The sequence below is a fragment of the Nocardia shimofusensis NBRC 100134 genome, assembly GCF_001613125.1.
Lineage (GTDB): Bacteria > Actinomycetota > Actinomycetes > Mycobacteriales > Mycobacteriaceae > Nocardia > Nocardia shimofusensis.
In genome coordinates, this window is record NZ_BDBT01000011.1 from 1 (window position 1) to 115,343 (window position 115,343).

A 115,343-nucleotide genomic window follows, 5' to 3' on the forward strand; every position below is an offset into this window, starting at 1 on the left:
GCATCACCTCCCACGACACCGCCGGCGCGACCGGTGGCCCCGGCGGCACCGGCGACGCACCGCGCCGGTCCGCGCCCGGAACGGATTCCGCCGGGAGGGATCCCGCGGATCGCTCGGTCGCCGGCACGAGCGGCGCCGGCACGGACCTCGGAGGGAAATCCGAGACCGGACCGAAGCCCACCGGCGCGCAACGGTCCGCGGTCGGCGCCGACGGTACGGCGGCGGACGTCACCGGGCAATCCGGTACCGGACCGAACCGCACCGGTACCGACACATCTGTCCCCGCCGACCGCGCACCCCGCAGAAATCGCCGTTCCGGTCGCCGGCGCGGCACCGAAGGTTCCGAGGGACCCCGCGCCGATGGCATACCGGAACGCACCCGATCGGCGCCCCGGGAGATCCCGGAGGCCGCCGCCGCGGAGTCGGTCCGTCCCGCACCTCCCGCCGCGGCGCAGGCCGAAACCGGCGGTTCCGCCCCGGGCGCCGGCAGATCCAGGCGCGCCCGGGCACGGCGCGCACGCAACGGTGGATCGGGCGCCCGTGGCGGCGCGTCCGGCACCCGGGGCAACGCTCTCTCCGTTCGAGGCGGCGCTCAGAACGCCCGCGGTGGAGCTTCCAAGCAGACGGCACGAACAGAATCGGAGCAGCAGTCGTGACAGAGCCGAATCGAATCCAGGTCCGCACCGCCGACCCGTATCCGGTGATCATCGGCCGCGGCCTGCTCGGCGATCTCGTCGAGTCGGTGACCGGCGCGACGTCGGGCGTGCGGACGGTAGCGATCTTCCACCAGCCGACGCTGGCCGAGACCGCCGAAGCAGTGCGTGCGGCCTTGGCCGACACCGGGATCGACGCGCATCGCGTCGAGATCCCGGACGCCGAGGCAGGTAAGGATCTCGCGGTCGCGGGATTCTGCTGGGAGGTTCTCGGCCGGATCGGCCTGACCCGCAACGACGTCGTGGTGAGCCTCGGCGGCGGCGCGGCGACCGACCTCGCCGGTTTCGTGGCCGCCACCTGGATGCGCGGTGTGAAGATCGTGCACGTGCCGACCACCCTGCTGGCGATGGTCGACGCCGCGGTCGGCGGCAAGACCGGCATCAACACCGAGGCAGGTAAGAACCTGGTCGGCAGTTTCCACGAACCCGCCGCGGTGCTGGTGGATCTGGCGACCTTGGAGACCGTGCCGCGCAACGAGATCGTGGCGGGCATGGCCGAGATCATCAAGGCCGGTTTCATCGCCGACCCGGTGATCCTGGAACTGGTCGAACGCGATCCCCAGGCCGCTCTCGACCCGACCGGTGAGGTGCTGCCCGAGTTGATCCGCCGCGCGATCCAGGTCAAGGCCGACGTGGTGGCCGCCGATCTGAAGGAATCGAGCCTGCGCGAGATCCTCAACTACGGCCACACCCTCGGCCACGCCGTCGAGCGCCGCGAGCGTTACCGCTGGCGGCACGGCGCCGCCGTCGCGGTCGGCCTGGTCTTCGCCGCCGAACTCGGCCGGCTCGCGGGCCGTCTCGACGACGCGACCGCCGACCGGCACCGCGCGATCCTGGAATCCGTCGGCCTGCCGACCACCTACGACGCCGACGCACTCCCCCAATTGCTCGACGCGATGCAGACCGACAAGAAGACCCGTTCGGGCGTATTGCGTTTCGTCGTCCTCGACGGTCTGGCCAAGCCCGGCAGGCTGGAAGGCCCCGATCCCTCGCTGCTGGCTGCCGCCTACTCGGCGATCGCCCGCGAGGAGAGCCCGAGCGGCGGCGCGATCCTGCTCTAGAGCTCACCGGACGATCATGCGGACGACGCGGAATCGAGCGGGTACGAAGGCAATTCGTAGACGTCGGTTCCGCTCATCATCCTGATCATCACCGGTCGCAGCGGCCGCGAGACCATCAGCCGGGTCACGGCGCGGGTGAGCATCGAGCCGATCCTGGTGGTGGGCAGCATCATCGACAGGCCGCCACCGGGCAGTTCCTTCGCCTTCTCCAGGAACGGCGTCACCCCGGCCTCGTAGCGGGCCAGCGCCCCGACCGGATCGGCCGGATCGGCGGCGAGCTCTCCCGCGAGCAGGTATGCGCCGACCATGGCCATGGCGGTGCCCATACCTGTCATGGGCGAACCGCAGTAGCCCGCGTCACCGAGCAGGGCCACCCGCCCAGCCGACAGGTGCGGCATGTCGATTCGGGCCAGCTCGTCGAAATAGAAGTCCGGCGCATCGGCCATCGCGTCGAGGATGTGCGGAGTCAGCCAGCCCGCCTCGGCCAGCATCCGCCGGATGAGCCGTTGCTGGGCTCCGACATCGCGGCGCAGTGCCGGATCGGCGTCGACACGCAGCATGACGATCGCCTTGGACGTGGCGGGGTCGGCGTCGGGGCGGATGCCCACGGCGGCCCGCGGCACCATGCGCATCGCCATCCATCCCGGCTCGACTCCGGCCGGGGTCGGCACGGTGAAGTAGGACGTGTATCCGCCGAGATAGGTGGAGAACCGCTCTTCCGGGCCGAAGACGAGCCGCCGCATCGCCGAGTGGACACCGTCGGCACCGACGACCAGATCGAAGCGCTCGACGCCGCCCGAGGCGAAGGCGACCTCCACGCCGTCCTCGTCCTGCGTCAGCGCCTCGACCCACTCGCCATACCGGTAGTCCAGCGCACCGCCCGCCTCGGCCAGCGCATCCAGCAGCACCTGATTCAGGTCGCCCCGGGTGATCTCGATATCGGCGACCGGCCCCTTGCCGTCGAACATCTCCGCGGGCATGCGCACGTACGCGTGCCCGGTCCGGTCCACGTAGGTCATGCCGCGCTCGTCCAGCTGCCGTGCCCGGATGCCCGGCATCAGCCCCATCCGCTCCGCCACCTCCCGGCTCGGTCCCCGCAGGTCGACCGCCTGCCCACCGGGTCGTGGGCCACTCGCCCGTTCCACAACTGTGGCGCGGATGCCGGCCCGGACCAGTGGCAACGCCACGGCATTGCCCGCGATGCCGCCACCACAGACCAGAACGTGGAGTTCGGTACTCATGGGCTCACCTCTCCTAGAACGAATGTCTCAGACATTTGTCTAACAGAGGGTCGCACGGATGTCTAGAACAAATGTCTAAGACGCTGTTAGGCTGCGCGCATGGGAAACCGAGAGGACCTGCTGGAGGGAGCTCGCAAAGCGATTCTCGAGCGCGGGCTGGCCAAGGTCACCGCGCGCGATATCGCGACGGCGGCCGGGGTCAGCCTGGCCGCCATCGGCTATCACTTCGGGTCGAAGGACCGCTTGGTCACCGAGGCGCTCACCGAAGGTGTCGGCAGCGGCATCGGCGACCGCATGGAGTCGGCGATCCGCGATGCGGGCAATGACCTGCCGCTACGGGAAACGGTGGGGAAGACCTGGGACGAGATGGTCGCCATCCTGCGCGACCACCGCGAGGACATGATGCTGAGCCTGGAGAACCTGGTACGCGTCGCCCGCTCGGAGGAGTCGGGGCAGTACATGGCCGACGCGTCCGAGCACGCGTACGACGACCTGGCCGCCGCTCTGCGCGAGACCCACCCCGATCTCTCGGCGGAGCAGGCCCGCGCCCTGGCGAAGCTGTTGTTCACCCTGTTCCAGGGGATCGCGATGCTCTGGCTGGCGGCGCCGACCGCCGACCTGCTCGACGGCGACGAGCTGGCTCTCGCCGTCGACGCGCTGAAGAATCGCTGAACGGACGGTTCAGGCACCCACCGGCGCGGACTGCGCGCGGGCCTTCTCGACATCGTCGCTCTTGCGCCCGGCGAGCATGCGACCGATGCCGATACCGGCGAGCCCGGGGACGAAGATCAGCAGGAGGAAGAACGCCGAGCACGCGGTCGACTCGAACAGCAGGCCGTTGTCCCCGAGGTCGAAGCCGGGCAGGAAGTCCAGCAGCCAGCAGACCACGCTACTTCCTATGCCACCGAGGGCGCCGGCCTGCAACCAGCGGATCGTGAGATCGGACCCGCGCTCGGGATCCGGATGGGCTTCGCGGTCGCGGCGCCCGTCGAGCGCACCCCAGGCCACCACGGCGCCGAGCAGGACGACCAGGCACAGCAGCCGGAACCACACACCGTGCGTCGGCCAGTTCGCCATAGCGAATCCGAGCGCCACGCGCAGCGCGACGACCAGCGCGCCGAGCAGCAGCCCGCGCACGATCCAAGCATTCATGGTCAACACCATAACCGCCATCACCCCGGCGCATAAATAGAACCGGTGTCAGAAATGTGGGAATTTCACGAGGTCAGCGCGGCAGCCATCGCCGCCTTCGGCGCAGGCTGCCCGGTGAACTGCTCGACCTGGCCGAATGCCTGGTTCAGCAGCATGCGCAGGCCGCCCACGACGGTGTGCCCGGCGGCCTCGACAGCGATGGCCAGCGGTGTCGGCCACGGGTTGTAGATGGCGTCGAGGATCACCGGCGCGCGCGCGACCGCCCCTGCGATCAGCGCACCCGCCTCGGCGGGGATCGTACTGACCACGGCGTCGGCCTGCGCACAGGCCGGACCGATCTCCTCGGAATCGAAGGCGGTGAAGGAGACCGCCATGTCCAGCCGCTCGGCGAGTTCCAGCGCCGAGTACGCCCGTCCGGAATCGCGGGCGACCACGGTCACCGAGCGCGCGCCGAGCTCGCGCAGTGCGAGCAGCGCGGGTCGCGCGGTGCCACCCGCGCCCAGCACCACACCCGCTTCGACCGTGCGCACTCCGCCCTCGCGCAGGGCGCCGAGCACACCGTCGACATCGGTGCAGTCGGCTCGCCATCCGGCGGCGGTGCGCACCAGAGTGTTCGCCGAGCCCACCAGTACCGCGCGCTCGGTGCGCTCGTCGGCGTGGGCCAGCGCGGCCTCCTTGCCCGGCATGGTCACCGACAGCCCGACCCACTCCGGGCCGAGACCGTCGACCAGGGCGGGCAACTGCGCGGCGTCGCACTCGATGCGCTCGTAGGTCCAGTCCAGTCCGAGCGCCCGATACGCCGCCAGGTGCAACTGCGGCGACCGGGAATGCGCGATCGGCTTGCCGAGCACCGCGGCCCGGCGCGGGCCCGCGTTCGACGGCTCAACGGCCACTGTCGAGGATTCCACTGTCGAGCGCCTGATCGATATTGCTCAGGTGCTGGGAGTAGCTGTCGGTGAACAGCGTCGTGCCCTTCATGTCGATGGTCACGAAGTACAGCCAGTTGCCCTGCTCCGGCGATTCCATGGCGCGCAGCGCGTTCAGCGACGGCGCCGAAATGGGATTCGCGGGCAGCCCGGACATGGCGTAGGTGTTCCACGGCGTGACCCGCGCACGGTCGGCGTCGGTGGTGGCCACCTCGGTGGTGTCGAGCGAGTAGTTGACCGTCGAGTCGAACTGCAGCGCCTGCCCGATCTCCAGCCGGTTGACGATCACGCGGGCCACCTTGCCCATGTCCTGCGGCAGCGCTTCCCGCTCCACCAGCGAGGCGGCGATCAGCGTCTCGTAGGGGCTCAGGCCGGTGTTCGCGCCCGACTCCAGCAGTCCGGTGGACTCGTAACTCGCGGCGCTGGAGGTGATCAGCTCGCGCAGAATCGCCCGCGCGTCGCCGCTCGGATCGAAATCCCAGGTGCCCGCAGCGATCAGTCCCTCGAGCTGCCTGCGCTGGTCCGGCGCGGACCGGACCTCGGCTTCGGCCCAGCTCGGCACCCCGAGCGCGGCGAGATCATCGCTCGCGCCCGCGGCGTCGAGTTCCTCGTAGGTCACGCACTTGGCGGCCGCGCCCTCGCCGACGCAACTGGCGGCGGCGATCTTGGTGTAGATGCCTTCCTTGCGGGCGCCGGTGTTCACGTCGGTCTGATCGTGCAGCTGTCGGCCCTCGGAGATGACCATGTTGCCGACCCGCGCCTCCGGACTGAGCAACGCGGTCACCGCGTCGACGGCCGGGCTCTGGCTCGGGATCTGGTAGTAGCCGGGATGAATGGCGTTCATGCCCTCGTTCTGCACGGCGGCTTCGTAGAACGCCTCGGAGCTGGCGACGACACCCTTGTCGTACATCTCCTGCGAGATCTGGGTGGCGGTGTCGCCCGACTCGACCCGCACGACCACCACGGGACCGGCCGGTCCGGCGAAATCCGCGGGTGGGGTGTAGCCACCGGTCAGTTTCATGACCCCGTAGGTGCCCACGCCGCCGAGCAACAGCACCGCGAGCGCGATCAGCATCCAGCGAGTGTGCTTGCGACGGCCGTCGTCGCCGGCCGAACGCTTCGAACTCGGGCGACGGCGGGCGGCCTGCGGCGAGCGCGCGGCCCGGTCGGAACGCGCGGCCCCCGCGGCCTTTCTCGGACGCGCGGCGGGCGCGCCGCGCTCGGCTCCCCGGGTGCGACCGGCCGGACGCGAACGAGGGGCGGGCCTGCTCCGACTCGCCCGCGCGGTCTCCGTCCCGACCTCGTCGTCATCGAGGACCTCGTCGTCGAGGCCGTCGCGATCGGGCTCGTCGTAGGCGACATCGGGCTCGTCGTAGGCGGGCTGGTCGACGCGAGGAGCATGCTTCCCGCGGCTGCGCGCGACCTCCGCGTAGGCGGGGTCGTCGTCGGCGTAGCGCGGGATGACGGCGGTGTCGTAATCGTCTTCGTAGCCGCCACGGTCGCCGTAGCCACCGGGTGCGCCGTGCACCCCGGATTCGCCGTAGCCCGGCTCGTCGAAGCCGTCGTGGTCGCCCCACGAGTCGTCGAACTCACCGCGATCGTCCTCGTCGCGCTCCCACGCCGCATCGTCGCGCCGGTAGCGGCGCCCCGCCTCCCGCTGCCGGAAGGCTTCCTCGGCTCGCGCCCATCGATCCGTCATGCATCGTCTCCGGACGACGCGTCCCCGACCGACCTCAACACCGCACTCCGTTCGTCCAACCATCCTTGCAGGATCGATACGGCCGCCGCCTGATCGATAACCTGCCGCTGGCCACGTGCGCGAACTCCGCTGTCTCGCAATGCACGTGCAGCAGACACCGTAGTCAAACGTTCGTCGGAAAGGCGTATCGCCACGTCGGGCATTTCGGATCGCAATCTTTCAGCGAACGCGATGGCCATCGTGGCGGAGGTCCCCTTCTCCCCGCGCAACGTCCGCGGCAGGCCCACGACGACCTCCACAGCCTCGTACTCCCGCACAATCTCGGCAATTCTCACGATGTCGGACGAGACGGCACCGCGCACGGTTTTCTTCGCGCGCGGCACCGTCTCCACCGGGGTCGCGAGGATGCCGTCGGGGTCACTCGAGGCGACGCCGATCCGGACACTGCCGACATCGATGCCGATGCGTCTGCCCCGCCCGGGGTCGGTCGCGGGGTCGGGTCGATCGGAGCGCTCCTGCTCGCGCATCAGCCGGCGATTTCGGCCACCCGTGCACGGACCGCCGCTAGACCCGCGGGGATGCCCGCGGGATCGGACCCCGCCCCCTGCGCCATCTCGGGCTTGCCACCACCACGACCGGAGATGCTCGGGCCGAAGCTCGCGACCAGGTCGCCCGCCTTGAATCCGAGTTCCTGAGCCGGTTTGTTGACCGCCACCACGAACGGCACCTTGCCGTCGGTGTCGCCCAGCAGCACCACCACCGCGGGCTCGCTGCCGAACCGGCCACGGATATCGGTGGCCAGCGTCCGCAGATCGGCGGCGGCCACTCCCCGCGGCGCGGCGGCGGCGACCAGCAGCACGCCGCCGACGCGCTCGGCGTCCTCGACGAACTTCCCGGCCGCCGCCAGCACCGCCGCCACCTTGGTGCGCTCGAGTTCCTTCTCGGCGACCTTGAGTCGTTCCACCAGTTGCTCGACGCGCGCGGGCACCTCCTCGGAAGGCACCTTCAGCGAGGAGGCGACACCGGCGAGCAGCGCGCGTTCCTTGGCCAGGTAGCGGTAGGAGTCCAAGCCGACGAACGCCTCCACGCGACGAACACCGGAACCGACCGACGACTCACCGAGCAGCGTGATCGGTCCGATCTGCGAGGAGTGCTGCACGTGCGTGCCGCCGCACAGCTCCATCGAGAACTTCCCGCCGATCTCCACGACACGCACTTCGTCGCCGTAGTTCTCCCCGAACAACGCCAGCGCGCCCATCTGCTTGGCCTTGGGCAGGTCGGTGACGAAGGTGTTCACCGGGAAGTTCGCGCCGACCGCGTCGTTGGACACCGCTTCGATGTCGGCCTTCTGCTGCTCGGAGAGCTGTCCCTGCCAGTTGAAGTCGAAGCGCAGATAGCCGGGCTTGTTGAGCGAGCCCGCCTGCACGGCGTTGGGGCCGAGGACCTGGCGCAGCGCGGCGTGCACCATGTGCGTACCGGAATGCCCCTGGGTCGCGCCACTGCGCCAGGCCGGGTCGGCCTGCGCGAGCACCACATCGCCCTCGGTGATCTGGCCCTGCTCGACGGTCGCCTTGTGCACCCACAGCTTCTTGGCGATCTTCTGGACGTCGTTGACGCGCAGCCTCAGACCGCTGGAGGTGATGGTGCCGCGGTCGGCGATCTGACCGCCGGACTCGGCATAGAGCGGGCTGCGATCGAGGATCACCTCGACGTCGCTCCCCTCGGTCGCGGCGGGCACCCGGACGCCGTCGGCGATCAGGGCCAGCACACGGGCCTCGGAGGTGAGCTCGTCGAAGCCGGTGAACTCGGTGGCGCCACGGTCGACGAGCTCCTTGTAGATGCTCAGGTCGGCGTGCGCGTGCTTGCGGGCGGCAGCGTCCTCCTTGGCGCGGCGGCGCTGCTCGGACATCAGCTCGCGGAAGCCGTCCTCATCGACCGACAACCCGGCCTCGGCGGCCATCTCCAGGGTGAGATCGATGGGGAAGCCGTAGGTGTCGTGCAGGGTGAAGGCGTCCGAACCCGAGATCTTGGAGCCACCCCCGGCCTTCACCGCCGAAGCGGTGTTGTCGAACAGCGTCGAACCGGTGGTCAGTGTCTTGAGGAAGGCGGTCTCCTCGCCGACGGCCACGGTGGAGATGCGGCCGAAGTCGGTGGCCAGCTCGGGGTAGGACGGCGCCATCAAATCGCTGACGACCTTCATGAACTCCGCCATGACCGGCTTGTCGGCGCCGAGCAGACGCGCGGAGCGCACGATGCGGCGCAGCAGGCGGCGCAGCACGTAGCCACGACCGTCGTTGCCGGGGTTCACGCCGTCGGAGATCAGCATCGCTGCGGTGCGGGCGTGGTCGGCGATGACACGGAAGCGCACGTCGGAGGCGTGCTCGACGCCGTAGCTGCGGCCGGTCAGCTGCTCGGCCTTGTCGATGATCGGGCGAAGCAGATCGGTCTCGTAGACGTTCTCCACGCCCTGCAACAGCATGGCGACGCGCTCGATACCCATGCCGGTGTCGATGTTCTTCTTCGGCAGCGAACCCACCGGCGGATGGCCCTGCTTGGGGCTGAGCTCGCCACGGATGTCCTGCATGAAGACGAGGTTCCAGATCTCGAGGTAGCGGTCCTCGTCGGCGACCGGGCCGCCTTCCTTACCGTGGGCGGGGCCGCGGTCGTAGTAGATCTCCGAGCACGGGCCGCCTGGGCCGGGCACGCCCATGTCCCAGTAGTTGTCCTTGCCGTCGCGGAACTGGATCCGCTCCTTCGGGATCCCGGCCACGCGATGCCAGATCTCGGCGGCCTCCGGATCGGACTCGTAGGCGGTGACCCAGATGCGTTCGGGGTCGAAGCCGAAGCCGCCCTCTTCCTGCGGCTTGCTGATCAGCTCCCAGGCGAGGGTGATGGCCCCCTCCTTGAAGTAGTCGCCGAAGGAGAAGTTGCCCGCCATCTGGAAGAAGGTGTTGTGGCGGGTGGTGACGCCGACCTCCTCGATGTCACCGGTGCGCACGCATTTCTGCACGCTGGTCGCGCGCGGGAACGGCGGCGCCTCCTGGCCCAGGAAGTACGGCTTGAACTGGACCATGCCTGCGTTGACGAACAGCAGGTTGGGGTCGGCCAGGATCAACGAGGCACTGGGTACCTCGGTATGCCCGGCACGGACGAAATGGTCCAGGAAACGCCGTCGAATCTCATGGGTCTGCACAGCTATCGAGCCTACCGGGGCCGCGCACCCGATTTTTCAGCGCCCGGCACGCCCGGGGACGCGCGTCAGCGCCCGCGAACGATGCGGCGCAACTTCTCCACGCGCGAACCGATCTCGCGCTCGTAGCCGTGATCGGTCGGCCGATAGTAGTTCGCGCCGACGATCTCGTCGGGCGGATATTGCTGCGCCAGCACCCCGTCCGGATCGTCGTGCGGGTACTTGTAGCCCTGTGCGTTGCCCAGCTTCGCCGCGCCCGCGTAATGACCGTCGCGCAGGTGCGCGGGGACCGCGCCCGCCTTGCCGGCGGAGATATCGGCCATGGCCGCGGACAGCGCCGCCGGGACCGCACCGGACTTCGGGGCCGTCGCCAGGTGGATGGTCGCGTGGGTGAGCGTCAGCTGCGCTTCGGGCATCCCGATTAGCTGCACCACATGCGCGGCGGCGACCGCGGTCTGCAGCGCGGTCGGGTCGGCCATTCCGATGTCCTCGCTCGCCGAGATGACCAAGCGGCGCGCGACGAAACGCGGGTCCTCCCCCGCGCTCAGCATCCGAGCCAGGTAGTGCAGCGCGGCGTCGACGTCGGAGCCGCGGATGGATTTGATGAACGCGCTGACCACGTCGTAGTGCTGGTCCCCCGCGCGGTCGTAGCGCACGGCGGCCCGGTCCACGCTGGCCTCGACCAGTGCCAGATCCACCACGCCGTCCGCCGAGGACTCCGCCGAGGCCTCCAGCGCGGTCAGCGCGCGCCTTGCGTCCCCGCCGGCGATCCGCACGATGTGATCCAGCGCTTCGCCGGTCGCCTCGTACGCGCCGCCGAATCCGCGCGAGTCGGCCAGTGCGCGCTCGAGCACCACCCGGATGTCGGCATCGGTCAACGAGCGCAGTTGCAGGACCAGCGAGCGCGACAGCAGCGGGGACACCACCGAGAACGACGGGTTCTCGGTGGTCGCGCCGACCAGGAGCACGATCCGGTTCTCCACCGCGGCCAGCAGCGCGTCCTGCTGGGTCTTGGAGAACCGGTGCACCTCGTCGATGAACAGCACGGTCCGCTCGCCCGCGGTCAGCCGCCTGCGGGCGAGATCGATCACCGCGCGCACCTCCTTCACCCCGGCAGAAAGCGCGGACAACGCCTCGAACCGGCGGCCGGTGGCCTGGGAGATCAGCGCGGCCAGCGTCGTCTTCCCGGTGCCGGGCGGACCGTAGAGCAACACCGAAGCCGCGCCCGACCCCTCGATGAGACGACGCAGCGGCGAACCCGGTCCGAGCAGATGCTGCTGACCGACGACTTCCTCGAGCGAGCGCGGCCGCATCCGCACCGCCAGCGGCGCCTGGTCGCCGGGGCCACGGAAATCGACGCCCGCGCTGTCGTGGCCTGCCTCCGGCAGCGCCGCACCCGGCACATCGAAAAGCCCGTCGCTCATGTTTTCGACCGTACCGCCGCGCGCCGACACGGCGTTTCCCCGCCCGAGCCCGGCCCGATTTGCGAGGGCCGCCCGGATGGGCTGGGATCGTCGCGTGGCCGTGATGGATTCGATCGCCCGACGCACTCTGCTCAAGGGCGGTGCGGCCGCCTGCGCCGTGACCGCCGTGACCGCTGTGGCCGCGGCGCCGCGTGCGCGTGCCTCCGGCACGGTCTTCCGGCACGGCGTCGCCTCCGGCGACCCGCTGCCGACCGGTGTGATCATCTGGACTCGAGTCACCGTCTCCGACGACGCCACGCCCGGTTCCGGAGAGGGCGAACCCGCGGCCGTCTATTGGGCGGTCGCCCGCGACGAGGAATTCACGCAGGTAGTCGCCTCCGGCGCGGTCGTCACCTCCGCCGACACCGATCACACCGTGAAGGTCGATGTCTCCGGTCTGGCGCCTGGCCAGGACTATGTCTACCGCTTCACCGCCTTCGGCCAGCACTCCGCCGCCGGCCGCACCCGCACGGCGCCTGCCGCGAACTCCTCCCCCGACCGGCTTCGTTTCGGCGTGGTGTCCTGCGCGAACTGGGAGGCCGGAGCCTTCGGCGCCTACCGCAGGCTGGCCGAACGTGGTGATCTCGACGCTGTGGTCCACCTCGGCGACTACCTCTACGAGTACGCCCACGGCGAATACGGCACCGGACTGCGCACGCACGATCCCGTCCACGAGATCGTCACCCTGTCCGACTACCGGACCAGGCACGGCCAATACAAGACCGATCCCGACCTGATGGCTCTGCACGAGCGCGTGCCGTTCGTCTGCACCTGGGACGACCACGAGTCGGCGGACAACTCCTGGTCGGGCGGCGCCGGCAACCACCAACCTGCCGTCGAGGGCGCCTGGACCGACCGTCGCGCCGCTTCGGCGCGCGCCTACCTGGAATGGATGCCGGTGCGGGCGGACAGCGTCGGCGACGAGGTGAAGATCTATCGCCGGCTGCGCTTCGGCGACCTGGCCGAGCTGTCCATGCTCGACCTTCGCAGCTACCGCGACGAGGAGGTCGTCCCAGGCGCGCAGTGGCGCAGCGTGGACGACCCGGAGCGCACCATCACCGGCCACGCACAGTTGGAGTGGCTCACCGCGGGCTTGGTGTCGGCACCGGTGCAATGGAAACTGGTGGGCAATTCGGTGATGATCGCGCCGCTGTTGTTCCCGCCGTTGGACCCGGCGACCACCCAGGCGATGACCAGCGTCCTCGGCATCCCCCGCGAAGGCGCGCCCGTCAATGCCGACCAATGGGACGGCTACACCGCCGACCGGCGCCGGTTGTTCGAGGCGATCACCGCCGACCAGGTCGACAACGTCGTCTTCCTCACCGGCGACATCCACTCCTCCTGGGCCGCCGACCTCCCGGTCACCGCCGCCCCGCACGGCCCGAGCGCGGGTACGGAGTTCGTCGTCCCGTCGGTCACCTCGGCGAGCATCGGCGATCTGCTGGCCGCGCCACCGCGCACCGCCGCCGTGTCGGTGGAGACGGCGATCGCCGCGATCAATCCACACCTGCGCTACGTCGAACTGGAGTCACACGGCTACGGCGTCCTCGATGTCACGCGGGAACGAACCCAGATGGACTGGTTCTACCTCGCGAACGTCGCCGACCCCGCCTCGCCTGTGCGCCACGGCGCATCCTTCGCGGTCCCCAGCGGCGGGCGGGTCGAACCCCGTCCCGCTCCAGTCGGCTGAGCACCTGCTCCGGTCGGCTCGGCACCGGCTCCGGTCGGCTCAGCGCCGAGGAGCGGGATTCACTCGGCCCAGCGCTCCTCGAGCATCGCGGACACCTCGTCGGCGAAGTCACCGACGAGATCGTCGCCGCTGCACCGGGCATCCTCGGCCAGCGCCGCCCAGCGGTTGATCAGCGCCGCCGAACGCGGGGTCGACAGCCCGTGCTCGCGCGCGGCCGCGATGCGCGCGTGGTCGGCGGGCAGGAACCAATAGGTGGTCAGCCACACCCAGATCAGGCGCGCTTCCAGAATGCGTTCGGCCAGCGCATCGTCGTCGGCCAGCGTCGGGAACACCCCGACCACCTCGGCGCGCCACGCGTCCACCATCTGCCTGGCCCGGTCGCGGGAGAGTTCGATATCGCACAGGCACCCGGGAAAGGACACCAGCGCGTAGGCGATGTCGAGCGTCGCGTCGCGGAACCCGCCCCACTCGTAGTCGAGGAAGCGCGCGCCGTCGTTGTTGATCATGACGTTGTCCGGGCACAGGTCCGACGGACTGAACGCCCGGTACCGGCCGGCGGAGAACAGCCGGTTGCCGCGCACGATGCGCTCGGCGAACTCGCCGGGCACCTCCAGACCGAGCTCGCGCTGCAGCAGTCGCGGCACTTCCACGACCGACGACTCGGCCTGCTGCGCGATGCCGTCGCCCCGGTGCACCCCGTTGACCCGGCGCAGCAATGCGACGAAGTCGGCTTCCCGGCCGACGGTCGCGGCGTGCATACGGCCGAGCGCCTGCGCGAAGGCCATCAGCGCATTGCGGGTGGTCGTCTTGTTGCCCGAGCGCAGCGCCGCGGTCATCCCGGCGTTCTCGCCGAGGTCGGAGAGGATCAGCAGGCGGTCGGGCAGGCTGTAGGCGATCAGGTAGGCGCCGGGCCGGTGGTCCCGACCGAGCGAGGTCGTGAACTGGTAGGAGACCGCCTCCCGGAGGAAGGCCGAGTCGACGCCGGCCACGCCCGGCGCGAGACCGCCGGTCGTGCGTTCCTGCGCCGCGCCCCGGACCTGCTTGACGATCAGCGTTCGCGGTAGGGAGTAGGAGTTCTCCGCGACACGCACTCGCAGGACGGTGGTCCTGCCACTCCCACTGAGTTCGATCGGATCACTCAGCTTCACCGGAGCACCCATGCGCTTGGTGAGCAACTGTTGTGCTGCGGATACGACGTCGGCGGCGCGTTCGGCCAATAGTGCGGTCATCGCCTCTCAAGCTACTCGCTCGGGGTCACTTCTAGCGAGCGGTTACACAACCTTTCCGCGTCGCTCGGCGTGTCCACCTGTTGTCGCCCACCGGAGGCCGTCGACCGGGGTCGACAACACACGACTCCGCCACGGCAGGCCGCCTTGACACTATTGCGTGTGTCCGGTTTTCTCATCGTGAACTGCTCTGCGCCACTTCGCAAACCGGTTGTCGCCGAAAGGTCTTCCAACGTGACCGAAACACCACCACCCGCACCGCGCGACCCCGCTGTCGGCGATGCCTCGGCGCCGGGAGGTGATCCGCACCGGACCGATGGCGGACAGTACTCCGCCGCACCGGGTATGGGCCCGCAGGACACGCCGCCGGTTCCCGGGCAACCCCGCTACGGCCCGCCCGGCACCGGTCCCGCCGTCGCGGGGCAACCGGTCTACGGCTACCAGACGGCGACCTTCGGGCTGGACGTCGGCCACGCGATCAGCTACGGACTGGATAAATTCCGGTCGAATCTCATGTCATGGCTGGCAATTACGGCTGTCGGCATCATCATCTACCTGACTTTCGTGTTGGTGGTGCAGACCTTCGATCCCACCTCGCTGACCACGCTGGTGCTGTTGTTCCTCGTGGTGATGGTCGCGCTCTGGCTGCTGCAGGCGATGATGGTGCGCGGCGCGCTGCTCGAAACCGACGGACCGAGGCCGGATTTCGGCGACTTCATGCGGAATCTGAACGCGGGCAATGTGCTACTCACAGCGCTGCTCGCGTTCCTCGGCACCTGGCTCGGGGCGGCGTTGTGCGTGCTGCCCGGACTGGTGGTCGGCGTGCTGTGCATGTTCGCGCTGCACTTCGTGATCGATCAGGACATGGGTCCGATCGATGCGATCCGGTCCAGCGCGATGCTGGTGGCGGCCAACCCGTGGAAGGTCTTCCTGCTCGCCCTCTCGGTCCTGGTGATCACCATCGTCGGCGCGCTGGCCTGCGGAATCGGTTTGCTGCTCGCCGGTCCCGTGTGCACCATCGCGGTCACCTACAGCTACCGCGTCCTGGTCCACGGCGTGGTCTCACCCGCCTGATCCGTCCGAGACGCCGATCCACCGAAACGCCCGCGGCGCCCGCGATCTTCACAGACAGCGGGCGCCGCGAGTCGGTACGAATCGCCTACTCGGACTTCGCCCCGACCTTGGCCGCCCCGATCTCGGCCGCCCCGGCCTTGATGTTCTTGGCGTCACTGTTCTTGGCGTCCTGTCCGGGCTTGACGTCCAGCCCGGCCTCCTTGCGCTGCTGCGCGGTGATCGGCGCGGGCGCGTCGGTCAGCGGGTCGACGCCGTTGCCGGTCTTCGGGAAGGCGATCACCTCGCGGATCGAGTCCAGCCCGGCCAGCAACGCGGTGACCCGGTCCCAGCCGAAGGCGATGCCGCCGTGCGGGGGTGCGCCGTAGGCGAAGGCGTCGAGCAGGAAGCCGAACTGTTCCTGGGCTTCCTCGGCGCTGATGCCCATCACGTCGAAGACCCGTTCCTGCACGTCACGGCGATGGATACGGATGGAACCGCCACCGATCTCGTTGCCGTTGCAGACGATGTCGTAGGCGTAGGCCAGCGCCGACCCCGGGTCGGTGTCGAAGGTGTCCAGCGATTCGGGCTTGGGCGAGGTGAACGCGTGGTGCACCGCGGTCCAGGCCGAGTAACCGAGCGCCACGTCCCCGCTGGCGGTGGCCTCTTCGGCGGGCTCGAACAGCGGGGCGTCCACGATCCAGACGAACGCCCACGCCTTCTCGTCGATCAGGCCGACCTTGCGCGCGATCTCCCCGCGCGCCGCGCCGAGCAGCGCACGCTGCGCCTTGGCCGGACCGGCGGCGAAGAAGACGCAGTCGCCGGGCTGCGCACCGACATGCTCGGCCAAGCCCGCGCGCTCGGCGTCGCTGAGGTTCTTGGCGACCGGCCCCCCGAGCGTGCCGTCCTCGTTGACCAGCACATACGCCAGGCCCTTGGCCCCGCGCTGCTTGGCCCAGTCCTGCCAGGCGTCGAGCTGACGCCGCGGCTGGCTCGCGCCGCCGGGCATGACGACCGCGCCGACGTAGGGGGCCTGGAACACCCGGAACGGAGTGTTCGCGAAGTACTCGGCGCACTCGGTGATCTCCACACCGAACCGCAAGTCGGGCTTGTCGGAGCCGAACCGGCGCATCGCCTCGGCGTAAGTCATGTGCGGGATCGGCGTCGGGATGTCGTAGCCGATGAGCTTCCACAGTGCCGAGAGGATCTCCTCGGCCAGCAGGATCACGTCCTCCTGGCGCACGAAGCTCATCTCGATGTCGAGCTGGGTGAATTCCGGCTGACGGTCGGCACGGAAGTCCTCGTCGCGGTAGCACCGCGCTATCTGGTAATAGCGCTCGATACCGCCGACCATCAGCAGCTGCTTGAACAGCTGTGGGCTCTGCGGCAGAGCGTAGAAGCTGCCCGGCTGCAGGCGCGAGGGCACCAGGAAGTCACGCGCGCCCTCGGGGGTGGACCTGGTCAGCGTCGGTGTCTCCACCTCGACGAACTCGTGCCGGGCCAGCACCTCGCGCGCGGCGGCGTTCACCTTCGAGCGCAGCCGGACGGCATGCGCGGGGCCCTCGCGACGCAAATCCAGGTAGCGATGCTTGAGACGGGCTTCCTCGCCGGGCTGCTCGTCGAGCTGGAAGGGCAGCGGCGCGCTCTCGTTGAGCACCTCGAGCTCGGTGACGTTGACCTCGATCTGCCCGGTCGGCAGTTCGGGGTTCTCGTTGCCGTCCGGTCGTTGCTCGACCACGCCGGTCACCCGCACGCAGTACTCCGCGCGCAGACGATGCGCCTGTTCAGCGGGTTCGCCCTCGCGGAACACCGCCTGCGAGACCCCCGAGGCGTCGCGCAGATCGATGAAGATCACGCCACCGTGGTCGCGCCGGCGGGCCACCCATCCGGAGAGGGTGACGGTCTGACCGGCATGCTCGCTTCGCAGCGAACCAGCCAAGTGGGTGCGCAGCACGGGATTCCTTTCGACGAGGTTTTCGCACCGGCGAGACGAAAGACCAGGTGCGGTTGCCATCGTAGTGAGACACATTCGCCGAGTGGAAACCGATATCGGCTCGCAGCGTGGAAAGCTGGGTTGCGAACCGGTCGCGACCGGCTTCGCAGCATTCCGCCCGCCGCCCGCGGCGTGCGGGCCGAACCACAGAAAGCGATGACGATGACCTTCAACGAGGGGTTGCAGATCGACCCGAACCGGGCGTCCTCCGGCGGTGGTCCAGGTCGAGGCGGCAAGATCGCGCTCGGCGGCGGCGCCGGTGGCCTCATCCTCATCGTCATCGCCATGCTGTTCGGCCTCGACCCGACCACGCTGGTCGAACAAGGCACCCAGGACAACGGTCAGTCCCAGCCCGGCCTCGAAGGCACCCCGGATCACTGCAAGACCGGCGCCGACGCCAACCAGTACGCCGACTGCCGCGTCGTGCTCACCGCGCAGAGCCTCGATGCCGTCTGGTCTGTCGAACTGCCGAAGCAGACCGGCGTGCGATACGAAGAGCCCGGCCTGCGACTGTTCACCAACGCCGTCTCGACCGGCTGCGGCAACGCCACCAGCGCGGTCGGCCCGTTCTACTGCCCTGCCGACCAGACCGCCTACTTCGACGTGGCCTTCTTCCAGGACCTGGTCACCCGGTTCGGCTCCAGCGGCGGACCGCTGGCCCAGGAATACGTCGTCGCCCACGAGGTCGGCCATCACATCCAGAACCAGCTCGGCGATCTCGGTCGCTCCCAGCGGGACCCGCGCGGCCCCGAGTCCGGCGCGGTGCGCACCGAACTGCAGGCCGACTGCTACGCGGGCATCTGGGCCTACTACGCCGACAAGTCGCCCGCGCCCGGCGGCAGCGAGCCGTTCCTGAAGCCGTTGTCCGATACCGACATCCGGGACGCTCTCTCAGCCGCTTCCGCCGTCGGCGACGACCGCATCCAGCAGTCCACCCAGGGCCAGGTGAACCCGGAGGCCTGGACCCACGGTTCCTCCGAGCAGCGCCAGAAGTGGTTCCTCGCCGGTTACCGCACCGGCAGGGTCGACGCCTGTGACACCTACTCCGCGAACGATCTGAACAATCCGCCCGCCCTGCGCTGACCGGGCGAGCGGACACGCGCTGTCACGGTGCCTACCTGTGCTCCGTCACACTGTCATGATCAATGCCGCCGCACCGCGGCCCCCGCAGCGTCGCGGGATCCCTGTTTCCACCGAGTAGGACGTGACATGCGAACGATCGCGTCGGCGCTGCTGGCCGCAGCACTGACCCTGGGCAGTCTCTGCGGTGTCGCCACCGCCGAACCGGACCAGGAGCCCCCCGACTTCGCCTTGGTCTCCCTGACCACCATCCCCAGCGGCTGGACCGCCCGCACCGACCTGCGCCCGCTGCTGGAGGTCGATGCCGACGGCACCGCCTTGCACCGCCCCGACATCCTCTCCCCCGACCGGGCGGCCGACACCGCACCACGCGAGGTCGAGGGCAAGGTGTCCACCGACGACCTCGAGAAGGCCCTCGAAAGAATCCGCGAACTCCGCGAGACCGACTTCGGCGTCCCCGCCGTCACCGGCCAGGGCATCCAGATCATCGACCTCATGCCCGAAAACCCCTCCGATGACGTGCATCTCGTTCTCTACGCTCCGGACGCCACCGACGGGCTCAGCGACGAGCAGCGCGATGCCCGCGAGAAGTTCGCCGAGGTCTTCGACGACCTCATCGACGCCTTCGAAGAGAACGAATAACCGCTCGTGCAGCGTTCGGGCAACGCGCCGACGGCGGCAGGTTGCCGCGCAAGAGATCGTGGCTGCGGGTGGTACGAGGCTTATGTGCCCGGCCCACCCGTCGGCCACGATCGGGCTGAACAGCGACCCCGCCGCCCGATGTCGTGGAGTCCGAGGTCGCCCTTCCCCCGCGTCGATACCGCCGAGTACGGCGTTACGACCTGACTCGAACTACTCACCCGTGTGGTCAGTAGTCGTCGTCCGCACGGAGTCGGTCCAGCGTTTCGCCGATCCAGGTGGTGAAATGCCGGGTGAGGTCGGCGGGGGCGGCAGGGCGGACGGTGATGTTGGTAGCGCGCTCCTCGGTGTAGCGGCCGTCACCGGAGATGTCGTACCACTGGAGCAGGCGGGCCGGGGCCGAGCGCTTGTAGAGGGGGCCGGTGAGCAGTGCGGCGGTGCCGCCGCCGTCGGCGGGACGGCCGAGCAGGCGTTGATAGCGCTCACGCGGGGTATTGCGGGCGTTGTCCTGCGCATACCCGTCGCGGCGCGGGGCCAGGTCGCCGGGATGAAAGACTTCCGGCCGCTGCGCACCCGGGTGGCAGGCGGGAATCGCCTGGGTGAGACGCGCCGGGAGCTGGGCGGAATCGAAGGCGCGCAGGCGGATCGGGCCGTGTTCGCGATCGGTGCCGTGCTGGGTGAGCACGACCGCACGCTGACCGGCGCGCGCGCCGAGGACGCGGTACTCGCGCAGGTCGTTGCGGCCGGTGCTGTTGCGGTGCCGGCAACTGCCGCCGAGGATTTCCACGCGGATGTCGGAGACGCTCAGTATGTACAGAGCCGCGTTGATGTCGTCGAGTTCGTCCGCCGAGTACCGCTCACGCACCGCGACCCGATGTGCGTCGGCCTCGTCGTTGAACGCGAAGCGGCTGATGTGCCGCAGCGGACCGGGAATCCGGTCATGGGCGTCACCCAACCACAACGCCGCGAAATCGTCGGTGTCCCAACTCCACTCAGCCATTCACAATCTCTCTCCCGGCGTGCCTGCTCCAGGCCGCCGTCCCGCCACACGATGAGGCGGCGGCGAACCGTTCTCCGCCGCCGCACCGACCACACCTAACCCGGCTCGCCGCCGATGACACCACCCGGCACGGCCGGCGGCGTCTCACCGAGCAACTCCTCGGTGTTCTGCTGCGTGATCAGATAATCCGGAATCTTGTGGGCCTCGTCGTCCTGACCGCCACCACGCGAACCCGGCGCACCCGCCATACCGCCCATGCCACTGCGGCCGGCCGCACCTGTCGACGCCGCGGCCGCCGACGTTCCCGGCGTCGTCGGCGTGGCCTGTCCGCCGCCGGGGATACTGCGACCTGGCTGCGGCGTAGTCGATCCCGGACTGCCCGGCGAACCGGAACCGGGGCTGCCCGGCGATCCCGATCCCGGGCTCGACGGATTGGAACCGCTCGGCACCGTCCGGTTCGGGTCCGACGGGTTCGAGCCCGCCGGGTTGGTTCCGGCTGGATTCGTGCCCGCCGGATCCTGGCTCGACGGGGTGGTCGACGAATCGTCCTCGTCCGAAGCCGAGTTGTCCTCACCCTCGGGCTGCTGCTCTCCAGGCTGCTCTTGGTCGCCGGGCTCGTCGCCTTCCGGCGTAGTTCCGCTCGGATCTCCCGAGGACGGATCGCCCGACCCGCCACCGGAACCGGAGCCGTCACCGGAATCAACGACGAAACCGCCCGGCGGGACCGTGATGTCCGGCGAGGACGTCGGGCTCACCGGAGTCGGCAGCACCGGAATACTGCTGTCGATCGCCTTGAACGGCTGCACGTAGTAGTTGTTCATGGCATCACGCGCAGCCTGCTCCTCCTCGGTCTGCTCGCGCTGCAGATCCCAGCGGTTGGGGGGCCAGAGCCATGAGGTCCAGGTGATCACCACCGGATCAGGCAGCGCGCTTTTCGTCTGAGTGATCGCCGATGCGGCCTCGGTGACTCTCGTCGACAGTTCGTTCAGCGCGGGCGTCAGCTCCTCCGCCTTCTTGACGTAGTTCTGAATACTCTCCTTGGACTTGCGAGCCGCTTCTCCACCTGACCAAGCCTGTTCCAACGAGGTCTGGATACCGCGGGCAAAAGTCCGCAAGCCTTCGTCCCAGAGCTCGCTGATCTGGTAATACTGCTGGGCTTGGTTGTTGGCGTCGGTCGGATCGAGGGGTTGGAACGCGCCGACGATCTCCGGATGCTCCCAACTGGACGGATTCTCGCCACCACCCGGGATCGCAGGGCTCTCGTGCCCGCTCACTGCCCCACCCCTGGTAGAGGCACACCCGGCCACAGCGACGGAGTCGTTGCCGACGGCGCGGATCCGTACAAGTCACCCAGCACGCCGGGCATGCGCCCTAAAGCTTCCAACGCCTGCTCAGGAGTCCGCTCGGCCGGCCCCCGATCGGGCAGAGTCTCGTTCAGACGGTTGAATTCTGCCGCGAAATCGCTGTCGGCCTGCATCATTCGCTCGCGAGCTATTCGATGAAACTCTTGGATGTCCTCCACGATCCGCAAGTGGTCCTGCATGATCTGCCACACAGAATTTCCATCGGCCGAGCCGTTGGCTTTCCCCTTGAATCGATCGACCAGTGTCCGACCGGAGACCATTTTAGTATTCCCCTCACCCAAACCCCAGTGGGACTGAAGTGACACAGCGTCCGCAATCATAGTTATTCGATTTATTACCCCCTTGAAATACTCACAGTCCCGGTCGATGTAGATGAAATTTTCGGGATTCATCGCGACCGTCGCACCACCCTCACGCACGGCAGCAAGGAGGTTGGCCATCGGACGCGGCGCTTCGCTATCAGTCATTCATGTCTCCCCCAACTCGCACCCTACGCTATCATTATCAGTTGCTCGCCGGGAGCGAAGGCGCAATGCGCTCGGCCAACCGGCGAGCGATCTCGCAGGTGTCCTGGTCTACCATATTGGAGGTAGGCGGATTCGTGATACTGATCTGCAAACTTCCCTCACGCATCTCTACATTCACCGTGCACGAATACTCCAGCCGCTCAGGTATCTGACGACCAGAGATAGCAGCCCTGCCGCCGATCGAAAATTCTCGCGAATCGGCAAAATTCTTTGCGCTGACCATCGCCACTGTAATATTCGTAGTCTGAATATTTGCCCCATACCCGCCATTGGATGGGATCCAAGTACAGCCGCGCCATTTGATACCGCCCGAGGCATCCGAATTTTGCGGTCGCGGCGACTTCAAATTTTCGGACGCGAACACGCTCTGAGGAATGTCCGTACATGGATCGAAGCCAGCAGGAACATCTGGCTGCACACCGTGACCGGAGGTCATTGAGGCATCCGTTTCCACGTCACCACTGGCGTCGCACCCTCCGAGCAGGACAACCACACCGACTGCGGAACACGCTATCCAGGACAGGGCAGATCTGCTCGACATTAGCAACCCTTATCTGCCGGGGATCATCCACGACAAGGGAGCGGACCGGCATCTCCTCCCCCTGCCACCTGCCGGTGATACTACCGATGCATCGAGATCGGCAAGCCTCACAGCCTCGCGAACTCGCTTTGCCCTGCGGTGATTCCGAGACGGCTCACCGCAGAGCCCAGGCAACGCCTCAGAACTGATCCTGCTCGTAGTCCGAGCTGAGCAGTTCATCGGTATGGGTCGCACCGATGACCTCCGGGGTCGACTCACCGAGCGGTCCGGTGAGATCGTCGTTGCCGGTAAGACTTTGGTACGGGTCGACACTGCGCGAGTGCTGGTCGTCGTCGCTCTGGCGCTGGCCTGCGGCGCCACCTCCGCCACCCATGTACGAGCCGCTCGTGCCTGCGGGGGTGGTCGAGGTACCCGCGCCCGCCGGCATGCCGGTGAGCGGAACACCGGTGACGGGACGGGCTCCGGGGAGGCTGGAGCCGGGTGAGCCCGAGCCGGGGGTGCCGGTGGTGGGGATGCCGGTGATGCCGGGTGATCCTGAACCGCCGCCGGAACCGCCGGAACCCCCTGGGCGGCCGAGGGAGCCGAGCAGGCCGCTGCTGGGGGTGCTCGCGTTGGAGGTGTTCAGCGAGGACGGGTTCGTCGAGTTCAGCTGGTTCGGGGTGCCGGTAGCGGGGTTGGCGCTCGCGGCTTGGGTGGTGAGGCTCTCGGCCTGGGTCAGCAGCGGTTCTCCGATGTTCTCGGCGGCTGCTTGGGCGACGTCTTGGGCTGCGGGCAAGCCGCTGTCGCCGAGGAGTTGGCCGACGAGGCCGTTGAGTTCGGCGGTCTTGCCTGCGAGGTCGCCGCGGGTGGCGTTGACGACGGTGACCGCCTGGCCGAGATGCTCTGTGGCGCTGGCGATCAGGGTGGCCTGGCCGGGTGGGGTGAGGATGACCGGGGCCAGGGCGGTGGCCTGTGCGGCGAAGGTGCTCGCGATGCCGACGAGCTGGGCATTGCCCTGCTGGACGACGGCGGCGGCGGCCTGGGTCAGCGCGGAGATGTCGAAGCCGCGCTGGCTGGTGTCCTGGCCTTGCGCGTTCGCCTCCTGACTGGCGACCTGAGCCTGGCGCGAAGCCTCACCCTCCCACACCTGTTCGACGGTGGCCATGCTGCCCTTGGCGAGTTGCATGGCGGTTTCGACCATTTGGGAGGACTGACTCAGGATCGCGGTCGGGTCGAGTGCGCCGAGGATGCCGGTGCCGAAGCTCTGGAGCAGCTCGAGGATCGGCTGGAACAACACGTCCACGCCGGGCAGCGCGGGAATCTGCAGCCCCTGCATGAGCGAGCCGACCGGGTCCGCGGGCAGGCCGGGCAGCTGCGGCAACTGGTCGGCGGCAGCCGCGGCGACCTGGGTGGCATGGGCAGCGGCGCTCTGGGCGGCTGCTCCGGCCTGACCGAGCGCCTGCTGCACCGAGCTCTGGGCCTGTTGCACGGCATAACTGATGCCGCTGCTCTCCAGCAGGGTGTTCGCCTCGGTCTGGAAGCCGCCGAGGATGTCCTGCGGATCGGTGGCCTGACCGCCGCCGAGACCGGGCATCCCCGCGGGGACGGTGCCGGTGGCACCGTTGTCGTCGGATTCCCTGCGCGACAGGATGAATTCGGGAGCTTCGATCGGCGGCAGATCGACGGGCAGCTGCGGGAGGGGCAGGTCGATCAGTGCCTGATCGGCCGGGATGCTCGCCTGCTCGGTGGGCAGCTCGGGTTCGGTGGCGGGCGCGGAAGGCGACACGGCCGGACTCGAACCCATGAGGGGGTTGCCGGTGTCGATCGCGGGGTGCGCGGCGACGGGCTGGGCAGCGCCGATGATGCCGGTGTCGGTGACGTCGAGGGGCTTCATCCCGGCCTCAGATCCCGCTCGCCTGCGTGTTCATCCGGGCGGCGCTCTCGTCGTCGGTCTCCTCGAACAGCGAGGCGGCCGAGAACGCCTTCCACGACAGGTCGTTGTATTTGCCCGCGAGATCGTGGATGTCCCTGGCCTGCAATACCTGCGCGGCCGCGAAGCTGGCCAGGTAGTCGGCGCCGATCAGGCCGAACACCGGCGTGAGCGCCGAAACCTGGCCGACCAGATCCATATCCGCCGCGGCCGTGACCTGACCCGCGATAGTGGCGTGCTCCGTGGCGAACTGCCGGACCGCCGTGGGATCGACCGAGACTTCACTCATCGAGTGGCCCCCCATTCGTCGTAATGTGTTGTGTCGCCGCATCGGACGGCTCGTGACGTCCGGTGCGACCCGACCGCTCCGAACGTCCCTGCACGTCCCTGCTTGTCCCACCCCGAAGCGGTCGCGCCGTCGCCGGCCGAGGCCGCTACGGTTCGGCTCAATATAGCCGATGGGTACGATGCGTTTCGAGTTCGTCACGCCTCCTGGTCCGCCACTGCCGGGATTCGAGGCAGGAAACTAGAACGTGTTGCAAATTAGAACAAGTTCTATATTCTCGGTCTCATGAAGGTCGCAGTGACCGGCGCAGCCGGCTACCTTGGCACGAATCTGCTTCGACTGCTCACCGCCCGCGGGCACGAGGTGATCGCCGTCGACCGCGCGGTCCCCGACCGCGCTCGACCGGGCGTGACCTGGGTCGAAGGCGATGTGCTCGATCCCGCTTCGATGCGCGCGGCGCTCGACGGCGCCGAGATCGTCTATCACCTCGTCGCGGTCATCACCCTGGCAGATCGCAACGATCTGGCCTGGCGGGTCAACACCGAGGGCGTGCGGGTGGTCGCCGAGGCGGCGCTGGCGGTGGGCGCGCGGCGCATGGTGCATGCCAGCTCCATCCACGCCTTCGACCAGTACAGCTGCGGCGGGCACATCGACGAGACCTCGGCGCGATCGACCGATCCCGGCCTTCCGGTCTACGACCGATCGAAGTGGGCGGGCGAGGTCGCCCTGCGCGAGGTGATCAACAAGGGCCTGGACGCGGTGCTGTGCAACCCCACCGGGGTGTTCGGCCCCGTCGATCACAGCGTGCCACTCTCGCGCATCAACCGCTCGCTGCGCGACGCCGCGAAGGGCAGGCTGCCGGCGATGGTCGACGGCGGCTTCGATCTGGTCGATGTGCGCGATGTGGCCGAGGGCCTGATCCTGGCGGGCGAGAAGGGCCGCACCGGGGAGAACTACCTGCTCGGCGGCGCGATGATTTCGATGACCGAGGTGTGCGCGATGGCCGCCCGGCAGCACGGGAAGCGCGGACCCCGCTTCACCATTTCCCCGAAGCTGGTCGGCAGGCTGATCCCGGTGCTGGAACCGATCGGCAAGATGCTCGGCACCGACATCCTGTCCAAGGCCGCGCTCGGCGCGCTGATCTCCGCACCGACGGTCGACCACAGCAAGGCCGCCACCGAACTCGGCTACCAGCCGCGCCCGACCGAGGAAACGGTGCGCGACCTGGTCGCCTTCTTCGACGATCCGGCGAGCGTGGAGGCGTCCGACGCGCGGGCACCGCTTGACACTCCCTAGAACGCGTGTTCGACTGTCCTGGTGCGGTGGCAGAACCAGATACTGGACGCCGACGACGGCGCTCTGCCCGGCCTGAGCCGAGCAGAGTTCGTCCGCACCGTGACCACCCCGGAGTTCGAGGGCATCACCTTCCACGAAGTGCTCTGCAAGAGCGCGCTGAATCGAGTGCCCGAGGAGAGCGGCCTGCCGTTCCGCTGGACGGTCAACCCGATGCGCGGATGCTCGCACGCCTGCCGCTACTGCTTCGCCCGCCCCACCCACGAGTACCTGGATCTGGACGCGGGCCGCGATTTCGACGCCGAGATCGTGGTGAAGACGAACGTGGCGGCAGTCCTGCGCCGGGAGCTCGGCAAACGTTCCTGGCATCGCGAGCCCGTCGCGCTGGGCACCAACACCGATCCGTATCAGCGCGCCGAGGGGCGATACCGATTGATGCCCGGCATCATTCGCGCGCTGACCGATTCGGGGACGCCGTTCTCCATTCTCACCAAGGGCACGCTGCTGCGGAGAGATCTGCCGCTGCTCACTCTCGCCGCTCGTGAGGTGGACGTGCGACTCGCGGTGTCGATCGCCATCCTCGATTCCGAACTGCACCAGCAGATCGAGCCGGGCACGCCGTCGCCGAGAGCGCGCCTGGACTTGGTGAGCGCGTTGACCGAGGCCGGTTTCGCGGTGAACGTCATGGTCGCGCCGATCATTCCGTATCTCACCGACAGCAAGACCCACCTCGACGAATTGTTCCGCGCGATCGCGGCGGCGGGCGCGGCCTCGGCGATCACCATCCCGATGCATCTGCGCGGCAGCACGCGCGGCTGGTTCCTGGGCTGGCTGGCCGAAGCTCATCCGGCGTTGCTGCGCCGTTACCGGCAGCTGTACGGGCGGGGCGCGTACGTCAGCCCGGAGTACGCGGGCTGGCTGCGCGAGCGCACCACTCCCCTGCTCGAGCACCACGGCCTGATCAGGCCGCCCGCCGAACCCACGGCACCCGCGGCCGCTTCGCCGCACGTCACGGACCCGCAACTGGCGCTGTTCGCCTGACCCCCGCCGCCGCGCCGCTCGATGGCCGCGTAAGGGCCGTATTCAGGACGCAGAATTCACTTTGCCGCCTCGGACAGCCTCCTCGGAGTAGGTTGGCGAGAGGCACCTTCTCACGCGACTTCTCCTGTGACGAGGAAGTGAAGCAGGCATATGGATCCGCACGATATCGATCGCCGCCAGGATTCCGGATCCCGCACGGCGACCGCGAAATTGGAGCAGGTCGTGATCCGCTTCGCCGGTGACTCCGGCGACGGCATGCAGCTGACCGGCGACCGTTTCACCCATGAGGCCGCCGCTTTCGGCAACGATCTGGCCACCCAGCCCAACTTCCCCGCGGAAATCCGCGCGCCACAGGGCACGCTACCCGGCGTCTCCTCTTTCCAGATCCAGATCGCCGACTACGACGTGCTCACCGCGGGCGATCAGCCCGACGTCCTGGTCGCGATGAATCCGGCGGCGTTGAAGGCCAACCTGGAGGATCTGCCCCGGGGCGGCACGGTCATCGTCAACACCGACGAGTTCACCAAGCGCACGCTGACGAAGGTCGGGTACTCCACCGATCCGCTGACCGACGACACGCTGGCCGATTTCGTGGTCCACCAGGTGCCGATGACCTCGCTGACCTTGGCCGCCGCCGAGCCGGCGGGCGTCGGTAAGAAGGACGGCCAACGCGCGAAGAACATGTTCGCGCTCGGCCTGCTGTCGTGGATGTACGGCCGTCCGCTCGGCGGCACCGAACGCTTTCTGCGCGAGAAGTTCGCCGGCGCGCCCACCATCGCCGAGGCGAATCTGCTGGCCTTCCGAGCAGGCTGGAACTACGGCGAGACGACCGAGACGTTCGCGACCACCTACGAGATCGCGCCGGCCACCCTGCCGCCGGGTACCTACCGCCAGATCACCGGCAATACCGCCCTGGCCTACGGGCTGATCACCGCAGGCCGGCTGTCCGGGCTGCCGGTGTTCCTCGGCACGTATCCGATCACCCCGGCCTCGGACATCTTGCACGAACTGAGCAAGCACAAGCATTTCGGCGTGACCACCTTCCAGGCCGAGGACGAGATCGCCGCAGTAGGCGCGGCGCTCGGTGCGGCGCTCGGCGGCTCGCTCGGGGTGACCAGCACCTCCGGTCCCGGGCTGGCATTGAAGAGCGAGACCATCGGCCTGGCGGTCATGACCGAACTGCCGCTGGTGATCATCGACGTCCAGCGCGGCGGACCCTCGACCGGTCTGCCGACCAAGACCGAGCAGGCCGATCTGTTACAGGCGTTGCACGGGCGCAACGGCGAGTCCCCGATAGCGGTGCTCGCCCCCCGCTCACCCGCCGACTGTTTCGCCACGGCGGTGGAGGCGGCCAGGATCGCGCTGACCTACCGCACCCCGGTGCTCCTGCTCTCCGACGGCTCGATCGCCAACGGCTCGGAACCGTGGTCCATCCCCGACGTGGCCGCGCTCGAACCCATAGATCCGGCCTTCGAGCCACCCGCCGACGACGACTCCGCCTTCCAGCCCTACGCGCGTGATCCGGAGACACTGGCCAGGCCGCTGGCCGTGCCCGGCACCAAGGGGCGGGCGCATCGGATCGGCGGACTGGAGAAGGCCGACGGCAGCGGGGACATCTCCTACGACCCGGCCAACCACGAACTGATGGTGCGCCTGCGTCAGGCGAAGATCGACGGCATCGCGGTCCCGGAGGTGACCGTCGACGATCCGGACGGGCGTGCGGAACTGCTGCTCATCGGCTGGGGCAGCTCCTACGGCCCGATCGGCGAGGCGTGCAGGCGAGCGCGGCGACGGGGCGTGCCGGTCGCCCAGGCGCATCTGCGCCACCTCCACCCGCTGCCCGCGAACCTGGGCGAGGTGCTGCGGCGCTATCGCACGGTGGTGGCGCCGGAGATGAACGGCGGCCAGCTGGCCATGCTGCTGCGCGCTAAGTATCTGGTGGACGTGCGGCCGTGGACGAAGATCGCAGGCACCGCGTTCTCGGCGAGCGAGTTGGTCGGCGTCATCGACGCCGCGCTCGACGGGTCGCTCGAGGAGATGGAACAGAACAAGGCCTTCACCGCCCGTGCGCGGGCGAGCTACCGCAGGAGTGACCGGTGACCATCATGGAACCCTCGCCATCGCCGCGCACCGACCTGGGACTGACCGGCGTCTCGGGGGTGCCCGCCGCCGACGCGCCGCAGAAGGTCAAGGACTTCACCTCCGACCAGGAGGTGCGCTGGTGCCCGGGCTGCGGCGACTACGTCATCCTCGCCACCGTGCGCGGATTCCTCGCCGAACTCGGGTTGCGCAGGGAGAACCTGATGTTCGTCTCCGGAATCGGTTGCTCGAGCCGCTTCCCCTATTACCTGGACGCCTATGGCATCCACTCGATCCACGGTCGCGCGCCCGCCATCGCGACCGGGCTCGCGGTGACCAGGCCGGATCTGTCGGTGTGGGTGGTGACCGGCGACGGCGACGCGCTCTCCATCGGCGGCAATCATCTGATCCACGCGCTGCGCCGCAACGTCAACATGACGATCCTGCTGTTCAACAATCGCATCTACGGGCTCACCAAGGGCCAGTACTCGCCGACGTCCGAACAGGGGAAGATCACCAAGTCGACGCCGCTGGGGTCGGTGGATCACCCGTTCAACACCCTGTCGGTCGCGCTGGGCGCGGAGGCCACCTTCGCCGCACGGGCCCTCGACTCCGACCGACAGGGCCTGACGGAGGTGTTGCGCGCCGCGGCCACCCATCGCGGCACCTCGTTCGTGGAGATCCTGCAGGACTGCCCGATCTTCAACGACGGCTCCTTCGACGCGCTGCGCCGCGACAATGCCGCCGACCATCTCGTCCCGCTGCGCCACGGGCAACCGATCGTCTTCGGCACGGACGGTGAATTCGCGGTCGTGCGAAGCGGTTTCGGGCTGGCGGTGGCGCGGACAGCCGAGGTCGAGGCCACCGACATCGTGGTGCACGACGCCGAGACCGACGACCCCGAGTACGCCTACGCGCTGTCGCGGCTCGGCGATCAGGAACTCACGCACGTGGTCACCGGAGTCTTCCGCAGCGTCGCACGCCCGACCTACGACGACGGGGTGCGCGCACAGAACGCCGAGGCGGCCGAACGCGCACCACTGCAACCGGATTCGCTGCAACGACTGCTGAACGGACCGGAGACCTGGACGGTGGGCTGAAGGCCCGGGCAGCACCCCCGAACCCCTGGGGTCAGTCCTTCTTGGCGAAGCCGAGACCGATGACGGCGTCGCGTTCGGCCGTCAGCTCGGCGACCGAGGCGTCGATCCGCTCGCGGGAGAATTCGTCGATCCGCAGGCCGTCGACGATGGTGTAGCGGCCGTCGGCGCAGGTCACCGGGAACGAGCTGATCAAGCCCTCCGGCACGCCGTAGGAGCCGTCCGAGGGCACCGCCATCGAGGTCCACTCGCCTTCCGGGGTGCCGAGCACCCAGTCGTGGATGTGGTCGATGGCCGCACTCGCCGCGCTCGCCGCCGAGGACGCGCCCCTGGCCTGGATGATGGCGGTCCCACGCTGCTGCACGGTGGGGATGAACTCCTCACCGAGCCATTGCCGGTCGACCAGTTCCAGGGCTGGCCTGCCCGCGACGGTGGCGTGCGTGATGTCGGGATATTGGGTGGCGGAATGGTTGCCCCACACCGCGACTCGGTGGATGTCGGCGCCGGGCACGCCGGTCTTCTTCGCCAGCTGGGCGATGGCCCGATTGTGGTCCAGGCGGGTCATGGCGGTGAACCGGTCGGCGGGCACGTCCGGGGCGTTGCTCGCGGCGATGAAAGCATTGGTGTTGGCGGGATTGCCGACGACGAGAACCTTCACATCGTCGGCGGCGCTGGCATTGACGGCCTGGCCCTGATCGGTGAAGATCGGCCCGTTGGCGGCCAGGAGATCCGAACGCTCCATCCCCGCCGTGCGCGGACGCGCCCCGACCAGCAGGGCGATGTTTGCGCCCGAGAACCCGATCCACGGATCGTCGCTGATGTCGATCGAGTCCAGCAACGGGAACGCGCCGTCCTCGAGTTCCATCGCCACGCCCTCCAGCGAGCCGACGGCCGCCGGGATCTCGAGCAGCCGCAGGCGAACCGGGGTGTCCGGGCCGAGCATCGCCCCGGACGCGATACGGAACAACAGGCCGTAGGCGATCTGCCCGGCCGCACCGGTCACGGTGACGGTCACGGGGGTGTTCCGGTCGGCGGCACTCACCACAACTCCTCGGGGGTCGACTGTTTCTCGCTGCCTACCCTAGCGATTCTCACCACCGCCGAGTCCGGGTGGTGAGCTACGGAACAGCCCGCGGGTTCAGAGGAGTCCGGCGACCTCGCGATCGGTGAGCACGATCGGTGAGACGTAGTCCTTCGCCCGGACGGTCCGCGCCGCGCGATACAGCGGACGCTCCTCGAGGCCGGCGTCCCTGGCCTCGGCGCGCAACTGCTGCACGAGCAGGTCCGACACCGCGACGGCGGTCACGGAACTACCGGCGGCCAGTGCGTCGGCGAGCTTGCGCAGACCGAGCAGGTGCAGTTCCCGTCCGCTGCCGGAATCGGTGTACATGGCCAGCGGGACGATCTGGATGCGACCGCCTCCGGTCAGGCGCAACGCGACACGGCTCAACCGGCCCGGATATACGATCAGTTCCACCCTGTCCGCCGAGGCCACCTCGATCCGCTGCGTACCGAGGAACCGGCGCGCGTGCACGGTGGTGCCGGTCAACCAGATCCGGCGGCGGCCCAGTGCCAGCGCGGAACAGACGGTGGGCACGCCGACGACGAGGCCGACGCCCAGCGCGACCGGCCAGGAGACGAAGATCGCGGCGATGAACCCCGCGCCGACGCCGACGCCCACCGCCGCCAGCGCGAGCTTGCGCAGCATGGGCGTGTAGGTCTCCGGGGCCACCAGATCGAGCCCCACCGGCTGTTCCGTCACGGGCCGATCGGCGTTCGGGTCCACTGGTCACCTCTTCGAGCACATACCGCGACGCCGGGGTTCACGACGTCCACACACCCGGCGCACGGCGTCACCACTCGACCGGGACGGACGGTCGCCGCGCCGGGACGCGAGCGACTGCGTCCGGGCGGGCGCAGCCGCCGCACCGGTCGCGGGGCGTACCGGCGTACCCGAAGTGCGAAACAACGGTACCTCTGTTGTCCGGGCGCCGACCGACGGTCACCGGATCGAGATCCGGCGGGCCCTCACGATCCGGACAACTCGGTGCGCAGCACCTCGACGAGGTCGGGCAGCGCCACCTGCCGCTGATCGCCGGTGCCCATGTCCTTGACGACGATGGAATCCTCGGCCAGCTCGCGCTCGCCCAGCACCAGGGTGAACCGGGCGCCCGAGCGATCGGCGGCCTTCATGGCCCCCTTCACCCCACGCCCGCCGTAGGCCAGGTCGACCCGGATACCGCCCGCCCGAAGCTGCGCGGCCAGCACCACCAGACGCTGTTTGGCGGCCTCTCCCATCGGCACACCGAAGACCTCGCAACGCGCGGGACTGCCCGCCGACTTGCCCTCGGCCTGCAACGCCAGCATGGTGCGGTCCACGCCGAGGCCGAAACCGATGCCCGACAGCGGCTGCCCGCCGAGCTCGGCCATCAGCCCGTCGTAGCGCCCGCCACCACCGATGCCCGACTGCGCGCCGAGACCGTCGTGCACGAACTCGAAGGTGGTCTTGGTGTAGTAGTCCAGGCCGCGGACCATGCGCGGGTTCACCACGTAGGGCACGCCGAGCGCGTCGAGGTGGCCGAGCACCTGCTCGAAGTGGGCCTTGGCCGATTCGGAGAGGTGGTCGATCATCAGCGGCGCGGCGGCGGTCATGTCGCGCACCTGCGGGCGCTTGTCGTCGAGCACGCGCAGCGGGTTGAGCTGGGCGCGGCGGCGGGTCTCCTCGTCGAGCGGGAGCTCGAGGAGGAACTCCTGCAGCAGTTCCCGGTACTGCGGACGGCAGGTGTCGTCGCCCAGCGAGGTGAGTTCCAGCCGGAAACCCTCCAGGCCGAGCGAGCGGAAGCCCGCGTCGGCCACAGCGATCACTTCGGCGTCCAGCGCCGGGTCGTCGATGCCGATGGCCTCCACGCCGACCTGCTGCAACTGCCGGTAACGACCGGCCTGCGGGCGCTCGTAGCGGAAGAACGGGCCGGAGTAGGCCAGCTTCACCGGCAGCTGGCCGCGGTCGAGACCGTGCTCGATGACCGCGCGCATGACACCGGCGGTGCCCTCGGGGCGCAGCGTCACGCTACGATCGCCGCGGTCGGCGAAGGTGTACATCTCCTTGGTGACGACGTCGGTGGACTCGCCGACGCCGCGGGCGAACAGTCCGGTGTCCTCGAAGATCGGCAGCTCGATATGCCCGTACCCGGCCAGTCGCGCGGCCCGCAGAAGGCCGTCGCGCACGGCGACGAACTCGGCCGAGCCGGGGGGCACGTAGTCCGGTACCCCCTTCGGGGCGGAGAAGCTGCTGGTCTTGGTCACGATGTTCCAGTTTTCCCCACCGCGCCCCGACAAGTCCAACCGGTTACCCCCTTTCCCCGGGTACGCGGTGGCAGAACGGGCGACATGATCTCTCTCTCAGCAAGAGATGGCACACTCTTACCTCGACGTACGCCGACACGGGAGGATTGTGGTAGTGCCGAGCAACGAACAGCGACGAGCGGCGGCCAAGCGCAAGCTGGAGCGTCAGCTGGCCAATCGGGCCGAGCGGGCGCGTAAGCGGAAGCAACTGACGATCGCGGGATCGGTGCTCGGTGTCGTGGTGCTGGTCGGCGCCGTCGCGGGGGTGTATTTCCTCACCAAGGGCGACGGCGGCGACAGCAGCGACAGCACCGGCGACGCCGCCGAGTCGTCGTTCTCGGCGGCGCCCGCGCCGGATCCGGCGCCGAAGCCGGAAACGGTGAACTGCCTCTACACCGACGGCGCCCCCAGCGCGAAGCCGGTGCAGAAGCCGAGCCGTACCGAGGGCATCCCGACCACCGGGGCAGACGCCAGGGTCAGTGTGAGCATGGATACCAACCTGGGACCGCTGGGGCTGACCCTGAACAACGCCGAGTCCCCCTGCACGGTGAACAGTTTCGTGAGCCTGGCAACCCAGGGCTTCTTCGACGAGACCGAGTGCCACCGGATGACCACCGGTGACACGCTGAAGGTGCTGCAGTGCGGTGACCCGACCGCCACCGGTCAGGGCGGACCCGGCTACATGTACGCCAACGAGTACCCCACCGATCAGTACGCCGAGGGCGATCCGGCCTCGATGGAACCGATCCGCTACGAGCGCGGCGTACTGGCGATGGCCAACGCGGGCGCGGGCACCAACGGCAGCCAGTTCTTCCTCGTCTACGGTGATTCCCAGCTGCCGCCGCAGTACACCATCTTCGGCACGGTGGACGAATCCAGCCTGGCCACCCTGGACAAGATCGCCGAGGTCGGGCAGGACGACTCCAACGGCCTCGGCGACGGCAAGCCCAACACTCCGGTAACGATCCAGGCGGTAAGCCTGGACTGATCAGGTTCACCGGGCTGTAGTGGGTAGTTCTCGGGTAACCTCGAAAAATACACAGGTTCTTCTCAGTACCACTGTTCGAAGTACCTCTGTTCGTCCACAGCGACCACTTTCAGCATCGGGGAGCAGCCATGTCCGAGGAATTGGACGATATCGGCAAGGAAACAGCGGCCGTGATGAAGACGATGTTGAGCTTGGCGACACTGGTCGCGCTGCGCACCCGCGAGCGCGGCCAGAAGGAAGCCGAGGCACGCGTCAAGATCACCGAAGCGCGTATGAAGGAGGCCAAGGAGCTGCGGATGCGCGAGGAGCGCGAGTCGAAGGCCAAGGACCCTCGTAACCTGGAGCTCGCCCGGATGGTCGAGTCCAATACCTCCGTCAAGGGGCTTTCGCTGGAGAAGGAATCGGTCGGCTCGATGATGTCGGGCGCCGCCGGTGCGCTCGCGGACTCGGCGACCGGATCGTCCGGGCCGTCGCTTCCGCAATTCACCTACGACTCGGCCGAGCGGCGCAGCGCGGTGGCCGCACATCTGGAGAAGATGGGCGTCGCACCGGATCTGGCAGCGGTCCGCATGCTGATGGAAGTCGGTCAGGGTCTGCCCGCCGAGGAGGCGGTCCGCGCCAAGACCGCCGAGGCCAGGTCGACCAATCGCAGCAGGGAGCTGGAAGGGCGCGGACTGGAACGCACCCGCGGCTGAGCCGAGCGCGAACAACGAGCGAGACCCGCCGGATGTCCGGCGGGTCTCGCTCGTTGCGTCATCCCTTGTGTCACATAGGCATTCGTACTGACGAGATCAGACCCGGAAGTCCTCCGCCGCCGGGCTGTCGAACTGGCCGCGGGCGGGCGAACGCAGCGGCAGCGGGTTGAGCATGTCCTTGTGCCCGTTGCGGACGCTGCAGTACTTGAACGGCCCGCGCGGATCGAACAGCTTGCTCATGTGCGGATCCGCGTGATCGAGCAGCCACACGCTCATGCCCGTCGCCGGGTCCAGCCGCAGGTGCTCCCAGGCGCGCCACAGCGAGTCCAGCCGAACGGCGGCCTCGGCATGGCGGAACCATTCGGGGCACCAGACGGTTTCGCTGATGTCGGTGACCTGACGGCGGTAGACCACGCTCAGATAGTTCTCGACGAATTCGACGACAGTGTTGTAGACGGTCTTCCCGGCCATGGGAGGACCGGGGGGTAGGTTATGGGTCACCGAAGCACCTCTTCTCCGTTACTTACCGACATGTCCACCACCGACGTGGCCGCTGCGTAACCGTTCACCGCGGCCGAGCCTCGATCTCACCGGCGGGCGGATCCGCCGGATCCAGCTCCGCGATCGGCTCGTCGTCGGACTTGCGCAGCTCGGGCTTGTCCGGCGAGGGGGCGAGCCCGGACGGTTCCGGGCCGGATTTCTTCGTCAGCGCGGGTGAGCCGATCGCCGCGCTGATCCGGATCTTGGTCTGCGGGTCGTGCTGATCGATCGACTTCTTCACCGCGGCCGCGTATTCGCCCTCCCACCACGGCACCGTACGCACCAGCACCGCGGGCTGACCGGAGGTGAACACGATCGCTCGCCCGCGCGGCAGCGTCGTCAACGCGTTGACGCTGAGCGTCTTCGACGACGACAGCGACCGTGAATAACTCTTGCCGCCCTTGGATTCCGACACCGACTGCGAGATCGAGTCGTACTCGCCGATCGCCTCGGAACGGTCGCGCAGGAAGTTCATGTCGTCGATGCCGCTGCCGATGACTTTGACGTTGGCCGCCGACCACAGCGCCGCCATACCGGCATCGCCCCAGCAACGCGCACCCTGCGCCCAGGACTGCAGAACCGTCATGACCACGATGCCGCGCGAGCCGAAGTGGCTGTACTGCTTGGGCAGATCCTTCCAGCGCACCACATTGGCGGCCTCGTCGAGCACCGCGAGCAACGGGATCGGCAGCCGCCCACCGCGCGAACGAGCCGCCTTGTACATGGCGACATCGACCACGGCCTCGGTCAGCGCGCTCACCAGTGGCGCGGCCGAACCACGGCCCTCCAGCGAGAGCGAGTAGAGGGTGCCGTTCCTGTCGATGAACGTGGACTCGTCGAACTGCATGCGCGGCTTGCCGGTCTCCGGATCGGAGCCGGGCAGGATCCAGTCGTGGATGTTGGACAGCTGCAGGGAGCGCACCATCTTCTTGGCGGTGCCGAAGATGCCGCTGCGGGTGCGCGGATCGGCGTTGTACTGCATGGCCAGACCCGAGGCCATCGCCTGATGGGCCGAGCCGCGCAGCAATTCGATCGGCTCGGTGTCCTGGGAGTTGGTCACCCATTCCCACACCTGCACGATCGGATAGTCGCCCACCGCCGCGGCCAGGAACAGCGCCGCCAACAGGTCTTCGGCCTCGGGATCGAAGAAGTCGTCCTTCTTGCCCTCGCCGCCCTCGTCGGCGTCGGCGAAATGCCCGGCCAGTCGCTGGGCGCGCATCTCCTTGCCGGGCCGGTCGGCGTTGACCCAGGCCAGCGGATTCCAGTACCAGCTCGGGCTCTCGTCGGCGACGCCCTGCGGATCGAAGACGAAGGTGGGGCTGCCCTTCTGCGCGCGTACGTCGCGGGTGGCGTCCACCACGTCACGCTTGTTGGAGGTCGCGATCACCGGGCCGATGGCGGCCAGGATGGCCGGGATCACCCGCGAGGTCGACTTGCCCTGACGCGGACCCCAGATGTCGAGGTGCAGGTCCTCGTAGGAGCCGTAGAGCATCACGCCGTCGGCCACGCTCACTCCGATCGGGACGCCGGGAGCATCGTTGTAGCCCAGCTCGATCCCCAGCTGCGCGGCCTTCTCCTTCACCCCGGCCTCGGTCAGCGCGTAGACCGCGCCGCCGCTGCCCATGTACTGCGCCTTCGCGTCCACCGGAAGCACACCGACCGACGCCCGCTTCGCCCGCTGCTTGCGGCCCCACAGGAACGCGATCGCGGTCGCGATCACCAGCAGCACGATCATCGTCGAGGCGAACGGCCAGGTGTACTTCCCGCGCGCCATGCCCGCGGTCACCTCGATCGGGTTGATCGGCAGCTCCTGCGGCGAACTCGACAACTGGTTGCCCAGATGCAATGCCACCATCAGCAGCGCGAATACCACGAATCCGGCGTAGACGGCGATCAGGCCCAGGTCGGGGCCGGGTACCGCCGGATCCGTCACCTTTTTCGTCTTCGCCATCCCTGCCTCCTCGAATCGCCCTGCGGGGTAATGCCTGTCTTGTGGTCAGCCGAACGCATCCAGCCGCCATCCTTCGGCGGTGTTCACCACCGTGGCGATGACGGTCGTGGCCGGCAACGCCTCCGTGCGCCCGTCCGGATAGACGACGGTCTGTTCGATGCCGATCTTGAACTGCTGGACATCGCCGCCGTTCTCGCCGGGCGGCCGCTCGCCGGAGGCGAAGGTGAACGCCTCGACCCGCGCGCCCGCCCGCGCCCATTCCGCCCAGCGCAGCGACGGATTCGGCGATTCGCCCGGCGAGCTGTCGAGCATGCGGGTCAGGCTGGGGCCCAGCCATTTCCGGGCTCGGCGCAACGCCTCGCCGTGTGCTTCGTCGGCCGGGCGCCAGGTGTAGATCTCACGCAGGGCCGTCACCGCGACACCCTCCGGGGTGACCGGATCGGGCGCGGGCGCCTGTTCCAGCAGCCGGGTCGTGGTGGGAATCCCACCCGCCGAGCCGGATTCGGAGCTCTCGCCCGAACCGCAGGCCGCGGCGAAGACCGCCGTGCTCACCACGAGCATCACCACCAGTTTCGCGCGGGATCGTCCGTGCTTCCAGGCTAGCCGCCCTACCGGGCCCGACGACCGCCTCGACACCGCCTTTCCGCTGCCGTGTCGTTCTTTCTCGACCCCTCGTGCCATCCCGGCTCCGCGTAAGCTCACAGGATCCTCCGCATCCGTGCGTCCCCCGGCACCGCGACCTCGCTCACGCCGCCCGCGCCGGTGTACCGGCCCGCGGGCGCGGACTGGATCATCCGGCCGTCGCCGGCGTAGATGCCCACCTGCGCGGGGCCGCGCGGGCCGAAGGAACTGAACACCAGATCACCCGGCTGTGCCTTGCGCATCGGAATCTCTTCGCCGAACTCCCATTGCTGCTCGGCGGTGCGCGGCATGATGATCTCGCCCGCCGACGCGGCGAACACCGCCGCGGCCACCAGCCCCGGCCCGTCCATCCCACCGTTGCTCGGCCCCTGCGGTCCACCGCCGCCCCACACGTATGGGGTACCCAGCCAGTCGTGAGCCGCCTCCAGGACCTGCGCGGAGCCTCCGCCCGCCTCCGGGCTGAACCGGCCCAGCGAGCCGGGAGCGCGGTACTGCGGCTCCATGGCGAGGATGTTCGCGACGTAGGGGCGGGTCTCGAAATAGTGCGCCGCATATTGATTCGGCATGCCGCCGCTGGCCAGCACCGCGCCCTCACCGGCGTTGTAGGCCGCCAGGGTCAGCGAGGCGATATCGCCCTGCACCCGGCCCTCGCGTTGCCACTGGGTGATCTTGCCCGCGATGGCGCACATGTAGCGGCCCTGGCCGATGATCGCGTCACCGTCGTCCCAGACGCTGGCGACCCCGTTGCCGTCGGCGTCGATGACGTAGGGACGTCCGTCGTCGGGATTGGTGGAACTCGCCGTCCCCGGCAGGAACTGCGCCAGGCCCTGCGCGCCCGCCGGTGAGGTCAGGCCGCGCCGGAACCCGGACTCCTGCCTGCCCTGCGCCGCCAGCAGCGAGGGGGTGATCTGCGGGCACAACGACCCGGCCCGGCGATACCAGATCTCCAGGTCGGCGGGCACCTTGCCGGGCGCGAGCGCGCCGCCGGGACTGCCGAAACCGAGGTTGCACCGCGGGTCTGCCGAGTACCACTGCGCGCCGCCGAGATCGGGGGTCGGCGCACCGTCGAGCCAGGGCATCGGGTCGATGTGGCGGCCACCGGTGAACCGGCCGCCGGGCACGATCTCGAAATGCAGGTGCGGCCCCGTCGATTCGCCCGCCGAACCGACCGCGCCGATCTGCTGCCCCGCACGCACGGTGTCCCCGACGCGCACCAGCACCCCGTGGTCCCACATGTGCCCGTACACGGCCGAAAACGACCGACCGTTGACATCGACCGAGTCGACCACGATCCAGTTGCCGAAACCCGAGGCGGGCCCGGCCGCGACCACCCGGCCGTCGGAGACCGAGAAGATCGGCGTGCCGTCCGCTCCCGCCATGTCGATGCCCCGGTGACCGCCGTTGCGGGAGCCGAAGACGTCGGAGATCGAGAAGGTGCCGATCGCCATCGGCAGCGTGCGCCTGATGGTTCCGGCGCCCGCCGCCTGAGTCGCCGTCGCGGTCGTTGCCGCGCCGGTCGGCTCGCTTTCGGCATTCGCGGCGGGCGCGACGCTGGGGTCACCCGGCGGGATCAGTGCGGTGCGACCGGCGCCGAGCAGTGTGGTGTCCGCGCACGGGTCCTCGACCGAGGGCAGCACCACGACCACCACCAGCGCCATCAGCGCGACGATCATGCCGAGGACGCCCCACAGCACGCCCTTCACACTCATCGCGACCACCTCCGCCGGCCGGGGCAGGCGCCGCGGTCGCTCGTCGACTCGCGGGGAGCGGTCACGGGCGTCGTCGGGCTTCGTCGAGGGTCCGCGCCAGCGTCCGGTTCATCTCGGCGGCGGCGGCCAATTGCTGTTGCAGCAGAGCCACTCTGCGCCGCAACGCGATCACGTCCATGCGCTCCACGCTCGGACCCTGCGCGGCGCGCACCCAGTTGCGCACCGAATTGGGGTGCACGCCGATCTGTTCGGCGACCGTTCGGCAGGCCTCGCTCTCGCTGCGCAGGGTGCCGGTCAGGGCGACGACCTGCTCGACCGCCGCCTGACGCACCTCCGGCGACACCCTGCGATACGAACGATGCGGCATCAACGCGCTCTCCTCCTCATGCCACGCTGCCGCTCGAAGGCCTGCTGCGCGTGGCGGATTCGGTGAACTCGCTGAAGCGCTGGTTGGTGTCGTGGATACCGCTGGCCCGCTCCGACTCGGTGAACTCCATCTGGAACGGAATACCGGGACGGCGATCCTCACCGATCTTGAGCAGGAACTTGCCGGTACCCGGCGGCGTCGGCCGGACCTGGCCCGGTCGCAGCGCCTCACCGGTCAGCGCCTGCGGGGCCGACCAGCCGGTCACCATGTCGGCCTCGGTGGCAGTGAACGGCACGGTGCTGTCGAGCCGCCTGACCTCTTCGGCGGGTAGCGCACCGAAGATCTTCGCCCGCGCGCGTTCCAGGAAGCCGAGCGCCTTGGCGATCGCGGCCTCGGTACCCAGCGACTGCAGGTCCTTGATGGTGTGGCTGATCATGATCAGCGCGGTCGCGATGCTGCGCTGCAGACGGGTCAGCTCGTCGACGCGGTCGACCATGAAATCGCCCAGGCCGAGCACCTGCCACAGCTCGTCCATCACCACCTGGAAGTAGCGCTGCGGACCGAGACCGGCATCGGCGAGCACATGCGCGGCCTCCACCGAGGCGAAACCGTCCGCCCAGCAGGCCAGCATGACCGCGGCCTTGAGCTTCTTGTCGCCGGTGGGGATGTGCGAGACGTCGATGCAGACCGCCACCGAGCCGGTGTCGATCGGCACCGAGGTCTGGCCGTTGAAGATCGCGCCGAACGGGCCCTGGGTGAGCGCGCGCAGCGATCGGCGCAAACCCTTGATGGCGACCTGGTATTCGGCCTGGTCGTCGGCGCCCGCGTCGAGCATGAGTTCCTCGCCGCCTGCAACGATCACCTCGAGCAGGTTCTCCATGATCGGCGGCTTGTCCGGGGCGTAGCCGCTGCCCGGCTGGTAGAGGATGCGCAGCGCGGTGGAGATCAGCGTCTCCTCGTAGTCGCGCACCCGCGCGCCGCGCACCAGTTCGACCAGGCCCGCGATCAGCGTGACCTGCCTGGCCCGGATGTCCTGCAGCACCTGCAGTTGCAGCGCCGGGAATTCGTCCAGGCGCGGCACCACCGCGCCGAGCACGCCCGCGGCGAGCGGGTTGAGCTTGCCGTGGCCGTAGCCGAGGTCGATGACCTGACCGCCGACCAATTCCACCATCTTGCGGTAGTCGGGTTTGACGTCGGCCAGGATCAGCGGCGTGATGCCCTGGGCGATGCCGCCGAGCACGATGCGGCGCACCAGCGAAGACTTGCCGAAACCGTTGAGGCCGAGCACGAACAGGCTGGGCGCGGTGATGAAGCTGCCGCGCATGAACCAGTTCATCGGGTCGAAGCACACCGGCGCGCCGGTGTGCAGATGCGAGCCCAGCGGTGTGCCGATCAGCGGCGCGCCGGCGCCGACCGACCACGGCCACAAGCCCGCGACCTGGGCGGTGGTGGCCCGGTACTCGACCGGCCTGCCGACCACGTTCGCCCGGCCGCCGCCTGGGCCCGCGTAACCGCGGTCGGTGAGCGGCGCGGTGGCGCGGTCGAATCCGTCCTCGATGGTCTGTTCGGCGCGCGCGGCGTAGTTGCGGCGGCGAACGTCGTCGGTGTGGACGCGGAAGGTCGCCCAGGCCGCGCGCAGGCCGGAACCCTCGCGGCTGACCTCTTCCAGCCGGGCCCTGGTCGCCGGGTCGAGCAGCGGCGGGCCGGACTGTTTGCGCTTGTCGGCCTTCTGTTTCGCGCGGCGGGCGGCCTTGTCGGTGGGCGCGCCCATCGCGCGGTCGGCGGTGTGATCGACACGGCCACGGCCACGGCCACGGCCACGGTCGCGGTCGTGGTCGTGGTCGTGGGTACGGGTGCGATCGCGCACCGGACGATCCGGACGTCCGTTCTCGGTGCGTGGCACGCGATCACCGCGCGGCGCCCGTTCCCGGTCGGGCCTGGCCGGGCGCGCGTCGGTCCCTCTGCCGCGCTGCGCGTCCAGCCTGCGTTCGGCCGGAATCCGGTCGTCGCGGTCGGTGGCCGGGCGCGGTCGGCGCACCGGTTCCCTGCCGCGGTCCTGACCGGAGCCGCGGGCCGGGTTCGGCGCGGGCCGCCGCGGCCGCGCGCCCTCCTCCCTGCGGCGTGGACCGAGGTCCTCGTCGTCGTACGGCCGCGCCCACTGCTCGCGCTCGTCCGGTTCCGGGCGCCGCTCGCGGTGCCCGGTCGTCGCGCGCTCCCTCACGGGTGGCTCGTGTTCGCGTGCCATGGTCAGCTCACCCCGCCAATGCCTTCGGAATGGTCGCGTGCTCCGGCAGGATGACGCCGCAGCCGAGCGAGGCCGCGAAGGCCGCGCCCTGGTAGCGGTAGCACCGCCGGATCTTCAACCGCGCCTGGGTGGACAGGTCACGGGTGATGGCCTCGATGCGCGGCAGATCCCCGCGCAGCGGTTCGGTGATGGTCACCAGTGCGCCGAAGCGGGTCACACCGTGGCCCCTGGCCTGCTCCTCGCGCGCCTGCTGGGTGGCGCCGACGCGCAGCGTCGCCGCGGCCGACACCACGCCGCGTTCGCTCTGCTGGGCGACCAGCGCGTTCTTGAAGTCGTCGTCGACGATCTCGGCGGCGTCGGCCGCCGAATGCGGCCGGTAGACGATGGCGATGCGCTTGCGCGGCACCTCCGGGTTCGGTGCGAGCAACCGCTGCAGCACCCGCTCGTCGACCGCGCCCTCGGGGGCGGCGTCCATCTCCCAGGTGACCGACCGGCCGCCGTCGTGGATGAAGTGGTCCCACTTCTCGTCGTGCGAGACCGGGCCCGCGTCGGCCCAATCCAGGCCGTGCCCTTCGGGTTCGGAGGCCGCGACCTCGAGGTCGGCCTGCGAGGCCGGGTCGTAGCTGCGGCGGATGAACGCGATCACTTCGTCGGCCGACATCGGCTGAGCGCGCACACCCGCCTCGGCCAGCGCCGCGCAGATGCCGGGCAGCCGTCTGCCGATCTCGACCGCCTCCTCGGCGGGATTCTTGCGGCGCTCGGCGGTGGTGGCCTTGAAGGTGATCGCCACGCGCGGCAGCAATTGCACCCGCTCCTGCGGCAATTCGGTGGCCAGCTCGTACATCACCTGCTGGGCCAGCTCCGGCGCTTCCGGCTTGGTGATCGTGGAGACCTCGGTGAGCAGCCGGTTACCGGTCTCGGGCACGGTGTCGATCACCGGCACCACGGCCACGATGTCGCTGGTCTGGCCGACCGAGGCCAGGAAGGTGCCCCACGCGGAGACCCAGCGGTCGATCACCGGCTGGTCGACGGCCTCGTGGCCCTGCGGCCACGCCCGCAGCACCACGGTGTACTGCGCGAACTGCGGCAGGTGGATCATGCCGAAGCTGTAGCCGCCCGCGTCGATGCCCTCGTAGAGCTTCGAGGGGGCGAGCAGGCCGGGCAGTCGGGTGACGCCACCGGGAATGCGGGAGAACCGGCCGCCCCGATACACGTGTTCGCCGCGACTGCGCGAGCGCATCCAGTTGAACATCATCAATCCCGTCTCGTAGCCGGAGCGGCCCCCCGTCCGCCACACCAGTGGAACCATCACCGCCACACCGATTCCGCCGACGACCAGGCCCAGTGTGAATCCACCGACCATGGCACAGATCAGCGCGGTGATCACGACGACGAAGCCGATCACCGTCTCTTCCCAGCGCAAGCCGAACAGGCCCGCGCTGCGCGGCTTCTGCCACAACCCGTAGGAGCGGCGCTCGTAGGTGTCGCTGATCGTCATCGCGGAATGGTGCTCCTCCCGAGGTCGGGCGAACGGTTCGCCCAACGATCCCCTGCCACATCACCCATCGAATCGTCGGCCCGGCGCATACCGCTGGTCGCGGCTCTGGCCGCGCCGACCCGCCCGGCCGCGGTGGCGGCTCCGGAGGGTACTCCGCGCGAGCCCTGCGCGCCCGAGGCTCGCGGACCGCCGCCACCCTGCGGATTGTTGGGACCGGGCCTGCCGCCACCGGGGCCACCCGCGCCGCCCGGACGCGGACCGGAGCCGCTGCCGCTGACGTAGCCGGCCGAGCCCGGTGCGGCGGCCTGCTTCACGCCGACCGCCTTGGTGCCCATCGCGCCGAGCGCCGCGGCCGCGACCAGGGTGCCGCCCGCGGCGGTCAGACCCGAGCCGCCGGAGCCGACGATCGCGACGGCCGGAGTGACCAGGCGCATCAGCGCGGGCAGCACGAAGGCGACCGAGCACAGCAGCACGATGGCGACCAGCATGCGCTGGGCCTGTTCACCGTCGGGCATCGTCGAGGTGGACAGCCCGTCGACATGTCCCGCGGTGGTGAAGGCGATCATGTACACGATCGCGGCCACCGGCTTCCAGAGCATGAAGGCGATGATCCAGCCGACCAGCTTCTGATACGACTGCTTGCCGACGTTCATGCCGGAGGCGGCCGCCGCCAGCGGGAGCACGCCCGCCGCGATGATGAGCAAGCCCTGCCGCACGATCGCCAGCACGATCTGCGCCAGCGCGCCGAGCAGGCCGACGATCGCGATGATCAGCACCAGACCGGGCGAGAACGCTTGCAGCGCACTGGTTTTCACCATCAGCTCGGCCATGTCCTTGGCATTGCCGTTGGTCGAGTCCTCGATGATCCACTCCGCGAACCGGTCCGAGGCCTGCGTGCCGGCGACGATCACCGCGCCCAGCATCCAGGAACTGAACACCACCCGGGCGAACATCCGGAACGATTCGGCCGCCTCGCTCACCGCCGCACCGCGTCTGGCCTCGGCCAGGCGCGCGCCGGTCAGGATGATCGAGGCGATCAGCAGCAATATCTGTATCTGGTAGGTGTAGTCGTTGATCTTGGTGAACAGCGATCCGCCGTCACTGGCCGCCTCGTTGGGCACCTTCATCCAGAACGTCAACGCCAGGATGATCGCCTCACCCAGGCCGTTCATCAGCGAATCCACCACGCTGCCGAACGTGGATTCCCACGCCTTGTCCTTGACCGCGGTGGCGGCGTCGCCGGGATGGGACGCGGCATTGCCCGCCTTGCACACCGCCGAGGCGGCATCGCCCAGCGAGATGCCGGGCAGGCCGACCCCGTCGAGGGTGTCGTGGATCTCGTTGCAGGTCTCGTCGAATCCGTAGGTCTGGCCGTAGGCCACCGTGGGCGTGGCCACCATGACGGTGAAGATCACCGCGAGGATGGTCACCAGTTTGCGCACCATCGTGTTCGCTCCTCGGGGCTCGGCTGATTCCGTGCGTAGCTCGGCCTTGTCCATGCGTGGCGCCGCCTTGTCGATGATCACCATGTAGTCCACCCCGCAAGCGATTCGATGTATTCGGTACGGCTGCCCTCGGCGGTGGCGGGTTTGAGCCGCCAGTCACCGGCCTCCCACACCATCACCAGGCGCAGGGCGACCCACAGCTGTCTGTCGTCGACGACCTGTCCGCGCGAGGCGAACCGGACGACGGCCAGGTCGTCGGCGTAACTCTCGACTTGGAAGGCGTCGGGAGCCACGAAGTAGCGGGTGATCCGCTCGGGTTGCTGCTCGGGCAGCCGGTTCTGGTCCATGGCGCGGTCGTACTCGGCGAGTTGCTGAGCCGAGGCGCGCACCTGACGCACGTACAACTCGCGGTCGGCGGGCCGGGCGTTGAGCCGGTAGGTGATCTGCGCGGCCGCGAGCACCGCGCCCTGTGGGGTGTGCGCGTACCCCACCGGCTGTCCTTCCTCCAGCCGGGCGGGCCCGTCGGAGGTGGAGAACGGCACCGAGGCGCCGTAGACCCGCTGCCAGCCGCGCGGCTGATCCAGCCCCGCGGGTCTGGCGGTCAGCCAGTCCAGATCCGAGGGCTTGCGCTGTCGCGCCGGGTCCTGCGGAAGTGGTTGTCCCGCAGCATTGTTCGGGATATCCACGCGACGGCCGAACAGGTCGACCTCCGGTGTCGCGAAGCCCTCGCCGACGGTCGCGGCGAGCTCGGCCTGCCCGCCGCCCGCGGCGTCCTCGTCACGGGAGATGTAGACGACCACACCCACGATCACGATCAGGGCCAGCAGCGCGGCGGACGCGACGGCGCCGAAGGAGACACGCTCGCGCGTGTAGGGCTCCTTCTGACTCACTTCGGTGCCTCCAATGTCACGATGTCGCCGGGTAGCGCGTCGACCGCCGCTATCGGCCGGGCGGTCGAATCCAGGTCGGGCAGCCGTAATCTCCAATCCTGCGTGGACCACTCGACCGCGGTGTGGTTCACCGCGAGCGAGCCGTCCGAGTACTCGGTATAGACATCCACCAGACCGCGCTCACCGGTGTACTCGGTGATCCGGTAGCCGCGCAGCCGCGGCGCGTACTCCGGGTCGGCCGGTCCGGTGATCGACACCCGCACCCGGTCCACCGCCCACGCGTCACGCGCCGGACCCGGCAGGACTTCCTTCGCCACCACCGCAGGCCAGTCACCGTCCGGTGCCACCGACAGGCGCACCGTGTGGGTGATCGCGGCGACCGCCGCGCCGGGCGGGGACTGCTCGAAACCCGTTGCCGCACCGTCGGAGAGGACTTCCGGCCCCTGCGCGGTGTGCGGCAACGCCACACCCTGATACGGCTGCCAGCGCACCTCGGTGGGCGGCGCGGAGAGATCGGCTCCCTCCTGCTCGCCACCGTCCGCGCAGCCGACCGCCGCGGTGAGCGCGACCGTACCCACCATCACCGCCGTTCCCATGCTCCGCCCCACACTCACGCCGGAAGGAAGGCCAGCGCGATACTGGTGGCCCCGCTCGCGACGATCGCGCCGATGAGACTCATCAGCACGCCGTGCGAGGCGTCGTTGGCGGCCAGATCGGTGCGGAAGGCGATCCACAACTTGCCCGCGGACAGGATCATCCAGGACAGGCACACGATGAGCACGAACCACAGCAACCAGTTCAGCAACTGCATCAGCGGTTCGAGCACCTCCGACGGCATCTGCTTGTAGGCGAGCAGATCCGTCTGCATTCGAAGCGTGGTCATTCCCCGACCCTTACCCTTACGTACCGATGACAGCGTTCATGATGGTGCCCGCGCTAGTGGCGACCACGCCGCCGATCATCGCGCCCGCCACCATCTTCGGCGACTCGAGGCCGCCGCCGGACCAGCGCTCCCAGGCGAATTTGCCGCCCGCGTAGATGATTCCGCAGATCCCGGACAGCAGGACGAACCAGGTGAGATAGCGCACCAGCTGCAGGATCTTCTCCGATCCGGGGGGCGCCTCCGGGGTCGGATTGCCGACCTGAGCGAGCACGACGCCGTAGGTGTCCTGGACAGCCAAGAGGAACATGCTCATCGGGGCCCTTTCTCGAATGGTGGATCGGTTACATCGTCGTCGGCGAAATCTGTTCTGCTGTCAAGCTTCTCACGGACCGCGTCGACAATGTCAGCCCCCAGCTCGCGAACCTCCACCGGCACCTCGTCCAGCGGATCGATCTTGCGTTTACGTTCGGGCATCGGGTCGCCCGGCGTCCAGACCGGCAACTGCTCGGGCTCGACCAGAGTCCATTCCTCGTACCAGGGCACCTGCCACACCGGCCCGGCCAGCGAGCCCACCAGCTCGCGGTACCGGCGGATCTCGGCGGGCATCCGGCCCGGTCGCGCGGCGACCGTGATCAGACCGATCACCTCCGAGGGGCCGCCGAAGCCGAAGTGGTGCTGACGCAGCAGATCGTGCGCGCGGGTCAGCCCGGAGATGGTCTCGCGGGCGACGAGCACCACGAACGGCGACTCGCGATCGAACCCGCCCGGCCAGCGACGGCTGGCGTCGGCCGTCGGGGCCAGCACGTGCGCCAGAGTCGTCGCGCCCGCGCCTCCGTGCACTCCCAGCAACCACACCAGCGGGGCACGTCCGACGCCCGGCACCGGCCGATCCCATACCGGGGCACGGCGGGATTCGGGCGGCGCGACGACGCCTGCCGGACGCGGGTCGAGTTTGCGGCGCAGCCGCATGGCGGCGGTCACGAGGCCACCCCCGCCACCAGCCGCGCGTACGCGCGGCGCGTCTGTTCGGCCAGTTCCGCGTGGCACACCAGTTCGCCGCGCGCGAGATGCGGATCGTAGGGGATCTCCCTGATGTCGCGAACCCATCCGGACAGGTGCTCGCGCAGGTGGTCGGCGACACGGGAGTCGTCGCCGGGCGCCTGGTGCGAGATCACCAGCGTGGTGTCACCCACGATGCCGTTGCCCTGGCCCTCGGCGGCCTCGCCGAATTCGTCGTCGAGCCACTCCAGGGTGACCCGCAAGCGGTTGGCCGCGTCCGGGCGCGCCGGAATGGTGAGTACCAGGGCGATGTCCCCGTCGTCGAGCAGCGGACGCAACTGCCTGCCCGCGATGGGGTGGCCGCCGTCGTAGACCGCGGTATAGCCGGCGTCGGCGACCGCCCGTGCCACCGTCAGGTAGCTCGCCCGGCGGCGTAACGGCGCGGCGTCCCGCCAGAGCAACCCGATACCGGAGGTCGCGCGCGACAGGCACTCCTTCAGCGGGGCGGGTTCGTCGTCGCCGCGGCCGTACAACCAGGACTGCAGGCTGATCGGATGCAGATGCTCGTCGGCGCCGCGCAAGGCGATGTCGCCGCCCGCCGCGGTGGCGTCCACCGCTACCGTCGGGGTGCCCGCGGCGCCCAGTTCGCCCGCGATCCCCAGAGCCGTCGTCGTCGTGCCCGCGCCACCGCAGCCGCCGACCACCAGGATCGGCCGCTGCCCCCATTCCTCGCCGCCGTCACCATCCCCACCGGCCCGACGCCGGAACCGCACCACCGGAGCCTTGGTACGCGCTTCGCGGCTCGGCGGTTCGCCCCGGTCGGGCGCCTCGTCGAGCCAGCGGCTCCAGTCCTCTCCCATCGCTCTCAGCTCTCCTTCATCCGGCCGTGATGCTCGAGATGAGCACCCGGCCGCCGACCACCGCGGTGGTGACCGTCTGCTTGTTGTACGTGGCGGGCGCGCCACCGGGCCGATACTCGGTGACCTCCACCGCGTACATGCTCTCGCCGGCCGCCTTCTCGCCGATCGTGGTCACCCGCACGCAGTGCGTGGTGCCCACCGGGACCGTGCCGATGCCACGCTGGATGATCTCCGCGCTCGGCACCGCGGCGTCCGGTGCGACGAAGTGCCTGGCGCGCTCGCCGGAACGCTCGACGTAGTAGGCGTATTGGAAGCCGAGCACGGCCTCGGGCCCGGAGGTGTCCCCGCCCGCAGCCGCACTGCGCAGCACCCGGTCGGAGCGTTCGGTGGGACAGCCGGTGGTGATGCCCGCCTGCGCGCTGCCCGCGGTGAACCGCATCGGCGTGGGGTCGGCAGCGGCCGCGGGCCGGTCGCCGGAGAGCCGCACGAGCACGAGTGCGCCGACGGCCGAGGCGATCAGCACCAGGATCGCGATCACCAGGACGATCACCGTCCTGGCGCGGCGGGTCGCCGGATGCTCGCGCAGCGAGCGCGTGGCGGGCGGCGTGGGCGCCGGATCCTCGTCGTAGTCGTCGTCATCGGGCCACGGGAAGCGGACCAGGTCGGCTTCGCGCTCGGGGAAATCGTCGTCGGGGCCCGGCGCGTGCACCGGGACCGGCGCGTCCTCGGCCACCCAGTCCGACCAGCCGCCAGTGAATTCGCTGCGGCGGGTCGGCAGATCGGCGGGCACCTCGGCGACCGCCCGCGCGTCGGCCGGATCGGCGTCGCGGTCCTCGTCGCGAAGGTGGTTCGGGAACCGGGCAGGACCCTCGGGGTCGGGCGCGGCGAGCCGATTCCGGTCGGCCTCCGGTATCGGCTCCGCCTCCGCGGGCGCGGGTGTGCCTGCCGGTTCGATCGGGCCGTACCAACGGGACAGATCTTTGTACGACTTCAACATTCCCCCATTCCCACGGGGCCGGGCGCGTGATATCGCATCGTCGGACCTCTCGGCGATCAGTTCGTGGAGAACGGGTAGTGGCGATCGGCTTCGCCGGTTCGCGCGGTGGGCGGAATCGAGGTCACGCCCCCGGATGAGGCGCCATCGGCTCCTGTCCCGAACGGAAATTGTCCCGCACCGCCGGGGTTCGGAGTAGCCGACGCGCCGGGGGCGCCCGCAGTTGATCGGGTGTCCACATGCGCCTGCCCCAGCGCGGGCGCGCCCGCGGCTCCGGTGTGTTCGGCCAGGTCACGGGCCGTCGCGGCGAACCAGTCGGCGACGAACCGGGTGGGCGCTTCGCCCCCGCCGCCCGCCGTCGCGCTGTGATAAGCGCCATGGTGGCGGGCGGTGTCCCAATACCGTACCCACGTCGTGAGATCCAGCAGTTCGCGATTGTCGGTGACGTTCCGAACGATCGCGTCGTAGGCCTGGGCGACCAGCCGGGAGATGGTCGTAGGCGGCACCAGTTCGGGCGTCGCGCCCGCGAGTTTCCCGCCGAGCAGCGCGAGTCCGGCGGAGGGATCGCTCAGACCGGCGGTCGCGAGTTCGGACAGCACCGCCGGGCTGAGCACGTCCCTGACCACGGCGACCACCGCGTTGAATCCGATCAGGCCGACCCGCAACAGACCGCGCAGGGCCTCGCCCGCGTCGAGCGGGGTGCGCGGGTCGGCGGCGTCGGCCAGGCGTTCGGAGATCGACTTGCGCGGGGAGAGCGAGATGTCCGCGGGCGTGCCGCCCTGGATGTCCTCGGTGGCCACCGTCGTGGCCGTCTTGATCGAGGTGAAGGCCAGTGCCTGCCCGACCGAGAGCAGCGAGGCGACCGGATCGCCGCCGCTGACCTGCGCCTGCCCGGCGATGTAGGCGACCACCCGCAGGATCGGCGCGTTCGCCGGCGCGTCACACGCGAGATCGCCTGCGGCGCAGAGGCTTGCGACACGGCCGGTGAGCGCGGCGAAGTTCGCGGCTCGATCGCGGTCGGGCCCGATGCCGCCGCCGGCCGCGGGCGTCTGCGGCAGCGCGGCGATCGTCGCCAGTTGCCGTGCTTGCACACCGGGCGCGGGATCGGGGGTGATCTTGCCGGGCGAGCCGGGGAACAGCGGTGCACCGGGAGTGCGGGTGGGGTCGGCGAACAGCGCGACCGCCGCGACCTTCTCGGCCGGGACCACGCCCGCGCCCTGTCCCACTTCCTGGGCGAACATCGAGGCCACGTGCGCGCCCTGGGAGTAGCCCACCACCCCGAGCCGGGTGTCCGGGCATCGGTCGGCGACCTGGCGAGCCATCGAGCGCAGTCGTTCCAGACCGCCGAGTACGGAATCCGCGTACGAGACGGGGGCGCCGCCGGTGAACCCGCCGAACCCGGCTTCGTAGGGTACGTAGGCGCGTTCGACCAGCCCCGGTTCGGCGGCCCGTGCCAGCATCGGCATGAACACCATCGACAGCATCCCGGTGTCGGTGGTCGGCGCGGCGTCGGGTGAGGATTCGCCGGTGCCCTGCACGCCCAGCGCGTACAGCGCCGGGCAGTCGTCGATCGTCAACTCCGGCGCGGCCGGTGAATTCGAAGCGGGCGCAGCGGGATTCGCGGGAGCGGCGTATGCGGGAGCCGGAGCCGAGTACGCGGCAACCACGGTGACGGTGGTTGCGACCACCAGTCCCGTGAGACCAGCCAGGTACCCAGTCATAGCGCTTCGCAATCAGTCCCGTTGCCGCAACAACCCTCAACCCTGAAACGCAATAGACCGTAACAGATTCCGGCTATGACTCGCCCAACAGCGAAAACTTTACGCAAAAGCGCAAACACTACCCCACACCGCGCGGCGCGTCCCGGTGCCACGCCCGGCAAGTTTCCGAACACATGCACGAGAACGCAATCGAGCCTTCGCGTTCCGATTCCGGTCCGGGCCCGGCGGGTCAGCGCGGTGCGTACATGATGACCGCCACTCCCATCAGGCAGATCGACGCCCCCGCCAGCGGCAGATCAAGGCCCCCGCCGCGATCCACCACAGTCCGCGCCCCTCCCGGTAGCCCTGCCACACCAGCCAGGCGCCGCCGATCTCGGCGAGCGCCGCCGGCCGAACAACACCAGGGACCGCAGAACCGTCATTGCGCGAAAAGTACCGACACCTCGCCGCGGGCGCGGCATCCCCGGTTTGCCGAACGCTCGCTGCGCCGCCCGAGAAGGGCCGATCGACGCCGATGCTCTCCGGACGTCACCTCAGCCGTCGCCCACGCGACGGGACGGGTGCCGGGAAGGCTCCCGGCGCGTCTCGTGTTGCACCTTTCCGGCGCGCGAACAGTGGGGAGAACGAGCGCGAAGGGCTCCGGCGCGGGACAATGGTGGCAACGTTGCGCCGCGACCCCGCGACGAAGCGGAGATCGCGGCCGACGTCGTGGTCCGGGCAGTAGCCGTGGTCGGATAATGTGGTGCGGATCGCGGCATGGAGAGGCGGTGGCATGACTCAGCACTTGGGCGAGGCGAATGTCGAGCAATCGGCGACGGCGACGCCGCCTTCGCCACCGTCGAAAACTCCCGACCCGAAGCCGACTCCCAAGTCCCTGCCGCCCAAGCAGCCCTCCGCCACGTCCGCCGTGCCCACCTCCGCCTCGCGCCGAGTGCGCGCCAGGCTGGCCCGCAGGATGACCGGTCAGCGCGGGATAGCCGCGGTCAAGCCGGTGCTCGAGCCGCTGGCCACGGTCCATCGCGAGCTGTACCCGAAGGCGAACCTGACGCTGCTGCAGAAGGCCTTCGACGTCGCCGACGAGCGCCACGCCCACCAGTTCCGCAAGTCCGGCGACCCCTACATCACCCATCCGCTCGCGGTCGCCAACATCCTGGCCGAGCTCGGCATGGACACCACCACGCTGGTGGCCGCGCTGCTGCACGACACCGTCGAGGACACCGGCTACACCCTCGAGCAGTTGAAGGCCGAGTTCGGCGACGAGGTCGCCCATCTGGTCGACGGCGTCACCAAGCTGGACAAGGTCAATCTGGGCGCGGCCGCCGAGGCCGAGACCATCCGCAAGATGATCATCGCGATGGCCCGCGACCCGCGCGTGCTGGTCATCAAAGTCGCCGACCGCCTGCACAACATGCGCACCATGCGTTTCCTGCCGCCGGAGAAGCAGGCGAAGAAGGCCAAGGAGACCCTCGAGGTCATCGCGCCGCTGGCCCATCGCCTCGGCATGGCCACCGTCAAGTGGGAGCTCGAGGACCTCGCGTTCGCGATCCTGCACCCCAAGAAGTACGACGAGATCGTGCGCCTGGTCGCCGACCGCGCACCCTCGCGCGACACCTACCTGGCCAAGGTGCGCGCGGAGATCGTCAACACGCTGGCCGCTTCGCGTATCCAGGCGGTCGTGGAGGGCAGGCCCAAGCACTACTGGTCGATCTACCAGAAGATGATCGTCAAGGGTAAGGACTTCGACGACATCCACGATCTGGTCGGCATCCGCATCCTCTGCGACGAGGTGCGCGACTGCTACGCCGCGGTCGGCGTGGTGCACTCGTTGTGGCAGCCGATGGCCGGCCGGTTCAAGGACTACATCGCCCAGCCCCGCTACGGCGTCTACCAGTCGCTGCACACCACGGTCGTCGGCCCCGACGGCAAGCCGCTCGAGGTGCAGATCCGCACCCAGGACATGCACCGCACCGCCGAGTTCGGCATCGCCGCGCACTGGCGCTACAAGGAGACCAAGGGCAAGCACTCCGGTGACGCCGCCGAGGTCGACGACATGGCATGGATGCGCCAGCTGCTCGACTGGCAGCGCGAGGCGGCCGACCCCGCCGAGTTCCTGGAGTCGCTGCGCTTCGACCTGAAGTCGCCGGAGATCTTCGTCTTCACCCCCAAGGGCGACGTCATCACGCTGCCGCAGAAGTCGACCCCGGTGGACTTCGCCTACGCCGTGCACACCGAGGTGGGCCACCGCTGCATCGGCGCGCGGGTCAACGGCAGGCTGGTCGCGTTGGAACGCCAGCTCGAGAACGGCGAGGTCGTCGAGGTCTTCACCTCGAAGGCGCAGAACGCGGGCCCGAGCCGGGACTGGCAGAACTTCGTGGTGTCCCCGCGCGCCAAGGCCAAGATCCGGCAGTGGTTCGCCAAGGAACGCCGCGAGGAAGCCCTCGAAAGCGGCAAGGAGCAGATCTCCAAGGAGGTCCGCCGCGTCGGACTACCGCTGCAACGGCTGATGAGCGTGGACGCGATGAACGCCGTCGCCCACGAACTGCACTACAGCGACATCTCCAGCCTCTACACCGCCGTGGGCGAGCACCAGGTCTCCGCCCATCACGTCGTGCAGCGCCTGATGGCCCAGCTCGGTGGCATCGGCGACGTGGAGAACGAGCTCGCCGAACGCTCGACGCCGTCGACCACCCCGAGCCGTCAGCGCGTCACCGGCGACGCGGGCGTGCTCATCCCGGGCGCCTCCGGCACCGTCGCCAAGCTGGCCAAGTGCTGCACCCCGGTCCCGGGCGACGAGATCATGGGCTTCGTGACCCGCGGCGGCTCGGTCAGCGTCCACCGCACCGACTGCACCAACGCCGAATCCCTGCGCCAGCAGCCCGAACGCATCATCGACGTGGAGTGGGCGCCCTCGCCGTCCTCGGTCTTCCTGGTCGCCATCCAGATCGAAGCACTGGATCGCACCCGCCTGCTCTCCGATGTCACCAAGGTCCTCGCCGACGAGAAGGTCAACATTCTGTCCGCCTCGGTCGCCACCCACGGGGATCGGGTGGCCATCAGCAAGTTCACCTTCGAGATGGGTGACCCGAAGCACCTCGGCCACCTGTTGAACGTGGTGCGCAATGTGGAGGGTGTCTACGACGTGTACCGGGTGACCTCGGCGGCCTGACAGACCGTCGAAACGGGTGAGACCGGGCTTACCTTGACCTCATGCCATCGTCTCGGCCCGACGAACCCTACCTTCCGGAGTTCATGACCTGATACGGCGAGCTACCGCCTGGTGTACGACCGCTGCATCCGGCGGACTACCGCCTGGCAGGCGAATGGACTCCGGCCGACGAGGCCGGAGTCCATATCGACTTTCCCTTTCCGATCCGCATCCCCTGGTCGGATCTCGAGTATTGACCCGTGCAGAGCGTCCGTCCGTCAGGCGAGTAACCAATCGTTCGGGGTGAAGAGCTCGAAGTGGACGCGGTCGTGGGAGATGCCCGCGGCGTCGAGCTGGGCCCGGGCCGACTGGAGGAAGCCGGCGCCGCCGCAGAGGTAGATCTGGGCACCGGCGGGGAGGGCGAGGGTGGACAGGGCGAGGGTGCCGGTGTGCGCGCCGGGGGTGGGCTGTTCGTACCAGAGTTCGAGGGTGGCGTCGGGCAGGCTCTCGATCAGGTCCTCCTGTACGGCGCGCAGCGGGTGGGTGTCGCAGGTGCGGTCGGCGTGGATGGCGAGGACCTTGCGCTGCGGGGTGGCGGCGGCGAGGTATTCGAGGATGCCGATCATCGGAGTGATGCCGATGCCCGCGGATATGAGGACCAGCGGGTCGGTGGCGGCGGTGTCGATGGTGAGGTCGCCGAAGGGCAGGGTGACGTCGAGGACGTCGCCGGTGCCGATGGTGCCGGTCAGGAAGGTGGAGACTTCACCCGCGGGCTGTTCGGCGGTCGCCTCGACCGGGCGAACCGCGAAGGCCAGACGGCCGTTGCCCGGTGCGGTGACCAGGCTGTACTGGCGCAGCTGACGGGCGCCGTCGGGCAGCGTCACACCTACCGAGACATACTGTCCGGGAAGGAAATCCGAGAACGGGCGGGCCGGGTCCGTGGATTCCACGACGAAGGTGACCACGCCGGAAGGATCCTCGATGCGGTCGACGACGACGGCCGTGCGGAACACGTCACCGGGCGCCACGCCCGCGCCGTCGTAGAGTTCGCGTTCGAAACCGATCAGGGTGTCGGCCATCAGCCAGTAGACGCGGTCCCAGGCGGCGGCGATCTCGGCGGTGACGACATCGGCGCCGAGCACCTCGACGATCGCGGCGAACAGGTGCTCGTGGACGATCGGGTACTGCTCGGCGACCACGCCGAGCGAGGCGTGTTTGTGGCCGATGCGGGCGAGCAGTTCACGCGGATGCGGCAGCGTGGGATCCACCAGGTGGGTGGCGAAGGTGGCGATCGATGCCGCGAGCGCGCGCTGCTGCGCTCCCTGCTTCTGGTTGCCGCGGTTGAACAGATTCGCGAGCAACTCGGGGTGGGCGCCGAACATCTTCTGGTAGAAGAGCGCGGTGATGTCGTCGATATGTTCGGCGATCACCGGGAGCGTCGCACGCACCACGTCGGCGTGGTGGGTCTCCAATTCCGCGGGAGTATCCAGCGCCGAAGGCAGAACGGTGGTCATGGGGTTCTCCTCGTCGAGATTCCATCTGGGCTCGATTGCCACTGGAAATACGGTAACCAATCGGAGCACCGGAAATCGACTCCGGAGCCGGTGAGCTCAATTACGCACGCCAGTGCGGAATATGTCGCCAGGAACACCATCTACCTGCTGATTTGCCGGTCACAAGATCGACATCGAGGGCGCACGCCGAATGCGTGACAGGAGAAGTACCACCACAGTATGTGCGCATGCACAGCAGAAAACAATCCTATTTCACAGAAATAGGATTCGTCGTCGTCCCGGATTTCGACAGCGAAAGCGCGCGGTCCGTCGAATTATCGAATGTGCGCACCCGCCGCTTCGGGCATGTCCGGCATGTACAACATCCGGACTGTGCGATCGTCGACGAGGTCACCGAGGGTGTAATTGTCCAATTCCCGGTAGAACATCTCCTGTGCCTGCGCCAGCATGCGCCGCAGCCGGCAGGCGGTGGCGAGCGGGCAGGGATGCTCACCGGAGCAGTCCACGACCTCCGAGGCGCCCTCGAGTCCGCGAACGATCTGCCCGACGGTGGCCGCGCGGCCGCGTTCGGTGAGGAAGATCCCGCCGGTACGGCCGCGGTGCGAGTCGACGAACCCCAGATCGGCCAGTTTCGTCACCGCCTTGGCGACATAGTGTTCCGAGGCATTGACCTGCCGGGCGACCAGGCGGACCGTGACACGCTCCTCGGCGGCGCCACCGACAGCCAGGCGCATCATGGCACGCAGGCCGAGATCGGTGAACCTGGACAGCTGCATAGTGGGAGCATACGTAATTCCGCCTCCCGGAGGCGAATTATCGGGCCCGAGTATCGCCGGGCTCACAGCGTCGCCGACACCGTACCGCCGCACCGACCGCACCCGGTGACGAGACCCCGCCCTCAGCCGGCCGCGTCCGGCGCGTCGGCTACCGCAAGTCCGTCGCCGGTGAGTTCCACGCGGCGCGTCACCCCGATCTCGCCCAGGAAGCGTGGATCGTGACTGACCACGATCAGCGCTCCCTCGAAACCCGCCAGCGCCTCGGTCAAATGGCGCAGGCTGGGCAGATCGAGATTGTTGGTCGGCTCGTCGAGCAGCAGCAGTTTCGGCGCGGGCTCGGCGAGCAGCAGCATGGCCAGGGCCGCGCGCAGTCGCTCGCCGCCGGACAGCGCCGCGGCGGGCACATCGGCCGCCGCCCCACGGAACAGCAGCCTGGCCAGCTGCGCGCGGATGCGCACCGGCGATGCTTCCGGCGCGGTGGCGGCGACGTTCTCGAACACCGTCCGGTCCGGATCGAACAGGTCCAGCCGCTGCGGCAGGATCCGCCAGGGCACCTTCGGCGGCTCGGCGGCGATGCGTCGCAGCAGCGTCGTCTTGCCGACACCGTTGCGGCCGGTCAGCGCGATCCGTTCCGGGCCGGTGATCCGCAGGGTCACCCGGCGATCGGGGTCGGCTGCGCCACAGGACAATTCGGCGTCGACGAGGTCGAGCACGTCCTGGCCCGGATACACGCGGGTATCGGGCAGATCGAGGCGGATCTGCTGGTCGGCGCGCACCGAGTCCTCGGCTTCGCGCAGGTGCTCGGCAGCGGCGGCGACGCGCTCGATCTGGGTGTTGCGCAGTTTGCCCGCCGATTCCTGTGCCGCGCGTTTGCGCGCGCCGGCCAGGATCTTCGGCATGTTCTCGGCCGACTTCTCCCCGTAGCGCTTGCGCCGATCCAGCTTGGTCCTGGTCTCGGCCAGTTCCCTGGACTGTCTGCGCACATCGTTGCGGGCGGTGCGCAACGCGACCTGCGCGGCCTGTTGTTCGGCGGCTACCTGTCGCTCGTAATCGGTGTAGTTGCCGCCGAACACCCGTAGCGCGCCCTGGCGCAGTTCGGCGATCGCGTCGACGCGCTCGAGCAGTTCGCGGTCGTGGCTGACCACCAGCACCGTACCGGAGAACTGGTCGACCACGTCGTAGAGCCGTTGGCGGGCAGCCTGATCGAGGTTGTTCGTCGGCTCGTCGAGCAACAGGACCTCCGGGTCGCCGAGCAGTTGCGCGGCCAGGCCGAGCAGCACGGTCTCGCCGCCGGAGAGGGTGTCGAGGCGGCGATCCAGACCTGCGGCGGAATCGGCGAGGTGGGCCAGGCCCAGGCGCGCCAGCAGCGCCACCGCCCGCTCCTCGACGTCCCAGGCCGAACCGATGACGTCGAAATCGTCGTCCTCGGAGCGGCCTGTCTCGACGCGATGCAGGGCTGCCCTGATCTCGGCGATGCCGAGCACGTGGTCGACGCACTGGGCGTCGGCCAGGCCGAGGTCTTGACGCAGGTAGCCGAGGCGGCCACGCACGGTGATCGAACCACGCAGCGGACGCAGTTCACCGGCGATGAGCCGCAGCAGGGTGGATTTGCCCGCACCGTTCACCCCGGCCAAGCCGATGTGGCCGGGACCGAGGTCGCCGTCGAGACCGTCGAAAACGGGGGTGCCGTCCGGCCAGGAGAAGGTGAGATCGGAGAAGGACAGTGAGGTCATGGTGAGTCCTCGAGGTCGCGTCGTGACGCGGCGCGCGAATACGGGCCGCACGAGAGCACCTCAGAAGAGCACCACTACTCCGATCGCCGGGGACGAGGACGCCATCCAGGATAGGCGGGCAGACAGGACCGCCGCCAACTGTTTTCCTCGCCCGGCCCGCCGCGGGTCAGGAGATACGAACGATCGAGGTCAGCGGGTAGTCGCCTTGGAGGGCGCGGCCGCCGAGCGCCTCCAGTTCGAGCACGACAGCGGCGGCGACGACATGAGCGCCCGCCTCCTCGAAAAGCTGTGCTGCGGCGGCGAGGGTGCCGCCGGTGGCCAGCACATCGTCGAGCAGCAGCACGGTGCGTCCGCGCAGTTCCACCCCGTTGCCGGGGATCTCCAGCGCGGCGGCACCGTATTCCAGGCTGTACTCGCGGCTGATCACCGGCGGGGGCAACTTGCCCGCCTTGCGGATCGCGAGCACTCCGGTGCCCAGAACGGTGGCCACACCCGCACCGAGCAGGAAGCCCCTGGCGTCCACACCCGCGACCAGATCGGCCTCCGGCGCACAGGCCGCCAGCGATTCGATCACTGCGCGGAAGCCGTCGGAACTGGCGAAGACCGGGGTCAGGTCGGCGAAACGGACCCCGGGAGTCGGAAAGTCGTCGTGCCAGCGGGTGAGACGCTCGACGTGCCCTGCGGCCGCGGCGATCCGCTCGGCCACCTGCTGGTCGGACTCCGTTGCCGCGTGCTTGCTCATCGACACCTCTCCCATGGTCATTTCGATCGGCCCGTCCCCGTCGGACCCGGTCACCGCCGCAACACCCAGCGGTCCATGTTCCATCCGGTACCGCCCTGGGTCGGCCCGGCCACACCGTTGTGCAGACCGTTGCCGAAGGCGATGACGCGCGGGGTGGCGAACAGCGGGATGCCGGGCATCTCCGACCACAACAGATTCTCGGCCTCGGTCAGCAGATTCAACTGTGTGGTCGAATCGGGGTCCGCGGCAAGCTGATCGACGATCGCATCGTAGCGGCCGTTGCCGAACCGGCCGAAATCGACGCCGCTGCCGGTCCGCCAGGCACTCATCGCGGCCACTCCGGCCAGCGAGCCCGCCGGACCGGGAGCACCCGCGGTACTCGACAGGATCGCGTCCACCGTGCCGTCGGCCAACTGGGTCGGCCGGAAGTCGGTGGCGCTCGCGTCCTCGACGGTGATGCCCGCGGCCTTGCAGGATTCGGCGATCGCGGCGACCGTCCGCGCGCGCCGCTGGTCCGGAGCGAGGTAACCGATCCGGACGACCGGGTTCGGCGCACCCGCGAAACCGGCCTTGGCGGCGCTGATGTCGGTCACCTCGTACGCCTTCGCGGCACCAGCCGTCGATACCCCGTAGTACAGCGAATCCTGCTGGCTGATCAGTGAATTCAACGGAGCTGTGCCCAGTCCGGTGCTCGGCACGTCGGCCGCCTTGCCCAGGTCGTTGTAGAGCGCCTGGCGCGGGACGCAGTGGGCGAGGCCCCGGCGGGCCGCCGGCGAGCCGAGCACGCCGCCGGTGGCCAGGATCAGCTGTTCGGTCCCGCGACCCGGCACCGTGTTCGAGGAGAAGCCGTTCAGGTCGAGCTCGGCCACCGAGCCCGCGCCGAGGTCGAGCACACTCACCGCGTTGTCGGCGAGCTTCGCCGTCAGATCCGAGGTCTTGTCGAAGACGACCACACGACCGGTCTCGGGCGCATTGCCCCACCACCGTTCGTTGGCGACCAGTACCAGCCCGTCCTCGGGACCGAAGGACTCGACCCGATACGGGCCGGAGGACGGGAACCTGGCCGCGTCGAGTTCACCCGTGGTGAGGGTCCAGCCGTTGTTCCAGAAGTCGGCCAGCTTGCCGATGGCCGCCCGGTCGCCGTCCTGCACGGCGGAGACCACGTTGGCCACGCCCGCCTCCCTGGCGGCGACGTGCGCGGGCATCATCTCACCGGCGGTGAACAGCGTGCGCCACGGCAGGTACCGGCGGTCCGGGCGGAACACCACGGTGGCGTCCTTGGAGCCGGGTTGGCAATCGATCCGCTCGATATCGCGGTAGCCCGCGGTGTCGGCGGCGTCGAACAGCGGCACCGGACCATCGGTGAAACGACCGCTGCGCGCCGCCCAGGTCAGCACCAAGTCGTCGCAGGAGGTCGGCACGCCGTCGGAGTACACCCCGTCCGGGTTCAACCGGTACTGGATGGTCTGCGATTCGCCGGGCACCTCCTTGGCGGTGCCCACATCGGTGTCGGCCACCTGCTGGCCGTCCGGGCCGGTGTAGAAGAAGCCGGTCAGCACGCGTTGGAACACCGCCGCCGAACCGCTGCTCACGCCGAGCGTGGTGCCGCCGTTGTAGGTGGTGAGCACCGCGTCGACGCCGTAGCCGATGGAGGGCACCTGGCTCTGAGTGGAGCATCCGGTCGCCAGTCCCGCGGCCAGCGCGAGCGCCGCACCCACTCCCGCCAGTCGCAGCCCGCCACTGAGTGGCTTTCGCATGAAACGAAACCCCTTATCTACCTGATCCGCCGGACTGTTCGACTCAGTTCCTTCGCTGACGCTTGCCCGCGGGGCGCTGCTCCCCCGCTGCGCGTCCCTCGCCGCTGCGCGGACGCGCGCCCGGACGCGGACCCGCTGCCGCGAAGTCCTCCCCGCCGGCGCGCCTGGTCGCGTTCGCCACCCGCAGTTCGGCTTCCCTGGCCGCACGGGCCGCGGCCGCGTTGGATCGCTTGGCCAGCACCTTCTTGGTGTGCGCGGCGACCGGCCCCCAGCGCTCCTTGAGCGAGACGAGCAGCGGGCTCGCGAAGAAGATCGACGAGTAGGTGCCGACCAACAGGCCGACCAGCTGCACCAGCGCCAGATCCTTGAGCGTGCCGACACCGAGCATCCACACCGCGATCACCATCAGCGCGACGATCGGCAGCACGCCGATGACGGCGGTGTTGATCGAGCGCATCAGCGTCTGGTTGACCGCCAGGTTGGTCTGTTCGGCGTAGGTGCGCCGATTCAGGTGCAGGATGCCCCTGGTGTTCTCCTCGACCTTGTCGAAGACGACCACCGAGTCGTACAGCGAGAAGCCGAGAATGGTGAGCACGCCGATCACCGTCGCCGGGGTGACCTCGAAACCGACGAGCGCGTACACACCCGCGGTGACCACGACGTCGAAGACCAGCGCGGCCAGCGCCGCGAGCGCCATATCCCGTTCGAATCGGACCGCGATGTAGACCGAAACCAGCACCAGGAAGACCGCCAGCGCGATCAGCGCCTTCCTGGTGATCTGATCACCCCAGGTCTCGCTGACGTCGGAGACGCTGATCGCGGCCCGGCTCGGTTCACCGTCGCTGTTCTTCGGCTGGAACTCTTCGTACAGGGCGCTGGTCAGCTGATCGACCTCGTTCGCGTCCAGTGCCTCCGAGCGGATGAGCACGGTCGCGGTCGAGCCGACGCCCACGGTCTGCACCGTTTCCGGGTCCGATCCCATGGTGTCCCGGTAGACCTCTTCGACCTCGCTGGTCGTCGCGTTCCCGGCAGGGAACTGAATGCGCGAGCCGCCCTCGAAATCGATGCCGAAGTTGAAGCCCCGGATCAGGATGCTCGCCAGCGCCAGCAACACGATCACCGCGGTCACGATGTACCACATCCGGCGGCGGCCGATCACGTCGATCGCGCCGGTGCCGGTGTAGAGGCGGTTGAAGAACCCGTGGCGGGGCGCGCCCGAACCGTAGGCGAAATCGTCGACCGAACTCTGCGCGCGATCCTCGTCGCGCTTGTTCAGCGACGAGCTGCCGGTATCGGTCATGTTGTTGGGTTTGGTCATCGCGTCCTCACACCTTCCGCAGGGGCGGCCTCGGCGGCCCTGCGCTCCCGAGCGACCTCCTGGATCGCACCCAGACCGTTCACCGAGGGTTTCGCCCAGAAGGCCGAGCGCGAGGCGAGCAGCACCAACGGCGCGGTCATCAGGAAGACCACCACCACGTCGAGAATGGTGGTCAGACCGAGGGTGAAGGCGAAGCCCTTGACCTGACCGGCCGCGAGCACGTACAGCACGGCGGCGGCGATGAAGCTGACCGCGTTGCCGGACAGAATCGTGCGGCGTGCCCGCTGCCAGCCGCGCGGCACCGCCGAGCGGAAACTACGGCCCTCACGCATCTCGTCCTTGATGCGTTCGAAGAACACCACGAACGAGTCGGCGGTCATGCCGATACCGATGATCAGACCGGCGATGCCGGCCAGGTCGAGGGTGAAGCCGATCCACCGGCCGAGCAACACCATCAATCCGTACACCGCGAAACCGGAGCCGATCAGCGAAAGCGCGGTCAGCAAACCGAGCATCCGGTAGTAGAGCAGGCAGTACAGCAGCACCACGATCATGCCGATCGCGCCGGCGATCAGGCCCGCGTGCAGCGACGACAGCCCCAGAGTGGCCGAGACGGTCTCGGCCTCGGAGGTCTGGAACGACAGCGGCAGCGAACCGTACTTCAGAGTGTTGGCCAGCTCCCTCGACGATGTGGCGTTGAACTGACCGGAGATCTGAGTGCGTCCACCCAGCTGCGGACCCGCCTGCACCTGCGGCGCGCTGACCACCTGGGAGTCCAGGGTGAAGGCGACCCGCTTGTACAGGTACTCACCGGTCAGGTCGGCCCAGGCGTCCGAACCGGAGCCCTTGAACTCCAGGTCGACGACCCAGCGGGACTGCTGGGTGTCGAGATTGGCCACGGCGTCCTTGATCTCCTGGCCGTCGATGCGGCTGACATCGAGCAGGAACACCTCGGTGCCGTCCTGCGAGCAGGTCACCAGCGGCAGGTTCGGGTCGTCGTTGCCCGCGAGCGGATCCTGCTTGCTGCAGTCCATCGCCGCCATGGCGGCCTGCTGGGCGGTGGGATCGGTGCTCTGCCTGGCCTGCTTGGCCGCGGCGATATCGCGCTGGACGCGCTCCTGCGGGGTGAGGTCGTCCTCCTCCTGCGTATCGACAGGAGGCTGCTCGGCAGGGGGCTGCTCGACCGGCGGCTGCTCGGCAGGAGGCTGCTCACCGACCGGCGGCTGCTCGACCGGCGGCTGCTCGTCGATCGGCGGCTGCGCGGGGAACACGCGCGGCTGCGGGGCCGGCTCGACCAGGGCGTCGGGCGCGGGCAGCGCGTCCGCGGGCGGCGGGGGCGGGACCTCCGCCGGGGGCGGGACGTCCGCGGGCGGGGCTACGGCGGGCGGTACCTCGGCAGGCGGGACCTCCGCGGGCGGAGCATCGGCCGGAGGAACGTCGGCGGGCGGGGTCTGCGGCGCGGGAGCGGGCGCGTCGGTCGCGGGGGCACCCTGCGGCGTCCCGGCGAACGGCGTCGCGGCCAGCACCGGGCGGATGTAGAGCTTGGCGGTGGTCGCCAGCGCCCGGGCCTGCTGGCCGTCGTCGCCGGGCACGGTGATGACGATGTTGTCGCCCTCGATCGCCACTTCGGAGCCGGAGACGCCGAGGCCGTTGACGCGGTTCTCGATGATCTCCTGCGCCTTGCGCAGGCTGTCCTGGCTCGGGCTGCTGCCGTCCGGGGTGCGCGCGGTCAGTGTGACGCGAGTGCCACCCTGTAGGTCGATGCCGAGTTTGGGTGTCGGGGATTTGTCACCGGTGAAGAACACCAGCGCGTAGATCACGGCCAGCAGCGCGACGAAGACGCCGAGCAACCTGAGCGGATGCGCCGATCCCTGGGAAGGTGGCACAGTGCGTATCTCCTAGGCGGAAGTCGAGAGTGGAACGGGCGTACACCGGGGCAGCCGGCGCGCACGCGCCGACCCGCCTCGGTGGCGGTGGTGCGGTATCAGTCCTTGTTCAGCCGGTTGTCGTTCAGCCGGTTCTCGGTCTGGTCGGCGGACTCCTCCACCCCGGAGGCCGCCCGGTCGGCGGTCGTCTCGGGGGCGGTCGTCTCGGCGGTAGCCGATTCGGTGGTCGACTCGGCGGCCTGCTCCTCGACACGGACCTCGCGGATCGCCTGGCGCAGCCAGGTGGTCACCACGTCTTCGGCGATCTCCAGGTCGACGGTGTCCTCGTCGACATCGACGACCGTGCCCCACAGGCCCGAGGTGGTGATCACCGAGTCACCGACTTTCAGGCCGTCCTGCATGGCTGCGACCTTCTCGGCTTCACGCTTCTGACGGCGGATGCCGAGGAACATCGGCACGAGCAGGAGGACCAGCAGGAGCGGGAACAGTAAATCGATCATCGATGTCAGTCCATGTCTTCTGGGTGGAGGTGGGCCGGGGACCCACACAGTCTGCCAGCTACCGCAACTTCGGCCGCATCCGCACACCCCGCGGGGCACGCGACGGCGTCCCCGACGCGATGTCAGCGCGCGGCTGTGGTCCCGACCTGCCCGTAGATGTAGTCGTCGAGGGGGAACGACGCCGCCCGCCGCGATCTCGGGCACCGACTGGACGGCGGTGGCGCCGGTGCCGATGATCGCCGCGCGCCTGCCCGTCGGATCGAAGTCGTCGTCCCAGGCGGTGGTGTGGATGACCGTGCCCGCGAACTCGTCGATGCCGGCGCACGGCGGCTATCGACGCCGAACGCCCGCCGTCTCGGTCGCGTGCAGGTCGTCGGGGAACACGAACCGCCGGATCGCCCAGAACCGGAACACCATGGCCAGCAGCACGCCCAGGATCTGACCGGTGATGAAATTCGCGAGTGCCTGGGTCACCGCGGACACGTGCGGCACCCGCAGATCCAGTACGTACAGCGAGATCGCCTGCGGGATCATGGTGACGCCGATGCCGAGCGCGCTGACCGCGAAGAACAGCGCGGCCTCGTGCGATCGCTGCCTGCCACCGCGGGTGCGGAAGGACCACTCGCGGTTGAGGATGTAGGAGGCGATGGTCGCGATCAGGACACCGAGCAGGCGCGCGGTCAACGGCTTCTCACCGAGCACGGTCAGCTTCACCGTGTAGACCACGCCGGTGTCGATGAACCAGGTGATGGCGCCGACCGTGGCGAACTTGAGCAGTTCGCGATGCTCGATCGCCTTGCTGCGCAGCGGCTCGGGCATTCGATCGAGCACGGAGTTGACCACCGTCATGCTGCGACTCTAACGGGGGCACGGATTTCGTGCCGCCGCCGAGGGTTTCAGTCGAACAGGTCCAGCGTCGGTTGCGGAGTCCGGCCACGCACCTCGACGGCGCCGAAGACCAGGTCCGGCGGCGGTACCAGGCCGAGGTGTTCCCAGGCCGCGGCCGTGGCGACGCGACCGCGCGGAGTGCGGGCCACCAGCCCGGCGCGCACCAGGAACGGCTCGCACACCTCCTCGACGGTGGTGGCCTCCTCGCCCACCGCGACGGCCAGCGTGGACACACCCACCGGCCCGCCGTTGAAACCGCGGACCAGGGCGTCGAGCACCGCGCGGTCGAGCCGGTCCAGGCCGAGCACGTCGACGTCGTAGACCTCCAGCGCGGCGCGGGCCACCGGCAGGGTGATGAATCCGTCGGCGCGGACCTCGGCGTAGTCGCGGACGCGGCGCAGCAGCCGGTTGGCGATGCGCGGCGTACCGCGCGAGCGCCCGGCGACCTCGGCGGCGGCATCGTCGTCGATGCGCACCCCCAGGATCTGCGCCGAGCGTTGCAGGATGCGCAGCAGTTCGGCGGGCTCGTAGAAGTCCATGTGGCCGGTGAAGCCGAAGCGGTCGCGCAGCGGTCCGGTGAGCGCACCGGAGCGGGTGGTGGCGCCGACGAGGGTGAACGGGGCGATGTCGAGCGGGATGGAGGTGGCGCCGGGCCCCTTGCCGACCACGACGTCGACCCGGAAGTCCTCCATCGCCAGGTACAGCATCTCCTCGGCCGGGCGGGCGATGCGGTGGATCTCGTCGATGAACAGCACGTCGCCCTCGACCAGATTGCTCAGCATGGCGGCCAGGTCGCCCGCGCGTTCCAGGGCGGGGCCGGAGGTGATGCGCAGCGCCGTCCCGAGTTCGGCGGCGATGATCATCGCCATGCTGGTCTTACCGAGGCCGGGCGGACCGGACAGCAGGACGTGGTCGGGTGTGCTGCCGCGCTGTTTGGCGCCGCGCAGGACCAAGGCGAGTTGCTCGCGAACCCGGGGCTGGCCGATGAAGGTGTCCAGCGATTTCGGGCGCAGATCGCCTTCGATCTCGCCGTCGGAGCGCAACAGGTTCGCGGTGACCGGGGATTCGTCGTCGTCGTAATCGTCTGCCATCTGGTCTGCCAAGTCGTCGCCTGCCGAGTCGTCGCCTGCCATGTCGAAGTTCTCTGCCATGAGGGGCTACCGGTTCTTGCCCAACAGCGACAGCGCGGCCCGCAATGCCACCGACGTGGTCGCGGCGGGCTGCTCGGCGAGTACGGCGTCGACGGCCTGTTCGGCCTGCTTGAGCGGGAACCCGAGCCCGGTGAGCGCTTCGACGACCTGGTCGCGGACCGGGGTGAGGACCGCGGCGGGCGCGGTGCCCGGCGGACCGGCCTGCACCGGCACCTGATTCACCTTGTCGCGCAGTTCGACCACCATGCGCTCGGCGCCGCGTTTGCCGATACCGGGCACCCTGGTGAGCGCGGCGACATTGCTCTCGGCCAGCGCTTTGCGCAGCGCCTCCGGCTCGAGCACGGCGAGCACCGCCATCGCCAGGCGGGGACCGACGCCGGAGACAGTCTGCAACAGCCCGAACAGGTCGCGCGCCTCGGTGTCGGCGAAGCCGTAGAGGGTCATCGAGTCCTCGCGCACGATCATGGCCGTGTAGAGGCGAGTCTCCTGGCCACGTGTCAGGCCGGCCAGCGTGGTGGGAGTGGCGTTGAGCCGGTAGCCGACGCCGCAGGCCTCCACCACCGCGTGATCGAGCGCGATCTCGAGGACTTCACCGCGTACCGACGCGATCACCCGCGCACCGCCTTTCCTTCTGGGACCGAGCGTTCTCGAACCGACCGCTGCTGCGCCGAGCGCTGTTCGGCCAGGCGTTCGGCATACCGCCGCTGCGCCTCGGCCGCCTGAGCCTCGGCCGCGGCCATTCTGGCCAGCAGCGGCGCCCGCCAACAATGGCAGATCGCCAGAGCCAGCGCATCCGCCGCGTCGGCCGGTTTCGGTGCGGTCTTCAACCCCAGGATGCGGGTCACCATCGCGGTCACCTGCGCCTTGTCGGCACTGCCGTTGCCGGTCACGGCGGCCTTGACTTCGCTCGGGGTGTGGAACACCACCGGGATATCGCGGCGCGCGGCGGCCAGCGCGATCACCCCGCCCGCCTGCGCGGTCCCCATCGCCGTACGCACATTGTGCTGGGCGAACACCCGCTCGATCGCGACGGCCTCCGGCCGGTGGGCGTCCATCCATTTCTCGGCGGCGTCGGCGACCTGGAGCAACCGGTGGGCCAGATCCATCTCCGGCGGGGTCCGCACCACGTCCACGTCGATCGCGGTGACGGTGCGACCGCGCCCGCCCTCGACCATGCTCAATCCGCACCTGGTGAGTCCGGGGTCGACGCCCATCACCCGCACGACAACCCACCTCTTCCCGGACACGAACAATTGTTCGAGAGTCTAGTGGACGGCCGGTGAGCGGCGGGCAAGCGACACGACTCAGCCCGGCTCCGACTCCATTCGCTCACGTTCGGCCAGGAAGGCATCGAGCAGTTCGAACAGAACGGTGAGGGCCCGGGATTCCTGCTCCGTGTGAGGTCGCTCATGGACATCGATTGCCCGAATCGGTCGATCGGAAAGGCGATCTGCATGATCTGGGCCCACCAGACCAGGTGAAGTACTCGCGCTCGGTGAGATCGCTCGTACTGGTCACGATGCGGCCGTTCATGATCCAGGGCTTTCCGCCGTACGACCGCGGCGCGCCCCCTTCTTCTGCCATACGGCGACTTCATCACTGCCCGCACCCGGCCGCAACGCACGGCGTCGACCGCCTCTCGGGACACTCCCCGCGCCGGCCATGCGGTGCGGAACCTGCCCGCGTTCCGCCCGGCGGCACATCCCGGGCAGGGCGCGCGGCGTGATCAGGGCAGGCGCGCGGCGAAGACGTCGTAGGCGACCGCGTCGTAGAGGACGAAGCGGATCTGCTCGATCGCGGTGTCGGCGGCACGCACTGTCTCGATCGCGATGCGCGCGCCGTCGTCCATGGGCCAGCCGAAAGCGCCGGTGGAGATGGCCGGGAAGGCGACCGTCCTGGCACCGAGTTCGTCGGCGATGCGCAGGGATTCGCGGTAGCAGGAGATGAGCTGGTCGGAGCGGTCCTCGCGAACGGAATGGACCGGGCCGACGGTGTGCACGACCCAGCGAGCGGGCAGGTCGCCGCCGTTCGTGGCGACCGCCTGACCGACGGGAAGTCCGCCGGGATAGCGCGTCTCGCGCAACTGCTGGCACTCGGCGAGGATGCGCGGTCCGCCCCGGCGATGGATCGCGCCGTCCACCCCACCGCCGCCGAGCAGCGAGGAGTTGGCGGCGTTGACGATCGCGTCCACCTCCTGCAAGGAGATGTCGCCACGGACGAGTTCGAGGGAGGCCATGCCCGTATTCTTCCCAACCGCGGCGGGGGATGCCCGGGATTTCCGGCGGCCCTCGGCGGTTCGGACCGCGGGCTGCCGTCGCTCGGATCGGTCAGGCGGCCGGGGCGGCGCGGCCGGGAGCATGCGTGCGGTAGAAGTCGAGGTGCGCGGCGGCCGTGGCGTCCCAGCTGAAGCTCGCGGCGAGGTCGCGGCCGCGACGGGCTCTGTCCGGATCGGGGACGAGGGAGGCGGCCATCGCGGCGGCCATGTCGGCGGGGTCGGCGGCGAAACGGACTGCGCCGCCGAAGACTTCGCGGAATACGGGCAGGTCGCGGACCACGACCGGGACGCCCGCGGCCAAAGCCTCCATAGCGGCGAGGCCGAATCCTTCCTTGGTCGACAGGAACGGGAAGACCGCGGCGCCCGCCATCAGGGCGGGGAGTTCGGCGTGGTCGACGGTTCCGAGCACACGGGGTTCGATGCCGAGTTCGCGGGCGCGGCAGTCGAAGGCGGCTCGATAGTCGCGGTAGTCGAAGAGGGTTTCGCCGCCGGCGAAGACCAGAGCCAGACCGGGGTCGTCACGGGACAGTGCGGCATAGGCCTCCAGGAGGGAGAGGCTGCCTTTGCGCGGTTCGATGCCGCCCACGGCCAGGACGTAGCGGCCGAGTTCGCGTTGCCACCGTGCACGCGCCGCGACGGCAACCGGCGTGTCCGAGGCGGCCGCCGCGAAGCGGTCGTGGTCGACGCCGTTGGGGATGACCGCCGGTCGCAGGCCCCAGCCCGCTTCGACCTCCTCGGCCACGGTGCGCGATACGCAGATGCGGGCGTAGGGGTCGACGATCGCGCGTTCGTGACAGCGGGCCAGTTCCGGCGTGGTGAAGGTGTCGAGGTGGTGGATGGTGCGCACACAGTGGCCGACGGCGTTGGCGCTGATGCAGTCCTGGGCGTGCACGATGTCGTAGCCGGAGGGGTCGAAAGCCGCCCGCAGCACCTCGACGGAGCGCAGGATGCGGGCTCCGACGGTCTCCCCGGCGACCTCGGGAAAGGGCACGATCCGCAGCGCCACGGCGGGATCGACCGGACGGAAGAAGCCGGTGTCGCCGCCCCTGCCCAGCGTCCATACGGTGACCGCGGCGCCCGCACGGGTCAGGGCTTCGGCGAGGGCGAGGGTGTGGACCACGCCGCCGCGCGGTTTGGTCGAGTACGTCAGCAGGGCGATGCGCATCATCGGAAGTCCTTGTCGGCGGGCAGGTTGCGATAGGTGTCGACGCGGCGTTCGGCGATATGGCGCAGCACGCGGCGGGCGCGTTCGACCTCGGCGGCGATGTCCAGATCGACCTGGGCCAGCCCGCCTTTGGACCAGGTACGCGAAAGGATCTCCCCACCCGGGCCGACGACTTTGGCCTGGCCGAGGAAGCGCAGATTCCCGGTCGCCCCGGTCTGGTTCGAGGAGGCGAGCACGACCTGGTTCTCGGCGGCGCGCGCCTGGTCGTAGAGGTCGAACAGGCGGGACTGGCGGTCGTTGGGCAGGCGCGAGGCGCGGTCGGTGATGCTGGCGGGCCAGGCCGACAGGGCCGCGATGAGATGGGCGCCGTCGAGGGCGAGGGTGCGCGCGGATTCGGGAAAGGTCTTGTCGTAGTCGATGAGCATGCCCATCCGGCCGACCGGGGTGTCGAAGGCGGCGAACTCGTCGCCCGCGGCGTAGGCGAGGTGCTCACCGGCGGGCTGGTGCACTTTGCGGTGGCGGCCGAGGATGCCGTCGCCGGTCAGGCAGACCGCAGAGTTGTAGCGCCGATCGCCGTCACGTTCGGCGTACCCGACGCACACAGTCATCGGGCCCGCCATCCGGCGCAGCAGCCGGATCTCCGGGCCGTCGGGGTCGATGGCTTCGGGTCCCGTGGCCGGGTCCGGATTGCGCAGGTCGCCGATGTAGCCGCCGAGAGTGGCGTCGGGCAGGACGAGCAGATCGACGCCGCGCTCGGTGAGTCGTTCGATGATGCCGGCCAGCTTTTCCAGCGCTCGGCCGATGTCGGGACCGAAATGGCCTGCCAGCGCCGCGATCCGGGTGGTGGGCACCGCGCCTCCTGTCTCCGGCTGCCGCGGCTCAGGCTGCCGCGGTTTCCCGGACGGCGGGCATGATCTGCTCGGCGAGGAATTCCGCGTCACGGGCGACGGCGGCGAACCGGCCCGAACCCCAGGTGTGCAGCCAGGGCAGGCCGAGGAAATACAGGCCGGGTGTGGCGGTGACGCCGCGGTTGTGGCAGGGGTGGCCCTCGCCGTCGAAGACACCGACCCGCAGCCACCGGTAGTCGGTGCGGTAGCCGACCGACCACACCACCGAGGTGATGCCGCGCTCGGCCAGGCCGAGTTCGGTGACCTCGCGCTCGGGCCGCCACACCGGCACGTAGCGCGCCTCCTGCGGGGCGTCGATGCCCGCGCGCTCGATGTAGGCGTCGATGCTGTCCTTGATGCTCTCGGCCACCGCGTCGGCGGCGTCGAGCGAGGCGGCCAATGTCGGTGCGAAAGAGACGATTCCGTCGGCGGAGACATCGGTCATACGGCCGTAGAGCGACATGCCCTCACGGGCGAACCGGCGCAGGTCGATGTCGCGGCCACCGTCACGGCCGGTGACGTAGTGGTTGGTGTTCTCGCGTTTGCCCAGCCCGCCGGGCTGGTCCTCGATGGGGATGTCGTAGTGACCCATGTCGTGCAGCCAGGCCACGCAGTCCCGGCCGCGGTAGAAGCGGGCCACGCGCGGGGCGTTGCCCACCGCCAGGTGCACGGCACGCCCGTCCAGGTGCAGGTCTTCGGCGATCTGGGCGCCGGACTGCCCGGTGCCGACGACGAGGACCGCGCCGTCGGGCAGGTCGGCGGCGCTACGGTAGTGCGCCGAATGGATCTGGGTGATTCCCGCGGGCAGTCTCTCCGCGAAGCGCGGCACGATCGGTTCGTGGTAGCCGCCCGCCGCGACGACCACCTGACCGGCGTGCCAGCGGCCCGCGCTGGTGACCACGTCGAAGCCGCCGCCGGGAGCCTGGGTCACCGACTGCACCGTGACGTGCTCGCGCACCGGCGGATCGAAGGTGTCCGCGTAGTCGCGGACCCAGCGGTACACCTCGTCGCGGCTCATGAACCCGTGTGGGTCGCAGCCGTGGTAGCGGTAGCCGGGCAGCACGCACTGCCAGTTCGGGGTGACGAGGGTGAAGTTGTCCCATCGGCTGTCGAGCCATTCGTGGGCGATGGTGTCGCGTTCGAGGACGAGGTGGTCCACGCCGCGGTCGGTCAGGTGCCTGCTGATCGACAGACCTGCCTGTCCCGCGCCGACGATCACCACGTCACGGTGTTCGATACCGGCGGAGGGATGGTGTTGTGCGGTCACTGGTTCGCTCCCTGGACGGTGGGCGGTGGAATACGGGGCGGGGAACTCGCCGGGCACGGCTCACGCCGCCGGCGCGGGCCGGTCCGGCTGCCCGACCACGCCGTAGCGGTCGACCACCCTGTGATAGAGCTCGGGCCTGCGGTCGCCCAGGTTGTACATGCCGCCACCACGAGCCCGGCCCAGCTCGTGACCGACGTCCACGGTCGCGGTGGCCAGCCCCGGCGCCACGCCGGTGTCGGCGAGGATCTCCCCACCCGGGCCGACGATCTTCGCGCTACACACGAAGCGCAGCGAACCGAACCGGCCCGCCTGGTTGGAGGCCACCCAGATCAGCTGGTTCTCCAGCGCGCGGGCACGGTCGTAGATGTCGAAGCGCTGCTTCCAGCGGTCGTCCTCGAGCCGTTCGGCGGCGCCGGTGCGGGCGGTCGGCCAGGCCGACAGCGAGGTGATGATCTCGGCACCGTCGAGCGCCAGACTGCGCGCCGCCTCGGGGAATGCTTTGTCGTAGCAGATCTGCATTCCCATCCGGCCGACCGGCGTGTCGAAGGCCTTGTACTCCGAACCCGCTTCGTAGCAGAGGTTTTCGCCCAGCGGCTGGTGCACCTTGCGGTAGGAACCGAGAATGCCGTCGCCGGTCAGGGTGACCGCGGCGTTGTAACGGATGTCGCCGTCGGCTTCGCAGAAGCCGAGAGTGACGACGAGATCGCCCGCCATGGCGGCGACCCGGCGCAGTTCCCGGCCGTCGAGTGCGAGAGCGGGCGGCAGATTGCGCAGCCTGCGTTGCCTGGCCTCGTCGTTCTCCGCGCCGCCGCCGAGGCTGGGCAGATAGCCGCCCAGGCAGGCCTCGGGCAGGACGAGCAGATCGCTGCCCCGTTCCCGCGCCTGGTCGATGAGAACGCCGATGGTGCGGTAGCACTGCTGGATGTCGCGGCCGAATTCGGCGGCGGCGACCGAGATGGTGGTCAAGATTCTCCCAATCCGGTGACGGTGCCGTGCACCGCTGTCGTTGTCGTCCCGTCCGGCCAGCGCAACCGCACCCCCGGCGCCGAGGTGAGGACTCCGCACACCGCGGACTCGGCGGGACCGGCGGGGGCGATGGGCGCACCTGCGCGGTCGGCGGTGATCATGGCGAACCCCGGGAAGCAGGTGAGCCATTCGGCGACCGAGGCTCCTGCCGGGCGCGGGATGCGGGCGATGTCGAGTTCCGCGCCGACTCCCGCTGCCTCGGCGAGCATGCCCGCGGTGCCCGCGAATCCGGCCATGGAGACGTCCTTGGCCGCCGTGGGCGCGGTCCGGGCGACGAAGCGGCCGAGGGCGCGCAGTTCCTCGCCGGTGCGGCGCGACGACGAATCCCATTGCCTGCCGCTGTAGCCGGGACGCCAGTCGCCGCCCAGGTCGGCGGTCAGCCGTATCTCGTCGCCGACCCTGCCGCCGCCACCGCGCACCGGAGTCTCCGTGCGACCCAGCGCGGTGACCGACAGGGCCGCCGGGACGCCGAGCTGGGTGTGTCCGCCGAGCACCGGCACCTGCCATGCCTCGGCGGCGCGGGACAGACCCCGCAACACCCTGGTGAGAATCGAATGGTTGGGCGCGCCGACGGCGTCGAGCATGCCCACCGGCTCCGCGCCCATGGCGGACAGGTCGTTGAGGTTGACCAGGACCGAACACCAGCCCGCCCACTCGGGATCGCGTTCGACCATGGAGGGCAGGATGGCGTCGCAGGCGGCGATGAGATCGGTACCGGGGACCGGTGCGCCGTCGTCGCCACGGAAACCACGGCCGCCCAATCCCATCGGCTGCGCCCGCAGGGGTGTGAGCGCCTGGGCGAGCATCGCTTTCGCCGCCTGGGCCTGCCGCTCGATCCGGTCGATCGGCCAGCGCATCCACACGTGCGGTGCGCCCGCTATCTCCCTGTCGCCCAGCCTGATCCAGCCGATCTCGGTGAACATCGACTCGTAGCGCGCACGCACGGTGGCCTCGAACCGCAGCACCTGCTGGTTCTCGGCGAGCGCGCAGGCGGCCCGGATCAGCGCGGGGCCCAGCCCCTTGGCGCGGCTACGCGGATCGACCACCAGCCTGCTGCCGGTCCACCAGCCGATGTCCGCACTGGTCGCGGGAGCCAGTCGCACGCCGCCGAGCAGGGTTCCGTCCGGCGCCAGCGCCACCAGGACGTGACAACGCGGATCGTCGTCGATGTCGTCGGCGTCGCTACCCGCGAACAGGCCCTGCTCCCGGACGAAGATCTCCCGGCGCAGTGCGCGGTAGGCGACGAGCAACGGGCCGTCGGCGGGCCGGATGAGGAAGCCCGGATCGTCGTGCCGCCTGCTGCCTGCGAGCACGCACCGCCCCGGCGAGTCCGGTCCGCTTGCGGTGTAGCCGGCCCAACCGGTCGTTGTCGACGCGCCCCCGGTCGCCGTAGCCCCGGCCTGGGTCCCGGCGCTCCTGGACACACCGCCCGTCATCTCGGACTCCCGCATCTCGGACTCTCGCATCTCAGCCTCCCGCATCTCAGCCTCCCGCCGCTTGCAGCACTCCGCACGCGCCGCACGCCGCACAGCCCGCGTTCTGGTCGGCGCCGAACATCGATGCCCGGCGCAGTGCGCTCGCGACCCGCTCGGTCACATCCGTGAGTACCTCCGGTGGCGGAGCGCTCGCCCCGTCGACGTCCACCGCGAGGGTGCCCGCCAGCGGGCGGAACGGTACGACGAAGGGGTAGACGCCCATGTCGATGAGTTCCTCTGCGCCCGCGACCAATTCGTCGGGGTCCTCGCCCAGGCCGACCAGCAGGTAGGTGGAGACCTGGTTGCGGCCGAAGACCCGGACCGCTTCGGCCCACGCGGTGCGGTACGCGGTGAGCGGGACGGTCGACTTGCCCGGCATCCACCGCGCCCGCACCCGGTCGTCGAGTGATTCGACGTGGATACCGATCGAGTCGGCACCCGCCTCGTACAGATCGGCGATGACCGACAGGTCGCCCGGCGGCTCGCACTGCACCTGGATGGGCAGGTCGGGCACGGCCTTCGTGACCGCGCGGACGCAGCGCGCGAGGTGGCGCGCGCCGCGATCCTCGGCGGCGGAGGTGCCGGTGGTCATGACCATCTGCTTCACGCCGTCCAGGCGGACCGCCGCCGCGGCGACCTCGGCCAGCTGCTCGGGACGTTTCACCGCGATGGTGCTGCCCGCCTCGAGGGATGCCTCGATGGAGCAGAAGCGGCAGCGTCGGTCCTCGGCGTAGCGGATGCAGGTCTGCACGACGGTGGTGGCCAGCACGTCGCCGCCGTGCAGCCGGGCGATCTTCGCGTAGGAGACGCCGTCGGCGGTGGCGAGGTCGTAGAACTTCGGTCTGCGCACCGGATCGACCGGCACGTCCACGTCGACGCCGTCGAGCAGGAGGCGGCCGTCGAGTAGCGAGTAGGGGCTGTCGGAGCGGATGGGGACGGCGACGTTGGCGCCGTCGATCCGCACGTGCCCGTCGTCGCTCGGCCCCGCCCCGGACCGGCGGCTCAGCGGGACATCGACGCGGACGCCGAGCAGTGCGAGGTCCACCCGGGTGGAGATCTCGGCCATGACCGGATCACCTACAGCTGGTAGGTCGAGTTGATGATGGCGCCCTTGCGCGCGTAGTGGATCAGCGCGTCCTGGACGTCGAGCGGGTGCGCGGGCACGACGCCCTCGATCAGGTCTTCTTCCCGCGCGCCGTGCAGTGCGAGACCGAAGCGGCAGGCGAAGACGGTGCCGCCTTCCTTGATGAAGGTGGCCAGCGCCTCGTTGATGTTCTGCTCGCCGGGGAAGCCGCTGTCGCCGGTGGTCGGGAAGCCACGGGTGGCGACGCAGTTGATGGCGCCGGGGCCGTAGAAGTAGATCGCCGACTCGAAGCCTTTGCGCAGTGCGCGGGTGGCCTGCAGGATGGCGACGAAACTGACCGAGGACTCGTGGGCGATGCCGTGCACCAGGGTGAAGTAGGTTTCGCCCGCTTCGGCCTGGTAATCGGGGAAGATCTTGGTGGAGCCGTAGATATTGCTGCCCTTGGGCAGAGCCGGATGCGGAATCTCGGCGAGAGACTTCGCCATGTTCTCCGCGATCAGCTGGTCGATGTCGGGGGTGCTCGTGGACATGCGCTCTTCTTCCCTACGGGTCGTGAATCCTGGCCTGCGATGTCTGCCCGCACCGCGTTGGCTCGTGCCGGCACCACTGAGTTCACTCCCCAGGTGTTTCCGAATGGTCGCATCGGGAATAACTCGGCGTTGCCCGGGTTACGAAACCGAGCTCTCTCCCGAAAGGCTCCTGACATGCTGTCCAGCAACGGATTTCGTTGCGCGAGAGAGCTGCGCACATCGGTGGGCCCGGGACGCGGTTAGCCGCGCCGTAATCGACGTCCGCGATTCGGCTTGCCGGATCGACGGCGGATGTCACTTTCGCGTCCCCGGATGTCACGCCGTGGAAATGACCGCACCCGGAAGGTCGACGGGGCGGAAACGACCCGAGGCGGGTCACGGACCTTCCGGCCCGTGACCCGCCTCGGCGGAGAATGCGTGAAGAACCGAGCGGTCGGACCGCTCAGTCGTCGAGCTGTGCGAGCACCTCGTCGGAGAGGTCCACGTTGGTGTAGACGTTCTGCACGTCGTCGCTGTCCTCGAGCGCGTCGACCAGCTTGAAGACCTTGCGCGCGCCGTCGGCGTCGACCGGGACGCTGACCGAGGGCTGGAAGCCGGACTCGGCGGAGTCGTAGTCGATGCCGGCGGACTGCAGGGCCGTGCGCACCGCGATCAGATCGCCGGGCTCGCTGATGATCTCGAAGGAATCACCGAGGTCGTTGACCTCCTCGGCGCCCGCGTCGAGCACCGCCATGAGCACGTCGTCCTCGGACAGACCGTTCTTCTCCAGGGTGACGACGCCCTTGCGGTGGAACAGGTACGCCACCGAACCCGGGTCGGCCATGTTGCCACCGTTGCGGGTCATGGCCACGCGCACCTCACCGGCCGCGCGGTTGCGGTTGTCGGTCAGACATTCGATGAGCACCGCGACGCCGTTGGGGCCGTAGCCCTCGTACATGATGGTCTGCCAGTCGGCGCCGCCGGCTTCTTCACCACCGCCGCGCTTGCGAGCGCGCTCGATGTTGTCGTTGGGCACCGACGACTTCTTGGCCTTCTGGATGGCGTCGTAGAGCGTCGGGTTGCCGTCGGGATCACCGCCACCCGTGCGGGCCGCCACCTCGATGTTCTTGATCAGCTTCGCGAAGAGCTTGCCCCGCTTGGCGTCGATCGCGGCCTTCTTGTGCTTGGTGGTGGCCCATTTGGAGTGGCCGCTCATTCCCTACTTCCTTCGGGTCGGTTGCACATTCGGAGTGTGTACGTTACCCCGGAACGCCCGCGCGCCCGTCGCTGGCCTCAATCCCGACGCGCCGCGCGCACGATGTCGACGAACATCCGGTGCACCCGCAGATCGCCGGTGACCTCCGGATGGAAGGAGGTCGCCAGCACGTTTCCCTGCCGCACCGCCACGACGCGACCCGCGCCCGGCCCCTCCGGCACAGTGGCCAGCACCTGCACCCCCTCGCCCACGCGCTCGACCCAGGGCGCCCGGATGAACACGGCGCGCACCGGGCCGTCGTCGAGCCCGGCGAAGTCCAGGTCGGTCTCGAAGGAGTCGATCTGCCGGCCGAAAGCGTTGCGCCGCACCGTCATATCGATGCCCGACAGGTGCTGGGCGTCGGGGCGGGTGTCGAGCACCTCCGAGGCCAGCAGGATCATCCCGGCGCACGAGCCGAAGGCGGGCAAGCCGTCGCGCAGCCGGGCGCGCAGCGGCTCCAGCAGCTCGAAGACTCCCAGCAGTTTGCTGATCGCGGTGGACTCCCCGCCCGGCAGGATCAACCCGTCCACGGCGTCGAGTTCGCTCACCCGGCGCACCAGCACGGCATCCGCGCCACAGCTCTCCAGTGCCGCGAGATGCTCGCGCACATCACCCTGCAGGGCCAGCACGCCGATGGCCGGGCGGGACTGCGACACCTGCGCGTCGGTGACGGGAGCGGAAACCGGGGTCTGGGTCACCGGCTCAGCTTACGAGCGGGCCCGGTGTGGGCCCGCTCACGCCCGCTCGGGCCGTGCGCGCCCCGGAATCAGTCCCGCAGGGTGCGGATCAGGCCCTCCTGGACCACGGAGGCCACCAGCTCGCCCTTGCGGTCGAAGATCCGCCCCGAGGTCAGGCCGCGACCGAAACCCGCCGACGGCGAGGACTGGTCGTAGAGCAGCCAGTCGTCGGCGCGGAACGGACGCAGGAACCACATGGCGTGGTCGAGCGAGGCGTTCTGGGTGGGTTCGTCGGGGTGGGTCACCTTCGACGAGCCGAGCAGCGTCATATCGCTCATGTAGGCCAGCGTGCAGACGTGGAACAGCGGATCGTCGGGCAGCGGCTGACGGTACCGGAACCACACCTGCTGCTGGGCGGCCACGCCCTCGCGGCGCACCACCGACTCCTGGGGGACCATGCGGATGTCCCAGTGCTCCCATTCGCGCAGTGCCCACAGCCGCTCGGGGCTCATGGTCTCCTGCGAATCGCCCAGTTCCTCCGGCGAGGCGACCGGCGGCATCTCGTCCTGATGCTCGGGACCGGTGTCACCGAGGTGGAAGGAGGCCGACATGGTGAAGATCGCCTGGCCGTCCTGGATGCCGGTGACCCGGCGGGTGCAGAACGAACGCCCGTCGCGAATCCGCTCCACCTGGTACACGGTGGGTTGCTGCGGGTTACCCGGCCGCAGGAAGTATCCGTGCAGCGAGTGCACCTGGTAGCGGGGCTCGACGGTGCGCACCGCGGAGACGAGTGCCTGACCGGCGACTTGGCCGCCGAACGTGCGCTGCAGCTGGGTCTTGGTCGACGCGCCACGGAAGATGTCGCGCTCGATGCGCTCGATCTCCAGCGCTTCTTCTATGGTCGCCATGCGCTGAGACTATCCCGAGCCGCAGAACGGCCCGTGCGGGGCGCACGGGCCGTTCGGGTCTGCCGGTTTCCGGGGCAGGTTCTGCTACCGGTTCACCAGCCGCGTTCGGCCAGCCGGTGCGGCTGCGGGATCTCCTCGACGTTGATGCCGACCATCGCCTCGCCCAGGCCGCGCGAGACCTTGGCCAGCACATCCGGATCGTCGTAGAAGGTGGTGGCCTTGACGATGGCCTCGGCGCGCTGGGCCGGGTTGCCGGACTTGAAGATGCCCGAGCCGACGAACACGCCCTCGGCGCCGAGCTGCATCATCATCGCGGCGTCGGCCGGGGTGGCGATGCCACCGGCGGTGAACAGCACGACGGGCAGCTTGCCGGTCTCGGCGACCTCGCGGACCAGCTCGTAGGGCGCCTGCAGTTCCTTGGCGGCGACGAACAGCTCGTCGGCGGGCAGCGAGGAGAGCTTGCGGATCTCCTGACGGATCTTGCGCATGTGGGTGGTGGCGTTGGAGACGTCGCCGGTGCCCGCCTCGCCCTTGGAACGGATCATGGCCGCGCCTTCGGTGATGCGGCGCAGTGCCTCACCCAGGTTGGTGGCGCCACAGACGAAGGGCACCGTGAACTGCCACTTGTCGATGTGGTTGCTGTAGTCGGCCGGGGTGAGCACCTCGGACTCGTCGATGTAGTCGACGCCGAGGCTCTGCAGGATCTGCGCCTCGACGAAGTGACCGATGCGCGCCTTGGCCATGACCGGGATCGAGACGGCGCTGATGATGCCGTCGATCATGTCCGGATCGCTCATCCGGGACACGCCGCCCTGTGCCCGGATGTCGGCGGGCACCCGCTCGAGCGCCATCACCGCGACCGCACCCGCGTCCTCGGCGATCTTGGCTTGCTCGGGGGTCACGACGTCCATGATCACCCCACCCTTGAGCATCTCGGCCATGCCGCGCTTCACGCGGGCGGTGCCGACGGTCTGGGTGGTATCGGACGTGGTCACGGCATTCTGCTGAGTCATGTGCGCCAATCGGGTCGCTCGGTAGGAAACGAACCAATTCTAGGCGCGCCGTGAATGCCACTTGATAGCCAGTCGAGCACGACTGGCCTGGTGGCGCAGGCCACGTCCGTACCCGGCCGATCGGAGTGGACCGATCAGATCGGGCCGACGACCAGCAGCTGCGCCCAGTATTCGGCGACCGACGGACCCAGGATCGGCAACAGGAAGTCGTAGAGCAGGTACGACATGGGTAAAGCCACCTCCACATCAGCCGGGACACCAGCCGCCCGGCTTCGTCGCGGGTTGGTCCCGCGCGGGTGCGCGGCACACGTCGAGTGGGCTACCCGAAGGGCCCGCGAACCAGTCCGAAACTAGCACGATCGTGAAGCGGATCACACCTCGCGCGGCGCGGTCAGCGGATCGATTGCACCACGGGATCGGAAGTGCCCGAAGCGACTTCGGCCGCCTCGACGAGCAACTCGTCGAGATCGAAGGGGTAGACCGGCTCACCCGCGGCCTCCAGTGCCACGATATCGGCCGGTGCGCACCAGCGGTGGGCGGTGACGCAGCGTTTCTCGAGCGAGCTGAGATTACCCGGCTGCGGTTCGTAGGCGGGCACCCGAAGCGCGAAGAACAGCTCCTCGGCGCGGATCAGGTCACCGTCGAAGGGGAACACCGCCACCCGCCGCCAGATCGGACCGCGCAACGCGGCCGGGTCGGCGGTGTAGCCGGTCTCCTCCCACAGCTCGCGCACCGCGGCCGCGCGCAGGCTCTCCCCCGGCTCGACACCGCCGCCGATGGTGAACCAGAACGGGGTGTCCGGGGTGTTCGGGTCGCTGCCGCGCATGAGCAGGATGCGGTCGCGTTCGTCGAGCAGCACCACGCGCGCCGAGGTACGCACGGTGTCGACAGCGAGCCCGGTCGACGCCGCGGGGGTGACCCGTTCGGTGATCTCGAAGTAGGTCGGCAGCGCAGCGGTGCCGCCCAGGTGCAGCCAGCGCACCGGGCGGCGGGTACGCAGCGCCAAGGTGTCGCGCACGGCGTCGTTGTGGAAGCGTCGGGCGATGAGAACCCTGGCCTCGGCGTCGGCGAGTTCGGCGACCAGCTGCGGGCGCAGCAGCCCGATGTCGATCCCGGACAGGGCGGTCGAGAGCTGGTTCTCCACCACCTCCCGATCGGCGCGATCGACCCGCTCCGCCCGATCGGCCAGTACGGCCAGACGTTTGGCCTGATCGCCCAGGGCCGGATCGGAGACCGGACCGGCGATCGCCATCGCCACCGATCTGGCCACCACGGCGCGGCGGGCCAGCGCGGCGTCCAGCGCCTGCCAGGACTGGTCGGAGCGCACGTGCAACCGGTCCAGCCGGTTGGCGGTCGAATACGCCCAGACGCCGGTGGCGACCACGATCGCGGCGATGAGCGCGAGAACGAGGACCGTGGTCGCGGAGAAGGTGATCATCCGGCGGCCCGCACCCGCGCGTCGCCGACCGTCACGGTCTCGTAGACGCGCAGGATCTGTTCGGCCACCACGGGCCAATCGTATTCGGCGACCACCTGATTCGCCTTGCGCACCAGCGCATCCCGCTGCTCCGCATCGGTGAGGAGGGTGTCGATGGCCTCGGCGAGCCGGGCCGCGTCGCCGATCGGCACCAGCCGGCCCGCGGCGCCGTCGCGCAGCACCCGGCGGAAGGCGTCGAGTTCGCTGGCGACCACCGGGGTGCCCGCGGCCATCGCCTCGATCAGGATGATGCCGAAGCTCTCGCCGCCGAGATTCGGCGCGACGTAGACATCGGCGCTGCGCATCGCGGAGGCCTTCTCCTCGTCGGAGACCTGACCCAGCAAACGCAGGCGACCGGCGTTCGGGCCTGCCTCGCGGCGCAACCGCTGTTCGTCACCACGGCCGACCACCAGGACCTCGATGTCCGGATGCCTGCGCACCAGCTCCGGCAATGCCTCGAGCAGCACCTGCATGCCCTTGCGCGGCTCGTCGTAACGGCCGAGGAACAGCACGGTGCCGCCCGCGCGGGGATACCCCGCCAGCATGGGCGCCCGAGCGAAAGCGGGCACGTCCACGCCGTTGGGGATCTCGACGGCATCGGAGCCCAGCGCCTCCACCTGCCAACGCCTGGCCAACTCCGAGACGGCGATGCGGCCGCTGATCTTCTCGTGGTACGGCCGCAGCACGCCTTGGAAGGTGCTCAGCACCAGCGAGCGGGTGGTGGAGGTGTGGAAGGTCGCCACGATCGGCCCCTCGGCGATCTTCAGCGCCAGCATCGACAGGCTCGGCGCGTTCGGCTCGTGGATATGCAATACATCGAAGTCGTTGCCCTCGATCCAGCGCCGGATCCGGGCGTAGGCCATCGGGCCGAAGGACAGCCGCGCGACCGACCCGTTGTAGGGGATGGCGACCGCCCGGCCCGCCGAGACCACGAAGTCCGGCAGCGAAGTCTCCTCCGAGGCAGGCGCGAGCACACTCACCTGATGCCCACGCTCGATGAACACCCGCGCCAGTTCGACCACGTGCGCCTGCACACCACCGGGAACATCGAACGAATACGGGCAGACCATGCCGATCTTCATGCTGTCTCGTCTCTTCCCCCGCGTACCACTCCTTCACCGCGTTCGGCGAGGCGGGCCTGCGCCTCGGCGATCCTGGCCCGCCGTTCCGGCGACAGGTCGCTCTCCCACAGCGGCTGCAGCATGTGCCAGTCTGCCGGGTGCTCGGCGATTCCGGCGGCGAACCGGTCCGCCAGCGCCTGGGTGGCCGCCGCGACACCGCCGGAGACGTCCAGCGGCGGATCGACACGGAAACCCCAGCCCTCGACGCCGTCGTCGTCCACGGTGAACCAGCACTGCACCGGCATCAGCGCGGCACCGGTCTCGATGGCCAGCTTGGCCGCTCCGGCGGGCATCCAGGTGCGCTCGCCGAAGAACTCGACCGGCACCCCGCGCCCGGTGAGGTCGCGCTCACCCATCAGGCACACGAACTTGTTCTCACGCAGCCGCTGCGCGAGCTGCACGAACGGCGGCTGTTCACCGCCGGTCAGAGCGAACACCTCGAAGCCGAGGCTCTCCCGGTAGGCGACGAAGCGCTCGAACAGCGACTCCGGCTGCAGACGCTCGGCCACGGTCGCGAAGGTGCCGTAGTTCTGCACCAGCCACACCCCGGCCATGTCCCAGTTGCCCGAATGCGGCAGCACCAGCACGATCCCGCGACCGCGATCCAGCGCGGCCTCCAGGTGCGGAATGCCGTCCACCGGCAGCAACGGTGAGTGTCCGAGCGCGACGTGATCCATGGTCGGCAGCCGGAACGCCTCGCGCCAGTAGCGCGCGTAGGAGCGCAGGCTCGCGCGAATCAGTTCGTCGGGAACATCCTCCGGAGCGACGCCGAGTACCCGGGCGAGATTGCGGCGCAACTGCATCGGGCTGCCGTTGCGCGCGGCCCGCCCGCCGCCCCAGTCGAAGGCGCGGCGGGCGGTGCGCTCGGGCAGTGCCCGCACGATCCGCCAGCCCGCGGCGTAACCGGCGGCGCTCAGCCGGTCGCCGAAACTCACGCCTGCCCCTTTACCCGACGCCGGGCAGCCCGCGCGCCGTCGCCGGTGGAGCGCGGCCGTGCGACGCTCATCGCGAGTCCCCCGAGGAGGCCTTCGCGGCGGGCGGGATGATCTCGCGCGCGCCGGGCGAATTGCGCACCGCGAGCACGCGCTGGAACACAGTGACAATGCTCAGCACCGCCAGCGTCCACATGGCCACGTGTACGGCCCAGGTCAGCCATTCGATGCCCCAGTGCCCGGCGATACCGGTCAGACCGGCGCCGACGAGCACGATGACCAGACGGTCCGGGCGCTCGATCAGGCCGCCGTCGGCGGACAAGCCGCTGGCCTCGGCGCGTGCCTTGGCGTAGGAGATGACCTGCGAGGTCACCAGCACCACCAGCGTCGCGGCGAACAGCCACCTGTTGTTCTCGTGATAGACCGCCCACCAGGCCAGGCCGCCGAAGATCGCGCCGTCGGCGATCCGGTCGCAGGTGGCGTCGAGCACCGCGCCGTATTTCGTGCCGCCGCCGCGAGCCCGGGCCATCGCGCCGTCGAGCATGTCGAACATGACGAACAGCCAGATCAGCAGGGTGCCCCAGAACAGATGACCCGTCGGGAACAGCGTGACCGCGGCCGTGATCGAGGCGACAGTGCCGATCAGCGTGACAGCGTCGGGGGTGAGACCGGTGCCGACGAGCGCCCGGCCGAGCGGTGCGGTCGCCTTCGCGAAGGTCTCACGGCCGAAGAAGCTGAGCACCTACTCCATTTCCTTCCACGCCTGCGCGAGTAGGTTCCTGGTCTCGCCCAGCAACTGCGGCATCATCTTGACCCCGCCGATGACGGTGATGAAGTTCGCGTCACCACCCCAGCGCGGGACGATGTGCTGGTGCAGATGGTCGGCCAGCGAGCCGCCCGCCACCCCGCCGAGGTTGAGACCCACGTTGAAACCGACCGGACGCGACACGCTCTTCATCACCCGGATCGCCCGCTGGGTGAACGCCATCAGCTCGGCGCTCTCGGCCTCGGTGAGTTCCTCGAGGTCGGCGACCCTGCGGTAGGGCACCACCATCATGTGACCCGGGTTGTACGGATAGAGGTTGAGCACCGCGTAGACCGTCTCGCCGCGCGCCACGATCAGCCCGTCCTCGTCGGTCATCGTGGGGATGTCGGTGAACGGGTGCCCGGTGCTGCCCAGGCGCGAGGCCGGGGTCTCGGTGATGTAGGACATCCGGTACGGGGTCCAGATCCGTTGCAGCCGATCGGGTTCGCCCACCCCGACGTCGACGATGCCGCCACGCTCGGTGTCGTCGCCCGTGCTGTCCGCGATACTCATCTAGCTCTCCCCCGCCGACACGATCTCGAAGCCCTCCGCCGTCGGAGAGGCGTTCTCGCGGTTGGCGATCCACGCCACCACGGTGGCCACGGCATCGGCGACCGGGACACCGTTGACCTGGGTGCCGTCGCGGAAGCGGAAGCTCACCGCGCCCGCCTCGACATCGCGCGCGCCTGCCAGCAGCATGAACGGGATCTTCTGCGCGGTGTTGTTGAAGATCTTCTTCTGCATCCGGTCGTCGCTGCGGTCCACGTGCGCGCGCACACCCTGATCGGTCAGTGCCTCGATCACCGTGTCCAGGTGCCCGGCGAAGGCCTCCGCGACCGGGATGCCCACCACCTGCACCGGCGACAGCCAGGCCGGGAACGCGCCCGCGTAGTGCTCGGTGAGCACCCCGAAGAAACGCTCGATCGAGCCGAACAGCGCGCGATGGATCATCACCGGCCGCTGCTTGGTGCCGTCGGAGGCGGTGTACTCCAGGTCGAACCGCTCGGGCAGGTTGAAATCGAGCTGGATGGTCGACATCTGCCAGGTGCGGCCCAGCGCGTCCTTGGCCTGCACGGAGATCTTCGGGCCGTAGAAGGCGGCGCCGCCCGGATCGGGCACCAGCTCGAGACCGGAGGCGTGCGCGACCTTCGACAGGGTCTCGGTGGCCTCCTCCCAGATCTCGTCGGAGCCGACGAACTTCTTCGGGTCCTTGGTGGACAGCTCCAGGTAGAAGTCGTCGAGGCCGTAGTCGGCGAGCAGACCGAGCACGAACTGCAGCGTGTTCGTCAGCTCCTGGTGCATCTGCTCCTTGGTGCAGTAGATGTGCGCGTCGTCCTGGGTCATGCCACGCACTCGGGTCAGGCCGTGCACCACGCCGGACTTCTCGTACCGGTACACCGAGCCGAACTCGAACATCCGCAGCGGCAGCTCGCGGTAGGAGCGCCCGCGTGAACGGAAGATCAGGTTGTGCATCGGGCAGTTCATCGGCTTGACGTAGTAGTCCTGGCCGGGCTTGCGCACGGTGCCGTCGTCGTTGTACTCGGCGTCCAGATGCATGGCCGGGAACATGCCGTCGCGGTACCAGTCCAGATGGCCGGAGACCTCGAACAGGTGGCCCTTGGTGATGTGCGGGGTGTTGACGAACTCGTAGCCCGCCGCGACATGCCGCCGCCGCGAGTACTCCTCGAGCTCCTTGCGGATGATGCCACCCTTGGGGTGGAACACCGGCAGGCCCGAGCCCAGCTCGTCGGGGAAGCTGAACAGATCCAGCTCCAGACCCAGCTTGCGGTGGTCGCGGCGCTCGGCCTCGGCCAGCACGTGCAGGTGCTCCTCCAGCGCCTCCGGCGACTCCCAGGCGGTGCCGTAGACGCGCTGCAGGTCCTCGCGGTTCTGGTCGCCGCGCCAGTAGGCGGCCGAACTGCGGGTCAACTTGAAGGCGGGGATGAACTTGGTGGTGGGGATGTGCGGGCCGCGGCACAGATCGCCCCAGATCTTCTCGCCGGTGCGCGGGTCGAGATTGTCGTAGACGGTCAGCTCTGCGCCGCCGACCTCCATGACCTCCGGGTCGTCGATGCCGGACTTGTCGCTGATCAGTTCCAGCTTGAACGGCTCGTTCGCCAGCTCGGTCCTGGCCTCGTCGATCTCGACCACCCGGCGCGAGAAGCGCTGTGCGCCCTTGATGATCTTCTTCATCCTGGCTTCCAGCTTGACCAGATCCTCCGGGGTGAAGGGCCGCTCGACCCGGAAGTCGTAGTAGAAGCCGTCCTTGATCGGCGGGCCGATGCCCAGCTTGGCCTCGGGGAACTCCTGCTGGACCGCCTGGGCGAGCACGTGCGCGGCCGAGTGGCGGATCACACTGCGCCCGGCCTCGGTGGACGCGGCGACGGCTTCGACCTCGGTGTCGGCCTCGGGAATCCAGGACAGATCCTTGAGCGTGCCCTCGGCGTCGCGGACGACCACGACGGTGTCCGGGCCCTTCGTCGGCAATCCCGCTTCCCGCACCGCGGCGCCGGCCGTAGTCCCGGCCGGCACCCGGACGAGGGTGGACGGACTGAGCGGGGCTGAGGTCGTCACGACGGCGCTCTCCTTGGCATGTTCGGGGGCGGGCGAGTTCCCGCGCGGCATCACCGGCGACGTATCCGCTCCGGCGCGACCATGCTATCGGCACCCGCGCGCCCGCGTGTCGATGGACCGGCGCTCTCGCGTCGAATCCGTCTCGCGGACGCGGGGGCACGACGACACGGTCCAGCCACACGACACGACCGACACGAGACACAGCCGCGCGCGGCGTGAGACGCAGCCGCGCGCGGCACGACGACCCGACACAGCGCGCGTACAACGGCAGCGCGAATGGAAACGGCACGCGCATGCGGCCGGGCGTTCGCACGGACGGGCGGCGGCTCAGCGGCCCGCGGCGTAGCTCTCCAGAAGAGCGGCCCGCTCGTCCGACGAACGCTTGGGGCAGCTGGTGCACATGGTGGCGCCGGGCACCTCGAAGACCAGGCAGCAGGAGATGCGCCGGACGAAGGTGCGCCCGCCCGCCTCGACGAAGCGGGGCAGGGGCAGTGTTCCGCCGACCTGTTCGGCCAGCGCGATCGCGACCCGCGGAGCGCCCGCGTCGATCGCCCGGTTGCCGATCGCGTCGGCGACGACCGCCCACAGCGCGGGCATGCCCGCACCGGACACCTGCGCCACGACCGGGATCACCCGGGTGAGCGTCTCGCGCAGGGACAGCGCGGCGACCAGGTCGGCGTCACCGGCCGCCGCCCTGCGGACGTCGCGTTCCGGATGTGCGAGCATCCGCTCGACCCCGCCGTCGGGACGCATCCGGCAGTCCAGTGCCTCCAGCCCGGCCGGTGGCGCCGGACGACCCGCCGCCCGCGCCGCGACCACCTGCTCGACGAGCGCGGAGGCGACCATGCACCACCACAGCGTGCCCGCCACGCGAGGTGCGGTGGTGCCCCAGGACGCGCCCATCTCTGCGATCCGGTCCCGCACCCACGCGGGACGGGTCAGCGCGATCGCGGGTGCGGTGCTCATCGCTGTAGCGGACTGCGTAACCATTCCCCATCGACTCCGATCCAGCCGGCGAACCATCCGAACGTGTTCAGTACCCACAGCGTGGCCACGACCACCGCGGCGGTGAGGACCGCGCCCAGCACACGGATACCGAGGCCGCGCGCGGAGTACCACGCCATCGCCTTCCGGTACCGGACTCGCACCCAGCCCAGGACGTGATGTGCCCAGGCGAATTCGCTGGCGAGAATGCCCAGGCCGGCGAATACCATCGCCCAGCCCGGTCCGGGATACGGAATCGCGAGAATGCCGATGGCCAGCACGACCGTGCCGACGACACCGATTCCGATCCGGTAGGCGAGGTTCAGCGTAGGCCGAGCGGCCACTCGGGCGCGGAAGGCGCGCAGGCGATGTCGCAACGCCCGGGAGGTCCGGCGCCGCCATGTGGCGATTCGCCTCCTCCCGGCCGCCTCGTCCTCGGTCGTGCGCACCCGATCCGGCGCTTCGGACGTCGGGTTCGGCGGGATCGAGCCGCCTGTCGAATCCAGCTCGCTGCTCACCTTGCCAGCCTAGAGATTCACACCAGTTCCGGCAGGCCCGTGCCCACCTCGCGCTCGCCGATCGCGGCGATGCCCTCGGCCGTCACTTCGATGACCCGGGCGGTGGCGATGTCGAAGAACAGTCCCGACACCGTGACGCCGCGCTCGGCGACCGCTCGGCGGACCGCGGGATGGCGGTGCAACGTCGCCAGCTGAACCGCCACGTTCACCATGCTCAGCTGGTCGATCTCGCCGTATCCGGCGGCGCGGGCGGCCTCTGCGACGGGGTGCCCGGCCAGGAATCGCTCCAGGCTCGGCTGCGCGTGCACCAGCCAGGGCGCGATTCCCGGCCCGGTGTCGCCGCCGGAGTGCAGCGCCGTCATCGCCCCGCAGCCGGAGTGCCCGCACACCACCACGCAACGCACGTTCAATTCCTCGAGGGCGAAGACCAATGCCGCGTCCACCGACGCGTCCCCGCACGCGGGCACCAAATTGCCGACGTTGCGCACGGTGAACAGGTCACCCGGTCCGCTGTTGGTGATCACGTTCGGCACGATCCGGGAGTCCGAGCAGGTGAGAAAGAACGAATCCGGGTCCTGCCGGTGCACGAGATCGTCCAGGTGCGGGCGGACCACATGGGCGTGACTGCGGTGGTAGGCCGCCACCCCGGCGGTCACCGGATCGCGGTGCGGGATCTGCGCGGGCCGCCACGGCCCGAGCACCTCGTCCCAGATGGACCGGCTGAGGCCGCGCGCGGGCGGACCGGTGAGGGCGTCGGCCATCCGCACACTGCCGATCTCCACGAATTCCACACTCCCGCCGCTGCTCTCCTGCCTGCGCACCCAGTCCTGCAGCGCCTCGAAGGCGGCATGGTCGAGGAAGTCCACCGTCAGCTCGACGGTCACGTCGGCGTCCGCGGGCACCTTCGCCAGTTCACCGAACAGCCGGGGCAGCGCCAGGAACGTGCACGAGCCGTCCACCCGAACCAGCCAGCGCTGTGACTGCGGGATGGGCTCGGCGACGATGGCGACGCGCACCACCCGCCACAGCAGCAGCGCGAAGGCGAGCAGCAATCCCAGGATCACGCCCGCGAGCAGATTCAGCAGCACCACGCCGCCGATGGTCACCAGGTAGACCAGCAGATCGCCGGTGCGGCGGGCGAGCTTGATGTGGGCGATCTTCACCAGCTGGACACCGATGACGATGAGCAGTCCGGCCAGCGCCGCGGTCGGGATCTGCTCGACCACCGAGGCCAGGGCCACCGAGAACACCAGCAGCCACACCCCGTGCAGCACGGCGGACGCGCGGGTGCGCGCACCGGCCTGCACGTTGGTCGCGCTGCGCACGATCACCCCGGTCACCGGCAAGCCGCCCAGCAGTCCGGAGAGCACATTCGCCGAGCCCTGCCCGATCAGCTCGCGGTCGAAGTCGGTGCGCGGCCCGCTGTGCATCCGGTCCACCGCGACCGCCGAGAGCAGGCTCTCCACACTGGCGATCAACGCGATCGTCAGGACCATCAGCGCCACCGCACCCCAGCCGCCGGAGGGGATGCCGGGCAGCGCGATCGCGTCGAACAGCGAGCCGCTCAACACGATTCGCTCCACCTGCACCGGCGCGAGCAGGGAGAGCACGGTCGCCACGACGACCGCCACCAACGGCCCGGGCACCACCCGCACACGGGCGGGCAGGTACCGCCAACCCAGCATCAGCGCGACGACCACGCCACCCACCAGCGTCGCGCCGATGTTCATCGAGAGCAGCTGTTCCGGCAGCGCGGTCAGGTTGGCCCACGCGGAACTGCGCGAGTCGCCGCCCAGCAGCACATGCGCCTGCTGCAGCGCGATCGTCACGCCGATGCCCGCCAGCATCGCGTGGACCACCACCGGCGCGACCGCCAACGCGGCACGCGCGACGCGGCTCAGCCCGAACAGGATCTGCAACACTCCCGCCGCGACGACGATGAAACACGTCACCCGCCAACCGAATTGCGCGATCGACTCGGCGACCACGACGGTCAGGCCCGCGGCGGGTCCGCTGACCTGCAGCACCGAGCCGCCGAGGCAGCCGACCACGATGCCGCCCACTACCGCCGCGATGAGCCCCGCGGCGACCGGCGCCCCCGAGGCCAGAGCGATGCCCAGCGACAACGGCAGCGCGACCAAGAAGACCACGATCGAGGCCGGAACATCGTGGCGGGCAACAGATTTCCAGTAGAGGGCGCGCGCGTTCGAGCCGGTTTCCCGGCCGGGCGACGGTGGGGAGTGTTCACTCGCAATAGACATGGCTGTCTCCCTTCGCGACCCGCCCCGGATCGACACGAGGGCGCGGTCGGCTGACGAATCGACTTGTGCTGCGGAAGAATTGATCGCGAAGCCAGGAGCCTCGCGGCAAGGGCTCACGCGGGGCGGACTCGCGCTAGGGCAGAGCCTCGGGGCACCCCGGGTGCACCTCGTACATCCGACCCGAGATCGGTGACCCGGCAACGGAATCCGCGACATCGGGTGACACTGACGTCTCGTGGGGCTCGGGGAACATATTTCTCCTTCGCCATCGGCGGACCTCGCGGGCCGGATGGTTCATCGGTGGAACATGTGCGGGCGGGACGATCGGTGGCAGACGAGGCACAGCGCCCCGACGCGGGGCACTCGAGCCTTGCGCGACCCGAAGCGATCGGGCCGAGATCAATAGTAAAGACTGACCAAAGACTTCGAAAAGCCCGTAATGATCATGATCACCAAATCGCTACGAGAATGTGATCGGCATCACAGCGATCGGCCTCGGAGGCTTCACCGAGGCGAGGCTGGAGAAGGTGCCCGTCGGCTGCGCCGCGAATGTGCGGCAGGCAGCCTCGTCCCCTATCGGATCGCGCCTATCGGATCGGGCGCGACAGCCCCGGCGAGCGGATTCTCTCCGGATCGGAGTCGTGGTCGCCGGGGCTGTCGTGGCGGTGTCATTCGATTGTCGTCTCGGGCAGCGTGCTGCTCCGGCTGGGACTCGGGGCGTCGACCTACCCGGTCCGTCCCGCTTCGGGCGCCGGGATCAGCGCGCGCGGGCCGATGCGATTCGCCCGGCCACGATCACCGCGGCCAGCGCGACCACTCCGGCCACAGTTGCCAGCCGGTTGACGTCGACCGCGGGCTGCCAACGCACCTGACCGTCGCGAATCACGTAGGCCCCCACCGGTTTCGCGCCCATACCGAAACCGGCTCCGGAGCCTTCCTGTCCCTCCTCATCGATGCCGCTGCCGCCGCCTCCGCCGCCGCTGACCGAGGCGACACCGATGATCGTGGTGCCGTCCCGTTCGATCGGCTCGGCGTACACCCGCTTCACCGTCATGGCGTCACGGGCCGCGGTGAGTATCTCGTCGACCTTCATCATGCCTCCCTGGCACTGCTGTTACTCGATCGCTGTCGTCCGGATCATCGGGTCCGGAGGTCCGCACAGGTTCCACCACGGATGGTCGTAACGTTGTCGTCGGCAACGTCGTCGTCGGCAGCAGATCACGGCCCTCTCGCCGTCGCCCCGCCGCCTCGCGGGAATTCCCCCAAGGGTAGGCGCTGTCGTGCCGCATCGCGACAGGCAACGCCTCGCGGCGGCCACCGTCGACTCGGTCGCCGCCGACTGCCGTCGGCCATCGGCACCCCGGTCGGCCGGCCGGGCCTCGATCACCGTCCGGCGGACCGCGGCACCCGGCCGCGCCCGGGTGCCGCAGAAAATCCGCCGAAGTGCACAGAGACCACAGTCCGCGGCCGGAACCCGGCGTAATGTCGCGAAGAGACCCTCGACGCGGGTCCGCGAGGGCGACACCGGCATCTCCAATCCGAGGAGATCTCCATGACCGACACTCGAATCGGCACCGAAGCCCAGGCCGTCGACCGCACCGGAGACGGCGCGACAAGCGGCGCCGTGCAATCGGCCGAGCCGCCGGTGGTGCGGCACGACGAGATCGACGCGGTGGTCGACGCCGCGAGCGACGCGTCGGCAGCCTTCCGCCGTCTCGATCAGAAACAAGTCGACGCGATCGTCAAGGCGATGGTCCGGGTCGGCATCCGGGCGGCGGCCGAGCTGGCGATGGTGGCCGTCGAGGAGACCGGCTTCGGCGTCTTCGAGGACAAAGTGGTCAAGAACTACGTCGCCACCGAATTCCTCTACGACTACCTCCGGGACAAGAAGTCCGTGGGGGTGATCGACGAGGATGTCGAGCGCAGCATCGTGCGCGTCGCCGAGCCGATCGGCGTGGTGCTGGCCATCACCCCGGTGACCAATCCGACCTCGACGGTCCTGTACAAGGCCATCGTCGCGGCGAAGACGCGCAACGCGATCGTGTTCCGGCCCTCGCCGTTCGCCGTGCGGTCCTGCGCGCGCACGGTGGAGATCCTGCGCGAAGCGGCCGAGGCGGCAGGCATGCCACCCGGCGCGCTGCAGGTCATCCCCGACGCGGCGCACGAGGTCACCCACTACCTGTTCAAGCATCCACGCGTCGACTTCATCTGGGTGACCGGCGGCCAGAAGATCGTCGCCTTGGCCAATGCGGCGGGCAAACCCGCGCTCGGCGTCGGGCCCGGGAACGCGCCCATCTACCTGCACCGCACCGCCGACATCCGCGGCGCTGTGGTCGACATCCTGATCTCGAAGACCTTCGATGCCTCGGTGATCTGTCCGGCCGAGCAGACCTGCATCATCGACGACGTCATCTACGAGGAGGCGGTCGCCGAGTTCGAGCGGATGGGCGCGCATGTGCTGACCGACGAACAGTCCGCCGCGATCGCGGAGTTCGCCTTCGGCTGCGGCGACAAGGTGAATCTCGAGGCCCTCGGCAGACAGGCGCCCGACCTGGCCGCCCGCGCCGGGTTCACCGTGGACCCGGCGGTGAAGGTCCTCCTCGCGCCGCTGCCCGCCGATCTCGACCAGCTCGCCGCGCATCCGCTGGTACAGGAGAAACTGATGCCCGTCCTGGGGCTCGTGCGGGCCCGCGACGTCCAGCACGCCGTGGACGCGGCCGTGCTCGTCACCGAACACGGCGGCCTCGGGCACACCTCCGCCATCTACGCCGACGATCCCGCCGCGGTCGAGGCGTTCAGCCTGGCCGTGCGCACCGGACGCATCCTGGTCAACGCACCGACTGCGGTCGGAGCGCTCGGCGGAATCTACAACAAGCTCACCCCCACCTTCTCCCTGGGCTGCGGCACCTGGGGCGGCTCGAGCACCACGGAGAACGTCAACTACGAGCAGTTGCTCAACATCAAGACGGTGTCGTACCGGCGAACGCCCCCACAGTGGTTCCGGGTGCCGTCGAACACGTTCTTCAACGCGGGCGCCCTCGAGAATCTCCGGGACGTCGAGTGTCGCAGCGTCGTGGTGGTCACCGACGCGCTGACCGAACAGCGGGGCGTGGTCGACGAACTGCGCGGCTCCGTCCGCGCCCAGCACTTCAAGGTGTTCAGCGATGTCGAGCCGGAACCCGACGAGGCCACGATCCGGCGGGGTGTCGCGCTGCTCGAGGCGTCGCCGCCGGACCTGCTCATCGCGATCGGCGGCGGATCGGTGATCGACGCGGCGAAGGCGATCCGGCTGTTCTACGAGCACCCGGAGAAGGACGTCGCCGAACTCACGCTGCCCTTCCTCGACCCGCGCAAGCGGATGGCCGAGTACCCGCAGGACCCGCACAAGATCCGGCTGGTGGCCGTGCCGACCACCTCCGGCACCGGTTCGGAGGTGTCACCCGCGGCGGTCCTGACCGTCGCGGGCCGCAAGGAGACCCTGGTCGACTATTCCCTCGTGCCCGACATCGCCATCGTGGACCCGCTGCTGGCGGTGTCCATGCCGCGCACGTTGACCGTCGACACCGGAGTGGACGCGCTGACGCACGCCCTCGAGGCCGCCGCCTCGATCTTCGCCTCGCCCTACACCGACGCCTTCTGCGTCCAGGCCGCTCGACTGATCTTCGAGGCACTGCCCCGGGCATACGATCACCCCGACGATCTGTCCGCCCGCACCGACATGGCCAACGCGGCGACACTGGCCGGTCTGGCTTTCTCGAACGCCTTCGTCGGCACGAATCACGCTCTCGCCCATGCCGTCGGCGCGCGGTTCGGCATCGCCCACGGCCGGGTGAACGGCGTGTTCCTTCCGCACACCCTGCGCTACAACGCCTCCCTGCCGACGAAATTCATGCCCGCGCCCGGCTATTCGGCCTACGTCGCGCCGGAGAAATACGCCCAACTCGGACGAGTTGTCTTCGGCGGGCACGAACCCGACGAGAGCCGTCGTCGCCTCTTCCAGGGCGTGGACGACCTGCTCCGGTGCCTCGGCGTGCCACGCACCCTCGCCGAGATCGGCATCCCCGAGGACGAATTCCTCTCCGCGCTGCCGGAATTGGCGATGACAGCCTTCCAGGATCTGAGCAATCGCACGAATCCGCGCATGCCACTGATCAGCGAAATCACCAGCTTGCTGCGGCTCGGCTACTACGGTGCCGAGGAGATCACATCCGAAGACGCGTGACCAGATCCGACCAGGACCGGATCGTCGCGACGGCCGGGTAGTCGTCCTCGTCGATCCGCGCGCCGACGGCGGCGCTGATCCGTTCGACGAAGGTCAGGTAGTCGATCGAGTCCAACTCCAGGACGTCGCGCAGCGCATCGTCCGGGCCGAGCTCGCGAAGGCGCGGCTCGTCGGCGAATCCGCGCAGCGCGGCGCGGACGATCTCCTCCGCCTGCGGTCCGGACACGGCGGGTCGGTTCATGGTTCGTCACTCCTCGAGATGCCGCGGGATCTCACCGGCCAGGATCTCGCCCATCCGGTTCAGATAGCGGGCGCCGATCGCGCCGTCGGTGGCGCGGTGATCGGCGGCCAGTGTGGCGGTGACCTGTGTACGCGCCGTCACCACCGTGTCCACCACACAGGGGCGCTCGCTCACCGCGCCGAATCCGACGATCGCGACCTGCGGCACGGGAATCACCCCGAACACCGAATCCACGCCCAGATCACCGAGATTGGTGACCGTCAGGGTGGCGGGCACGGTGTCGCGCGACCGCAGTCGTTGCGTGCGGGTTCGAGCGACCAGCTCACGCAGCGCCCCCATCATGGCCCGGACGGTGAGCGTGTCGGCGTCGGGCAAAGTGGGCACCATGATGCCGCCGCCGCGCAGGGACACGACAATGCCGAGATGAACGGCGGCGGCAGGCCGAAAGGCGTCGTCGATCCAGTGCCCGTTGAGCGCGGGTACCGACCGGGCCGCGCGCGCCGCGGCGCACAGCAACAGCGCCGAGGCCACGATCCGCTCCGTGACCGGAAGGGCGCGGTTGTACTCCCGCATCCGGGCGGCCGCGGCGTCCATGTCGATGGTGCTGGACAGGTAATAGTGCGGGATCGTCCGCTTGGAGCGGGTCATCGCGGTGGCGATGACCCGGCGGGCCGCGTCTCGGTCCCGGGCCGGAGCGACTCGTTCGCCGGCGCCGGCCAGACCTTCCTGGGGCACCGGCGCCGGTGCCGGCCGCACGACCTCCGCCGGGCGGACGTCGACCACGTCGCGCGCACGGATCGCCCCGTTGTGGCCACTGCCGCGAATCCGGCCCAGATCGAGGCCGGTCTCGGCCGCCAGACGGCGCGCGTACCCGGAGGCTCGGATCGTCTCGCCGCGTGCCGAAGCATCCGGGGGTCGCGTCGTGGTCGGCGCGGCGATATCGGCGCGGACGATTCGTCCCGCCGGTCCGGAGCCGTGCACCGCCGCCAGGTCCACGCCGGCTTCCTCGGCCAACCGCCGGACCAATGGGGTGGCGCGCATCGGGGTCTCACCGGACGGCCGGTCCTGCGCGCCGGTGCCGATCGGGGCTGCCGTCGGCTCCTGCGCCGCGACTGTCGCCGTGCCCGCGGGCGCCGCGACGCCGGAGTCGATCGTGGCCAGCGGGGTGCCCACCGCGACCGTGGCGCCCTCGGGCACGAGCAGTTCGCCGATGGTGCCCTCGTCGAAGCACTCGACGTCGATGGCCGCCTTCGTGGTGTCCACCTCGGCGACGATGTCGCCGGGCCGCACCTGATCACCCGGCCGCACCAGCCACCGCAACAGGGTGCCCTCGGTCATGTCCGCGCCCAGGGAGGGCATGCGGAACTGCGCACTCACGCCACCACCTCCTCGACGGCGGCCACGACGGCGGGCACCGAGGGCAATGCCGCCTCCTCCAGTTGCCTGGCATAGGGAATCGGCACGTCGGCGGTGCACACCCGGCGCACCGGCGCGTCCAGATCGAAGTAGGCGTGTTCGGCCACACACGCCGCCACCTCGGCCGCGATGCCCACTCGCGGCCAGCCCTCGTCGACCACCACCAGACGATGGGTGCGCGCCACCGAATCGAGAACAGCCGCGGTATCCAGTGGGCGCAGCGTCCGCAGATCCAGCACCTCGGCGTCGATGTGCGCGTCGGCAAGCCGCTCGGCGGCCGCGAGCGCGGTCGGCACGGTGCCGCCGTAGGCCACGATCGTGACATCGACGCCGGGCTTGCGGACGGCCGCGGCATCGATGCCGGGTACGGCGGAAGGCTCGGCTGCGTCGGATTCGCTGTTGTAGAGCGCGATCGGTTCGAAGATGATCACCGGGTCCGGATCCTGCAGCGCGGGCCACAGCATCGTGCGAGCGTCCTCGACCGTCGCCGCCGAGAGCACCCGCAGTCCCGGGATGTGGGCGTAGAAGGCTTCCAGGCTGTGCGAATGCTGCGCGGCGAGTTGACGCCCCGCACCGGTCGCCATCCGGATCACCAGCGGCACACCGAGTTGCCCGCCCGACATGTGCCGCAAGGTGGCGGCGTTGTTCAGAATCTGGTCGAGGGCGAGCAGACTGAAATTGGCCGTCATCACCTCTACGATGGGGCGCATGCCGCCCAACGCGGCGCCGATGCCCGCGCCGACGAAGCCGGCCTCGCTCAGCGGTGTGTCACGGATGCGCTCCGGGCCGAACTCCTCGAGCAACCCGCGGCTCACGCCGAAACAGCCACCGTAGGCGCCCACGTCCTCGCCCATGAGGAACACCCGGTCGTCACGGATCAACGCCTCGCGCAGCGCTTCTCGTACCGCCTCCCGATAGGTCGTCACGATTCCTCCGCGTACACGTGCCGGGTGAGGTCGGCGATCGGCTCGGCCGGTGCCTCCAGCGCGGCGGTGATCGCCGCCTCGATCTCGTTGTGCGCGGCCTGCTCGATGTTCTCGGCGTCGGCCTCGGTGAGCGCGCCCGCGGCGCGCAATTCGTCGGTCAGACGCGGGATCGGGTCGCGCGCCTTCCACTGCGCGATCTCGGCCGGGTCGCGGTAGCGGTCGGCGTCGTAGAGGGAATGCGCGCGGAATCGATAGGTGCGCAATTCCAGGAAACAGGGCCCACCGCCCGCGCGGATCGAGGTCACCGCCCGCCTGCCCGCCAGGGCGACGGCCTCGGCGTCCATCCCGTCGACCGGCCATGCCGCCATGCCGTATCCGGCGGCGCGCAGAGCCAGATCGGTCACGGCGTGCTCGCGCCGCAACGCGGTGCCCATCGCGTACTGGTTGTTCTCGCAGGCGAAGAGCACCGGTAGATGCCACAGGGCGGCCAGATTGGCACATTCGTGGAAGATGCCCTCGGCCAGCGCTCCGTCGCCGAACAGACACACTGTGACCCGCTGCCGGGCGCTGAGCACGTCGGCGAGCGCGAGCCCGACCGCCAGCGGCAGCCCACCACCCACGATGGCATTGCCGCCGTAGAACCTGCGCGAGCTGTCGAACAGGTGCATCGATCCGCCCCGGCCGTGACTGCATCCCGCACTGCGCCCGAACATCTCGGCCATCAGCGCGGTCATCGGGATGCCCCTGGCCAGCGCATGACCATGCTCGCGATAGGTGGAGACCACCGCGTCCTCACTCCCGAGCGCGCCGAGCAAACCGGCCGCCACGGCCTCTTCGCCGATGTAGAGGTGCAGGAAGCCGCGGATCTTCTCCTCGCTGTAGAGCCGGACGCATCGTTGTTCGAAACGGCGGATGCGCACCATCTGACGCAACAGGTCCAGCCGCTCGGCGGTGTCGAGCGGCGCGGGACCGGTGGCCTCGGCGCTCATGACGACGGATCCAGCGTCGAGACATCGCCCGCGGCCAGCCCCAGCTCACGAGTGCGCAGCACTCTGCGCATCACCTTCCCGCTGCGGGTGTGCGGCAACGCCTCGACGAAATCGATCTCCCTGGCCGCCACCGACCCCAGCGCCTGCCGGTTGAACGCCACCAGCTCGGCGGACAGTTCCGCCGAGGGCACCCGGCCGGCGCGCAACACCACGAACCCCTTCACCCGCTGCCCGGCGACGGGGTCGGGAACACCGATCACCGCGGCCTCGGCCACCGCGGGGTGGGCCATCAGCGCGCTTTCGACCTCGAACGGGCCGACCATGTGCCCGGCGGTCTTGATGACATCGTCGGCGCGGCCGACGAATCAGTAATAGCCATCGGCGTCGCGGCGCGCCAGATCGCCGGACAGATACCATCCGCCCGCGAACGCTTTCTCATAGCGCGCGGGGTCGCCCCAGTACCCTCGGAACATCGAGGGCCAGCCCGCCCGCAGCGCCAGTTCCCCGACCTCGTCGGTCCCGGCGGGCTCTACCGCGCCGTCGGTCACCCGCGCCCGGCCGTCGGGACCGCGCGCGAGCACCGTGGCCTCCACATCGGGCAGCGGCCTGCCCATCGAACCCGGACGCACCGGCTCGGCGGGATCGGCGGCGATCATGATCGCTCCTGTCTCGGTCTGCCACCAGGTGTCGTGTACCGGCCTCCCCAGAACCTGCTCCCCCCAGCGCACCACCGCGGCGTCCAGCGGCTCACCGACACTGGCCACCAGCCGCAAGTGCGACAGGTCGCAGCCCGCGGGCAGCTCGTCACCGCGCCTGCGCAACATCCGCAGGGCAGTCGGCGCGGTGTACCAGACCGCCACCCGCTCGGCCGAGAGGATCTCGTACCAGCGTCTGGCATCGAACTCGGCTTGGTCGCTGATCACGGTCGCTCCGAGCGCCAGCGGCGCGATGACTCCGTAGGACATGCCGGTCACCCATCCGGGATCGGCCGTGCACCAATAGATGTCGCCGCCGCGCAGATCCAGGGCCCGCGCCGCCGTCTCGCGGTGCGCGAGCACCGCGCCGTGCACGTGGATCGCGCCCTTGGGCCGCCCGGTCGTGCCGCTGGTGAAATGCAGCAACGCGACGTCTTCGCTGTCGGTCCGCACCGCTTCGAACCGCGGGTCCGCGACGGCCATCGCGGCCGGCAGATCCACCACACCGGCCTCGGACGCGGCCGGCTCGGCGGATGCGGCCGGTTCGGTATCGGTGAGCAACACGTGCCGCAGCGAGCCGAGCGCGGCACGAACGGGCGCCACGCGGCGCCGGTGCAGCGCGGCGGTGGTCACCACTACCTCCGCTTCGGCGAGGGTGATCCGCTCGCGTACCGGCTCGGGACCGAACGCCGGGAACAACGGGACGACAACGCAGCCGGCCTTCCACGCGCCGACGATGACGGTGTAGAGATCCGGACATCGACCCAGCAGGACGCACACCCTCGTCCCTGGCCGGACCCCGAGCCCGGTGAGTACGTCGGCGAAACGGCCCGCGGACGCGGCGAGCTCGGCGTAGGTGAGCGATACCGGGTCTGCCAGGGGGCGCAGCCATCGCACGGCCACCTGGTCCGCCCGCGGCGTACCCAGGTGCCGATCCACCGCCTCGTACGCGATATTCAGCGGCCCCGTGGTCGGGCGCGGCCGTGTGCCCCTGGAACGATCCGCGGCGTCCATGTAGCACCTCCTCGACCGGGTTCGGTCAGGTCTGCCACCCCCGCCGGCATCGTCGTCCTCGGCAAGAAGCCACGATGTCGGCGCGCTCGCTCGGCTCAGCCCACCCCGGCGGGAGTGATCAGCCCGAAGTGCCCGTCGTACCGGTGGTAGAGCACGCAGCCACGGCCGAGGACCTTGTCGCGGAAGAACACGAACGGCTGGCCGGCCAGTTCGAGCCGGGTGGCGGCCTCCTCGACAGTCAGCTCCGGCGGAGGTGTCGTGCTCATCGTCATGCCGGGCAGATCGGCGATCACCGCCTCCGGCCTGCCATCGGCCTGCGCGAGCCGATAGGAACCGTCCTGGGTGCGATACAGCACGCTGTCGGCGCCGCTGCCCGCTTCGACGAACAGGTGGAAGTCGTAGTCGAGCGCTTCGGCGTCGGCCGCCGCCGCACCACAGGTCTGCTCGGCCAGCGCATAGGACTTGTGCCGCACCACTTCCCGTGTCTCGGGCGGGCGGGGATAGTAGGGCAGCTGCGGCCGGGGCGCGTCGCCGTGGCGCCACTCGTGCTCGCCGTGGGCCCGCAGCCGTCGAATCGACTCGCCGCGGCGATCGATTCCGGCCAGCCGTGCCTTCAGCCGCTCCTGCAACAGGTCGACCGCCTCGCGCGTGGTCGCGGCCTGCACCTGGACCCGGACGCTGCGACCGCCGACATCGGCGACGACCTGGGCGACCACGCGTGAACTCACCGCGGGATCGCCGTGCCCGCTGAGCCGGACCCGGGCCGAGAGCACCGGCGCGGGCGCGTGTGTGAGCGCGTGCCCGATCTTCTCGCGCGCGTACTCGGCACCGGCGGCGGACACATACCGGCCGGTGGACACCCGTATCGGCTGCGCCGTGGTCGCCTGCTGCGGCGTGGCCTCGCCACCGCCGGCTGCGTCGCCGGACGAGGGCTGCGCGGCAGCCAGTTCGACGGTGCGCTCGCCCGCGGCGATCGCCTGATGCAACCGGGCTCTCGACAATGTCGCGGGCCCGCATTCGCAGCCGGCGGGCAACGCGTCGTCGCGCGGATCCTCCGCCGCGAGCAGATCGACATAGGCGGTGCCGCGCTGATGTCCACCATGACCGGTATCGATGCGGTCGCGGTCACCGTGGGCATGTGAGCCGACGACCGATCGGTACACCGCACCCTGCGCGGTGTCGATCACCTCGGCCACGTGGTGGCTGCGGGGACACCGGATCGTGAGGAGCACCTCCGGGCCCGAACCCGCCGATTCCATCGCGTGCTCCGCCAAGCGCCTGCGTTCGAGTGGAGATAGGCTCGAGTTCTCGGGCATGTATCCACGATCCCCCCGCACACCCGGCCGCGACAGTGGCCGAAGACTTCGATGACGATGACGATCGACTCTTGGGCCCGTCCGTCGTCCGGGCCAGACTCCCGCCCGGCGAGAACCCCCGAACACTGCTGACCAGATTCACGCTCAGAAGGAGAATCCCGTGCCGCAGCTCCCGGAGGGCGAGCCCTATGTGCAAGTGCGCGAGACCCACACCGGGGTGGTGATGCTCTGCGGTGATCGCGCCTACAAGGCCAAGAAACCCATCGTCACCGACTTCCTCGACTTCGGCACCCCCGCCGCGCGCGAGCGCGCGTGCGCCCGGGAGCTCGAGCTCAACCAGCGCCTCGCCCCCGATGTCTATCTCGGCCTGGCTCACGTGACCGACCCCGCGGGCGGCCCGGCCGAACCGCTGCTCGTCATGCGCCGGATGTCCGCGGCGATGCGACTGTCGGCGGTGCTCGCCGATCCGTCGCGGCGCCCGTCTCCGCTGCCGGACCTTGCCGCCACGGTGGCGCGATTCCACCTGGCAGCCCGCCGCGCCACGGAGATCGACGAGGCCGCCCGCCCCGAGCGGCTGCGACGACGGTGGCGCTCCCTGCTCGACCCGCTCGCCGACCACCCGTGCCCCGGCGTCGACCCGGCCGTTCTCGCCCGCATCGACGCGCTCGCGATGCGCTACATCGACGGCAGATCACCGCTTTTCGACGAACGGATCGCCGCGGGACGCATCATCGACGGCCACGGCGACATGCTCGCGGAGGACATCTTCGTGCTCCCGGACGGCTTCCGAATCCTGGACTGCCTCGATTTCGACGACCAGCTGCGCTATGTCGACGCGCTCGATGACGCCGCCTTCCTGGCGATGGACCTCGAATTCCTCGGCCATCCCCAGCACGCTCGGTCGTTCTTGGACGACTATGCCGACGCGGCGCGCGATCCGGCGCCGGTCACGTTGCGCCACCACTACATCGCCTATCGCGCGACGGTCCGCGCCAAGACCGACCGAGTCCGCTACGACCAGAACGACCCGGCCGCCGCGGGCAACGCCCGCCGCCACCTCGACCTGGCGGTGCGTCACCTCGAGCAGGGCGCGGTGCGGCTCGTGCTCGTCGGCGGCCTGCCCGGCACCGGGAAGTCCACGGTCGCCACGCAGCTCGCCGCCGGGACGGACGCGGTCGTGCTCTCTTCCGACGAGGTGCGCGACCGGATGCGCGCAGCGGGCGCTCTCACCGGCGATTCCGGAACCTTCGGCGCGGGGGCCTACGCACCGGCGGCGAAGACGGCGGTCTACACCACGCTGCTCGAGCTGGCACGCGAGCGCCTCGAGCACGGTGTCTCGGTGATCCTGGACGCGAGCTGGACAGATCCCGCCGAACGCGACCGCGCCGCGGCACTGGCGGATCAGACGTGCAGCGAGCTGGTGTCGCTGCACTGCACGTGCCCGGCAGAACTCGCACATCAGCGCATCGAGACCAGGACGCGCGGATACTCCGAGGCGACGCCCGCGATCGCCGACGCACTCGCCGCGACGGCAGCACCCTGGCCCGAGGCCACCCGGGTCGACACCGCACAACCACTCGAGGACTCGCTCGCCCTGGCCCTGCGGGCCTGGCAGGACCCGATGTGTCAGCAGAGGACTGTCCGGCAGCGTTGACAGCGGGCGACCGGCGTCGTACCAGAGCCGATGGTCACCCACGGCGAGGCAGGAATCCTCTCTCCCCTGCCCAGCAGGGCGAGAAGGCTTTTCTCGGGAGAGCTGGAGCGCCTGCCCCGGTGAAAGGAGGCTCTCATGACATCGGCGCCGGACACCAGGAACACACCGCAGCCGATCTTCCGTGACCGGAGTGAAGCCGGACGCGTGCTCGCCGAACTGCTCATGCACTATCGCGACGACCCGCAAGTGATCGTGCTCGGCCTCGCCCGCGGCGGTGTCCCCGTCGCTTGGGAGGTCGCGGCCGCCCTCGGCGCCCCGCTGGACACGATCATCGTGCGCAAGCTCGGCGCGCCTGCCAACCCGGAGTTCGCGATCGGCGCGCTGGCCGGTGACGGCCGGATCGTGCTGAACGACGACACGGTGCGGGCGCTGGGACTGACCGCGGACCAGGTGCGCGACATCGCCCGCGACGAGGCGCGCGAACTGGCCCGCCGGGAAGCCGCCTACCGGGGCGGCCGTCGCCCGCTCGACGTCGCCGGTCGCACGGTGATTCTCGTCGACGACGGGCTGGCGACCGGCGCGAGCATGGTCGCCGCTGTTCAGGCGATCGGTGCCGCCGAGCCCGGACGCATCGTGGTCGCCGTGCCCGCCGCGCCCGAATCCACCTGCCGGGAATTCGAGTCCATGGTCGACGAAATGGTCTGCGCGAGCATGCCCTCGCCGTTCCTGGCGGTCGGCGACTCCTTCTGGAACTTCACCCAGGTCACCGACGACCAGGTACGCGCACTGCTCGCCGACACTCCCGCACGGGCCCGCTCCGCGGTCCCGGACACGACCGAGCTGGTACGGGCGGCCGCCATCCCGGCGCCGGGAGGGGTGGTGCCCGCCGATGTGATCGACGATCTGGTCGGCGACGCGCGATTCGTGCTGATCGGGGAGAGTTCGCACGGCACACGCGAGTTCTATGCCGCGCGGGCGGCGATCACCCGCCGGCTCATCACGGACAAGGGCTTCGACGCGGTCGCGGCCGAGGCGGACTGGCCCGACGCCTACCGGGTCGACCGTTACGTCCGCGGCGTCGGTACCGACGACTCGGCAGCACACGCCCTCGGCGACTTCGAACGATTCCCCACCTGGATGTGGCGCAACACGGTGGTCCGCGATTTCGTGTCCTGGCTGCGCCTGCACAACGAGGCCCGTCGCCGGGCGGGCGGCACGCCGACCGGGTTCTACGGGCTCGATCTCTACAGCATGCACCGCAGCATGCAGCGGGTGATCTCGTATCTGGAGACCGTGGACCCCGCCGCCGCCGAACGAGCGCGCCGCCGCTACAGCTGCTTCGACCGCAATTCCGACAACGACGCCCAGGCCTACGGATTCGCGGCCGCCTTCGGCGCGGGCGAGTCCTGCGAGGCCGAGGCGGTGCGCCAGCTGGTCGAACTGCAGCGCGGCGCAGCCGCGCACATGGACGTCCACGACGGCGAGGCCGGCTTCGACGCCCTGCGCAACGCATGGACGGTGCGCGGCGCCGAGGCGTACTACCGCGCCATGTTCGGCCCGCGCGTCTCCTCCTGGAACCTGCGTGACGAACACATGGCCGACACCCTCGACGCGCTCGCCCGGCACCTCGATCGGCCGGACAAGCAGGCGCGCGTCGTGGTTTGGGCGCACAACTCGCACGTCGGGGACGCGCGCGCCACCGAAATGGGCGCCGAGGGGCAGCTCTCGCTCGGACAACTGGTACGGGAACGGCACGGGGACGATGCCCGCCTCATCGGCTTGACGACCGGCCACGGCACGGTGACGGCGGCCGACGCGTGGAACGGCCCCGCCCACTTCAAGCGCGTCCGCGACCCGCTCCCCAGCAGCGTCGAAGAGTTGCTGCACGACACCGGTATCCCGGCGTTCCTGGTGCGCACCGATCGGCCCTCCGAGGCGGTGGACGTGCTCGGCACGCCGCGCCTGGAACGCGCGATCGGTGTCATCTACCAACCCGCCACCGAACGCCACAGCCACTACTTCCACAGCCGCCTCGCCGACCGCTACGACGCGGTGATCCACATCGACGAGACCACCGCGATCGAGCCGCTGGAACCCGGTGAGCACTGGATCTCCGGCCGAACCCCGGAGACCTACCCGAGCGGACTGTGAGGCGACTCGCACCACGCCTGCCGGGCTCCGACTGGCAACCTCCGGCCCCGCGATCTGTGACGTTCGTCTCTGTTCAGGGGCGGGCCGATCGGGCACGGTGGAGAAGTCCGTCCGGACGACTCGACGCATCCGCACACATGGCAAGGCAGCCGACCATGGGCTCTCGCGAATCACACATGACCCAGACGGATCTGTTCGCTTGGAGCATGGAACACGATCCGCTTCTGCGGTCGACCATCGTCACGGTGTTGATCCTCGACACCGAACCGGACCGGGCGCGGATGGTCGAACTCATGGATCGCGGTACTCGCGTGGTTCCCAGATTCCGGCACGTGTTGTCGGTCGCTCCGATGAATCTCACGCCGCCCCGGTGGAAGGCGGATACCGACTTCGATCTGTCCTGGCACCTGCGCTGGTCCGCGCTGCCCGCGCCGGGCGACATGTCCACGGTCCTCGACTTCGCGCGCACCGAGATGATGACCGCCTTCGATCCGATCCGCCCGCTGTGGACCTTCACCGTGCTGACCGGGCTGTCCGGCGGCCGGTGTGCGGCCGTCCTCAAGGTGCACCACAGCTTGACCGACGGCATCGGCGGCATCCAGATCGCCGGGGAGATGCTGGATCTCGCGCGGGAGGGCACCGAACGCGAGCCGGTCGGCGACAGCGGCCCACCCGATTCCGGAGCGCTGGCCGACATCGTGGAGTGGAATCTGTCCACCGGATACGAGGTGGTCCGGGCCGGGCTGTCGACGGCGGCATCGGCGGCGCGGCAGACACTCACCTCTCCGGTGCGGGCCGCCCGCTCCGGAGCCGGCTTGGCCTGGTCGCTGGCCCGGTTCGTGCGGCCCATCACCAGCACCCTGTCGCCGGTGATGACCGAGCGCGGTCAGAGCAGGCGACTGAGCGTGTTGGAAGCACCGCTCGCCGAGTTGTCCGCCGCGGCCCACCGAGCGGAATGCACCCTCAACGATGCCTACCTCGCGGCCTTGCTGATCGGTCTGCGGGCCTACCACGAACGTCAGGGCGCCTCGGTCGAGCAGCTCCGTCTCACGATGCCGATCAGCACCCGGACCGCGGCCGACCCCATCGGCGGAAACCGCATCACTCTGGCGAGATTCGCCGTGCGCGCCGACATCGACGACGCGATCGCCATGATGCGCGCGGTGCACGCCACCGTCGAGGGCTGGCGTCACGAGCAGGCGATCCCGCTGACCAACGCGGTGGCCGCCGTGCTGAACCGGCTGCCCAGCATGGTGCTCGCACAGATGCTCGAGCACGTGGATTTCGTCGCCTCCGACGTCCCCGGCTCACCGGTGCCGCTCTATCTCGCCGGTGCCGAGATCGAGCAAATGCACGCATTCGGCCCGACGTTGGGAACGGCCTTCAACGCGACCCTGGTCTCCCACATCGGCACCTGCTACATCGGACTCGATATCGACACCGCCGCCGTGACAGACCCGGCGGAGTTCCTCGACTGCATCGACAGCGGTCTGCGCGCCGTCCGCGCTACGGGCGCCCGGCCACCGGAAACGGCGCCGCCGCCGACGGGAACGTGAACCTCGCGAAGTCCGTCGCAACGACCGAAAGGTGCTGTGCCCAGTGCATTCTCCCGGTGGCTGTGCTCGACGTGCTCGACCGGTTCGCCCGGCCGGATCGAAAGGACTCCGATGATGTTCGAACTCGATGGCCGCAGCGCCGTCGTGACCGGCGGCGCACGCGGGATCGGCGCCGCGGTCGCCCGGTCGCTGGCCGACGCCGGAGCGGGAGTCGTCGTCGCCGACGTCCTCGACAGCGAGGGCACGGAAACCGCTGAGAGCCTCGGTCACCGCGGGCGCTTCGCTCACCTCGACGTCACTCAGGAGAACGACTGGCGGAAAGTGCTCGACATCGCCGAGGACACCTTCGGACCACTCGCCGTATTGATCAACAACGCGGGCATCCTCGATTTCGGCGAGATCACCGAGCAGTCGCCCGCCGCGTTCCGGAACGTGCTCGATGTCAACCTCTTCGGCTCCTGGCTGGGCATGCACACCGCGGCGCCGCTGCTGCGTGCGGCCGGAGGCGGGGTCATCGTGAACATCTCCTCCACCGCCGGGCTGACGGGCTATTCGGGCATCGGCGCCTACGTGGCTTCCAAGTGGGGTCTGCGCGGTCTCACCAAGACCGCGGCCATCGAACTCGGCCGCGCGGGCATCCGGGTCTGCTCGGTCCATCCCGGCCCGATCGACACCCCCATGACCGCCGAGATGGACCGCGCCGTCGCTGCCGCGCAGCCACTGCCGCGCTTCGGCGAGTCCGCGGAAGTGGCCGCGATGGTCACCTTCATCGTCACCGAGGCCGGCTTCTCCACCGGGTCGGAATTCGTCCTCGACGGCGGGGCCACAGCGGGCCAAGTGCTCCCGCCGCTGTCCAGCTGACCGACACGGAGAACCAGCTCCCGCCTCGCCGGGCGGAAAGGAATTCTCGATGACCACTCGTCCCGAGGACAACCGTCACGCACTCGCCGCCGCGGCCGTGGTCGTCGGCGCCGACGGCTCCGAGCCCGCCGCGATCGCCGTCCGCTGGGCCGCGCGCACGGCCGCCGACCGAGGCCGCCGCCTGCTGATCGTGCACGGCATCGACCTGGCGAACACCCGCGCGACATACGACAACAGCCAGATCGAGGCGCCCGCGATCGTCGAGGCGTTCCACACCCGTGGCGCGCGATTGCTGTCCGAGGCGGTGGCTCTCGCTCGCGAGATCGCCCCCTCTGTCGAGATCGGCACCGATCTGGCCGACGACAATCCCGCCAGCCGCCTGATCGCTCTGTCGGAGCGGGCGCACATGGTCGTCCTGGGCGCCGCGGCGAGGGTCGGCCCGTTCGCCCACCTGGGGTCGACCCTGCTCGCGGTCACCGCTCACGCGCACGGCGCCGTGGTGGTGGTACGAGGCGGTCCCACCCCCGATCGCGCACCGGTCGTGGTCGGGGTGGACGCCGGCGCGGCCGGGGAGCCCGCGATCGAGGCGGCATTCGCCGAGGCCGCGGTCCGCGGAGTCGAGCTGGTCGCCGTGCACGCCTGGAGCGACCTGTCCTCCACGGCGTTCGCGGGCGCGTCCTATGTCGGTGATCCGCCGGACGCTTTGATGGACGGCGAGCGAGCGCTGCTGGCCGAACGGCTCGCCGGCTGGCAGGAGAGGTACCCGGACGTCGCCGTGACGCGCCAGGTGTATCTGTCGGGCCCGCGCGAGCAACTGGGCGAGTGGTCGGGCAAAGCGCAGCTACTCGTCGTCGGCAGCCGCGGTCGAGGCGGATTCCGTTCCCTGCTGCTGGGTTCCACCAGCAATTGGCTTGTACAACATGCCGACTGCCCGGTGATGGTCGTCCACGCCGATTGAGCCGAGCGCCCCTCACGGCATCGCAGGTGGCGTTTCAGCCTTCGACCCGCTTCTTCAGGCCGTTCAACGTGCTGTCCACCAGACCTTTGATCACCCGATTGCGAATGAAGCCGGGCAGCGGCAAGTTGTGGTGGATGGTCAGCTGATAGGTGACCGACGTGGCGGCCGGACCGGCTTCCTCGAGCTGATAACGACCCTCCTGACCGGTCTGCATGCGACCTTCGACCATCGACCAGCTCATACCGTCGTCACGGTGACGGTAGGTGAGGGTGTAGGTGTCGGTACCCACCGTCGCCGAAGCCTTGAACCGGGCAGTCACCGGCAGACCGGTCTGCTCATCCGCCTCGAGCACCTCGGCTTCGAGGATCTCGGGAATCCACTCCGGCTGGCTTTCCAGATCACGGATGGTCGCGAGCACCCGTGCCGCCGGGGCGTGCAGACGGACGGTTTTCGTCGCGCTGTCAGTGGGCATGGTCGCCGCGCCCGCCATGATTCGCCGCTCGGGGGACGGCGCAGATCCACATGTCGGTCATGAGATCTCCTCGTGGGTGGAGATGCCGATGTTTTCGGGAACCCGGACGTTCGTTCGCGACACTACTCCCCGCGCCCGGCGGAGAGTAGCCCGATCGATGGGGGACTCCGCAGGGTGCCGCGCATCAGCATCCTCCCTGGCGCCAACCGATGTCGATGCCGCGGGCGCTGCCGAACGCCCTCACCTCTATCCGGGAGGCGCTTTCGGACGTACCCTATGACCGACCGGTCGGTCATAGGTGTGCGTGATCCGTACGCACTCGGCAAGGAGGCGAGCAGTGAACTTCGTCAGACGATGGGTGGCGGCGGCAGGCACGGCCGCCGCCGTGATGGTCGCGGCGGCAGGTGGGGCCTCGGGCGAGGCCCCCGAGCCCGTGCCCTACAGCTATCTGGCCGGGCTCGCCGCCCAGGCGCAGACACCGGGGCAGGCGCCGGCCGGTGCCAACGATTGGTCGTGCCGCCCGACGACTCGCCACCCCCGCCCCGTAGTACTCCTGCACGGACTGGGCAACGAGACGGTGAGCTGGCAGACCCTCTCGCCCCTGTTGGCGCGAGCCGGGTATTGCGTCTTCACCACCACGTACGGCACCGGTGCGCTGGGACCTGCTGTCGGCGCTCTGGCTCCGCTGGAACGCAGTGCCGCCGAGGTCGGCGCTTTCATCGACCGCGTGCGCGCCGCGACCGGGTCGGACCGGGTCGACATCGTCGGGCACTCGATGGGAGCGGCCGTGTCGTTCTACTACATGCGTCATCTGGAGGGTGCGCCCGCGATCGCCCGCCTGATCGGTCTGGGCGCGCCGTACCACGGATCGACGGTCAGCGGACTCGATGTGCTCGGCCGGTGGGTCGCCGACCTGCCGGGCGGAGCGCAGATCGTCGAGGACTGCGGGCCGTGCCAGATGTCGCCCGGATCGCCGGCAGTCGAGTTCCTCGGCGCCGACGCCCGCCTGGCGCCCGAGACCGAGTTCATCAGCATCGTCAGTCGGTACGACGAGATCGCCACGCCGTTCGCCACCGGAATGCTGGAAGGCCCCAATGCGCGCAACATCGTGCTCCAGGATGTGTGCGCCTCCGATTTCAGCGAACACTACGGACTGACCTCGGACCCCATCGCGGTCGCCGAGGTCCTCAACGCGCTCGACCCCGAGCACGCGCGAGCGGTGGATTGCCGCTTGGTCGCGCCGCTGCTGGGCCCCGTGATCCCGCCGACCGAGCCAGGAGCACGGTGATGCCGGCCCGGCGGCTGGAAATCCGCACTCCCTACGGCGTGGTCGCGGTGTGGCTGTCCGGACCGGAGGACGCCGCGACACCGGCACTGATGCTCTTGCACGCCAATCCCGGTGACCATCGGGACTTCGCGCCGGTGACCAGCGCGTTCGAACGCGACCGGCTGGTCGTCGGCGTCGACTGGCCCGGCTTCGGCGACTCGGTGGCCGCACGCCCGGACGAGGTCACCGTGGCGGCACTGGGGGAAGTGGCGACAACGGTGGTGCATACGCTGGCGGACAGAGGGATTCGGCGACTGTCGATCATCGGCAACAGCGTCGGAGGCCACGCCGCTGTCCGGGCCGCCCAGCACCACCCCGGCCTGGTCGAGTCCGTGGTGCTGGTGCAACCCGCGGGCTTCATCCCGGCGAACTCGGCGACGCGCGCGCTGTGCCGTGTGATGAGCCGGCCGACCGTAGCGCGGTGGGTCATCGCACCGAGCGCACGCGGGTACCTGGGCCCGTTGCGCAGTGAGAGCCATCGCGCCATCTACGAACGGGCCGTGCGGGTTCGCCACGACCCGGCACGATCGGCTGTCTATCGCGCACTGTGGCGCAGCCTCGGCGGTCCCGATGCCGATCTCGGCGCAGAGGCGCCGCTGCTGCCGCGCACCCGCGTGCAAGTGGTGTGGGGCACTCGGGATCCGATCAACCCGTGGTGGCTCAATCGACGTGCCCTCGCTCGCGCTCTGCCACACGCACAGATCGTGCCATTGCCCACTCGGCACGAACCGTTCAGCGAGAATCCGCAGCTGTTCCTCCGCACCGTCCGACAGTTCCTCACCGACCAGGCAGGATCAGCCTCATGAGACCCGCCGAACCCGGCCGTCGCGCCCTGCTGAACGCGGGGCGTTCACTCCTGGCCGGCTCCGACTTGACCAGATTGTCGGTCAACTCTGTCACCACCGCCGCCACCATGGCCAAAGGCAGCTTCTACCAGCACTGGCGCAGCCGCGAGGACTACATTCGAGCCCTTCACGAGATATTTCACGACGAACTGTTCGACAAGGTCCAGCAGCAGGTGGCCGGATGGCCGCCCGGCGCCGAACGACTGGCCACGGGCATCGCGGCCTATCTCGACGGCTGCCTGGCCGAGCCGGCGACCAAAGCTCTTCTCGTCCAGGCCAGGACCGAGGCCGGCCTCAGTGAGGAGGTCGCCCGGCGCAACCAGCAGGCCGCCCAGTTGCTCACTGCCGACCTCGCCGCCATCGGCTGGCGCGACCCCGAGCCCCTCGCGGTCCTGCTCGTCGCCGCGATAGCCGAGACCGCTCTCATCGAGCTCGCCGACGGACGGCGGCGCGACGACATGCGCACCGCGATCCAGCGGCTGGCCCGCCCCGCACGAGACTGACACCGACGAGCCCCGGCCCGAGCAGAACCGGTTTGCCGTTCCCCCTCGGGAACATGAAAACACCCCCTGAGTAGCGATATCAGGGGGTGTACCGGTGGTCCCAGCTGGGATCGAACCAGCGACAGAATGTATCTCGTTGGCGCGCCGATCAGCCCAGATATAGCCTCTACCTGGCACTTTCCAGAGAAATTGAGTAGCAGCCGTACGCATGTGTAGGCACGAATGGGCTGCGCTATTGCGCGTATATTGCGCGCGGATCGGAGGAGGGACATGCCTGCGACAACGAGACGGAAGAGGACTCGGGCACCCCGCCGGGCCTTCGGAAGGGTTCGGCAATTCCGGTCGGGCCGATGGCAGGCGTCCTATGTCGGGCCAGACCTCGAAATGCACATAGCGGACACCACCTTCGATACAAAGGGACGAGCCGAGGGCTGGCTGGCCCAGGAACGCAGGCTGATCGATCTCGACATCTGGACTTCTCCCGCCGCCCGCGCCGCCGCGGAAGCGGCCGCGAAGGCCGAGGCGGAGATGGAGGCTCCCGAAGTCGTCTGCTTCGGTCCGTACGCCAAGAACGTTGTCGCGACCCGCGTCTCACGCCGAGGGAAGCCACTCTCGCGCCGCACGGTGGACTCCTACACCTACCTGCTGCGTGACCACATCAATCCGAGCTTCGAGGACACCCCTGTCGCCGACATCACCTTCGAGATGGTCCGCACCTGGTACAGCAACGTATCCCGCCGTCGGCCACACGGGCGGAAATCGAAGGTCGAGAACGTGAATCGCGACGTACCGACCACGCGAGCGCGCGCCTACGAGGTTCTTCGAATGGTGCTCAACGTCGCCGTCGAAGACGGGCTGATCTCCCAGAACCCGTGCCGGATCAAGGGCGCGACCGCGATCGAACCTGCCCACGACGCCACCGTCCTGACACCAGCCGAGATCGACGCTCTTGCCCGCGCGATGCCCGCCGAACTCGGCGCCTCGGTCCTGCTGGCCTCATGGTGCGGACTACGCCCCTCCGAGACCTACGAACTGCGCCGCCGCAACCTCAACGCCGACTGCTCGATCCTCACCGTCGCGTTCGCCGCGACCTACCGAAACGGCAAGACAGTGATCGACCGCCCCAAATCCGGCTCCACCGGAGAAGTCGTCATCCCCGACCACATCCGACCCGCGATCCGCCGGCACCTCGAAAAGCATGTCGCCGAAGCACCGGACGCTCTGCTGTTCCCCGACCCCGTGACCGGGAAGACCATGCGTGAATGGGTCTACCGCCGCATCTTCAAAGCGGCGTGCGCCAAGATCGGCCGACCCGACTTCCGCCCAGCTGAGCAGCGTCACACCGGCGGCACTGTCGCCGCACAGGCAGGCGGCACCCTGCCGGAAGTCATGGAACGACTCCGCCACAAGACACCGCAGGCCGCCATGCGCTACCAGCGGATCGCCGCAGGTCGAGCTCAGACACTCGCTTCGAACATCTCCAAGTTCGCCAATACTGAACCACCGGCATAGGACCATGTCTCACATGGGCGCTTCGCCTTTGGCGTGAACCGTCAACTTATCCGGAGGGCAGGACACCCCATCTCGATGACGACAGACGACGGTTCGGACCGAGCGTGCGTCTCGGTCCGAACCATCACCACGTTCTACCAACCAAATGCCCGCGTAGCCCATCAGCGCTTGAGTCCTTGTGTGTGCCAAGGCTATTCCGAGATCACATCTATAGATGCGCATATCTACTTGACGACATTTATATTCGACGAGCGCGACACCCTTGCTCACCCATGAGCGCCATCCACCTGATGTTCCATCCGGGCGGATCGCGGGCGGACCTCGCCATTGATGCACTGTTCCCGGATTACGGGAACATCGAAGGCTACGAACACGACGCTCCGCACTCCCCTCCTCGGCTACCGCATGACAGCGGTCGCGAGGTTGGACACCCCGTGATTCCGCCTTGCGACGGCCAAGCTCTGCGATCCCTTGCAACGCGAGGCACGTCGCGACCGAAAGCGCACCGCTTTGGCGGGTGCAGTCGAACGCTGGAGATACCCACGACCCCCAGACCGATTGTCCACACCGGCCCAACGGACGATCAAACCATGGATGCGGCCAATGCCGGATGGCAGGACCGGTGGAGTGCCAACCCCCTCATCGCGTCGTCTGCCAAGCTATGGGGACTCGAACCCCTCACCCCACGCCAAAAAATGCCAGGTCAGCGAGCTGATGAGGGCCGCCCACCGCAGGTCAACAGCCGTTTCAAGACCGTTCGTGCCATTTCAGGACCAAAGCTAACCTCCATGTGGTGACGGCGTCAACGCCGCAGGTCATCAGGTTGCTGCTCTCGGGGGCGGTGACGGGGTCACCACCCCCGAGAGCAGCAACCTGGAGCCCGAGATCACCTATCGTCCGCCGTTCCTCTCCACGGGAGACAACCCGACGGACTTACCGAACTGCTCGACCGGGTGAAACCGCTGCGTAGCCGGCCCGGACGGCCACGTCACTACGTCCAGACCCTGATCTCCGACAAGGGCTACCACTACCC

General features: G+C 69.4%; 99 protein-coding genes and 1 pseudogene. 23 read left to right on the plus strand and 77 right to left on the minus strand.

What is annotated here, in order from left to right; genetic code table 11:
• The first annotated feature begins 652 nt into the window (after positions 1-652).
• Positions 653-1,774 carry a 3-dehydroquinate synthase gene (aroB, locus tag NS3_RS14150; RefSeq protein ID WP_067859558.1) on the plus strand — a complete coding sequence of 374 codons (1,122 nt, stop codon included), beginning with the start codon at positions 653-655 and terminating at the stop codon, positions 1,772-1,774.
• A 14-nt stretch (positions 1,775-1,788) separates the two neighbouring features.
• Here aroB and NS3_RS14155 read toward each other — a convergent pair whose 3' ends face one another.
• Positions 1,789-3,015, minus strand: a complete 1,227-nt coding sequence (locus NS3_RS14155) for an FAD-dependent monooxygenase (RefSeq protein WP_067859561.1) — start codon at positions 3,013-3,015, stop codon at positions 1,789-1,791.
• Positions 3,016-3,114: 99 nt separating this feature from the next.
• Between NS3_RS14155 and NS3_RS14160 the strand changes: the two genes are divergently transcribed.
• Entirely contained in the window at positions 3,115-3,687 is a 573-nt protein-coding gene (locus NS3_RS14160; RefSeq protein WP_067859562.1) for a TetR/AcrR family transcriptional regulator, read from the plus strand.
• A gap of 9 nt (positions 3,688-3,696) precedes the next feature.
• Here NS3_RS14160 and NS3_RS14165 read toward each other — a convergent pair whose 3' ends face one another.
• The 6 genes from NS3_RS14165 to NS3_RS14190 form a co-directional block, all read right to left on the minus strand.
• On the minus strand, positions 3,697-4,167 hold the full coding sequence (locus NS3_RS14165; protein WP_245649613.1) for a B-4DMT family transporter: 471 nt from the start codon (positions 4,165-4,167) through the stop codon (positions 3,697-3,699).
• 65 nt (positions 4,168-4,232) lie between these two features.
• On the minus strand, positions 4,233-5,060 hold the full coding sequence (locus NS3_RS14170) for a shikimate dehydrogenase (protein ID WP_157101337.1): 828 nt from the start codon (positions 5,058-5,060) through the stop codon (positions 4,233-4,235).
• A complete protein-coding gene (locus NS3_RS14175) occupies positions 5,050-6,792 on the minus strand; it encodes an endolytic transglycosylase MltG (RefSeq protein ID WP_067859567.1) in 1,743 nt (580 codons plus the stop codon). Before NS3_RS14175 ends, NS3_RS14170 begins: the two co-directional genes overlap by 11 nt.
• A complete protein-coding gene (ruvX, locus tag NS3_RS14180) occupies positions 6,789-7,322 on the minus strand; it encodes a Holliday junction resolvase RuvX (RefSeq protein WP_373865310.1) in 534 nt (177 codons plus the stop codon). Before ruvX ends, NS3_RS14175 begins: the two co-directional genes overlap by 4 nt.
• Entirely contained in the window at positions 7,319-9,985 is a 2,667-nt protein-coding gene (alaS, locus tag NS3_RS14185; RefSeq protein ID WP_067859573.1) for an alanine--tRNA ligase, read from the minus strand. The genes ruvX and alaS overlap by 4 nt, the downstream gene beginning before the upstream one ends.
• Before the next feature lie 65 nt (positions 9,986-10,050).
• Positions 10,051-11,406, minus strand: coding sequence for a replication-associated recombination protein A (locus NS3_RS14190; RefSeq protein WP_157101338.1), 1,356 nt, complete (start codon positions 11,404-11,406; stop codon positions 10,051-10,053).
• Between the two features lie 103 nt (positions 11,407-11,509).
• Here NS3_RS14190 and NS3_RS14195 point away from each other — a divergent pair, with 103 nt between their 5' ends.
• Positions 11,510-13,135, plus strand: a complete 1,626-nt coding sequence (locus NS3_RS14195; protein WP_157101339.1) for an alkaline phosphatase D family protein — start codon at positions 11,510-11,512, stop codon at positions 13,133-13,135.
• A 59-nt stretch (positions 13,136-13,194) separates the two neighbouring features.
• Here NS3_RS14195 and NS3_RS14200 read toward each other — a convergent pair whose 3' ends face one another.
• A complete protein-coding gene (locus NS3_RS14200; RefSeq protein ID WP_067859576.1) occupies positions 13,195-14,364 on the minus strand; it encodes a phosphotransferase family protein in 1,170 nt (389 codons plus the stop codon).
• 231 nt (positions 14,365-14,595) lie between these two features.
• Here NS3_RS14200 and NS3_RS14205 point away from each other — a divergent pair, with 231 nt between their 5' ends.
• A complete protein-coding gene (locus NS3_RS14205) occupies positions 14,596-15,435 on the plus strand; it encodes a DUF2189 domain-containing protein (protein ID WP_067859578.1) in 840 nt (279 codons plus the stop codon).
• 85 nt (positions 15,436-15,520) lie between these two features.
• Here the strand turns inward: NS3_RS14205 and aspS are convergent, their stop codons facing one another.
• The gene (aspS, locus tag NS3_RS14210; protein ID WP_067859581.1) at positions 15,521-17,365 is read right to left on the minus strand and encodes an aspartate--tRNA ligase; all 1,845 of its coding nucleotides are present in this window, start codon (positions 17,363-17,365) and stop codon (positions 15,521-15,523) included.
• Between the two features lie 201 nt (positions 17,366-17,566).
• Here aspS and ypfJ point away from each other — a divergent pair, with 201 nt between their 5' ends.
• Both ypfJ and NS3_RS14220 read left to right on the plus strand, forming a co-directional pair.
• Positions 17,567-18,487: a KPN_02809 family neutral zinc metallopeptidase gene (gene ypfJ / locus NS3_RS14215; protein ID WP_067859971.1), complete on the plus strand. Its 921-nt coding sequence runs from the start codon at positions 17,567-17,569 to the stop codon at positions 18,485-18,487.
• Positions 18,488-18,613: 126 nt separating this feature from the next.
• The gene (locus NS3_RS14220) at positions 18,614-19,126 is read left to right on the plus strand and encodes a hypothetical protein (RefSeq protein ID WP_067859582.1); all 513 of its coding nucleotides are present in this window, start codon (positions 18,614-18,616) and stop codon (positions 19,124-19,126) included.
• 226 nt (positions 19,127-19,352) lie between these two features.
• Here the strand turns inward: NS3_RS14220 and NS3_RS14225 are convergent, their stop codons facing one another.
• The 6 genes from NS3_RS14225 to NS3_RS14245 form a co-directional block, all read right to left on the minus strand.
• Positions 19,353-20,123, minus strand: coding sequence for an ESX secretion-associated protein EspG (locus tag NS3_RS14225; protein WP_067859585.1), 771 nt, complete (start codon positions 20,121-20,123; stop codon positions 19,353-19,355).
• Between the two features lie 95 nt (positions 20,124-20,218).
• Positions 20,219-21,397, minus strand: coding sequence for a hypothetical protein (locus NS3_RS14230; protein ID WP_067859588.1), 1,179 nt, complete (start codon positions 21,395-21,397; stop codon positions 20,219-20,221).
• On the minus strand, positions 21,394-21,954 hold the full coding sequence (locus tag NS3_RS14235) for a hypothetical protein (protein WP_067859589.1): 561 nt from the start codon (positions 21,952-21,954) through the stop codon (positions 21,394-21,396). Before NS3_RS14235 ends, NS3_RS14230 begins: the two co-directional genes overlap by 4 nt.
• Before the next feature lie 37 nt (positions 21,955-21,991).
• Complete coding sequence (locus NS3_RS28465) at positions 21,992-22,555, minus strand: DUF3558 domain-containing protein (RefSeq protein WP_084495523.1); 564 nt, start codon at positions 22,553-22,555, stop codon at positions 21,992-21,994.
• A 178-nt stretch (positions 22,556-22,733) separates the two neighbouring features.
• A complete protein-coding gene (locus NS3_RS14240) occupies positions 22,734-24,428 on the minus strand; it encodes a hypothetical protein (protein ID WP_067859591.1) in 1,695 nt (564 codons plus the stop codon).
• A 7-nt stretch (positions 24,429-24,435) separates the two neighbouring features.
• Positions 24,436-24,753 (minus strand): type VII secretion target, encoded by a 318-nt coding sequence (locus tag NS3_RS14245; protein ID WP_067859593.1) that lies wholly within the window; start codon positions 24,751-24,753, stop codon positions 24,436-24,438.
• Between the two features lie 282 nt (positions 24,754-25,035).
• Between NS3_RS14245 and NS3_RS14250 the strand changes: the two genes are divergently transcribed.
• The 4 genes from NS3_RS14250 to NS3_RS14265 all read left to right on the plus strand — a co-directional run bounded on the left by NS3_RS14250 (position 25,036) and on the right by NS3_RS14265 (position 30,263).
• Positions 25,036-26,046, plus strand: coding sequence for an NAD-dependent epimerase/dehydratase family protein (locus tag NS3_RS14250; protein ID WP_067859594.1), 1,011 nt, complete (start codon positions 25,036-25,038; stop codon positions 26,044-26,046).
• Positions 26,047-26,067: 21 nt separating this feature from the next.
• Positions 26,068-27,084, plus strand: coding sequence for an Rv2578c family radical SAM protein (locus NS3_RS14255; RefSeq protein WP_067859600.1), 1,017 nt, complete (start codon positions 26,068-26,070; stop codon positions 27,082-27,084).
• A gap of 150 nt (positions 27,085-27,234) precedes the next feature.
• On the plus strand, positions 27,235-29,184 hold the full coding sequence (locus NS3_RS14260; protein WP_067859603.1) for a 2-oxoacid:acceptor oxidoreductase subunit alpha: 1,950 nt from the start codon (positions 27,235-27,237) through the stop codon (positions 29,182-29,184).
• A gap of 5 nt (positions 29,185-29,189) precedes the next feature.
• Complete coding sequence (locus tag NS3_RS14265; protein ID WP_067859974.1) at positions 29,190-30,263, plus strand: 2-oxoacid:ferredoxin oxidoreductase subunit beta; 1,074 nt, start codon at positions 29,190-29,192, stop codon at positions 30,261-30,263.
• 31 nt (positions 30,264-30,294) lie between these two features.
• On the opposite strand, the gene NS3_RS14270 is transcribed toward NS3_RS14265, so the two are convergent.
• From NS3_RS14270 to hisS, 3 genes are all read right to left on the minus strand, one after another.
• A complete protein-coding gene (locus NS3_RS14270; protein ID WP_067859977.1) occupies positions 30,295-31,302 on the minus strand; it encodes a malate dehydrogenase in 1,008 nt (335 codons plus the stop codon).
• A gap of 96 nt (positions 31,303-31,398) precedes the next feature.
• Positions 31,399-32,022: a hypothetical protein gene (locus NS3_RS14275; protein WP_245649615.1), complete on the minus strand. Its 624-nt coding sequence runs from the start codon at positions 32,020-32,022 to the stop codon at positions 31,399-31,401.
• A 266-nt stretch (positions 32,023-32,288) separates the two neighbouring features.
• A complete protein-coding gene (gene hisS / locus NS3_RS14280) occupies positions 32,289-33,563 on the minus strand; it encodes a histidine--tRNA ligase (protein ID WP_067859609.1) in 1,275 nt (424 codons plus the stop codon).
• Between the two features lie 154 nt (positions 33,564-33,717).
• On the opposite strand from hisS, the gene NS3_RS14285 reads away from it, so the two are divergent.
• A complete protein-coding gene (locus NS3_RS14285; RefSeq protein WP_067859614.1) occupies positions 33,718-34,590 on the plus strand; it encodes a peptidylprolyl isomerase in 873 nt (290 codons plus the stop codon).
• A gap of 128 nt (positions 34,591-34,718) precedes the next feature.
• Positions 34,719-35,285 (plus strand): hypothetical protein, encoded by a 567-nt coding sequence (locus NS3_RS14290; protein ID WP_067859617.1) that lies wholly within the window; start codon positions 34,719-34,721, stop codon positions 35,283-35,285.
• A gap of 96 nt (positions 35,286-35,381) precedes the next feature.
• Here the strand turns inward: NS3_RS14290 and NS3_RS14295 are convergent, their stop codons facing one another.
• The 17 genes and pseudogenes from NS3_RS14295 to NS3_RS30570 all read right to left on the minus strand — a co-directional run.
• Positions 35,382-35,756 carry a DUF4913 domain-containing protein gene (locus tag NS3_RS14295; RefSeq protein WP_067859620.1) on the minus strand — a complete coding sequence of 125 codons (375 nt, stop codon included), beginning with the start codon at positions 35,754-35,756 and terminating at the stop codon, positions 35,382-35,384.
• A 94-nt stretch (positions 35,757-35,850) separates the two neighbouring features.
• Positions 35,851-37,776, minus strand: coding sequence for a type IV secretory system conjugative DNA transfer family protein (locus NS3_RS14300; protein ID WP_067859625.1), 1,926 nt, complete (start codon positions 37,774-37,776; stop codon positions 35,851-35,853).
• A 45-nt stretch (positions 37,777-37,821) separates the two neighbouring features.
• A complete protein-coding gene (locus tag NS3_RS14305; protein WP_245649616.1) occupies positions 37,822-38,337 on the minus strand; it encodes a hypothetical protein in 516 nt (171 codons plus the stop codon).
• A 137-nt stretch (positions 38,338-38,474) separates the two neighbouring features.
• On the minus strand, positions 38,475-40,127 hold the full coding sequence (locus tag NS3_RS14310) for a peptidoglycan DD-metalloendopeptidase family protein (protein ID WP_067859980.1): 1,653 nt from the start codon (positions 40,125-40,127) through the stop codon (positions 38,475-38,477).
• A 61-nt stretch (positions 40,128-40,188) separates the two neighbouring features.
• The gene (locus tag NS3_RS14315) at positions 40,189-40,494 is read right to left on the minus strand and encodes a transposase (RefSeq protein ID WP_245649617.1); all 306 of its coding nucleotides are present in this window, start codon (positions 40,492-40,494) and stop codon (positions 40,189-40,191) included.
• Positions 40,495-40,510: 16 nt separating this feature from the next.
• Entirely contained in the window at positions 40,511-42,739 is a 2,229-nt protein-coding gene (locus NS3_RS14320) for a putative type IV secretion/conjugal transfer ATPase (RefSeq protein WP_084495528.1), read from the minus strand.
• A gap of 7 nt (positions 42,740-42,746) precedes the next feature.
• The gene (locus tag NS3_RS14325) at positions 42,747-44,237 is read right to left on the minus strand and encodes an SCO6880 family protein (RefSeq protein ID WP_067859986.1); all 1,491 of its coding nucleotides are present in this window, start codon (positions 44,235-44,237) and stop codon (positions 42,747-42,749) included.
• Positions 44,234-45,766 carry a conjugal transfer protein TraG N-terminal domain-containing protein gene (locus tag NS3_RS14330; RefSeq protein WP_245649618.1) on the minus strand — a complete coding sequence of 511 codons (1,533 nt, stop codon included), beginning with the start codon at positions 45,764-45,766 and terminating at the stop codon, positions 44,234-44,236. Before NS3_RS14330 ends, NS3_RS14325 begins: the two co-directional genes overlap by 4 nt.
• The gene (locus NS3_RS14335; protein WP_067859636.1) at positions 45,760-46,572 is read right to left on the minus strand and encodes a DUF8175 domain-containg protein; all 813 of its coding nucleotides are present in this window, start codon (positions 46,570-46,572) and stop codon (positions 45,760-45,762) included. The genes NS3_RS14330 and NS3_RS14335 overlap by 7 nt, the downstream gene beginning before the upstream one ends.
• Complete coding sequence (locus NS3_RS14340; protein ID WP_245649619.1) at positions 46,569-47,153, minus strand: DUF8175 domain-containg protein; 585 nt, start codon at positions 47,151-47,153, stop codon at positions 46,569-46,571. The genes NS3_RS14335 and NS3_RS14340 overlap by 4 nt, the downstream gene beginning before the upstream one ends.
• Positions 47,154-47,182: 29 nt before the next feature.
• Positions 47,183-47,455, minus strand: coding sequence for a hypothetical protein (locus tag NS3_RS14345; RefSeq protein WP_067859647.1), 273 nt, complete (start codon positions 47,453-47,455; stop codon positions 47,183-47,185).
• Between the two features lie 16 nt (positions 47,456-47,471).
• Positions 47,472-47,768, minus strand: a complete 297-nt coding sequence (locus tag NS3_RS14350) for a hypothetical protein (protein ID WP_067859649.1) — start codon at positions 47,766-47,768, stop codon at positions 47,472-47,474.
• The gene (locus NS3_RS14355; RefSeq protein WP_067859652.1) at positions 47,765-48,436 is read right to left on the minus strand and encodes a hypothetical protein; all 672 of its coding nucleotides are present in this window, start codon (positions 48,434-48,436) and stop codon (positions 47,765-47,767) included. The genes NS3_RS14350 and NS3_RS14355 overlap by 4 nt, the downstream gene beginning before the upstream one ends.
• A complete protein-coding gene (locus NS3_RS14360; RefSeq protein ID WP_067859655.1) occupies positions 48,433-49,314 on the minus strand; it encodes a MinD/ParA family ATP-binding protein in 882 nt (293 codons plus the stop codon). The genes NS3_RS14355 and NS3_RS14360 overlap by 4 nt, the downstream gene beginning before the upstream one ends.
• 16 nt (positions 49,315-49,330) lie before the next feature.
• Positions 49,331-50,311 (minus strand): DUF8176 domain-containing protein, encoded by a 981-nt coding sequence (locus tag NS3_RS14365; RefSeq protein WP_067859660.1) that lies wholly within the window; start codon positions 50,309-50,311, stop codon positions 49,331-49,333.
• Between the two features lie 56 nt (positions 50,312-50,367).
• Positions 50,368-51,996 (minus strand): cutinase family protein, encoded by a 1,629-nt coding sequence (locus tag NS3_RS14370; protein WP_245649620.1) that lies wholly within the window; start codon positions 51,994-51,996, stop codon positions 50,368-50,370.
• A 330-nt stretch (positions 51,997-52,326) separates the two neighbouring features.
• Positions 52,327-52,451, minus strand: a pseudogene (locus NS3_RS30570) (YnfA family protein); the annotation flags it as partial.
• Positions 52,452-52,801: 350 nt separating this feature from the next.
• Here NS3_RS30570 and NS3_RS14375 point away from each other — a divergent pair.
• Entirely contained in the window at positions 52,802-55,195 is a 2,394-nt protein-coding gene (locus NS3_RS14375; protein WP_067859664.1) for a RelA/SpoT family protein, read from the plus strand.
• Positions 55,196-55,452: 257 nt separating this feature from the next.
• Here the strand turns inward: NS3_RS14375 and NS3_RS14380 are convergent, their stop codons facing one another.
• The 34 genes from NS3_RS14380 to NS3_RS14545 all read right to left on the minus strand — a co-directional run bounded on the left by NS3_RS14380 (position 55,453) and on the right by NS3_RS14545 (position 92,745).
• Complete coding sequence (locus tag NS3_RS14380; protein ID WP_067859992.1) at positions 55,453-56,688, minus strand: globin domain-containing protein; 1,236 nt, start codon at positions 56,686-56,688, stop codon at positions 55,453-55,455.
• A gap of 314 nt (positions 56,689-57,002) precedes the next feature.
• A complete protein-coding gene (locus NS3_RS14385) occupies positions 57,003-57,464 on the minus strand; it encodes an RrF2 family transcriptional regulator (RefSeq protein ID WP_067859667.1) in 462 nt (153 codons plus the stop codon).
• 122 nt (positions 57,465-57,586) lie between these two features.
• A complete protein-coding gene (locus tag NS3_RS14390) occupies positions 57,587-59,197 on the minus strand; it encodes an ABC-F family ATP-binding cassette domain-containing protein (RefSeq protein ID WP_067859669.1) in 1,611 nt (536 codons plus the stop codon).
• A gap of 166 nt (positions 59,198-59,363) precedes the next feature.
• Entirely contained in the window at positions 59,364-59,939 is a 576-nt protein-coding gene (locus NS3_RS14395) for an adenine phosphoribosyltransferase (RefSeq protein ID WP_067859995.1), read from the minus strand.
• A 50-nt stretch (positions 59,940-59,989) separates the two neighbouring features.
• Positions 59,990-61,696: an ABC transporter substrate-binding protein gene (locus tag NS3_RS14400; RefSeq protein WP_067859672.1), complete on the minus strand. Its 1,707-nt coding sequence runs from the start codon at positions 61,694-61,696 to the stop codon at positions 59,990-59,992.
• A 43-nt stretch (positions 61,697-61,739) separates the two neighbouring features.
• Positions 61,740-63,014, minus strand: a complete 1,275-nt coding sequence (gene secF, locus NS3_RS14405; protein WP_373865308.1) for a protein translocase subunit SecF — start codon at positions 63,012-63,014, stop codon at positions 61,740-61,742.
• Positions 63,011-64,900: a protein translocase subunit SecD gene (gene secD, locus NS3_RS14410; RefSeq protein WP_067859674.1), complete on the minus strand. Its 1,890-nt coding sequence runs from the start codon at positions 64,898-64,900 to the stop codon at positions 63,011-63,013. The genes secF and secD overlap by 4 nt, the downstream gene beginning before the upstream one ends.
• Before the next feature lie 98 nt (positions 64,901-64,998).
• On the minus strand, positions 64,999-65,397 hold the full coding sequence (gene yajC / locus NS3_RS14415; protein ID WP_067860001.1) for a preprotein translocase subunit YajC: 399 nt from the start codon (positions 65,395-65,397) through the stop codon (positions 64,999-65,001).
• Between the two features lie 333 nt (positions 65,398-65,730).
• The gene (locus NS3_RS14420) at positions 65,731-66,249 is read right to left on the minus strand and encodes a GtrA family protein (RefSeq protein WP_067859677.1); all 519 of its coding nucleotides are present in this window, start codon (positions 66,247-66,249) and stop codon (positions 65,731-65,733) included.
• 47 nt (positions 66,250-66,296) lie between these two features.
• A complete protein-coding gene (gene ruvB, locus NS3_RS14425) occupies positions 66,297-67,379 on the minus strand; it encodes a Holliday junction branch migration DNA helicase RuvB (protein WP_067860004.1) in 1,083 nt (360 codons plus the stop codon).
• 66 nt (positions 67,380-67,445) lie between these two features.
• Complete coding sequence (gene ruvA, locus NS3_RS14430; protein WP_067859680.1) at positions 67,446-68,051, minus strand: Holliday junction branch migration protein RuvA; 606 nt, start codon at positions 68,049-68,051, stop codon at positions 67,446-67,448.
• On the minus strand, positions 68,048-68,662 hold the full coding sequence (ruvC, locus tag NS3_RS14435) for a crossover junction endodeoxyribonuclease RuvC (protein ID WP_067859683.1): 615 nt from the start codon (positions 68,660-68,662) through the stop codon (positions 68,048-68,050). The genes ruvA and ruvC overlap by 4 nt, the downstream gene beginning before the upstream one ends.
• A gap of 503 nt (positions 68,663-69,165) precedes the next feature.
• On the minus strand, positions 69,166-69,675 hold the full coding sequence (locus NS3_RS14440; protein WP_067859685.1) for an O-acetyl-ADP-ribose deacetylase: 510 nt from the start codon (positions 69,673-69,675) through the stop codon (positions 69,166-69,168).
• A 91-nt stretch (positions 69,676-69,766) separates the two neighbouring features.
• On the minus strand, positions 69,767-70,879 hold the full coding sequence (locus NS3_RS14445) for an MSMEG_0565 family glycosyltransferase (protein WP_067859688.1): 1,113 nt from the start codon (positions 70,877-70,879) through the stop codon (positions 69,767-69,769).
• A complete protein-coding gene (locus tag NS3_RS14450; protein ID WP_067859691.1) occupies positions 70,879-71,730 on the minus strand; it encodes a carbon-nitrogen hydrolase family protein in 852 nt (283 codons plus the stop codon). The genes NS3_RS14445 and NS3_RS14450 overlap by 1 nt, the downstream gene beginning before the upstream one ends.
• Before the next feature lie 28 nt (positions 71,731-71,758).
• Positions 71,759-73,033: an MSMEG_0569 family flavin-dependent oxidoreductase gene (locus NS3_RS14455; RefSeq protein ID WP_245649621.1), complete on the minus strand. Its 1,275-nt coding sequence runs from the start codon at positions 73,031-73,033 to the stop codon at positions 71,759-71,761.
• Between the two features lie 60 nt (positions 73,034-73,093).
• Positions 73,094-73,999, minus strand: a complete 906-nt coding sequence (locus NS3_RS14460) for a carbon-nitrogen hydrolase family protein (protein ID WP_067859694.1) — start codon at positions 73,997-73,999, stop codon at positions 73,094-73,096.
• A complete protein-coding gene (locus NS3_RS14465) occupies positions 73,996-75,525 on the minus strand; it encodes an MSMEG_0567/sll0787 family protein (RefSeq protein WP_245649622.1) in 1,530 nt (509 codons plus the stop codon). The genes NS3_RS14460 and NS3_RS14465 overlap by 4 nt, the downstream gene beginning before the upstream one ends.
• Positions 75,526-75,541: 16 nt before the next feature.
• Entirely contained in the window at positions 75,542-76,600 is a 1,059-nt protein-coding gene (locus tag NS3_RS14470) for an MSMEG_0568 family radical SAM protein (RefSeq protein ID WP_067859698.1), read from the minus strand.
• An 11-nt stretch (positions 76,601-76,611) separates the two neighbouring features.
• Positions 76,612-77,148, minus strand: a complete 537-nt coding sequence (locus tag NS3_RS14475) for an MSMEG_0572/Sll0783 family nitrogen starvation response protein (RefSeq protein WP_067859700.1) — start codon at positions 77,146-77,148, stop codon at positions 76,612-76,614.
• A 442-nt stretch (positions 77,149-77,590) separates the two neighbouring features.
• On the minus strand, positions 77,591-78,343 hold the full coding sequence (locus NS3_RS14480; protein WP_067859702.1) for a YebC/PmpR family DNA-binding transcriptional regulator: 753 nt from the start codon (positions 78,341-78,343) through the stop codon (positions 77,591-77,593).
• Positions 78,344-78,420: 77 nt separating this feature from the next.
• Positions 78,421-79,080 (minus strand): pyridoxal 5'-phosphate synthase glutaminase subunit PdxT, encoded by a 660-nt coding sequence (gene pdxT / locus NS3_RS14485; RefSeq protein ID WP_174550473.1) that lies wholly within the window; start codon positions 79,078-79,080, stop codon positions 78,421-78,423.
• A gap of 68 nt (positions 79,081-79,148) precedes the next feature.
• The gene (locus NS3_RS14490; protein ID WP_067859708.1) at positions 79,149-79,967 is read right to left on the minus strand and encodes an acyl-CoA thioesterase; all 819 of its coding nucleotides are present in this window, start codon (positions 79,965-79,967) and stop codon (positions 79,149-79,151) included.
• Positions 79,968-80,059: 92 nt separating this feature from the next.
• A complete protein-coding gene (gene pdxS / locus NS3_RS14495) occupies positions 80,060-80,980 on the minus strand; it encodes a pyridoxal 5'-phosphate synthase lyase subunit PdxS (protein ID WP_067859711.1) in 921 nt (306 codons plus the stop codon).
• A 391-nt stretch (positions 80,981-81,371) separates the two neighbouring features.
• Complete coding sequence (locus NS3_RS14500; protein ID WP_067860012.1) at positions 81,372-82,415, minus strand: NUDIX hydrolase; 1,044 nt, start codon at positions 82,413-82,415, stop codon at positions 81,372-81,374.
• Positions 82,415-83,539, minus strand: coding sequence for a glycosyltransferase family 4 protein (locus NS3_RS14505; protein ID WP_067859714.1), 1,125 nt, complete (start codon positions 83,537-83,539; stop codon positions 82,415-82,417). Before NS3_RS14505 ends, NS3_RS14500 begins: the two co-directional genes overlap by 1 nt.
• Complete coding sequence (locus NS3_RS14510; protein ID WP_067859716.1) at positions 83,536-84,513, minus strand: phosphatidylinositol mannoside acyltransferase; 978 nt, start codon at positions 84,511-84,513, stop codon at positions 83,536-83,538. The genes NS3_RS14505 and NS3_RS14510 overlap by 4 nt, the downstream gene beginning before the upstream one ends.
• Positions 84,514-84,580: 67 nt before the next feature.
• Positions 84,581-85,252 carry a phosphatidylinositol phosphate synthase gene (pgsA, locus tag NS3_RS14515; protein WP_067859719.1) on the minus strand — a complete coding sequence of 224 codons (672 nt, stop codon included), beginning with the start codon at positions 85,250-85,252 and terminating at the stop codon, positions 84,581-84,583.
• On the minus strand, positions 85,253-85,828 hold the full coding sequence (locus tag NS3_RS14520) for an ATP adenylyltransferase (RefSeq protein WP_067859722.1): 576 nt from the start codon (positions 85,826-85,828) through the stop codon (positions 85,253-85,255).
• Entirely contained in the window at positions 85,829-87,940 is a 2,112-nt protein-coding gene (thrS, locus tag NS3_RS14525; RefSeq protein WP_373865309.1) for a threonine--tRNA ligase, read from the minus strand.
• A gap of 276 nt (positions 87,941-88,216) precedes the next feature.
• Positions 88,217-88,855 (minus strand): (2Fe-2S)-binding protein, encoded by a 639-nt coding sequence (locus NS3_RS14530; RefSeq protein WP_067859723.1) that lies wholly within the window; start codon positions 88,853-88,855, stop codon positions 88,217-88,219.
• Positions 88,852-89,283 (minus strand): TIGR02611 family protein, encoded by a 432-nt coding sequence (locus NS3_RS14535; RefSeq protein WP_067860017.1) that lies wholly within the window; start codon positions 89,281-89,283, stop codon positions 88,852-88,854. The genes NS3_RS14530 and NS3_RS14535 overlap by 4 nt, the downstream gene beginning before the upstream one ends.
• A gap of 125 nt (positions 89,284-89,408) precedes the next feature.
• On the minus strand, positions 89,409-91,652 hold the full coding sequence (locus tag NS3_RS14540) for a SulP family inorganic anion transporter (RefSeq protein WP_067859725.1): 2,244 nt from the start codon (positions 91,650-91,652) through the stop codon (positions 89,409-89,411).
• A 757-nt stretch (positions 91,653-92,409) separates the two neighbouring features.
• The gene (locus NS3_RS14545) at positions 92,410-92,745 is read right to left on the minus strand and encodes a spore germination protein GerW family protein (protein WP_067860020.1); all 336 of its coding nucleotides are present in this window, start codon (positions 92,743-92,745) and stop codon (positions 92,410-92,412) included.
• Between the two features lie 459 nt (positions 92,746-93,204).
• Between NS3_RS14545 and adhE the strand changes: the two genes are divergently transcribed.
• On the plus strand, positions 93,205-95,874 hold the full coding sequence (gene adhE, locus NS3_RS14550; RefSeq protein WP_067859729.1) for a bifunctional acetaldehyde-CoA/alcohol dehydrogenase: 2,670 nt from the start codon (positions 93,205-93,207) through the stop codon (positions 95,872-95,874).
• Here adhE and NS3_RS14555 read toward each other — a convergent pair.
• The 7 genes from NS3_RS14555 to NS3_RS14585 form a co-directional block, all read right to left on the minus strand.
• On the minus strand, positions 95,855-96,115 hold the full coding sequence (locus tag NS3_RS14555) for an acyl carrier protein (RefSeq protein ID WP_067859738.1): 261 nt from the start codon (positions 96,113-96,115) through the stop codon (positions 95,855-95,857). The genes adhE and NS3_RS14555 overlap by 20 nt on opposite strands.
• A gap of 6 nt (positions 96,116-96,121) precedes the next feature.
• On the minus strand, positions 96,122-97,492 hold the full coding sequence (locus NS3_RS14560) for a dihydrolipoamide acetyltransferase family protein (RefSeq protein WP_245649623.1): 1,371 nt from the start codon (positions 97,490-97,492) through the stop codon (positions 96,122-96,124).
• Positions 97,489-98,460: an alpha-ketoacid dehydrogenase subunit beta gene (locus tag NS3_RS14565; protein WP_067860028.1), complete on the minus strand. Its 972-nt coding sequence runs from the start codon at positions 98,458-98,460 to the stop codon at positions 97,489-97,491. The genes NS3_RS14560 and NS3_RS14565 overlap by 4 nt, the downstream gene beginning before the upstream one ends.
• The gene (gene pdhA / locus NS3_RS14570; RefSeq protein WP_174550474.1) at positions 98,454-99,446 is read right to left on the minus strand and encodes a pyruvate dehydrogenase (acetyl-transferring) E1 component subunit alpha; all 993 of its coding nucleotides are present in this window, start codon (positions 99,444-99,446) and stop codon (positions 98,454-98,456) included. Before pdhA ends, NS3_RS14565 begins: the two co-directional genes overlap by 7 nt.
• The gene (locus NS3_RS30055) at positions 99,443-99,769 is read right to left on the minus strand and encodes an AMP-binding enzyme (protein WP_067859740.1); all 327 of its coding nucleotides are present in this window, start codon (positions 99,767-99,769) and stop codon (positions 99,443-99,445) included. Before NS3_RS30055 ends, pdhA begins: the two co-directional genes overlap by 4 nt.
• Positions 99,770-99,811: 42 nt before the next feature.
• The gene (locus NS3_RS14580; RefSeq protein ID WP_067859742.1) at positions 99,812-101,155 is read right to left on the minus strand and encodes an AMP-binding protein; all 1,344 of its coding nucleotides are present in this window, start codon (positions 101,153-101,155) and stop codon (positions 99,812-99,814) included.
• Between the two features lie 95 nt (positions 101,156-101,250).
• The gene (locus NS3_RS14585; RefSeq protein WP_218018237.1) at positions 101,251-102,414 is read right to left on the minus strand and encodes a sigma 54 modulation/S30EA ribosomal C-terminal domain-containing protein; all 1,164 of its coding nucleotides are present in this window, start codon (positions 102,412-102,414) and stop codon (positions 101,251-101,253) included.
• A gap of 217 nt (positions 102,415-102,631) precedes the next feature.
• On the opposite strand from NS3_RS14585, the gene NS3_RS14590 reads away from it, so the two are divergent.
• The 5 genes from NS3_RS14590 (at position 102,632) to NS3_RS14610 (ending at position 109,651) form a co-directional block, all read left to right on the plus strand.
• Positions 102,632-104,125 carry a bifunctional aminoglycoside phosphotransferase/ATP-binding protein gene (locus NS3_RS14590; RefSeq protein ID WP_307610006.1) on the plus strand — a complete coding sequence of 498 codons (1,494 nt, stop codon included), beginning with the start codon at positions 102,632-102,634 and terminating at the stop codon, positions 104,123-104,125.
• 135 nt (positions 104,126-104,260) lie between these two features.
• Positions 104,261-106,276 carry an erythromycin esterase family protein gene (locus NS3_RS14595; protein WP_067859743.1) on the plus strand — a complete coding sequence of 672 codons (2,016 nt, stop codon included), beginning with the start codon at positions 104,261-104,263 and terminating at the stop codon, positions 106,274-106,276.
• Between the two features lie 176 nt (positions 106,277-106,452).
• Positions 106,453-107,832: a wax ester/triacylglycerol synthase domain-containing protein gene (locus NS3_RS14600; protein ID WP_084495531.1), complete on the plus strand. Its 1,380-nt coding sequence runs from the start codon at positions 106,453-106,455 to the stop codon at positions 107,830-107,832.
• Positions 107,833-107,946: 114 nt separating this feature from the next.
• Positions 107,947-108,693, plus strand: a complete 747-nt coding sequence (locus NS3_RS14605; protein ID WP_067860038.1) for an SDR family NAD(P)-dependent oxidoreductase — start codon at positions 107,947-107,949, stop codon at positions 108,691-108,693.
• A gap of 49 nt (positions 108,694-108,742) precedes the next feature.
• A complete protein-coding gene (locus NS3_RS14610) occupies positions 108,743-109,651 on the plus strand; it encodes a universal stress protein (protein WP_067859749.1) in 909 nt (302 codons plus the stop codon).
• A gap of 34 nt (positions 109,652-109,685) precedes the next feature.
• On the opposite strand, the gene NS3_RS14615 is transcribed toward NS3_RS14610, so the two are convergent.
• Positions 109,686-110,123: an SRPBCC family protein gene (locus NS3_RS14615; RefSeq protein ID WP_067860041.1), complete on the minus strand. Its 438-nt coding sequence runs from the start codon at positions 110,121-110,123 to the stop codon at positions 109,686-109,688.
• Positions 110,124-110,460: 337 nt separating this feature from the next.
• On the opposite strand from NS3_RS14615, the gene NS3_RS14620 reads away from it, so the two are divergent.
• From NS3_RS14620 to NS3_RS14635, 4 genes are all read left to right on the plus strand, one after another.
• Entirely contained in the window at positions 110,461-111,411 is a 951-nt protein-coding gene (locus tag NS3_RS14620) for an esterase/lipase family protein (protein WP_067859752.1), read from the plus strand.
• Positions 111,411-112,256 (plus strand): alpha/beta fold hydrolase, encoded by an 846-nt coding sequence (locus tag NS3_RS14625; RefSeq protein WP_067859754.1) that lies wholly within the window; start codon positions 111,411-111,413, stop codon positions 112,254-112,256. Before NS3_RS14620 ends, NS3_RS14625 begins: the two co-directional genes overlap by 1 nt.
• On the plus strand, positions 112,253-112,798 hold the full coding sequence (locus tag NS3_RS14630; RefSeq protein WP_067859756.1) for a TetR/AcrR family transcriptional regulator: 546 nt from the start codon (positions 112,253-112,255) through the stop codon (positions 112,796-112,798). Before NS3_RS14625 ends, NS3_RS14630 begins: the two co-directional genes overlap by 4 nt.
• A gap of 270 nt (positions 112,799-113,068) precedes the next feature.
• Positions 113,069-114,310, plus strand: coding sequence for a site-specific integrase (locus NS3_RS14635; RefSeq protein WP_507762081.1), 1,242 nt, complete (start codon positions 113,069-113,071; stop codon positions 114,308-114,310).
• Positions 114,311-115,343 lie beyond the last annotated feature (1,033 nt).

Bases quoted from the DNA above. Each gene is read 5' to 3' on its own strand.
- NS3_RS14615 (WP_067860041.1), bottom strand. From the start codon at position 110,123: ATGCCCACTGACAGCGCGACGAAAACCGTCCGTCTGCACGCCCCGGCG.
- NS3_RS14195 (WP_157101339.1), top strand. From the start codon at position 11,510: ATGGATTCGATCGCCCGACGCACTCTGCTCAAGGGCGGTGCGGCCGCC.
- NS3_RS14240 (WP_067859591.1), bottom strand. From the start codon at position 24,428: ATGAAGCCCCTCGACGTCACCGACACCGGCATCATCGGCGCTGCCCAG.
- NS3_RS14315 (WP_245649617.1), bottom strand. From the start codon at position 40,494: ATGCCGCATCGTTCGTATCGCAGGGTGTCGCCGGAGGTGCGTCAGGCG.
- thrS (WP_373865309.1), bottom strand. From the start codon at position 87,940: ATGCCGCGCGGGAACTCGCCCGCCCCCGAACATGCCAAGGAGAGCGCC.
- NS3_RS14605 (WP_067860038.1), top strand. From the start codon at position 107,947: ATGTTCGAACTCGATGGCCGCAGCGCCGTCGTGACCGGCGGCGCACGC.
- NS3_RS14600 (WP_084495531.1), top strand. From the start codon at position 106,453: ATGACCCAGACGGATCTGTTCGCTTGGAGCATGGAACACGATCCGCTT.
- NS3_RS14330 (WP_245649618.1), bottom strand. From the start codon at position 45,766: ATGGTGATCATCGACAAGGCGGCGCCACGCATGGACAAGGCCGAGCTA.
- NS3_RS14520 (WP_067859722.1), bottom strand. From the start codon at position 85,828: ATGAGTATCGCGGACAGCACGGGCGACGACACCGAGCGTGGCGGCATC.
- NS3_RS14325 (WP_067859986.1), bottom strand. From the start codon at position 44,237: ATGACGATCAGCGACACCTACGAGCGCCGCTCCTACGGGTTGTGGCAG.
- NS3_RS14470 (WP_067859698.1), bottom strand. From the start codon at position 76,600: ATGGCCGAGATCTCCACCCGGGTGGACCTCGCACTGCTCGGCGTCCGC.
- NS3_RS14490 (WP_067859708.1), bottom strand. From the start codon at position 79,967: ATGGCGACCATAGAAGAAGCGCTGGAGATCGAGCGCATCGAGCGCGAC.
- NS3_RS14540 (WP_067859725.1), bottom strand. From the start codon at position 91,652: ATGTCTATTGCGAGTGAACACTCCCCACCGTCGCCCGGCCGGGAAACC.
- NS3_RS14290 (WP_067859617.1), top strand. From the start codon at position 34,719: ATGTCCGAGGAATTGGACGATATCGGCAAGGAAACAGCGGCCGTGATG.
- pdxS (WP_067859711.1), bottom strand. From the start codon at position 80,980: ATGACTCAGCAGAATGCCGTGACCACGTCCGATACCACCCAGACCGTC.
- NS3_RS14395 (WP_067859995.1), bottom strand. From the start codon at position 59,939: ATGAGCAAGCACGCGGCAACGGAGTCCGACCAGCAGGTGGCCGAGCGG.
- NS3_RS14505 (WP_067859714.1), bottom strand. From the start codon at position 83,539: ATGAAGATCGGCATGGTCTGCCCGTATTCGTTCGATGTTCCCGGTGGT.
- NS3_RS14265 (WP_067859974.1), top strand. From the start codon at position 29,190: ATGGAACCCTCGCCATCGCCGCGCACCGACCTGGGACTGACCGGCGTC.
- NS3_RS14245 (WP_067859593.1), bottom strand. From the start codon at position 24,753: ATGAGTGAAGTCTCGGTCGATCCCACGGCGGTCCGGCAGTTCGCCACG.
- NS3_RS14235 (WP_067859589.1), bottom strand. From the start codon at position 21,954: ATGACTGATAGCGAAGCGCCGCGTCCGATGGCCAACCTCCTTGCTGCC.
- NS3_RS14300 (WP_067859625.1), bottom strand. From the start codon at position 37,776: ATGGCGAAGACGAAAAAGGTGACGGATCCGGCGGTACCCGGCCCCGAC.
- NS3_RS14480 (WP_067859702.1), bottom strand. From the start codon at position 78,343: ATGAGCGGCCACTCCAAATGGGCCACCACCAAGCACAAGAAGGCCGCG.
- NS3_RS14390 (WP_067859669.1), bottom strand. From the start codon at position 59,197: ATGACCTCACTGTCCTTCTCCGATCTCACCTTCTCCTGGCCGGACGGC.
- NS3_RS14160 (WP_067859562.1), top strand. From the start codon at position 3,115: ATGGGAAACCGAGAGGACCTGCTGGAGGGAGCTCGCAAAGCGATTCTC.
- NS3_RS14610 (WP_067859749.1), top strand. From the start codon at position 108,743: ATGACCACTCGTCCCGAGGACAACCGTCACGCACTCGCCGCCGCGGCC.
- NS3_RS14340 (WP_245649619.1), bottom strand. From the start codon at position 47,153: ATGGTGGGTACGGTCGCGCTCACCGCGGCGGTCGGCTGCGCGGACGGT.
- NS3_RS14310 (WP_067859980.1), bottom strand. From the start codon at position 40,127: ATGAGTGTGAAGGGCGTGCTGTGGGGCGTCCTCGGCATGATCGTCGCG.
- NS3_RS14420 (WP_067859677.1), bottom strand. From the start codon at position 66,249: ATGACGGTGGTCAACTCCGTGCTCGATCGAATGCCCGAGCCGCTGCGC.
- NS3_RS14220 (WP_067859582.1), top strand. From the start codon at position 18,614: ATGCGAACGATCGCGTCGGCGCTGCTGGCCGCAGCACTGACCCTGGGC.
- NS3_RS14475 (WP_067859700.1), bottom strand. From the start codon at position 77,148: ATGTCCACGAGCACCCCCGACATCGACCAGCTGATCGCGGAGAACATG.
- NS3_RS14380 (WP_067859992.1), bottom strand. From the start codon at position 56,688: ATGACCACCGTTCTGCCTTCGGCGCTGGATACTCCCGCGGAATTGGAG.
- NS3_RS14365 (WP_067859660.1), bottom strand. From the start codon at position 50,311: ATGTTGAAGTCGTACAAAGATCTGTCCCGTTGGTACGGCCCGATCGAA.
- NS3_RS14375 (WP_067859664.1), top strand. From the start codon at position 52,802: ATGACTCAGCACTTGGGCGAGGCGAATGTCGAGCAATCGGCGACGGCG.
- secF (WP_373865308.1), bottom strand. From the start codon at position 63,014: ATGACCAAACCCAACAACATGACCGATACCGGCAGCTCGTCGCTGAAC.
- NS3_RS28465 (WP_084495523.1), bottom strand. From the start codon at position 22,555: ATGTCGAGCAGATCTGCCCTGTCCTGGATAGCGTGTTCCGCAGTCGGT.
- ypfJ (WP_067859971.1), top strand. From the start codon at position 17,567: ATGACCTTCAACGAGGGGTTGCAGATCGACCCGAACCGGGCGTCCTCC.
- NS3_RS14630 (WP_067859756.1), top strand. From the start codon at position 112,253: ATGAGACCCGCCGAACCCGGCCGTCGCGCCCTGCTGAACGCGGGGCGT.
- NS3_RS14225 (WP_067859585.1), bottom strand. From the start codon at position 20,123: ATGGCTGAGTGGAGTTGGGACACCGACGATTTCGCGGCGTTGTGGTTG.
- NS3_RS14320 (WP_084495528.1), bottom strand. From the start codon at position 42,739: ATGGCACGCGAACACGAGCCACCCGTGAGGGAGCGCGCGACGACCGGG.
- NS3_RS14200 (WP_067859576.1), bottom strand. From the start codon at position 14,364: ATGACCGCACTATTGGCCGAACGCGCCGCCGACGTCGTATCCGCAGCA.
- NS3_RS14250 (WP_067859594.1), top strand. From the start codon at position 25,036: ATGAAGGTCGCAGTGACCGGCGCAGCCGGCTACCTTGGCACGAATCTG.
- NS3_RS14295 (WP_067859620.1), bottom strand. From the start codon at position 35,756: ATGGCCGGGAAGACCGTCTACAACACTGTCGTCGAATTCGTCGAGAAC.
- NS3_RS14445 (WP_067859688.1), bottom strand. From the start codon at position 70,879: ATGCGCATCGCCCTGCTGACGTACTCGACCAAACCGCGCGGCGGCGTG.
- pdhA (WP_174550474.1), bottom strand. From the start codon at position 99,446: ATGAGCGCCGAGGCCACCGGTCCCGCGCCGCTCGACACCGCCGAGCGG.
- NS3_RS14350 (WP_067859649.1), bottom strand. From the start codon at position 47,768: ATGAGCATGTTCCTCTTGGCTGTCCAGGACACCTACGGCGTCGTGCTC.
- NS3_RS14635 (WP_507762081.1), top strand. From the start codon at position 113,069: ATGCCTGCGACAACGAGACGGAAGAGGACTCGGGCACCCCGCCGGGCC.
- NS3_RS14190 (WP_157101338.1), bottom strand. From the start codon at position 11,406: ATGAGCGACGGGCTTTTCGATGTGCCGGGTGCGGCGCTGCCGGAGGCA.
- NS3_RS14175 (WP_067859567.1), bottom strand. From the start codon at position 6,792: ATGACGGATCGATGGGCGCGAGCCGAGGAAGCCTTCCGGCAGCGGGAG.
- NS3_RS14580 (WP_067859742.1), bottom strand. From the start codon at position 101,155: ATGGACGCCGCGGATCGTTCCAGGGGCACACGGCCGCGCCCGACCACG.
- NS3_RS14585 (WP_218018237.1), bottom strand. From the start codon at position 102,414: ATGGAATCGGCGGGTTCGGGCCCGGAGGTGCTCCTCACGATCCGGTGT.
- NS3_RS14625 (WP_067859754.1), top strand. From the start codon at position 111,411: ATGCCGGCCCGGCGGCTGGAAATCCGCACTCCCTACGGCGTGGTCGCG.
- NS3_RS14260 (WP_067859603.1), top strand. From the start codon at position 27,235: ATGGATCCGCACGATATCGATCGCCGCCAGGATTCCGGATCCCGCACG.
- NS3_RS30055 (WP_067859740.1), bottom strand. From the start codon at position 99,769: ATGGTCGGCCCGTTCGAGGTCGAAAGCGCGCTGATGGCCCACCCCGCG.
- NS3_RS14465 (WP_245649622.1), bottom strand. From the start codon at position 75,525: ATGCGAGAGTCCGAGATGCGGGAGTCCGAGATGACGGGCGGTGTGTCC.
- ruvB (WP_067860004.1), bottom strand. From the start codon at position 67,379: ATGGCAGACGATTACGACGACGACGAATCCCCGGTCACCGCGAACCTG.
- NS3_RS14155 (WP_067859561.1), bottom strand. From the start codon at position 3,015: ATGAGTACCGAACTCCACGTTCTGGTCTGTGGTGGCGGCATCGCGGGC.
- NS3_RS14385 (WP_067859667.1), bottom strand. From the start codon at position 57,464: ATGCAGCTGTCCAGGTTCACCGATCTCGGCCTGCGTGCCATGATGCGC.
- adhE (WP_067859729.1), top strand. From the start codon at position 93,205: ATGACCGACACTCGAATCGGCACCGAAGCCCAGGCCGTCGACCGCACC.
- NS3_RS14545 (WP_067860020.1), bottom strand. From the start codon at position 92,745: ATGAAGGTCGACGAGATACTCACCGCGGCCCGTGACGCCATGACGGTG.
- NS3_RS14595 (WP_067859743.1), top strand. From the start codon at position 104,261: ATGACATCGGCGCCGGACACCAGGAACACACCGCAGCCGATCTTCCGT.
- NS3_RS14530 (WP_067859723.1), bottom strand. From the start codon at position 88,855: ATGAGCACCGCACCCGCGATCGCGCTGACCCGTCCCGCGTGGGTGCGG.
- NS3_RS14555 (WP_067859738.1), bottom strand. From the start codon at position 96,115: ATGAACCGACCCGCCGTGTCCGGACCGCAGGCGGAGGAGATCGTCCGC.
- NS3_RS14360 (WP_067859655.1), bottom strand. From the start codon at position 49,314: ATGGGAGAGGACTGGAGCCGCTGGCTCGACGAGGCGCCCGACCGGGGC.
- NS3_RS14345 (WP_067859647.1), bottom strand. From the start codon at position 47,455: ATGACCACGCTTCGAATGCAGACGGATCTGCTCGCCTACAAGCAGATG.
- NS3_RS14400 (WP_067859672.1), bottom strand. From the start codon at position 61,696: ATGCGAAAGCCACTCAGTGGCGGGCTGCGACTGGCGGGAGTGGGTGCG.
- NS3_RS14440 (WP_067859685.1), bottom strand. From the start codon at position 69,675: ATGGCCTCCCTCGAACTCGTCCGTGGCGACATCTCCTTGCAGGAGGTG.
- NS3_RS14165 (WP_245649613.1), bottom strand. From the start codon at position 4,167: ATGAATGCTTGGATCGTGCGCGGGCTGCTGCTCGGCGCGCTGGTCGTC.
- NS3_RS14305 (WP_245649616.1), bottom strand. From the start codon at position 38,337: ATGCTCGTGGTGAGCACGGCGGTCTTCGCCGCGGCCTGCGGTTCGGGC.